At 41.2% G+C, this 85,294-nt stretch carries 85 protein-coding genes, 1 tRNA gene and 1 rRNA gene (1 of these 87 only partly in view); 29 read left to right on the plus strand and 58 right to left on the minus strand.

Annotation, left to right across the window (positions count from 1 at the left end; translation table 11 throughout):
- Positions 1 to 172: the start of a purine-cytosine permease family protein gene (locus NK987_RS16930; RefSeq protein ID WP_259264814.1), read on the minus strand. Its footprint begins 1,229 nt before the window's first position; 172 of the gene's 1,401 nt are visible here — the first part of the coding sequence; it begins with the start codon at positions 170 to 172; the stop codon falls past the left edge of the window.
- A gap of 83 nt (positions 173 to 255) precedes the next feature.
- Between NK987_RS16930 and NK987_RS16935 the strand changes: the two genes are divergently transcribed.
- From NK987_RS16935 to NK987_RS16950, 4 genes are all read left to right on the plus strand, one after another.
- Positions 256 to 918: a DUF1990 domain-containing protein gene (locus NK987_RS16935; protein WP_259264815.1), complete on the plus strand. Its 663-nt coding sequence runs from the start codon at positions 256 to 258 to the stop codon at positions 916 to 918.
- 170 nt (positions 919 to 1,088) lie between these two features.
- Positions 1,089 to 2,477, plus strand: a complete 1,389-nt coding sequence (locus NK987_RS16940) for an FGGY-family carbohydrate kinase (RefSeq protein WP_259264816.1) — start codon at positions 1,089 to 1,091, stop codon at positions 2,475 to 2,477.
- A gap of 97 nt (positions 2,478 to 2,574) precedes the next feature.
- The gene (locus NK987_RS16945) at positions 2,575 to 4,695 is read left to right on the plus strand and encodes a bifunctional rhamnulose-1-phosphate aldolase/short-chain dehydrogenase (RefSeq protein WP_259264817.1); all 2,121 of its coding nucleotides are present in this window, start codon (positions 2,575 to 2,577) and stop codon (positions 4,693 to 4,695) included.
- 250 nt (positions 4,696 to 4,945) lie between these two features.
- On the plus strand, positions 4,946 to 5,983 hold the full coding sequence (locus NK987_RS16950; RefSeq protein ID WP_259264818.1) for a GntR family transcriptional regulator: 1,038 nt from the start codon (positions 4,946 to 4,948) through the stop codon (positions 5,981 to 5,983).
- A gap of 36 nt (positions 5,984 to 6,019) precedes the next feature.
- Here NK987_RS16950 and NK987_RS16955 read toward each other — a convergent pair whose 3' ends face one another.
- Entirely contained in the window at positions 6,020 to 7,198 is a 1,179-nt protein-coding gene (locus NK987_RS16955; protein ID WP_259264819.1) for a hypothetical protein, read from the minus strand.
- 117 nt (positions 7,199 to 7,315) lie between these two features.
- A complete protein-coding gene (locus NK987_RS16960; RefSeq protein ID WP_259264820.1) occupies positions 7,316 to 8,479 on the minus strand; it encodes a hypothetical protein in 1,164 nt (387 codons plus the stop codon).
- 583 nt (positions 8,480 to 9,062) lie between these two features.
- Here NK987_RS16960 and NK987_RS16965 point away from each other — a divergent pair.
- The 4 genes from NK987_RS16965 (at position 9,063) to rhaM (ending at position 12,136) form a co-directional block, all read left to right on the plus strand.
- The gene (locus NK987_RS16965) at positions 9,063 to 9,818 is read left to right on the plus strand and encodes a (Fe-S)-binding protein (protein ID WP_259264821.1); all 756 of its coding nucleotides are present in this window, start codon (positions 9,063 to 9,065) and stop codon (positions 9,816 to 9,818) included.
- Complete coding sequence (locus NK987_RS16970; RefSeq protein ID WP_259264822.1) at positions 9,815 to 11,173, plus strand: lactate utilization protein B; 1,359 nt, start codon at positions 9,815 to 9,817, stop codon at positions 11,171 to 11,173. Before NK987_RS16965 ends, NK987_RS16970 begins: the two co-directional genes overlap by 4 nt.
- On the plus strand, positions 11,170 to 11,730 hold the full coding sequence (locus NK987_RS16975; protein ID WP_259264823.1) for a LutC/YkgG family protein: 561 nt from the start codon (positions 11,170 to 11,172) through the stop codon (positions 11,728 to 11,730). Before NK987_RS16970 ends, NK987_RS16975 begins: the two co-directional genes overlap by 4 nt.
- 82 nt (positions 11,731 to 11,812) lie before the next feature.
- Positions 11,813 to 12,136 (plus strand): L-rhamnose mutarotase, encoded by a 324-nt coding sequence (gene rhaM / locus NK987_RS16980; RefSeq protein WP_259264824.1) that lies wholly within the window; start codon positions 11,813 to 11,815, stop codon positions 12,134 to 12,136.
- A 7-nt stretch (positions 12,137 to 12,143) separates the two neighbouring features.
- On the opposite strand, the gene NK987_RS16985 is transcribed toward rhaM, so the two are convergent.
- From NK987_RS16985 to NK987_RS16995, 3 genes are read right to left on the minus strand one after another with little or no spacing between them, the layout of a single operon-like run.
- On the minus strand, positions 12,144 to 12,440 hold the full coding sequence (locus tag NK987_RS16985) for a winged helix-turn-helix domain-containing protein (RefSeq protein ID WP_259264825.1): 297 nt from the start codon (positions 12,438 to 12,440) through the stop codon (positions 12,144 to 12,146).
- A gap of 4 nt (positions 12,441 to 12,444) precedes the next feature.
- Complete coding sequence (locus NK987_RS16990; RefSeq protein ID WP_259264826.1) at positions 12,445 to 13,020, minus strand: hypothetical protein; 576 nt, start codon at positions 13,018 to 13,020, stop codon at positions 12,445 to 12,447.
- A gap of 10 nt (positions 13,021 to 13,030) precedes the next feature.
- Complete coding sequence (locus NK987_RS16995; RefSeq protein WP_259264827.1) at positions 13,031 to 13,537, minus strand: DUF1579 domain-containing protein; 507 nt, start codon at positions 13,535 to 13,537, stop codon at positions 13,031 to 13,033.
- Positions 13,538 to 13,670: 133 nt separating this feature from the next.
- Here NK987_RS16995 and NK987_RS17000 point away from each other — a divergent pair, with 133 nt between their 5' ends.
- Both NK987_RS17000 and NK987_RS17005 read left to right on the plus strand, forming a co-directional pair.
- Complete coding sequence (locus tag NK987_RS17000) at positions 13,671 to 14,042, plus strand: transmembrane 220 family protein (protein ID WP_259264828.1); 372 nt, start codon at positions 13,671 to 13,673, stop codon at positions 14,040 to 14,042.
- A gap of 30 nt (positions 14,043 to 14,072) precedes the next feature.
- Positions 14,073 to 14,825 carry an NIPSNAP family protein gene (locus tag NK987_RS17005; protein ID WP_259264829.1) on the plus strand — a complete coding sequence of 251 codons (753 nt, stop codon included), beginning with the start codon at positions 14,073 to 14,075 and terminating at the stop codon, positions 14,823 to 14,825.
- A gap of 125 nt (positions 14,826 to 14,950) precedes the next feature.
- On the opposite strand, the gene NK987_RS17010 is transcribed toward NK987_RS17005, so the two are convergent.
- The gene (locus NK987_RS17010; protein WP_338021205.1) at positions 14,951 to 18,379 is read right to left on the minus strand and encodes a ThuA domain-containing protein; all 3,429 of its coding nucleotides are present in this window, start codon (positions 18,377 to 18,379) and stop codon (positions 14,951 to 14,953) included.
- Between the two features lie 213 nt (positions 18,380 to 18,592).
- Between NK987_RS17010 and NK987_RS17015 the strand changes: the two genes are divergently transcribed.
- Entirely contained in the window at positions 18,593 to 20,932 is a 2,340-nt protein-coding gene (locus tag NK987_RS17015; RefSeq protein WP_259264831.1) for a glycoside hydrolase family 3 protein, read from the plus strand.
- Between the two features lie 19 nt (positions 20,933 to 20,951).
- On the opposite strand, the gene NK987_RS17020 is transcribed toward NK987_RS17015, so the two are convergent.
- The 13 genes from NK987_RS17020 to NK987_RS17080 all read right to left on the minus strand — a co-directional run bounded on the left by NK987_RS17020 (position 20,952) and on the right by NK987_RS17080 (position 32,873).
- A complete protein-coding gene (locus NK987_RS17020) occupies positions 20,952 to 21,185 on the minus strand; it encodes a YgdI/YgdR family lipoprotein (protein WP_258423898.1) in 234 nt (77 codons plus the stop codon).
- Between the two features lie 170 nt (positions 21,186 to 21,355).
- Positions 21,356 to 22,555, minus strand: a complete 1,200-nt coding sequence (locus NK987_RS17025) for a phosphoglycerate kinase (RefSeq protein ID WP_259264832.1) — start codon at positions 22,553 to 22,555, stop codon at positions 21,356 to 21,358.
- 209 nt (positions 22,556 to 22,764) lie between these two features.
- Positions 22,765 to 23,727, minus strand: coding sequence for an L-threonylcarbamoyladenylate synthase (locus NK987_RS17030; RefSeq protein WP_259264833.1), 963 nt, complete (start codon positions 23,725 to 23,727; stop codon positions 22,765 to 22,767).
- Complete coding sequence (locus NK987_RS17035) at positions 23,727 to 24,413, minus strand: tetratricopeptide repeat protein (RefSeq protein WP_275982566.1); 687 nt, start codon at positions 24,411 to 24,413, stop codon at positions 23,727 to 23,729. Before NK987_RS17035 ends, NK987_RS17030 begins: the two co-directional genes overlap by 1 nt.
- Before the next feature lie 54 nt (positions 24,414 to 24,467).
- A complete protein-coding gene (locus tag NK987_RS17040; protein WP_259264835.1) occupies positions 24,468 to 24,917 on the minus strand; it encodes an acyl-CoA thioesterase in 450 nt (149 codons plus the stop codon).
- 20 nt (positions 24,918 to 24,937) lie between these two features.
- Complete coding sequence (locus NK987_RS17045; protein ID WP_258423903.1) at positions 24,938 to 25,489, minus strand: NUDIX hydrolase; 552 nt, start codon at positions 25,487 to 25,489, stop codon at positions 24,938 to 24,940.
- Position 25,490: 1 nt separating this feature from the next.
- On the minus strand, positions 25,491 to 26,084 hold the full coding sequence (locus NK987_RS17050; RefSeq protein WP_259264836.1) for a hypothetical protein: 594 nt from the start codon (positions 26,082 to 26,084) through the stop codon (positions 25,491 to 25,493).
- Complete coding sequence (locus NK987_RS17055) at positions 26,084 to 27,994, minus strand: RecQ family ATP-dependent DNA helicase (protein WP_259264837.1); 1,911 nt, start codon at positions 27,992 to 27,994, stop codon at positions 26,084 to 26,086. Before NK987_RS17055 ends, NK987_RS17050 begins: the two co-directional genes overlap by 1 nt.
- Before the next feature lies 1 nt (position 27,995).
- A complete protein-coding gene (locus NK987_RS17060; RefSeq protein WP_259264838.1) occupies positions 27,996 to 28,772 on the minus strand; it encodes an enoyl-CoA hydratase/isomerase family protein in 777 nt (258 codons plus the stop codon).
- Positions 28,773 to 28,845: 73 nt separating this feature from the next.
- Positions 28,846 to 30,810 (minus strand): ComEC/Rec2 family competence protein, encoded by a 1,965-nt coding sequence (locus tag NK987_RS17065; protein ID WP_259264839.1) that lies wholly within the window; start codon positions 30,808 to 30,810, stop codon positions 28,846 to 28,848.
- A gap of 89 nt (positions 30,811 to 30,899) precedes the next feature.
- Entirely contained in the window at positions 30,900 to 31,436 is a 537-nt protein-coding gene (locus tag NK987_RS17070) for a DUF3575 domain-containing protein (protein ID WP_259264840.1), read from the minus strand.
- A 41-nt stretch (positions 31,437 to 31,477) separates the two neighbouring features.
- Positions 31,478 to 31,927, minus strand: coding sequence for a GNAT family N-acetyltransferase (locus NK987_RS17075; RefSeq protein WP_259264841.1), 450 nt, complete (start codon positions 31,925 to 31,927; stop codon positions 31,478 to 31,480).
- Positions 31,872 to 32,873, minus strand: a complete 1,002-nt coding sequence (locus NK987_RS17080) for a PhoH family protein (protein WP_259264842.1) — start codon at positions 32,871 to 32,873, stop codon at positions 31,872 to 31,874. The genes NK987_RS17075 and NK987_RS17080 overlap by 56 nt, the downstream gene beginning before the upstream one ends.
- Before the next feature lie 103 nt (positions 32,874 to 32,976).
- On the opposite strand from NK987_RS17080, the gene NK987_RS17085 reads away from it, so the two are divergent.
- The 5 genes from NK987_RS17085 to NK987_RS17105 all read left to right on the plus strand — a co-directional run bounded on the left by NK987_RS17085 (position 32,977) and on the right by NK987_RS17105 (position 34,896).
- Complete coding sequence (locus NK987_RS17085; protein WP_259264843.1) at positions 32,977 to 33,750, plus strand: SAM hydrolase/SAM-dependent halogenase family protein; 774 nt, start codon at positions 32,977 to 32,979, stop codon at positions 33,748 to 33,750.
- A gap of 1 nt (position 33,751) precedes the next feature.
- On the plus strand, positions 33,752 to 34,048 hold the full coding sequence (locus NK987_RS17090) for a putative quinol monooxygenase (RefSeq protein WP_259264844.1): 297 nt from the start codon (positions 33,752 to 33,754) through the stop codon (positions 34,046 to 34,048).
- 73 nt (positions 34,049 to 34,121) lie between these two features.
- Positions 34,122 to 34,205: transfer RNA gene (locus NK987_RS17095), tRNA-Leu, on the plus strand.
- A 173-nt stretch (positions 34,206 to 34,378) separates the two neighbouring features.
- Positions 34,379 to 34,630: a type II toxin-antitoxin system Phd/YefM family antitoxin gene (locus NK987_RS17100; RefSeq protein WP_259264845.1), complete on the plus strand. Its 252-nt coding sequence runs from the start codon at positions 34,379 to 34,381 to the stop codon at positions 34,628 to 34,630.
- An 11-nt stretch (positions 34,631 to 34,641) separates the two neighbouring features.
- Entirely contained in the window at positions 34,642 to 34,896 is a 255-nt protein-coding gene (locus tag NK987_RS17105; RefSeq protein ID WP_259264846.1) for a Txe/YoeB family addiction module toxin, read from the plus strand.
- A 62-nt stretch (positions 34,897 to 34,958) separates the two neighbouring features.
- Here the strand turns inward: NK987_RS17105 and NK987_RS17110 are convergent, their stop codons facing one another.
- From NK987_RS17110 to lpdA, 6 genes are all read right to left on the minus strand, one after another.
- The gene (locus NK987_RS17110; RefSeq protein ID WP_259264847.1) at positions 34,959 to 35,975 is read right to left on the minus strand and encodes a threonine aldolase family protein; all 1,017 of its coding nucleotides are present in this window, start codon (positions 35,973 to 35,975) and stop codon (positions 34,959 to 34,961) included.
- Positions 35,976 to 36,096: 121 nt separating this feature from the next.
- Positions 36,097 to 37,050, minus strand: coding sequence for a glycerophosphodiester phosphodiesterase family protein (locus NK987_RS17115; RefSeq protein WP_259264848.1), 954 nt, complete (start codon positions 37,048 to 37,050; stop codon positions 36,097 to 36,099).
- Positions 37,043 to 37,495, minus strand: a complete 453-nt coding sequence (locus NK987_RS17120; RefSeq protein WP_259264849.1) for a DUF2721 domain-containing protein — start codon at positions 37,493 to 37,495, stop codon at positions 37,043 to 37,045. Before NK987_RS17120 ends, NK987_RS17115 begins: the two co-directional genes overlap by 8 nt.
- 100 nt (positions 37,496 to 37,595) lie before the next feature.
- On the minus strand, positions 37,596 to 38,414 hold the full coding sequence (locus NK987_RS17125; protein ID WP_259264850.1) for an anti-sigma factor: 819 nt from the start codon (positions 38,412 to 38,414) through the stop codon (positions 37,596 to 37,598).
- Positions 38,415 to 38,948, minus strand: coding sequence for an RNA polymerase sigma factor (locus NK987_RS17130; protein ID WP_259264851.1), 534 nt, complete (start codon positions 38,946 to 38,948; stop codon positions 38,415 to 38,417). It abuts the gene before it with no gap.
- Between the two features lie 96 nt (positions 38,949 to 39,044).
- Positions 39,045 to 40,445, minus strand: coding sequence for a dihydrolipoyl dehydrogenase (gene lpdA, locus NK987_RS17135; RefSeq protein WP_259264852.1), 1,401 nt, complete (start codon positions 40,443 to 40,445; stop codon positions 39,045 to 39,047).
- Between the two features lie 310 nt (positions 40,446 to 40,755).
- On the opposite strand from lpdA, the gene fabG reads away from it, so the two are divergent.
- A complete protein-coding gene (fabG, locus tag NK987_RS17140; RefSeq protein ID WP_259264853.1) occupies positions 40,756 to 41,502 on the plus strand; it encodes a 3-oxoacyl-[acyl-carrier-protein] reductase in 747 nt (248 codons plus the stop codon).
- A gap of 70 nt (positions 41,503 to 41,572) precedes the next feature.
- Here the strand turns inward: fabG and NK987_RS17145 are convergent, their stop codons facing one another.
- The gene (locus NK987_RS17145) at positions 41,573 to 42,745 is read right to left on the minus strand and encodes a DUF4221 domain-containing protein (RefSeq protein WP_259264854.1); all 1,173 of its coding nucleotides are present in this window, start codon (positions 42,743 to 42,745) and stop codon (positions 41,573 to 41,575) included.
- 103 nt (positions 42,746 to 42,848) lie between these two features.
- Here NK987_RS17145 and NK987_RS17150 point away from each other — a divergent pair, with 103 nt between their 5' ends.
- The 4 genes from NK987_RS17150 to NK987_RS17165 are packed head-to-tail and all read left to right on the plus strand — an operon-like array spanning position 42,849 to position 44,848.
- On the plus strand, positions 42,849 to 43,697 hold the full coding sequence (locus tag NK987_RS17150; RefSeq protein WP_259264855.1) for an SPFH domain-containing protein: 849 nt from the start codon (positions 42,849 to 42,851) through the stop codon (positions 43,695 to 43,697).
- A gap of 3 nt (positions 43,698 to 43,700) precedes the next feature.
- Positions 43,701 to 44,195 (plus strand): hypothetical protein, encoded by a 495-nt coding sequence (locus tag NK987_RS17155; RefSeq protein WP_258423921.1) that lies wholly within the window; start codon positions 43,701 to 43,703, stop codon positions 44,193 to 44,195.
- Between the two features lies 1 nt (position 44,196).
- Entirely contained in the window at positions 44,197 to 44,682 is a 486-nt protein-coding gene (locus NK987_RS17160; protein WP_259264856.1) for a hypothetical protein, read from the plus strand.
- Positions 44,672 to 44,848, plus strand: a complete 177-nt coding sequence (locus NK987_RS17165; RefSeq protein ID WP_258423923.1) for a type II toxin-antitoxin system antitoxin — start codon at positions 44,672 to 44,674, stop codon at positions 44,846 to 44,848. The genes NK987_RS17160 and NK987_RS17165 overlap by 11 nt, the downstream gene beginning before the upstream one ends.
- A 19-nt stretch (positions 44,849 to 44,867) precedes the next feature.
- On the opposite strand, the gene NK987_RS17170 is transcribed toward NK987_RS17165, so the two are convergent.
- From NK987_RS17170 to NK987_RS17180, 3 genes are read right to left on the minus strand one after another with little or no spacing between them, the layout of a single operon-like run.
- On the minus strand, positions 44,868 to 46,349 hold the full coding sequence (locus tag NK987_RS17170; protein WP_259264857.1) for a TolC family protein: 1,482 nt from the start codon (positions 46,347 to 46,349) through the stop codon (positions 44,868 to 44,870).
- Positions 46,342 to 47,679, minus strand: a complete 1,338-nt coding sequence (locus NK987_RS17175; RefSeq protein ID WP_259264858.1) for an ABC transporter permease — start codon at positions 47,677 to 47,679, stop codon at positions 46,342 to 46,344. Before NK987_RS17175 ends, NK987_RS17170 begins: the two co-directional genes overlap by 8 nt.
- A 9-nt stretch (positions 47,680 to 47,688) precedes the next feature.
- Positions 47,689 to 49,023: an efflux RND transporter periplasmic adaptor subunit gene (locus NK987_RS17180; protein WP_259264859.1), complete on the minus strand. Its 1,335-nt coding sequence runs from the start codon at positions 49,021 to 49,023 to the stop codon at positions 47,689 to 47,691.
- A 200-nt stretch (positions 49,024 to 49,223) separates the two neighbouring features.
- Between NK987_RS17180 and NK987_RS17185 the strand changes: the two genes are divergently transcribed.
- Positions 49,224 to 49,988 carry a class I SAM-dependent methyltransferase gene (locus tag NK987_RS17185; RefSeq protein WP_259264860.1) on the plus strand — a complete coding sequence of 255 codons (765 nt, stop codon included), beginning with the start codon at positions 49,224 to 49,226 and terminating at the stop codon, positions 49,986 to 49,988.
- 338 nt (positions 49,989 to 50,326) lie between these two features.
- On the opposite strand, the gene NK987_RS17190 is transcribed toward NK987_RS17185, so the two are convergent.
- The 18 genes from NK987_RS17190 to NK987_RS17275 form a co-directional block, all read right to left on the minus strand.
- Entirely contained in the window at positions 50,327 to 52,123 is a 1,797-nt protein-coding gene (locus NK987_RS17190; protein WP_259264861.1) for a GNAT family N-acetyltransferase, read from the minus strand.
- Positions 52,124 to 52,261: 138 nt separating this feature from the next.
- Positions 52,262 to 53,242: a glycosyltransferase family 2 protein gene (locus NK987_RS17195; protein ID WP_259264862.1), complete on the minus strand. Its 981-nt coding sequence runs from the start codon at positions 53,240 to 53,242 to the stop codon at positions 52,262 to 52,264.
- Positions 53,242 to 54,204: a glycosyltransferase family 2 protein gene (locus NK987_RS17200; RefSeq protein WP_259264863.1), complete on the minus strand. Its 963-nt coding sequence runs from the start codon at positions 54,202 to 54,204 to the stop codon at positions 53,242 to 53,244. Before NK987_RS17200 ends, NK987_RS17195 begins: the two co-directional genes overlap by 1 nt.
- A gap of 6 nt (positions 54,205 to 54,210) precedes the next feature.
- Positions 54,211 to 54,756 (minus strand): DUF4199 domain-containing protein, encoded by a 546-nt coding sequence (locus NK987_RS17205; protein WP_259264864.1) that lies wholly within the window; start codon positions 54,754 to 54,756, stop codon positions 54,211 to 54,213.
- A gap of 5 nt (positions 54,757 to 54,761) precedes the next feature.
- Positions 54,762 to 55,274, minus strand: coding sequence for a DUF4199 domain-containing protein (locus NK987_RS17210; RefSeq protein WP_259264865.1), 513 nt, complete (start codon positions 55,272 to 55,274; stop codon positions 54,762 to 54,764).
- The gene (locus NK987_RS17215; RefSeq protein ID WP_259264866.1) at positions 55,275 to 56,516 is read right to left on the minus strand and encodes a dihydroorotase; all 1,242 of its coding nucleotides are present in this window, start codon (positions 56,514 to 56,516) and stop codon (positions 55,275 to 55,277) included.
- A 161-nt stretch (positions 56,517 to 56,677) separates the two neighbouring features.
- Positions 56,678 to 58,006: a VOC family protein gene (locus tag NK987_RS17220; RefSeq protein WP_259264867.1), complete on the minus strand. Its 1,329-nt coding sequence runs from the start codon at positions 58,004 to 58,006 to the stop codon at positions 56,678 to 56,680.
- 124 nt (positions 58,007 to 58,130) lie between these two features.
- Positions 58,131 to 58,682: a protein N-terminal glutamine amidohydrolase gene (locus tag NK987_RS17225; RefSeq protein WP_259264868.1), complete on the minus strand. Its 552-nt coding sequence runs from the start codon at positions 58,680 to 58,682 to the stop codon at positions 58,131 to 58,133.
- A gap of 115 nt (positions 58,683 to 58,797) precedes the next feature.
- Entirely contained in the window at positions 58,798 to 59,388 is a 591-nt protein-coding gene (locus NK987_RS17230) for a hypothetical protein (RefSeq protein WP_259264869.1), read from the minus strand.
- Between the two features lie 179 nt (positions 59,389 to 59,567).
- Complete coding sequence (gene guaA / locus NK987_RS17235; RefSeq protein WP_259264870.1) at positions 59,568 to 61,097, minus strand: glutamine-hydrolyzing GMP synthase; 1,530 nt, start codon at positions 61,095 to 61,097, stop codon at positions 59,568 to 59,570.
- A gap of 184 nt (positions 61,098 to 61,281) precedes the next feature.
- Entirely contained in the window at positions 61,282 to 62,286 is a 1,005-nt protein-coding gene (locus tag NK987_RS17240; RefSeq protein ID WP_259264871.1) for a phosphotriesterase family protein, read from the minus strand.
- Positions 62,287 to 62,323: 37 nt separating this feature from the next.
- Positions 62,324 to 63,331 carry a ligase-associated DNA damage response exonuclease gene (locus tag NK987_RS17245; protein ID WP_259264872.1) on the minus strand — a complete coding sequence of 336 codons (1,008 nt, stop codon included), beginning with the start codon at positions 63,329 to 63,331 and terminating at the stop codon, positions 62,324 to 62,326.
- A 59-nt stretch (positions 63,332 to 63,390) separates the two neighbouring features.
- Positions 63,391 to 64,020 (minus strand): flavin reductase family protein, encoded by a 630-nt coding sequence (locus NK987_RS17250; RefSeq protein WP_259264873.1) that lies wholly within the window; start codon positions 64,018 to 64,020, stop codon positions 63,391 to 63,393.
- The gene (locus NK987_RS17255; RefSeq protein WP_259264874.1) at positions 64,017 to 64,460 is read right to left on the minus strand and encodes a hypothetical protein; all 444 of its coding nucleotides are present in this window, start codon (positions 64,458 to 64,460) and stop codon (positions 64,017 to 64,019) included. The genes NK987_RS17250 and NK987_RS17255 overlap by 4 nt, the downstream gene beginning before the upstream one ends.
- A gap of 20 nt (positions 64,461 to 64,480) precedes the next feature.
- Positions 64,481 to 64,744 (minus strand): hypothetical protein, encoded by a 264-nt coding sequence (locus tag NK987_RS17260; protein ID WP_241127148.1) that lies wholly within the window; start codon positions 64,742 to 64,744, stop codon positions 64,481 to 64,483.
- A gap of 79 nt (positions 64,745 to 64,823) precedes the next feature.
- Positions 64,824 to 65,510, minus strand: a complete 687-nt coding sequence (locus NK987_RS17265; protein ID WP_258423943.1) for an SDR family NAD(P)-dependent oxidoreductase — start codon at positions 65,508 to 65,510, stop codon at positions 64,824 to 64,826.
- Between the two features lie 110 nt (positions 65,511 to 65,620).
- Positions 65,621 to 66,319 (minus strand): GTP cyclohydrolase I FolE, encoded by a 699-nt coding sequence (gene folE, locus NK987_RS17270; RefSeq protein WP_258423944.1) that lies wholly within the window; start codon positions 66,317 to 66,319, stop codon positions 65,621 to 65,623.
- Positions 66,279 to 66,689, minus strand: coding sequence for a 6-pyruvoyl trahydropterin synthase family protein (locus NK987_RS17275; protein WP_258423945.1), 411 nt, complete (start codon positions 66,687 to 66,689; stop codon positions 66,279 to 66,281). The genes folE and NK987_RS17275 overlap by 41 nt, the downstream gene beginning before the upstream one ends.
- A gap of 303 nt (positions 66,690 to 66,992) precedes the next feature.
- On the opposite strand from NK987_RS17275, the gene NK987_RS17280 reads away from it, so the two are divergent.
- Complete coding sequence (locus NK987_RS17280) at positions 66,993 to 67,703, plus strand: murein L,D-transpeptidase catalytic domain family protein (protein ID WP_259264875.1); 711 nt, start codon at positions 66,993 to 66,995, stop codon at positions 67,701 to 67,703.
- Here NK987_RS17280 and NK987_RS17285 read toward each other — a convergent pair.
- The 4 genes from NK987_RS17285 to NK987_RS17300 are packed head-to-tail and all read right to left on the minus strand — an operon-like array spanning position 67,692 to position 72,357.
- Positions 67,692 to 69,383, minus strand: coding sequence for a L,D-transpeptidase family protein (locus NK987_RS17285; protein ID WP_259264876.1), 1,692 nt, complete (start codon positions 69,381 to 69,383; stop codon positions 67,692 to 67,694). The two genes, NK987_RS17280 and NK987_RS17285, sit on opposite strands and share 12 nt — an antisense overlap.
- Positions 69,384 to 69,412: 29 nt before the next feature.
- On the minus strand, positions 69,413 to 70,240 hold the full coding sequence (gene kdsA, locus NK987_RS17290; RefSeq protein ID WP_259264877.1) for a 3-deoxy-8-phosphooctulonate synthase: 828 nt from the start codon (positions 70,238 to 70,240) through the stop codon (positions 69,413 to 69,415).
- Positions 70,241 to 70,262: 22 nt separating this feature from the next.
- The gene (locus tag NK987_RS17295; RefSeq protein WP_259264878.1) at positions 70,263 to 70,814 is read right to left on the minus strand and encodes a KdsC family phosphatase; all 552 of its coding nucleotides are present in this window, start codon (positions 70,812 to 70,814) and stop codon (positions 70,263 to 70,265) included.
- Between the two features lies 1 nt (position 70,815).
- Positions 70,816 to 72,357, minus strand: a complete 1,542-nt coding sequence (locus NK987_RS17300; protein ID WP_113925775.1) for a bifunctional GNAT family N-acetyltransferase/carbon-nitrogen hydrolase family protein — start codon at positions 72,355 to 72,357, stop codon at positions 70,816 to 70,818.
- Between the two features lie 318 nt (positions 72,358 to 72,675).
- Between NK987_RS17300 and NK987_RS17305 the strand changes: the two genes are divergently transcribed.
- The 4 genes from NK987_RS17305 (at position 72,676) to NK987_RS17320 (ending at position 77,622) form a co-directional block, all read left to right on the plus strand.
- On the plus strand, positions 72,676 to 73,611 hold the full coding sequence (locus tag NK987_RS17305) for a hypothetical protein (protein ID WP_259264879.1): 936 nt from the start codon (positions 72,676 to 72,678) through the stop codon (positions 73,609 to 73,611).
- 270 nt (positions 73,612 to 73,881) lie between these two features.
- The gene (gene leuS, locus NK987_RS17310) at positions 73,882 to 76,656 is read left to right on the plus strand and encodes a leucine--tRNA ligase (protein WP_259264880.1); all 2,775 of its coding nucleotides are present in this window, start codon (positions 73,882 to 73,884) and stop codon (positions 76,654 to 76,656) included.
- Between the two features lie 93 nt (positions 76,657 to 76,749).
- On the plus strand, positions 76,750 to 77,070 hold the full coding sequence (locus tag NK987_RS17315; RefSeq protein WP_259264881.1) for a hypothetical protein: 321 nt from the start codon (positions 76,750 to 76,752) through the stop codon (positions 77,068 to 77,070).
- A gap of 27 nt (positions 77,071 to 77,097) precedes the next feature.
- A complete protein-coding gene (locus tag NK987_RS17320; protein ID WP_259264882.1) occupies positions 77,098 to 77,622 on the plus strand; it encodes an FKBP-type peptidyl-prolyl cis-trans isomerase in 525 nt (174 codons plus the stop codon).
- A gap of 28 nt (positions 77,623 to 77,650) precedes the next feature.
- Here NK987_RS17320 and NK987_RS17325 read toward each other — a convergent pair whose 3' ends face one another.
- The 5 genes from NK987_RS17325 to NK987_RS17345 form a co-directional block, all read right to left on the minus strand.
- On the minus strand, positions 77,651 to 78,613 hold the full coding sequence (locus NK987_RS17325) for an ABC transporter ATP-binding protein (protein ID WP_259264883.1): 963 nt from the start codon (positions 78,611 to 78,613) through the stop codon (positions 77,651 to 77,653).
- Entirely contained in the window at positions 78,610 to 78,963 is a 354-nt protein-coding gene (locus NK987_RS17330; RefSeq protein WP_258423955.1) for an MmcQ/YjbR family DNA-binding protein, read from the minus strand. Before NK987_RS17330 ends, NK987_RS17325 begins: the two co-directional genes overlap by 4 nt.
- 98 nt (positions 78,964 to 79,061) lie before the next feature.
- Positions 79,062 to 79,253 (minus strand): DUF6728 family protein, encoded by a 192-nt coding sequence (locus NK987_RS17335; protein WP_259264884.1) that lies wholly within the window; start codon positions 79,251 to 79,253, stop codon positions 79,062 to 79,064.
- A 194-nt stretch (positions 79,254 to 79,447) separates the two neighbouring features.
- On the minus strand, positions 79,448 to 81,427 hold the full coding sequence (gene ispG / locus NK987_RS17340; RefSeq protein ID WP_259264885.1) for a (E)-4-hydroxy-3-methylbut-2-enyl-diphosphate synthase: 1,980 nt from the start codon (positions 81,425 to 81,427) through the stop codon (positions 79,448 to 79,450).
- A 4-nt stretch (positions 81,428 to 81,431) separates the two neighbouring features.
- Positions 81,432 to 82,136, minus strand: a complete 705-nt coding sequence (locus NK987_RS17345) for an SDR family oxidoreductase (protein WP_259264886.1) — start codon at positions 82,134 to 82,136, stop codon at positions 81,432 to 81,434.
- Positions 82,137 to 82,325: 189 nt separating this feature from the next.
- Here NK987_RS17345 and NK987_RS17350 point away from each other — a divergent pair, with 189 nt between their 5' ends.
- Positions 82,326 to 84,602, plus strand: coding sequence for a helix-turn-helix domain-containing protein (locus NK987_RS17350; RefSeq protein WP_259264887.1), 2,277 nt, complete (start codon positions 82,326 to 82,328; stop codon positions 84,600 to 84,602).
- A 66-nt stretch (positions 84,603 to 84,668) separates the two neighbouring features.
- Entirely contained in the window at positions 84,669 to 85,025 is a 357-nt protein-coding gene (locus NK987_RS17355) for a hypothetical protein (RefSeq protein ID WP_259264888.1), read from the plus strand.
- 178 nt (positions 85,026 to 85,203) lie between these two features.
- On the opposite strand, the gene rrf is transcribed toward NK987_RS17355, so the two are convergent.
- Positions 85,204 to 85,294 (minus strand): 5S ribosomal RNA (rrf, locus tag NK987_RS17360); the annotation flags it as partial.

Genomic DNA, 85,294 nt, shown 5'->3' on the forward strand with positions numbered 1-85,294 from the left:
CACCGACGCCGTGCGCAACAAAGAGCGGCCCGATGACAAATTCCGTTCCGGCCGTATGTTCTCCGGCATACATTCCTAAGAAACTCCGCCAACCTTTCTGCGCGGAAGCGGGAACAGATTCGCGCTCGTATTCATTCACTGACGGGCCAGTATTTTGGGTTTGTGGGCTCATAAGATCGGGTTAATCTAGTAAGTAAAAGAATAAAAATCCAGCTGCTATCCTGCACTGTCCGCACCAAACAAAAATGAAAAAATTTGAATAATTTGAATTTAAATTGCCTCCTTTTCTTGCCATATTGGGAGATATTAAATGGTTTTGCCTCACACTTACAGAAGTTATTTCAATTAATGAAGATTTATCTAACAGATCAGAAATATAAGTTCAAAAAACATCTTGACTTTTTGAGGACCAAGAAAGTTATGGACTATGATAAAACTATACTGAGGGAGAAAATCACGACAATTAAAATCAATACAGCCAAAAATATTGACCAACTTAACCTTGACATCCTGTTCGATTATAAAATATTTCCGGACAGAATTATGACTTTTAAGAACGAGTGGACAGACGAGAATAGAAAAATGAGAATTGGTGACACAATTGCACAACAAGTTTACATTCCACCGACAAAGATATTTTCACAAAAAATAATTTTTGGAGTAAGAATTAACGAAATCATTGACCAACCAAACAGAAAAGGATTCAGTTACGAAACACTTGAAGGACATGTTGAAAAAGGGATTTCGACTTTTACAGTTGAGCAACTTGACAATAAACTTATCTTTAAAATTCAGACCTATTCGACTCCAGGAAATATTTTGACCAAATTACTTGGGCCAATATTTTCTATACCTTATCAGACATTTTGCACCAAGACAGCTTTAAACAACATAAAAAAACAATTAGAAACTCAATGAACCGGACTAAAGAAAAAGAAGGATGCGGAAATAAAAGCACTTACAAGAAATGGGAGGTTCATTGGCTAAATGAAGCTATTTGCTTTGTCTTAAGTTTTAGGGCAGAAAACAGTTTAGTCTCTGAAATCGCGATACCTCAAATCCTAATTACTTGTTGAAACCCTTTTCACTTGGTTAATCTTATTGCTTACGGAAACTTTATGGAAGCCTATCTGATCTTTGATATCGGAAAAACCAACAAGAAAGCGATCCTCTACAACCCGGACTTTGAGATCCTCGAAGAGTCGAGCATGCACGTGGCAGAGATCCAAGACGATAACGGTTTCCCCTGCGATGACTTGATGAAGGTCAGCAATTGGGTTTTGGAGGTAACTGAAAATTTTCTGACGGATCCAAAATACCAGGTCATTGGAATCAACTTTTCAGCTTATGGCGCAAGTTTGGTTCATGTGGATGAAGCTGGAAAGGTCTGTACCCCATTTTACAATTACCTGAAACCTGTTCCTGAATCCCTTTGGGAAAAGTTCTTGGCGGAAGAAGAAAATCTCCTCCAAAAAACCGCAAGTCCGGCTTTAAAGATGCTCAACAGTGGATTCCAGCTTTATTGGCTGAAGCATGAAAAACCGGAACTCTTCAAAAATATCCGTTCCAGCTTCCACCTTCCCCAATACTTTTCTTTTCTATTGACCGGAGAAAAATGGAATGACTATACTGGAGTGGGTTGTCACACTTGTTTTTGGGATTTTGAGAAAAAGGATTTTGCCCAATGGGTAAAGAAAACCCGGATTGAAAAAATCCTGCCTCCATTTCCCACCGAAACAGGAGTTGACAAAAATCTCTTTGGCCAACATGTGAAAATAGGTTTTGGGATGCATGACAGTTCGGCGGCTTTGCTTCCCTATATCCGCTTGATGGACCGGCCTTTTATCCTGATTTCAACAGGAACATGGAGCATTTCCCTGAATCCATTTGATCAGCAAACTTTGACAGCCGAAGAATTGGAAAGTGACTGTCTAAGTTTTTTGCAGCCTGATGGAAGGAAAGTGAAAGGAGCACGGATTTTCCTTGGAAAGGAATATGAAGTGCAGGTCAACAGGATTGCATCCCATTTTGGAGAAAATATCGAAAGGCTACAAACACTGGAGTTTTCCCAAAAACGGATCATTTCCCTTTTCGCAGCAAACAAAAAAGACGTGTTCAGTCCTATCAGCTTCCAAGGTTCAGGACCAAAAGTCAAATGGGAAGGACGTGAAAATCCTTTGGATGAATTTACAAATGCCGAAGAAGCCTGCCTGCAACTGATGCTCGATCTGGCCAAATGGCAGCAATGCAGTACGGACCTGGTTTTGGGTAAAAGCAACGTCACGGATATCATCCTCACGGGAGGATTTACCAAGAACAAAACCTTTTTGGCTTTCCTACAACTCCTTTATCCAAACAAAAAAATCTACCTCAGCAGTCAGCCAAGGGCATCTGCATTGGGGGCTTTGCTCGCTCTGGACCAAAGCAAACTGAAACAGGACATTCTCCGGATCAAGGAATTTGAAACCGGCTTATAGCCCCATTCATCCTACCTTTGACATAATTTCCAAGATAGTACAGGACACATTAACAGCACCAAACCATCAATTTTAACCTATCAAAATTGAAACAAAAATGGGAAACAACAGCAAGAAATTTGAGCACGTCAGCTACCTCTGGGATGATGCCAAAGCAGACCAACTGAAGCACGATGAAGTGGCCATGCTTATCTACAGGTCCAATATTTTGGGCGCTGACCTGAGAATCACCAACTATGGCGGCGGAAATACAAGTTGCAAGACCATTGAAAAAGACCCGCTGACCGGCAATGACGTCCCTGTGATGTGGGTGAAAGGTTCCGGAGGAGATATCGGAACTTTGACCAAAAGCGGCTTGGCTGGCTTGTACCTCGACAGACTGCATTCCCTGAAAAAAATATACAGAGGCTTGGAATTCGAAGATGAAATGGTGGAGCTTTTCAACCACTGCATCTACGACCTGAATTCCAAAGCGCCTTCCATTGATACGCCTCTGCATTCCTTTTTGCCATTTACCCATATTGACCATTTGCATCCGGATGCGCTGATAGCTATCGCGGCCGCGAAGGATGGTGAGAAAATCATTCAGGACTTATTTGGCGGAAGCATCGCTTGGGTTCCCTGGCAAAGACCGGGTTTTGACCTTGGCCTGAAACTCGAAGAAGCCATCACAAAAAACCCAAACCTCCGGGGAATTGTCCTCGGTCAGCATGGACTTTTTACCTGGGGTGAAACAAGCTACGAATCCTATATCAACAGCCTTGAAGTCATCGAAACCTGTAGCAAATACCTCCACGCAAATTATGGAAAAGGCAGGCCGGTTTTTGGTGGAACCAAGACCACAACTTCCTTGGACGAAACCCAAAGAAGGGACCAGGCTGCCAAACTTGCTCCTACACTCCGTGGTCTCTGTTCTTCGGAAGGCTTGATGGTCGGACATTTTACCGATGCCCCTGCTGTGATGGAATTCATCAACAGCGAAGATGTCGAACCACTTGCGGCGATGGGTACAAGTTGCCCAGATCATTTTCTCCGTACCAAAATCTGCCCCTTGGTTTTGAATTTGGCACCGGAGGAAGACCTGACTGACAAAAGCCTGCTTGAAAAACTGAACAGCCAATTTGAAGGATATAGGGCCAATTATGCCAAATACTATCATGACCACAAGCATCCAAACAGTCCTGCCATTCGGGATGCCAATCCTGTAGTCATCATATGGCCGGGAATCGGGATGTTTACTTTTGCTAAAAACAAGCAGACCGCACGTGTCGCGGCGGAGTTTTATATCAATGCCATCAACGTCATGAAAGGGGCTGAGGCAATTTCGACTTATGTGTCGCTGCCTTTGCAGGAAGCTTTCAATATTGAATATTGGTTGCTCGAGGAAGCCAAACTCCAAAGGATGCCTGCCGAAAAACCTCTGTCAAGAAAAGTGGCTTTGGTCACCGGAAGTGCAGGAGGAATCGGAAAAGCCATTGCCGAAAAATATGCGAAAGAAGGTGCCTGTGTCGTTTTGACTGACATTGACAGCACCAAACTGGCTGCTTCTGTGGCTGAGTTTGAGAAGAAATTTACCAAAGACAATGTGATCGGGGTGTACCTTGATGTGACCAAACCTGAAACCTTGAAAGCATGCACCCGGGAAATCTGCCTCAACTATGGAGGTTTGGATATTGTGGTAAACAATGCAGGCATCAGCATCAGCCGTTCATTGGAAGAGCATTCTTTGGAGGAGTGGGACAGGTTATACGACATCTTGGTCAAAGGCCAATTCATCGTCTCCCAAATGGCCTTTGATGTGCTGAAAAAACAAAACAAAGGTGGCGATATCATCAACATTGTCAGCAAAAACGGTTTGGTGGCCGGTCCAAAAAACGCCGGTTATGGTTCTGCCAAAGCCGCCCAACTCCACCTCACCAGATTGATGGCAGCCGAATTGGGTGATTACAAAATCCGTGTCAACTCCATCAATCCCGATGCCGTGATCGAAAATTCATCGATTTGGCAAAGTGGATGGGCGGAAGACAGGTCAAAAGCCTATGGCGTACCTTTGGAAGATTTACCCAAATTCTATGCAAGCAGGACCTTGTTGAAAGAAGAAGTGAGGACAGAGGATATCGCCATGGCGGCTTTTGTCTTTGTGAGTGGCATGCTCAACAAAACCACCGGAAATATGCTAAATGTGGATGGTGGATTCGCAGCCTCTTTTCCCAGGTAATATGGTTTACTCTTTATTTTGTTCCTAGCCAATAATCCATTATTCTGCTTCAAACGGGACGGATGACCGATGTGCCGGTCATAGGATAGTTAGGACTAGATTTAAATTTATCATCCTATTAGGTATCAATGGAATTCAAATGGGATTGAGGGTTGTGTCCGAAACAATATCTATCAATATCCAATATCAATAAATATCTTAAGAGAGAATCCGCAGATCTCTTTCAAAGTCAAACCAAAATAACCCCAAAATGACGATGTTCGACAAAATGGACAAAATCAACAACGGGTCCAAAACCCCGAAGTACCAGCAGGTAGTCAACCTGATCTTGGAAGATATCGAAAGCGGCAGGTTGAAAATCGGAGAGCGGATCTCTTCGATCAACGAGATGAGCTTTGATTTCTTGCTTTCGAGGGATACAGTCGAAAAAGCCTACAACGAACTCAAAGACCGGGGCATCATTACTTCGGTCAAAGGGAAAGGCTTTTATGTGAGTTCGACCAATACTTCCAACAAACTCAAAGTCCTGTTGCTTTTCAACAAGCTCAGTTCCTACAAAAAAATCATCTACTATTCGGTCTTGGAAACCCTTGGCGATAAAGCCACGGTCGACATCCATGTCCATCATTACAACAAGTCGATGGTGCAGGAACTGCTCGAAAGGAATATGGGAAAGTACCATTACTATGTGCTAGCGCCGCATTTTTATGATGAAGATTCCCACCTGATGGATTCTTATGACATTGCCAGGCAGTTTCCCGAAAACAAACTGCTGATCATGGACCGTGCGGTCAAAGGCCACGAAAATGAATTTCCGGGTGTGTATCAGGATTTTGAAAAGGATATTTTCCATGCCTTGGAAGACGGGATCGAGCATTTGAAAAAATACCAAAAACTCAAACTCGTCTATCCGCGGGGACTGATGTATCCGCCGGAGATTGTGGATGGATTTAAGAAATTCTGCTTCTACTACAATTTTGATAATATAATCCTTGACGGTATCGACGCCGAACCCCTGTACGAAGGCGATGTTTATATCACTTTGGCGGAAACGGATCTGGTAAATGTCGTGAAGAAAAGCAGGGAACAAGGTTTGGAATTGGGAAAAGCAGTGGGATTGATTTCTTATAATGACACGCCGCTAAAAGAGATTTTGGCGGATGGCATCACAACGATCTCCACTGATTTTGAGCATATGGGAAAAAGGATTGCAGAACTGATTTTGGGGAAAACCACCGAAAAGGTTTCCAAAAATCCATTTAAAATGACAGTGAGGAAGACGTTGTGAGGTTGAAATCAGATTTTTTCTCCCAAGCATTCGAACTCAAAAAATCAAATGCTTTAACAAATAATTGTTTGATTCAACCACCTTATAAATCCCATACCTGATAAAGTCCTCCTCCACATCCGGATTGATCAATTGGATCAAAAGCCTGTTGCCAGGTAAAGCCATGGTTACTTTTCCATTTGTCGGCAGCGGAATGTCTCCGCTCACTTGTTTGGTCCCATCAAACAAAATGAGACTGTGGTACGCTGGATCTTGAAAATGATGGTATGTGCGGTCCTCTGCTATCTTCTTCTCATAGGTTCCATAAGGTATTTCGCGGATATAATCCAAAACAAACATTCCTTCATCAAGGAGAAATAATTTGTGGTTTTTTGCACCCAAAGAAGTCCTTCCATAACCTTGGAAATCACTCTCTGTAATCAGACTCTTGTTGAGCATATTGAACTCACCATGGTTAATCTTTATTCTTGACTCCAACTTCCGGGAAGTCAAATCATAAATAGTGATTTCATTGTCCAAATTCGTTGTCAAAAAAAGCTTCTTTTTCTTTGGGTCAATTTTGTAAATAATTGAATGAAGATTATTTATTGTCGATTTATCGAATTTCTTATTCATGGACCTATCTAGGGCGGGGGACATTTTGTACAACTCCTCTTTCTCTACCTCATAAATTTCAATCAAATCAGAACTGTTTTCCCTATCAGGCCTGGTAGAATTTGTACCTGAGGGAGTTGTGATAAATGACAAACTTGATTGGGATTGATTTTGATAGAAATAGGCAAAAAATTCCATTCTCCCATAAATATGCATTTTTGTACCCGACAGATAGCGGATCTTGTTTTTGACATTTAACTTTTGGTCATATAGAAAAAGCTGATAAGGAGTCTGAAGCCAAATGTCACCTTCTTCTGTAAATGCCATGGCATTAAATGCAGCCGAGGATTGATTAGGTCCTTCCCCTACCAAAACTTTATTGATGACAAAATCTCCTTGTTCGTCTATCAGGACTATCCTCGTCCCTTTAGAATCGGAAATATATCCCAAGTAAAGCTTGCTCTCAGGATGATAATCAACGATCACGACCGGCAGCAAGGAGTTGATTTTAAATTCCTCCACTTTCTCTAATTGGTATTGGGAAAATGAATCTTTTGGCAAAAAGAGCATTGATAAAGAAAAAACAAATGCCAGCGATAGTTTTTGAGTTATTGTGGCCATGGTCTTGAGTAAATAAATGGTTGAAAAGTGTTTGGATAAGGTGTATTACGATCTAAAATAAGTTTAGGTTGTTTTGCAAAATATTCGTTTTCTCATTTCTTAGATATTCCCAAAAAATCATTCCTCCCTTTTCAGCCCAACCCTGAACAGCCTGAAATAATCTTTTTCCTCTTCCTCATCCGGTTTTCCCATCATCCAGAGTTCTCCGTTGCGAATCAGCATACTTCTGGGTTCCAAGCCATCCGGAACAAAATCATTGATCACATTTCCAAGTGAGTCTAGGATAGCAATTCTTTTTGGATATTTTTCCATCATCTTTTCTCTAAAAATCGATGCTTCTACTGGAGATTTGTTTTCAAAATTGGTTTCAGTATCTGTTTCATTATACCCCTGAAAATAGGCGACTACAAATACTCCATCGATCTTTTTGATATTGTCAATCCTACCTGAGGAAAAAAGCATACTTATAAACCTGAAATCGTTTGGATCTTCTGTTCCTTTAGAATAATTGTAATCAGGAAGATTAATTGGAATGGAGGATTTTAAAGAATAAGGCTCTTTAGCTTCATAAACATGAATTACAGGCTCTAAACCAAATGCTACATAAATATGCTCTTTATCAACGGTAAAAACAGGAAACCATGTGGGAGAAAAGAAATAGTTGCCATTTAAAAAAACACTGTTCTCCGGAAACCCGATGATTGCATTTCTTTTTCCACCTAAGGGATCAATTACTGATAACAATTTGAGGTCTTTATATTGATGGACTTCCGAAGGCCTCGGTTCAAAATTAAGGTAAAGGAGCTTATCTGTTAAATTTTCAATACCAAATCCCATGGCAGTCATACGTTCGTTGGGAACCTGAAAATCATCGTATTTTACCAAAGACAATAACTTCCCATCAAAATCATAAGTAAAAAAACCTTTATAGCCATACACCAAAAAAGAACCAGATCCGGTAATTTTAATTGTGCTCATTAAAGCCCCATACGTATCAGGCATGTCACCGAACTTGGAAAAAGATGAAAGAATGTTTCCCTCAAAGTCAGCGATAAAGATATCTTCAGAAAATTCTTTATGATCCATAAACAGAACCGTTCCGGATTTTGGATCAATATCATGAACAGTGGGATTGCCTAGGTAATCAATCTGGATACTATCTAACTTTTCAAAAGAGATTGACTTTTGAACTGTAGCGGTTTCATCAACTTCAGAATCTTGATTTTTGGAATTGCAGGAAAAAAGTAAAATGAACAAAATAAAAGAGACCGGATACCGCATAGGATTAATTTTTTTAAACCTGAAACAAATCATCACACTTATTTTCTGGAAAAGGGTGACTATTAAACCTAAAAAATAAATTCTACACATCAAAATGAAATTATCCACCTAATCAAGATTCAGGAAAATAATCTTAAGATTTAGGAAACCCGGATTCAAAAAATATAGATGTCACGCCTAACAAATTGAGCGCAAATTAAAAAAACCACACAAAGCTATTGGCAGAAATTGTAGAATGTAATCGAAATTTTAGGCCTAATATTTAGATCGTAATCGAAAAATTAGGCGTATTTTTTCGATAAGGGGAAAAGGAAATCCCATTTTCACACCATTCTTATATCCCAAAACCCGACACTACAGGATATTTTATTAATCAGACTTTTTGTAATTGAGAAAATAAAATTCTAAACTCAGTTCCCAGGATTGTTTTAAAAGATATTGGTGGATACTTATGGATATTTTTGGATATTGTGGAGGTAGGAATTAATGACAGATTTCAATTAAAGCTGAGAGCAAGACGCTAGTATCCACAAATATCCAGTATCAAAAAATATCTTTCCAAAATACCCGAATTCGCCACACAATGAATTTTAATAAAAATATAGGCCTCTTCATCCCCTGCTACGTCGATCAGTTTTATCCCAAGGTTGCAATTGCGACTTTGGAATTGCTGGAGAAATTGGGTTGTCAAGTGACTTATCCAATGGGTCAGACCTGTTGCGGGCAACCCATGGCCAATGCGGGGTATGAGAGGGATACAATTGCCACGACCAAGCATTTTATAAGGATTTTCAAAGATTTTGATTATGTCGTGGCCCCATCAGGTAGCTGTGTCCTGCACGTCAAAGAACATGCGCCTGCCATCGCAGGAATGGAAAAAGAACAAGCTGAGCTTCATGACAAGATTTTTGAACTGACAGAGTTTTTGACTGATATCTTGAAAATCGAGAATATCAAAGGAAGCTTTCCCCACAGGGTTGGATACCATGCTTCCTGTCATGGGCAAAGAGGTTTGAGGCTTTCGGCTTCAAGTGAATTACACCAAACCCCTTTCAACAAAGCGAAGCAATTGATGGTTAATCTGGAAGGATTGGAATGGGTTGAATTGGAAAGGAAAGATGAATGCTGTGGTTTTGGAGGCACATTTGCGGTAAGCGAAGAAGCCCTTTCCATCCAAATGGGCAAGGATAGGTTGGCCGACCACCAAGCACAACATGTTGAAATCCTTACGGGAGGAGACATGTCCTGCATCATGCATTTGCAGGGAATCGCCAAGCGAAACGGCAATCCCATCCAGTTTAAGCATATCTCCGAAATCCTAAACGAAGCCATCTCATGAGCCATCCCATACAGGCAGCGGAATTTTTGCAGGATCAGGCCAAGTCCAAATGGCATGATGAGACCCTGTGGTTTGTCCGGGACAAGCGGGATAAAATCAGCAAATCCGTCCCTGAATGGGAAAACCTCAGGGACCTTGCCTCCCAGATCAAAGACAATGTATTGGCCAATCTGGGCAGTTATCTGGAGGAATTTGAAAAAAATGCAAAAGCCAACAACATCCATGTCCACTGGGCAAAAGATGCAGAAGAACATAACCGGATTATTCTTGGGATTCTGAAGGAAAAACGCTGCAAAGCCATCGTCAAAAGCAAATCCATCCTGACAGAAGAATGTCACTTGAATCCCTATCTGGAAAAAAATGGAATCGAAGTCGTGGATACGGACCTTGGCGAGCGCATCGTACAGTTCCTTAATCAGGCCCCAAGTCATATAGTCTTGCCGGCAATCCATCTGAAGAAAAGGGATATTTCTGAAATTTTTCACGAAAAACTCCATACCGAAAAAGGAAACGAAGATCCGGATTACCTCACCCACGCGGCAAGAATCCATTTGAGGGAAAAATTCCTTTCCGCAAAAGTAGCGATCACTGGGGTGAATTTCGGAGTTGCGGAAACGGGAGAGTTTGTGGTCTGCACCAATGAAGGCAATGCCGACATGGGTGTCCACCTCGCAGATGTGCACATCGCCTGTATGGGAATAGAAAAAATCATCCCGAAGCGGGCCCATTTGGGGGTTTTCCTCCGTCTGCTCGCAAGATCGGCGACAGGACAAAGCGTCACCAATTACACTTCCCATTTTAGAAGTCCATCTCCGGGAAAAGAAATCCATATCGTTTTGGTGGACAATGGCCGGACTGCACAATTGGCAAGACCAAAATTCAAAAATTCACTCAAATGTATCCGATGTGGGGCTTGTATGAATACCTGTCCGATTTATAGGAGAAGCGGTGGTTTCAGCTATGAAAGCACTGTTCCCGGTCCGATTGGATCGATATTGTCTCCGGGCATAGATTTACAAAAACACAGTTCATTGCCATTTGCCTCCACCCTTTGCGGCAGCTGCACCGATGTCTGTCCTGTGAAGATCAATATCCACGAGCAACTCTATGAGTGGCGGCAGGAAATCACCAAAGCACAGCCTGACAGGGCTAAAAGTCTGGCGATGAAGATTGCCAATGGGGTTTTTTCGGTTCCTTTCGCCTATAACCTCAGCGGAAATTTGATGCGTGGGGCTTTGAAAATCCTGCCTGACAGCATCACCTATTCAGGTCTGAATACCTGGGGAAAGCAACGGGACTTGCCTGAGTTGCCAAAAGAGTCATTCAAAGACTGGTACAAAAAGAACCGCAAATGAGCAGCAGGGATCTGATATTGTCCAAAATCAAGGCAGTTCCTTTGGAAGCAAAGGACCTTCCAACTATCCCTGAATTCGAATTTGAGGGTGATTTGAAAGCCAGGTTTATAGCTTCCATCCAAGCCAACAAAGGTGAAGTGATATCAAAAGAGGAGTTTTTAAGCTTGTTGGATTCTAAGGTTTTCGAAAAAGTCTATTCCCGTATTGAAGATTTTTCTTCCTTCACCAATATCAGAATCACTGAAGATGCACATCACCTCGATGACCTGAATCTAGCCATTATCAGGGGACAATTCGGAGTAGCAGAAAACGGTGCAATATGGTTGGAGGATCAGGATATGGGTTTGCGGGCACTGCCCTTCATCACAGAGCATTTGGTGATTGTGTTGGATTCTGCCCATTTGGTCGCCAACATGCATCATGCTTATGACAGGATCGGCTTACAGGAATCCGGTTTTGGGCTATTTATCGCTGGCCCTTCCAAGACTGCCGACATAGAGCAATCTTTGGTAATTGGAGCCCACGGGGCAAAGAGTCTGAGGGTGGTGTTGGTTTAACCTTTGAGGTTTCCAAAACCTCGAAGGTGTGACAAAATCCGGTCAAGATTTTAGCTGGACTTTTACTTTGAATTTAAACAGAATGAAAACAGAACAGCGCACATTTGCCTTCAAGATGTCTATCCGTCCCGGCATGGAAGAAGAATACAGGCGGAGACATGATGAAATATGGCCCGAACTGAAAAAACTACTCGAGGATTCGGGAATTTCTGAATATTTCATTTTTTTGGACAGAGAAACCTCCACCCTATTTGCCTTTCAAAGAATAACAGGAAAGGGCAATTCCCAAGAACTTGGTAACCATCCTGTCGTACAAAAATGGTGGAAATACATGGCCGATATCTCTATTTCAAATCCAGACAATTCCCCTGTAAGTATTCCTTTGGAGGAAATGTTCAGGTTGTGATTTCTTTTCATTGAGAATCCCTCAGTTTGATATATCCCTCCAATGCGCTCACATAATGGTCAAATGCTACCTTTCCGTTTTCGGTGATTTTGCATGTGGTCAGTGGAAAATTATCCCTGAAAGACTTACCCACCTCTATGTAACCCGCGTCCTTGAGTTTGGATAGCTGTACACTCAGGTTGCCGGCTGTAGATTTGGTTTTTTCTTTGATAAAATTAAACTCTGCTTCCTCCACAGACATCAGCAATGACACGATCGCCAACCTCAATTGACTATGGAGAAGGGGATCCAAATCTTTGAACATAAAATTATTTTTTTAAACTCCCCATCAAATGGGCAGGCAATATATAACTCACAACAATAGCGACCATTAAGAGCAACAACTGATATTGAAAAGGTTGAAAAAAAGCCATTACCCCACAGATCATGCTTGCCAAGGCTCCCCAAACGAGGTATTTATATTGCAAAGTAACTCCAGTGGTATAACCGGCCAATCCATACAACAACATAAAAAATGGATACGTGGAATCCCATCCGATTCTAAAAGAACCGATCAACAAGGCAATAATTGCGAAAAACATTCCTGTCCAAATCCCTGCCATTACCCTGCCTGTAAATGTTGGTCCGGTGGATGCTGTCTTTCTTTTGTTTATAAAAACAAAATGTGCAACGGAAACCAACGGCATTGCCATCCAAACCAAAGAAGGGTTTTGAAATCCAATTACAAATTCCAATAAATAATGAATCAGTGCGCATCCAAGTACCGAATACCCCCAAAGGAGATATATAAACCTGTCCGAATAGATTTTGTATTTGGTGGATTCGATCATCGTCCGGATCAACTGAATACTTTCAGCCTCATCCCACTTTTCGGTATTTTCCATTTTCGATATATTATTTTTTATCTAAAAGCATGTTGAAACTCGGATACCACGTTTTCCCATTGGGAGAAAATTCCCCTTTCTCTGACCACTGACCTTTTTCATTTAAAGTAATGAAATACCGAACTTTTCCCTGCGGAACATCAAAACCCCATTCCCAATTTTTGTCATCTTGCACGGTTACATAGGCTTTCGTCTTTTGTCCTGAAGCCAGCCAGCTCATCATTTCATATTCCTGTTTGGCTTCATCAAAAGTAATGATCGCAAAGGCATTGAATTCAAGTTTGCCTTCATTATATCCCTTTCCTTCGACAGAAAGTATTTTCCCTCCCAATTTCAACTCTACATTTTCATGTTGATCCAATTGCATGGTCTGACCCGGTCCGGTGGTTACACTAGCTTTTCCCTCCCATTTTCCCTCTATAAATGAAAGTTTCTTTATGGCTTCCTGAGAGGAAACCTGTCCATATACAGACAATGAAGCCAAAACCATTATGGTGATAAAAACCCCTATTTTCATGGTGTAAGTGTTTATTTGAATTTCAAATATAAAGTAGTTTATAATATAAACCAAATTTGATTCAAATTTCTACAAAAAACTTTTCCAAGCCCTCCATTTTAATTCCTAAATTGTAGACAAAACCCACCATACCATGAAAAATTTCCCAAAATACTTCTTCATTTTCTGGTCGATTGTATTCTTGCTTTTTGCCTATTGGCAAGTCAACGACCCCGATCCTCAAATATGGGTATCCGTCTATTTACTTGCAGCTATATTTTGCGGACTTGCCGTAATGGGAAAACATCCTTTGATTCCTTTGGGAATAATTATTGTAGCCAGTATCATCGGAGCGGTTTATTTCTATCCGACTTCGGTATCCGAGTGGGTCAATTATGAACTAGAAAACAAAGACCTGACCATGAAAACGCAGGAATCCGAAGAAGCTAGGGAAACATTTGGCTTGCTTATCATTGCCGCGATTCTTTCCGTATCAGCCTATTTTGGCTGGAAAAACAAAATCTAAAATTACAGTCCAATTAAATTATAATTCCTTATGAAAAAGTTTTCAATTATTATTTTGGTCCTTTGCGGCCTGATTCCCAATCTGATCCATGCTCAGGATACCCGGTATTTTGAAATGAGGACTTACACTGCACATGAAGGAAAAAGACCCGATCTGATCAAAAGATTTCAAGACCATACCCTAAAATTGTTTGAAAAAAACGGAATTGAAAACATTGCCTATTTCATTCCTACGGACGAAACCAATAACACCTTAACCTTCATTCTTGCCTATCCCAACAAAGAATCAAGGGATTTATTCTGGAATAAATTTGCCAACAGTCCCGAGTGGCAAGCCGCTGCGAAGGCCTCAGAAGCAAATGGTCCTTTGGTAGCGAAAGTTGAACAGGTATTTATGGAAAATGCACCTGACCTGACACCGGAAATCATCCGCGATGATTACCAAGGAGAAAGGGTTTTTGAATTGAGGACGTATACCATGATGCCAGGAAAAGTGGACGCAATCCATGCGAGATTCAGGGATTATACACGTGAATTGTTCCAAAAACACGGCATGATCAATGTGATGTATTGGTACACTGTCGAAAAAGATCCTGCTGTACAGACCAAATTGGTTTATCTTTTGGCACACAAGAATGAAAAAGCTGGCAAAGCATCCTTCGAAAAATTCGGAAAAGATCCTTCTTGGATTGTGGTCCGAGATGCTTCAGAGCAAAACGGAAAAATAGTCGAAAAGATAACCTCGGTATACCTTAAGCCTCTCCCTTTTTCGCCTTTGAAGTAAAGGAACATTTATTTGCTATTTTTCATTTTCAAATAAGAAAGCCCCAAGAAAATCTGTCGATTTTGTTGGGGCTTTACTTTTGACTTTAATCAATCGTGCTAATTAATGCAAACAAAGTCAGAGGCTTACTTGGCCTTGAATTCCGCAGATACCAAAATCGCTGTTGGTTCTCCTGCCGCCGCCGGTCTTGTTACAAAATAAATATCGTGCTTTTTGCCATCCGTGATTGGTTCAATGGTGATGTTTGCCATTCCCCCTGCGCGTCCTCCGGGACCACCTGGATAAGTCATCAACTTGGTTTCGCCGATTTTCTTACCTGAAGGTGAATCCAATCTGACTTCAATGACAAAACCTTCATTACTAGGTTCCTGACCACCTCCCAATACCTGTATAGAGCCTATATCAGTAAGGTCAATTCCTTCGAAAGCAAAAGATGCTTCTTTGTCAGGAATCATCATCAAGGTCATTCCGCCAAACGACATGGTTGAGAAATCGACGAGGTTTCTTGCCTGATCCATTCCCATCTTCGGATTTCGGAGGGTTACTGCACTGTTTCCTGTCAAAGGTTTGACTCCTTCTGCTCCTCTGTCCGTAAAACTTCCTGAAAGGACAAACACCCCATTGTCACTCAGGGCCTTACTAACCGTTGGGTCTACCGATCCAGATGCCGGTAGTGAAGGCTTTTCGACAGCATCTCTTCTTCCAAGTGAAAGGATATAGGCAACTACTTTTTTGGCATCATCATTCTTCAGGTTCGGGTTTGCAGGCATTACCGTTTCACCCCAAACACCGCCTCCTCCTTTTTGGATTTTATTCACAAGGTAAGTTGTTGCGGCTTCAGGGTTTCTTCTGTATTTCCGCGCCACATCCACATAAGCAGGGCCGATGGAAGCTTCGTCTTCTTTGTGACAAGTCATACAAGTCAATGAACTTATTAAGCTCTTTCCTGTCATGGCTTCAGTCATGATCAGATGACCTTTGCCTGCTTCTGCCTGATCCAATCCTGAAATATAGTCTGCGGAGACATACAGGGTAGAAAGGTCATTACCTGCCGCTACATCATCAGGATCTGATACTGAAACATTGTATACTACTTTCTTACCAGGAAAATAGAATGTCTGATTCCCTTTGAGTTCAATGTTTACGATCGGGGCAACATTTCCTGCATAAACAGAAGCTATCGTACTTTTTGCACTCAAATTGCTAGGATCGATGGCCGAAACCTGTACATCATAATCACCGACTGCAGTGAAAGTATGTGTCAATTTTGGTTCTGTGGTATTGACTGTTTCTCCGTTTCCAAGATCCCAAACAAAATTCAAGGGGTCGTTTTCGGGGTCATTGGCTTCTACAGTAAATGTTGCCGTGAAGGGAATTGAACCGGATTTTTTATCTACGGAAATTGATTGGACGACAGGGGTTCTGTTTCCTGCATTGAAATCAATTCTGGATAGTCCCGAATCCGCATTTTTGGTAAACCACCCATTTCCATATTCCAACACATAGAATTTACCATCCGGGCCGACTTCCATATCGATCAGGGCATTGAATTTGGTTTTGGACATAAAGGGCTCCATTTTGTCAAAGTCACCGTTTGGCAACATAGTCACCACTTTGATCCAACCCCTTACCCAATCATACATAAAGAACTTCCCATCATAGTAGGAAGGATATTTTGTATCTGCAGGATACATGTCCGAGTAATAGACAGGACCTGCCATGGCATTTCTGCCGCCTGTACCGAGCTGTGGAAACTCAGCAGAAACTCCATATGGATACCATATAAATGCAGGCGACATCGGCGCTACCACTTTCACCCCGGTATTGTTTTTGGAGTTGTTGGCTGGCTTCTCAGGATCGAAAGCCGCACCAGGAGTTCCTGTAGTGTAGTCAAATTCTCGGTAAGGGTAATTATTGCCAACAAAATACGGCCAACCAAAATTACCCGCTTTTCTTGCCTGATTGACTTCGTCATAGCCTCTTGGACCTCTTGTATCCAAGCTGTCATTGGCTGCATCAGGACCTACTTCTCCCCAATAGAGGAATCCTGTTTTTTGATCCACGGAAATTCTATAAGGGTTTCTGTTTCCCTGAACATATATTTCAGGTCTTGTACCTTCAGTTCCTTTTGGATATAAATTGCCTTCCGGAATCTCGTAGCTGCCATCTTCGTTTACTTTGATCCTCAAAATCTTTCCTCTCAAGTCATTGGCATTTCCTGAGCTTCTTCTAGCATCAAATTGCTCAAAACCATCTCTGTTGTCCAAAGGTGCAAAGCCTCTGTTGACAAATTTGCTGTCTCTTTGGTCAAACGGCGTGGAGTTGTCTCCTGTCGAAAGGTAAAGCAATCCATCTTTGTCGAAAGCGATAGAACCACCGGTATGACAGCAAATTTCCCTTTGGGAATACAATTCCAAAATGATTTTTTCAGAAGCCAAATCCAGCTTGTCATTTTCAAATTTGAACCTTGAAAGCCTGTTGACTTCCTTGCCCGTTGGGCTGTAATACATGAAAATAAAATTGTTTTCCGCGAAATTCGGATCTTTCTGAATACCCATCAAACCTTCCTCAGCATTGACACCAGGCGTACTTGTTTTCCAATACACATCCAGCTTGGCAATCTCTCGGACTGTGGAATCACCGTTTTTGTACAGCATGACCTCACCTCTTCTTTGTGCTATCAAGATGTCAAGATTGGGCAAAATGGTCATTTCGGTAGGTTCGGTAAATTCACCGACTACAAGGTTGATCTTTTCAAATCTGTTTTCCTCAGGAACTCTTTGGGTCTTTGCTTTGGAATAATCCAACTCTTTGTTTTCCCCGATAGCATATTTGATTCCTTCAAGAACATGTTTTAGGAAAAGTTCTTCAGTATAAGATTCTTTGGTGTGGCCCCCTGCTGTATAGAATGCCCTTCCACCATCAAATTCATGGTACCAAGCCATTGGATGGAATCCCATCGGTTTAGTCTGCAAGTAGCTTGATTCATCTATGTCCATCAAAACATTGACGTCGGGGTTCAGCTTTTTGAAATGGTACCATTCGTCCCTTCTGTTCCAAATCTCCGGTAAAAAACGGGTAGTTGGATGGTTTCTATCTGTAACATTCAATTTACCATCCTGAACATTTGGATGTGGGTCACCTATGCCGGGGTGATAAGAAAAATTAGCGCCTGCAAGTCTACTATACCATCCCCATTCGTATTCGGTATCCGCTGCTGCGTGGATACCTACATACCCACCACCTGCTTGGATATATCTCTCAAAATCTGCCTCTTGGTAATGATTGAGTACATCACCAGTAGTACTCAACCAAATGACTGCTGAATATTTTTTCAGATTTTCTTCCGTAAACATCTCCGCATTGGTCGTAGTGTCCACGTCAAAATCGTTTTCTGCTCCGAGTTTTTGGATGGCAGCTACCCCATCCACAATGGATTCATGATAGAATCCGGCCGTTTTACTAAATACTAAGACTTTTGGTTTTCCGCTCCTTTTATTACAGGACGCAAATACCACCAAGACCGTCATCAGAAGAAATAAACTTCTTTTCAAGGAATCAAAGGTTAACATAGGTTATTGTTTTTTGGGAAATATAAAGAGATTCTCAATGTGCTTGCGGTTGAATCATTTAAGTGGGCATTTAGCCGTAAGATTGGTCGATTTCTTTGAACCAAAAGCAAATATTAATTAATTAAATTGACCTGCAAAAATTTCATTATGTATTTTTTACATTTTGAAATACATTTGGATATAAATACGCTGACCATGAAACAAATAACCAAAAAAACCATCCCTATGTTTGCGATAGCAGCCATGTTGATGTCCTGCGAAAAAAATGTGGTGGAAGAAACCCCATTAGATGGAAATATCACCATCCTCACCCAATCAAAAGGTGCAAAACTCGGTTATTCAAAATCTTCGGGTGTCAATATTCTTGATGAAAAAGGGTTGAAATTCAAGGACCTGAACAAGAACGGAGAACTTGACAAATACGAAGACTGGAGGCTTTCCTTTAAGGATAGGGCAACTGACTTGGCCACCAAATTGTCAGTCGAACAGATTGCAGGACTGATGCTTTACAGTTCTCACCAAGCCATCCCTGCTGCACCCGTGGGATTTGGTGCAGGTACATACGAAGGAAAACCACTTTCTGAAAGCGGTATGCCATCTTCCTCGCTTTCAGACCAACAAAAGAAGTTTTTGACTGAAGACAATCTCAGGCATGTATTGATCACAGGGGTAGAAAGCCCTGAAGTAGCTGCCCAATGGAACAACAATGCCCAAGCTTATGTCGAAGGTTTGGGTTTCGGAATCCCGACCAATAACAGTTCAGACCCAAGACACAGCCCAATCGCGAGTACGGAATACAACGCTGGCGCAGGAGGCAATATCTCCATGTGGCCTGAAGCCCTAGGATTGGCAGCGACTTTTGATCCGGCTTTGGTGCAAAGGTTTGGAGAAGTTGCTTCCATAGAATACCGGGCTTTGGGATTGACGACAGCACTTTCTCCGCAGATAGACCTTGGTACCGAACCAAGGTGGAACAGATTGAAAGGGACTTTCGGAGAGGATTCAAGACTATCGGCGGACATGGCACGGGGATATGTAGACGGATTTCAGTCTTCTGCACCTGAATATGAAATCTCCGGAGGTTGGGGCTTTCAAAGTGTCAATGCCATGGTCAAACACTGGCCAAGTGGCGGACCTGAAGAAGGAGGAAGAGACGGACATTTTGCTTACGGAAAGTTTGCGGTGTATCCCGGGAACAACTTCGAAGAACATTTGGTACCCTTCACAGAAGGCGCATTTAAGCTGAGCGGAAAAACCAAATCTGCTTCAGCAGTCATGCCTTACTATACCATTTCTTATGGGCAGGACAGCAAAAACGGAGAAAATGTAGCCAATGCCTACAGCGAATATCTCATTACCGATTTGTTGAGAGGAAAATATGGATATGAAGGCGTCGTCTGCACCGATTGGGGAGTGACAGGCAATGAAAGAGACAATGTGGAAGTCTTCGCAGGAAAACCATGGGGCATGGAAACCGCCAGCATTGCCGAAAGACATTACCGGGTAATCATGGCAGGTGCCGATCAGTTTGGCGGCAACAATGACATCAAACCTGTCTTGGAAGCCTACCAGTTAGGCGTTAAAGAACATGGTGAAGAATGGATGAGAGCAAGATTTGAAAAGTCAGCGGTGAGGCTGTTGAGGAATATTTTCCAGACAGGCTTATTTGAAAATCCTTACCTCGAAATCGCCCATACCAGGGAAACTGTCGGTAATCCGGCATTTATGGAAGAAGGATTTCAGGCGCAAGTCAAGTCCGTGGTCATGTTGAAGAATAAAGAAAATGTCCTTCCCATCGCCAAAAACAGCAAGGTCTATATCCCTAAAAAATTTATTCCTTCAACTACCAATTGGTGGGGAATCAAATCGGAAGAACAATGGGTAGATGCAGTGAACCTTGAAATCGCCAAAAAATACTTTCAGGTTACCGAAAATCCCGAGGAAGCAGATTTTGCATTGGTCTTTGTCAGCAACCCTGAATCAGGAACGGGATATGACCCTGCAGACAGAATGAATGGAGGCAATGGCTATGTGCCCATCAGTCTCCAATATGGCACTTACACAGCTGCTACTGCCCGAGAACAAAGCCTTGCGGCAGGAGATCCGGTACTCGCTCCACAGGTTACCAACAGGTCTTATAAAAACAAAACCATCACAGCTTCCAATCTGAAGGACCTTCAAAACATCATGGATACCAAAAAAGTCATAAACGGAAAACCTGTTATAACCATTATTTCGGCCTCTAACCCAATGGTTTTTTCAGAATTTGAAAAAGAGGTTCAGGGAATCGTGTTGCACTTCAATGTTCAGGATCAGGCAATTTTAGATATTTTATCAGGAGCTGCAGAACCAAGCGGATTATTACCGGTACAGATGCCTGCCAATATGGAAACGGTAGAAAGCCAATTTGAAGATGTAGCCCATGATATGGATTGCCATGTAGATGAGGCAGGCAATACCTATGATTTCGCTTTTGGATTAAATTGGAAAGGAGTAATCAAAGACTCAAGAACAGAAAAGTATCAGAAAAAATAAATAGCCCTAAGCACGTAAATCAAGACCCACAGTCAAAAGACTCATAGTCTTCTTTGAATATGGACCACAATTTACCGTCCTCATCACGGTAGGTTATGGTCCCTGTTCTTGTATTCTGCCTGATGTCCTGACTCATTTCGATGGTGGTACCATCCTTAAGAAGGACAGTACATGTTCCTGAGATTTCTTCGATATCGGATATACAACCTGCCAATCCCAGGATAAGGATGGATGTAAAAAAGATTTTTTTCATGGGTGAAGATTTAACAATAAAGGCCAAAATTACAATTTTGTAGCAAAACGCAAGGAGGATTGAATTATTCTTTCTTATATCATTTTTGGAGGTAAAGGACTGAAAGAAAAAAGGCCGACAATTACCGGCCTTTTTTCGTAATCTATTCACTTACTTTTTATTAACTTTTATCAAGGCATTAAAGCTGCCACTCCTGGCAATACCTTGCCTTCCATGTGTTCTAACAAAGCACCTCCACCGGTAGACACATAAGATACTTTGTCACCAAAACCAAATTTGTTGACAGCCGCGGCCGAATCACCGCCACCGATCAAAGAAAATGCGCCGGCCTCTGTGGCGTCTGCGATAGCTTGGGCTACAGACACGGTTCCATTTAGGAAACTACTCATTTCAAAAACCCCCATTGGGCCGTTCCAGAGAATGGTTTTGGAGTTTTTGATGACATCTCCGAACAATTTCCTTGTTTCCGGTCCGATATCCAATCCCATCCAATTGTCAGGAATTTCTCCGGCTTTGGCCAGACCCTGTTCGACATCATTGGCAAAAGCCTTAGAAGTAACCGTATCCAATGGAAGGATGATTTTCACTCCTTTTTGCTCTGCCTTTTTCATCAACTCCAACACATAGTCCAACTTGTCAGGCTCACAGAGAGAGTCTCCGATATTTCCACCCTTTGCTTTGGAAAAAGTATAGGACATTCCGCCGCCGATGATTAAGTTGTCGACTTTGTCCAATAACCTTTCGATGATCAAAATTTTATCAGAAATCTTTGCGCCGCCCATGATGGCTGTATAAGGTCGCTCAGGATTTTCAAGAACTTTGTCAGAATTGTCAAGTTCTGAAATCATCAGGTAACCGGCGGCTTTGGTATTGAAAAATTTGGCAATCACAGCCGTGGAAGCATGTGCACGGTGAGCGGTGCCAAAGGCATCATTCACATACACATCACCCAATTTTGAAAGCTTTTCTGCAAAAGCTTCATCTCCTTTTTCTTCTTCTTTGTAAAACCTGAGATTTTCAAGCAAAAGCACTTCCCCTGGTTTCAAGCCTGCAGCAAGGTTTTTGGCTTCCTCTCCGATACAGTCAGGAGCAAATTTCACCGATTGTCCCAATAATTTTTGGAGATTGCTGATGACATGTTTTAGGGAATATTTATCCACAGGACCATCTTTTGGCCTGCCAAGATGCGACATCAGGATCACTGAACCGCCGTCTTTCAATATTTTTTCGATCGTGGGAATGGCCGCACTGATTCGCGTATCGTCTGTTACATTTTGATGCTCATCCAAAGGGACATTAAAATCTACCCTGACAAGGGCTCTCTTACCCTTAAAATCAAGATTGTCCACACTTTTGATTCTGTTGTTCATGTTTATTGTTGTTTAAAAGGTTTTGAAGATTAAAGAAAGTGGGAAGTAGGAAGTTAGAAGTAAGAAGTTGGAAGTAATTTTGGTTTTTTGACCTTTCATCGAATGAAGAAAATAATTCTGACACTGAAAACTGATCCACTGACACAGGTTTTTTACTGAACACTGCCAACCGTAAACTGAATACTGTAAAACTGCCCACTGAAACCTGCCTACTGAACAGCCGCTCTCCGCAGTCTGTCGTTGATCGCCCTACCCAATCCTTCTTCAGGCAAAAGCTCTGATAAAATTACGGAAACATCCATGGTATCCAAAGCCCGCATGGCAGCAAATAGATTTTTTGCTGCTTCATTCAAATCCTTTGTTTGGCTCAATTGGATTTGTTTGGATTGATCTAGGGATATAAATTTTTGATAGAAAGATAAAATCGCGAATGGAATTCCCCTTGTGGAATATTCCAAAACAAGATCTTCTAATTTACCAAGAATAAATGGTTTTGTTGGGGAATAATGGCTCTTGAGCATTCCCGGTGACTTTGGATTGGAGCTCGAATGTGTCATTACTCTCACTTCGCCCACCACTTCACGGATGGCATTCAGGTCCAACCCTCCCAAACGGTAGACAGTCACTTCACCTTCTTCCAATCCCACGATTGTACTTTCCAGTCCGACTTCACAGTCTCCTCCGTCAAGGATATAAGCTATTTTGTCACCCAATTGGTCATTGACATGGCTTGCTTTGGTAGGACTGATGTAGCCAAAGGGATTGGCACTCGGCGCTGCCAAAGGAAAATCCAATTCTGACAATAGCTCATTGGTCAGTGGATGACTCGGCACTCTTACTGCCACGGTATCCAACCCGCTTGTAACCAAGTCAGGTACAATTTCCTTTTTTGGCAGAAGCAAAGTCAGTGGCCCCGGCCAAAATTTTGATGCCAACAGATCCAAAGGAAAAGGGATTTCTTTGACAAAATCATGGACCCGTTCCATGCCGGAAGTATGCAAGATCAAAGGATCAAAATCCGGTCGGTTTTTGGTTGCAAAGATCTTGGCCACAGCATCAGGATTCAGGGCATTGCCGGCCAATCCATATACCGTTTCGGTTGGGATTCCGACCAATTGCCCTTGTTCGAGCAGGGTTTTTGCTTTTGATATGTCCTTACCGATTGAGGCCATTATTCTTTACAAAAATCGTCTATCCAAGTCTTTGCTTCTGCGTATCCGAGGCTCAGGGCAAGTTTGAGATTGGCACAGCCGTCTTCTTTTTGACCGAAAGCGCTCATCTGCGTCACACCCAAAAGGTAATAGGCCGCGCCGTTTTGCTTGTCAAGGTTGACGGTATTGATCAGTGAGTTGATGGCTGAGACAGGGTCATTGTTGCCAAGTTGGGCTTTTGCTTTGTTGAATTGTGCCAATGCATTTTTCGGATCCGCCTGAAGCGCCACATCAAAATCGAAGATGGCATCTTCATATTGTTCCAAAGCCAATAAAGCAAGCCCTCTGTTGTAGTAAATGTCGTTTTGTTTTGGATCGAGTCCATTGGCAGTATTGTAATCCAACAGGGCTTCTTTGTAGGATTTTTTCTCCAAATAGGCATTGCCCCTGTTGAAGTAGGGTTTGTAAGAAGTGGAATCTACGGCTATGGAAGCTGAAAAAGAGGCTATGGCTTCATCAAATTTACTTTGTTGGAAAAGGGCAACTCCTTTTGCATTCAGTGCGGTGGTATTTGCAGGATTTTTTTCGATGGTCCTGTCAAAGAACTCAATGGCTTTGTCATATTGCTCGGTTTCCATCATTTTGATTCCCTCATCAAAGAGCTCTTGCTCGGAAGGACTACAAGACCAAAACGAGATGATGGCCATCAGCCAAAGGAGATTTTTTTTCACGGTTTTTTAATTTTGGGCAAAGATAAAGAATTATGCCTCTTTGGAAGATTTCCCCATTAATTTTAAAGCATACTCCTCGGGAACAGGGACAGGGCGCATTGTCTGCATGTCCACAAAAACCATAGTGGTATAAGCTTGGGCAAAGATTTTATCCCCGCAGTCTTTTGATTTCCCCATCAATACCTGCTCCAATACAAATGAAGTATTCCCGATTCCGGTACATTTTACATAGACATCGGGCCTGTCTTCGGCATGGATGGGAGTCCGATAGTCAATATTAATATTGGCAACTACCGTACCTACTTTAAAAATATCCCATTCGCAGACCCTAAATAAAAATTCAGCCCGGGCATGCTCAAAATAATTGAAATAGATCCCGTTGTTGACATGCATATAGCCATCGATATCCGAAAAACGGACCTGGATCGGGACTGAAAAAGAAAAAGAGGACAGTACATCCTCCGGTTTATATTTATTCATTGTGTTGATTCTTTGATGGATCACATCAAGATTTCTGATTTGGAGGTTTTTTCCAACATCCTTAAAATAGATGGATTTAGCCCCACTATATCCTCCACGGCATCAAACTGTATCCAGGCAAGGTCTTTACTTTCCTCCGAAATCTGAAGTGGCTCGTTCATTTCGGCTTCAAACAAAAACCTGACGTCATAATGAAAATGCTCAGGAACATCGCCTCTCTGCGGAATCGTGTGCCTGTCAATGTCAAAAATCCTTGAATCCACAATCCTCAAAGAAGTCAACCCGCTTTCTTCCTGTGCTTCGGCCATGGCCACCTCAAGAAGGTTTTCATGCCCATCCGCATGGCCTCCGAGTTGGAGCCATTTGTTGAGCTTTCGGTGTAAAGTCAGAAGCGTATGTGTCCTTCTTTTATTGACAATCCAAGCCGATCCGGTAAAATGTCCCTCCAGTCTTTCCCTGACATAGGCATTGTCATCAAAGGTAAGCTCGATGAAATCATCCACAAAAGAGGATTCATCTTCAAAGGGTGTTCTGTAATTTTCAAGGTTTTCTCTAAGTGATTTTCGGTCCATACTAAGGGTAGGTTTGAAATAAATCGTCGATAAACTGGTCAAAGGGCTTTGCGTTTTGATACAAATGGTCTGAATAGACCGTGACCAAAACTTTGAGGAAGCTGGGTTTATCGTTGATATTGACCTTTTCGATGCTCACATTGCCAAACATCTGGTCAATCTTTTGGGAAAAATCAGTGCTACTCAGGGGTGGCTTGAAATACTGTTTTTCAGTAGTCCTGACATTTTCCTGAATTTCCTCCATTTTTCTGTCCAGACTTACACGATGATATCCCAAATCTAACATTCGTCTGCCAAAAGCAAAGAAAAGATGGGAAAAAGTTTTTTCGTCCAAAGGGCTTTCAAAAGAAACTGCAAATCCGTTGGCATATGGAGAATTGAGGATATGTACCTCCGGGGAAGCCGTGATTCCTGACTTTTTGAAATGGTAATTTTTGTTGATGAGCTTCAGTGTCGCCATTCCCTCCTCTGATTCCATCCAATTCGCAACCATATCCTTTTCCCCTTCGGATTGGGAAAAATTCTCTTTCATGTTCATGGGAGCTGATTTTTTAGGAAATAATTTTCCCAAAATATCATCAATAAATGAGGCCATCAGTGTTTGATTTTATAGGTGCCGTTTGGTTCTGTCATGATCAATCCTTCCTCCTCGAGTTCTCTCAAAATCCTGACTGTAAAAGGATCGTTTTTCAAACCCGGAATTTCTTGGATTTTATGAAGGGAAAACAAGGTTCCCCCACTTAAAGTTTGAATAATCTTTTTTCTGACCCTTTCTGCTTCAGTATCATGATGTTTTCGGTTTTCAAGACAGACATCGCATATCCCGCAAAAATCATCTCCCTCTTCCCCAAAATAAGAGGAGATCTGATTTGCCCGGCAAAGGGAAGCGTTCTTGATATAGCCTACCATCGATTTGGCTTTGGAAATGGCATTTTGTCTCCTTTCCTCAATTCTCTTTGCATTCAAAGGTAGCTTTCCGGCATCAAATCTTGCTGTCAGAAAAGTGATTTGGGGTTTGTCATTTCTGGGATGGTAAGCCAAAATCCCCACCTGATCCAGGTATTCGAGTTGTTTGATCAGGTCAGACTCTTCCATCTTGGCGTTTTTGGCCACTTTAGATTCTTGGATTTTGAGGTATTCGACAAAAAGCTCCCCGCCATAAGTCCGCATCAAGACTTTGATCAAGGGGTCCAATTTGGCATTGGCGATCTGAAATTCGTAGAGTTTGCTTTGGTCAACCAAAAAATGAATAGTCGAAGGTGAATAAAATCCTTCATTCAGCTCCAAAAACCCTTCTTCTTGAAGAACTTTCAAAGCATTATACGTTGTCAGCAAATCAAGCCCATAAGTCGACGTAAAGGAAGACATGTCAAAATCATAACTGGCCATAAATCCGCTTCCCACCGCAATCCGGTATTGGTTTGCCAGACTTTGGTATACTTTCTTCAAGAAATCAATCGGAGGATAAGCCATCGCCGCACGCTCTTCCAAGACCATCATGTCCTGCTCATTAGTCAGCAAAACCCCATAAGCTTTGTGTTCGTCCCGCCCTGCACGGCCAGCTTCCTGATAATAGTTTTCCAGGTTTTCGGGCAAATCCATGTGGATTACTACCCTGACATCAGGTTTATCAATACCCATCCCAAAGGCATTGGTGGCGACAATGACCCGGATTTGGTTTTTCTTCCATTCATTTTGCCGCTTGTCTCTCGTCTCATTGTCTAGGCCGGCATGGTAAAAACTTGCCGAAATCCCCATCTGATTGAGCACATTGGCGATATCCTTGGTGCCTTTCCGGTTTCTGACATAGATAATGGCCGAGCTGGGGATTTTATTCAGAATCTCAATGGCTTTTTCCAGCTTGTTTTCTACTAATCTGACCGAATAGCTGAGGTTTTTTCGGAAAAAAGAACGGACAAAGACCGATGGTTTTTTGAGCTCTAACTTCTCGATGATGTCTGCCTTTACTTTCAAAGTAGCGGAAGCAGTCAGGGCAAGACATGGAACATTCGGGTGAAATTCACGGATCAGCGCAATCTCCAAATAAGGCGGTCTGAAATCATATCCCCATTGTGAGATGCAATGCGCCTCATCAACAGCGATCAGATTGACTTTCATTTTTTTGAAGCGCTCTATAAAAATCTCGGTTTTGAGCCGCTCCGGGGAAACGTAAAGGAACTTGTAATTACCGTAAATGCAGTTGTCCAATACGGTATCGATCTCTCTTTTTCCCATCCCTGAATAAATCGCTGCAGCCAAAACCCCCTTTTTCCGAAGGTTGTCCACCTGATCTTTCATCAAAGCAATCAGCGGGCTTACCACCACACAGATTCCGTCCATCGTCAGAGCCGGAACCTGGAAACAAATGGATTTCCCCCCCCCGGTGGGCAAAAGGGCAAGCGTATCCTTTCCTTCCAAAACAGAAAGCACGATCTCCAACTGAACAGGACGGAAGTCACTGTATCCAAAAACCGTACTGAGAATATGGAAAGCCTTTTCTCTCAATTTACCATTTGATTTGCCCTTTGTTCAAAAATGCGGTGACGCCTTTTTTGCAATCATCTGTTCCTCTAGCCTTGGCATTCATCGAAGCTCCATATTCCAAAGCCTCTTCCAAAGTCCTTTCCTGCACCCTTCCTATCATTTCTTTGGTAAGCGACATGGCTTCACCCGAGTTTTGTTCAATCAGTTTTTGCGCAAAAGCATAAACCTTTTCCTCTAACTCGGCGGCTTCGACCACCCTGTTTATCAGTCCAATGGATTGGGCATAAGTAGCGGAAATCAGGTCTCCTTCCAGCAGCAGCTGCTTGGCTTTTCCTTCACCGAGTTTCCGAAGGAGAAAAACCATGACAATAGCAGGAATAAATCCGATTTTGACTTCAGTATAACCAAATTTGGCTTCTGTTGCCGCAAAAGAAAAGTCGCAGATACTCGCCAATCCACATCCTCCAGCCAAGGCATGTCCCTGAATCTGCGCAATGATGACCTTGGGAAAAGTATAAATTTTGTGAAAAAGGTCTTTAAGGCCACGGCTGTCAATCAGGTTTTCTTCGAAAGAATTAAACTGAAGAGCATGTAGTGCCGCTAGGTCTGCACCGGAACAAAAGACTTTTCCTTCGGCTTTGATAACAATTACCTTGACAGCATCATCCCTTTCAAAATCCGTCAGTGCAGCATCAAGATAAGCGATCATTTCGCCGTTTAAAGCATTTCTTTTTTCGGGTCTGTTGAGGATAATGTAACCTATCCTGTCTTTGATCTGCGTTATTATCGGTTGGTCCATGGCGAAGGGAAATTCTTTGAGCTTGTGAAAATCGATAATTGAAAGATAGCCGACTGCTTTTGCTCTTCCAAGATTAGGGTGAGTTTAATATTATTTTGTACGAATGTGAATCCATCAAAATAGAATCTGATTTGGTAACAGATGTCCATTTGTTTTCTTCCCATCTGCACACTGAATAATCCCTCGCTTGCGGTAAGAAAAAAACATTTTTCTGAATAATCAGATTTTGGCTAAGTCCCTCAAGTGGAATTTCCAGACCATTCTCAGTTTCAAAAGCAACCATTGGAAATCTGGATTTGGCCGAGGACGCATTTCTATTTGGCATTACTTTATAGCTGATATCCTGCTCTGAAGCTTGGTCATACCAAAAAAGAGTTTCACCGATATGGTAATCTAGGGCGATTCCTTTTCCGGCAGCATATAAAGTGATTTCATTTTTCTCCTTTGGAATAAAAGTAAAAACCAACCGTGAAATCCCAACCAATCCTAACAATACCAATAAAGTATAGGCCATTTTCCTTCCGGGATAAAGCCAAAGTAAAATGAATAATGAAAGCATCAGCCAATACACCCAAATGAAACTTGAAGAAAAATAAATATCTGAAATCCTCGAACCGGGCAATTCCTGAAACCAAAAAATCAGCGTATTGACCACAATAATCGTTTTTTCTGTCACCCAAGCCAAGACCAAAGAAATGTAAGGGACCTTGATCAAAACCATAAGGGGAACCCCCAAAGCCATCATCAAAAATGCCCCGGGAATGGCCACCAAGTTGGCGACTGCAAAATAGGTAGGGAAGACGTGAAAGTAGTAAGCCGATATCGGAAAAGTGGCCAGTTGGGCGGCAAAACTGACTGTTGTAATTTGCCAGATATAGTCTACAATCCTGTTTGTAGGACTCCAAAGACGCACCAATAAGGGCTGAATCACCAAAATCCCGATCAGTGCCAGGTAGGAAAGCTGAAATCCAACTGCATAGATCAGAAAGGGATCATACATAAGTAAAATCACGGCAGATAAAGCAATGGCATTGAAGATGGAAGGGTTACGGGATTTCATCTGGGCCAAAGCCATCAGCGAAAACATGGTCGCAGAACGCATGACTGAAGGTGACATTCCTGTCAGCAACGCATATCCCCAAATCAATAAAATGATCATGCTAAGGTAAATGACTCTTTTTTTGACTTTAAGCCTGTACGGTTTTATGAATAGAAAAAAGAATCCATACACAATCCCGACGTGCAATCCCGAAACTGCCAGAATGTGCATGGCCCCGGCAGTGACGTAGGCATCTGAAATATCCCGATCCATATCTTTCTTTTGTCCCAATAAAATTGCCTTCGCGACCTGATTAGCCTGCCTGTTATGTATGAGACTGTCCATTCCCGAGAGGATTTCAGACCTGACATGGATAAAAAATGTCTCAACCGGGTTCTCTGCAAGATTTCCAAATTTCTCAAATCTTTCTCCGATAAAATGCTGATGCGAAATCTGTTGGTTAAGCATAAATTTCCTGTAATCAAATTCGAAAGGGTTTGTTGGTCCCTTAATTTTTTGAGGGCTTCCGGATACCAAAATCAAATCTCCTGAGGATAGGCCTTCCTCTGATCGGTGATAAATCAAAAATTCTCCTTCCATTTCCTCCCAATCCGATCCATCAAACACTTTTTTGACATTTACCCTGTTGGCAATCGAATTGGGTTTCGGTTCATCGTGGCTGATAACAGTAGCAAGGTAGGCTTTGATCTCTTTTTTGGAATTGACAAGGTTATTGGGGTGATTTCGGATGTCCTTTTGGTATGTGAAAAAATAGCCTGCCATCAACAATTGGCAATAGGCCAAAGTAGGAAGGATGGTTTTAAATTTAAATATATTGAAACGGGAATTGAACCATACCAAAATCAGGTAGATCAGGATAAAAGCCATCCAAATAGTTAAAGAAAAATGGAAGCCGATTTTTTCAAATAATGGATAAAACACTATCCCGAGGATGAAGAAAACGGCATACCGCAAAAAGGGAAATTCCGAAAAACGCATGGATAAATTGTTTCAGGGAATTTAAATACAAAAAAATAAAAAGGGATCATTGCTGATCCCTTTTACCCTAAATTAAACGTTTAATATTTTTAGAAACGGTATCCGACATTGAAGCCGGCATTCAATTCTACAGCCGAAAACCTATTTTGTACTTCTTGGGAAAATTGCCTGTTGACAGATCCAAATGGTCCAAAAGCAAAATTATTGAAATTCCATCTATAGCCCGCGGTAAGTCCTATTGCTCCACTGTTCATGCTTGTGACTGTAGTTGTATTGCTTAAGGTTTCAACAAATTCCCCAAACCTGTATTTCAAAAAAGGAGAGATATAGATTTTACCATTGCCATCTCCTGCAAAGTAAAAATTGTAGGAAGCTAAAATTGAAGTAGTAGAAAAGTCCCTTGAATCATTTTGGCTTCTATAGCTGAAGCGGTCATTTAAATGCAACTCAAGACCAAGAGATTGATCAGGTTTGAAGAAACTTTCATACCCGATTTCAACAGATCCCAAGATAATGGTATTCAAAAAGTTGAGCCTGATTTCACCTTTAGGATCTTCAAGCGATTGGGCATATGAACCAAAGGTAATTAAGGTAATGCAGGCAAGGGTAAACAATGATTTTTTCATATCACTAAAGTTGGTTTATGGTAAATCAATCCTTCCGGATTTCACAAATATAATTCCATTTTAAAATGTTTGATATTGCACTCTTCGAACATGTCTCCAACTTGCCGGAAACCAAATTTGGCATAGAGTGGCATCGCATCCAATTGGGCATGTAGGTAAAGCTTCTTTCCCTTGGCATCGGGGTTAAGTTTGATGTCCTCTATCACTGCATTGACCAATGCATACCCGACGCCCTTTCCCCGCTTGGATTTCAATACAGCGAATCTTTCCAGTTTAACACCCTTGTCAGTAAATCTCCACCTCGCAGTGCCGGCAGGTTCTCCATCAGATTTTGCCAAAAAGTGAAGAGAAATATCCTCAAACTCATCATATTCCTCTGAAGGATCTACTTCCTGTTCGATGACAAATACTTCCTCTCTGATGCCAAAAACCGTATCAAGCTGTTCCTTGATCTGTACTTTTTCTACGGAGATAGGCTTCTCTTCTTTCATCTCTTTGGGATTCATCTTTTTCGTATGCTTCTATGATCGATTTGACTAATTTATGACGGATGACATCTTTGCCGCTTAAGCTCACCACCCCGATTCCTTTGACATCCTTCAGGATATGTAAGGCTTCAGTCAACCCTGATTTCTTTTTAGATGGAAGATCGACTTGGCTTTGATCACCGGTAATGATGACTTTGGAATTGGGCCCCATCCTAGTCAGGAACATTTTGATCTGTTCGCTGGTAGTATTCTGCGCTTCGTCCAACAATACAAAGGCATCATGCAACGTCCTTCCCCTCATGTAAGCCAAAGGGGCGATTTCGATTACTCTGGTTTCTTGGTAATATTTGAGTTTTTCTGCTGGTACCATGTCTGCCAATGCATCATAAATGGGCCTCAGGTATGGATCCAACTTTTCCTGCAAATCCCCCGGAAGAAAGCCGAGGTTTTCTCCTGCTTCCACAGCTGGACGGGTGATAATGATTCTTTTGACTTCTCTGTTTTTCAATGCCCTGACTGCAAGTGCTACTGCAATGTAAGTTTTGCCTGTACCGGCAGGTCCTAATGCAAAAACCAAATCATTTTTAAATGCAGACTCAACGAGTTTGCGTTGATTGGGGGATTTTGGTTTGACGACTAGGCCTTTGTTGCCATATAGGATGACATCGTTATTCTCATTTTCGGTAAAGGGCTGTCCTTCCAACGCAATATATTCTTTGACATTGTCGGGAGTCACATGACCGAATCTGTGAAAGTGCTGCAAGAGCATATTGATCACATCATTGATTCTGAGGATTTCGGGTGCACGTCCCTGAATCCGGATTTCATTGCCTCGGGATACTATCTTACTTTCGGGAAAAGCCTCTGCAACGCGACGGATATTCTCATTTTCTGAGCCCAAAAAGTCCAGAAGCGGGATATTTTCCAGAGTGATTATTTTTTCTACCAATCTAATTTCCTTGAATTGTGAAGTCTATAGAGGGTGTAAGCATAAAATTCCTAATTTTGTTCACACCGCTACAAAAGTACAAAATTTTAACAGACTTGCTTCCATGGCATTGATAACATTCACCTCAGATTTTGGAGACGCCGACTATTATGTACCGGCGGTGAAAGCCAAAATGTTATCTATCAACCCACAATTGAACATAGTCGATATCACCCACAAAATCGATATCTATGACATTGCTCATGCAGCATTTGTATTAAAAGCGATTTACAGGGATTTTCCAAAAGGAACTGTCCATTTGGTAGCCATGAACAGCACAAGCAACAGCACGGAAGGATATATCGGCATCAAACTGGAAGAACATATTTTCCTTGGACCAAACAACGGCGTCTTGAGCCTGCTTTCTGAGTATGACCCGGGAATTGTAGTCCTGTTTTCTGAAATGCATATTAAAGAAAGTACCTTTCCGGTAAAGGATATCCTTGCCCCTATTGCCGCCAAAGTGGCCTCAGGTGCTGCGATTCATGATTTTGGTGGACCTTTGATACAGATCAAAAAGATGATTCCAAGACAATTCAAAGCCACCAAAAAACAGATCATCGGCCATGTCATCCGTGTGGATAATTATGGAAACCTGATCACTAATATCCCCAAAGAGGTTTTTGACAAACTCAACCCGGGCAAATATTATGTGGAGTTTGGAAGGGAAAAAATCAGCAGGCTCACCAAAACTTATGACAATGTCGAAGCAGGAGACTGCTTTGCATTTTTCAACAGCATAGACATGTTGGAAATCGGAATCAACCATGGACATGGGGCTGACTTGTTGGGATTGAGGCATGACAGTCCGGTATTTATCAATTTTGAAACCGAATGATATGCTGACCCGGATAGTGAGGATGACTTTCAGAGAAGAAGCCATAGCTGCTTTTTTGGAAAATTTTGATGATACCAAGGAAAAAATCAGAAATTTTCCTGGCTGTAGCCATTTGGAATTGTGGCAGGATGAAAACAACAAAAATATTTTTATGACCTTCAGCCATTGGGAAAGCGAGAAAGCTTTGAATCAATACCGTGATTCCGAGCTGTTTAAAACTGTGTGGTCGTTTACCAAAACCCTTTTTGCAGAAAAACCTGTTGCTTTCAGTTCCAAAAAAATCCAAGAACTGCCCTGAAAGGTCTTGCAGGAAAAAAAATCTTTACTCATATTTGCATCCCGTTCAGCAAGGGACGGGCAATGATTGAAATGCCCAGATGGCGGAATTGGTAGACGCGTTGGTCTCAAACACCAATGAGGTTACACTCGTGCCGGTTCGACTCCGGCTCTGGGTACTGAGAAGCTCGCATTTCTGCGAGCTTTTTTTGTTTTATAAGCGATTAGAAAGAACTTTCTTCATCTCCAAAATCCAAGGCAAAATCTTTTGGGAGGTCTTAATGAATAAATACATCTGTACAGTTTTTTGTACATAATTGAATTTGTTCTATTTTTACAAAAAAACAAGAAAATGGAAATCACAACATACACCAACTTCAGACAAAATCTAAAAACATTTTTGGATAAGGTATTTACTGACCACAGCCCACTTTTTGTAACAAGGGCAAATGGAGAGGATGTGGTGGTACTTTCAAAATCAGATTACGAAAGCATGCAGGAAACTTTTTATTTGATGAAAAGTCCGAAGAATGCAGAACGACTGCTTCTTGGTCTGGAAGAATATCAAAAAGGATTGGGTCAGGAAAAAGAATTGGTTGAATAATCCTGAACTCTATGAAACTGATTTTTCTGAGTACAGGATGGGAGGATTATTTGTATTGGCAGGTCACCGATAAGAAAACCCTTAAAAAAATCAATACACTGATTAAAGAAATCCAAAGAAGTCCTTTTCAAGGGAATGGAAAACCTGAACCATTGAAACATGACCTTGCAGGATGGTGGTCAAGGAGAATAGACCTTGAGAATAGGTTGGTTTATCGAGTAGAAAACGAATCTCTTTTTATTTTACAGTGCAGGTACCATTACTGAACCTGTAAAATCTTCCAGTATTTCTGCTTAAATTATTTCAACCTATTTCGCAAAACGTATTTCTATCTTATTTCCTTGACCCTTTTCCCAAACTCCTCCAATCCCTCATCCCCAAAATCCAAGTGGGTCACAAACCTGATCTGATCCTTGCCAAAGCGTACTGCTTTAATACTAACAGCATCTAGCTTTTGGAGCATTTCGGCAGGGGTGATATCTTTTAATCTGGCGATTACAATATTGGTGACAACAGGAAAAACTTCAGATACTAAAGGATGTTGCTCCAGGATATGCCCTAATTTCTTTGCCCTGTCATGGTCCTTTGCCAGTCTTTTGACTTGGTGATCTAGCGCATAAATTCCCGCAGCGGCCAAAAAACCTGCCTGCCTCATCCCGCCACCAAAAGATTTTCTGACTTTTCTTGCACGCTTGATATCTGATTTGGTTCCCAAAAGGACAGAGCCTACCGGACAACCCAAACCTTTACTCAGACAAACCGAAATGGTATCGAACATCGCTCCCCAAGCTTTGGTACTTTCACCTGTGACTTCTAGTGCATTGAAAATCCTGGCTCCATCAAGGTGAAGTTTCAAACCATGCTGATCACATAGGGCTTTAATGGGTTTGATTTCCTCTAAAGTATAAATACTGCCGCCACCCTTATTCATGGTGTTTTCAAGAGAAACCAAGGTAGTTTCGGGCGCATGAACATCATCAGGATTGATGGCATCGGCGATGTCGGAGGGACTGATTTTTCCATATTCCCCGTCCAAAAGTTTTACCGAAGCATGCGAATTGGACATAATTCCTCCTCCTTCATAAAGGTAGATATGGGAATATTTATGACAGATCAGTTCGGTTTGTGGCCGGGTATGAAGACGGATGGCAATCTGATTGGTCATGGTACCCGAAGGACAAAAAATCCCTGCTTCCATACCAAACATGTCCGCCATCTTCTGCTCCAGGGCATTGACAGTCGGATCTTCTCCAAATACATCATCTCCAACTTGAGCTGACCACATGGCTTCCAACATGCCTTGGGTAGGCTTGGTGAGGGTATCTGAACGTAAGTCTATAATCATTTGGATGAATGGTTTAAAAGAAATATGCTTCGCGAAATAAATGGAAATATGCCTTCGGCGAAATAATTTTACAACATCTAGCCTTATTTCTTTTTATATCAACTTTATTTCAATTGTATTTCTATTTTATTTCAAAATATTTGTTTTTCGAACTTTCCTTAGTAATAACGGCTTTGATCGCCTCAGCAGCCTCAATCGGCCGGTCGGTAGCAAGGATATCTGCTCCCTTCCTTACAAAATCAACATATATCTGGTCACCATTTGCCATCGCACTTTTATCCAAATTTCCGAGTACTCCTAAAATGGTAAACACGCCCATTTCATGAAGCTTGGAATTGAACTCAGAAGGTCTTTCTGAAGTGCCTGTAAATGCAATCCACTGCTCTATTGGAATGCCGGAATCTTCAAATCTTTTCAGTTCCTCCTCATTCCTGATAGTTACTGAAAGCATCAGGTCAGGGTGAAGGCTATGAACTTTTTTGGCTGCGTCTACACTGTAGGTGATGACTGCAGCATAGGCCTCGGCTTTGTGTTTTTTGATTGCATCCACTACCATTTCAAATGGAACTTCACGCTTGATGTCCACTGTAAACAACACCTTTCCTTTTCCCCATATCAAAGCCTCTTCCAAAGTCGGCACTTGATAACCTGTCTCTTTTCCATCATTGTCCACCAATCTGAGTTTTCTGATTTCATCAAAAGTTTGGTCAATGACTTTTCCTGAACCATTGGTCGTTCTTTCCAAAGTATTGTCGTGCATGAGTACCAAGACGGAGTCTTTTGATAGCGCCACGTCAAATTCAATAATGGAAGGTGTATGTTGGATGACGTTTTGAAATGTCTCGATGGCATTTTCAGGAAAACCCGGGTATAGTCCCCCACGGTGCGCACTGACCAAAGGTATCCGATCCGAAGTCCAGGTATAAAAACTTTTGGCTTCCTCTACTGATTTTAATGAAATATGGAATTCCGCAGGTTTTGAAGAGTATACTACTTTTCCTGTTTTGGAAGAATTACAGGAAAAAAAGATTATTGCCAGAAGTGAAACCCTAAACACGCTTTTTAATTTACTCATCGTTTTTGTCTTTTTTGAACCAAAAATCCAAACCGCTTTTCCGTTTTTCAAATATATTTTCCATGTCCTGCAATTCGAGTTTTAGGGCTTGGTTAGAAATAAAAATTTCTACCAAAGATATGCCCAAAGAGACAAGAAGAGTCAACATACTTGCGATAAACACATAATCTGCAGCAGGCTGAATCTCCATAAATATGAGGTACATACATACCACACAAAGGAAAAAGCTCAAAACCCCACACAGCTGCATGTATTTGATCATGCTGAGACGGCGCTTGAGGTTGTGAATCTGGTCAATGATAATTTCATGATCCGGGTTTTCCAAAAATTTTTTATGAAGTCCCCGAATCAAACTCGCAACGGCCAAAAACCTGTTGGTAAAAGCAAGCATCATCAAGGTAATGGCTGAAAATAATAAAGCCGGTGTTGAAATCTGAAGTTCCATAGGTTGTGGTTTTGATTGGTAAGTTGGGGAATAAACAAGAAAAATAAAACCCGACATCGCTGCCGGGTTCTATTTACCAATAACTTAATACTCTTATTCTTTAACCCACATTTCCAATTACCACTAACTTCTCCAAGGTAGGACTTTGACTTCCTCCTTTTGGTTCGATGGTGATGGCAAATGTACCTGCTGAGGCTACAGCTTCCATTTGTTGGAGCGAAAACTTTTGGTCAGCATTGACCAAGCCGATCCCAACCGGACCTTGGTCACCAATAGCCCATAACTGGTAATCGTATTGGTCCTCCAAGCTCGATAGGTTATTGACAGATACAAAAACCGAATTGGCACCCTTATCCCACCACACATCTACAATCGCATCTTTTTCAATTTCAAACCCATCACCTTTCATCGAAATCTTTTCGAAATTACCTGCAAGAAGTGTCTCCAATTGGATATCTGTCTTTTCAAAGTTAACCTTGTATTGGTTCAATTCCTCTGCCAAAACAGACTGTTCCTGAACCAAAGCAGTGAATTTTTGATCGATGTCAAAATACTGGTTAGCATAATAAATGGCTGCAAAAGTTGCCAAAACTGCAGCTATACATGCAGCAGCAAAATAGGTTTTCCAAGGCTGCATTGGAATAACCTTTGCCGGCGAAACTTCACTGACGGGCGACTTCACTTCCTTGACAAAGTCAGCCTCCAAAGTCTTGAAGATTTTATTTTTCACCGAATCAGAAGGAGCAATTCCGGATTTTTGGTCAATTTCCAAAAAAGCATCTTGCAACTGATCCAATTCCTTTTGGATTTCAGGGTATTTTTTGGCCATTCGGACCACTTCCTCCCTTTCTCTTTCACCCAACTCCCCCAATAGGAAGAGTTCGAGTTTTCCTGACGATATGTAAGCTTGAATATCCACTTAAATCTTTCCTAAGTTCTTTTTTAATACATTAATTGCGGCACGGATTCGCGACTTGACAGTGCCAAGGGGAATATCAAATTCCTCGGATACTTCAGAATGGGTATATCCTTTGAAATAGATACACTCCACCATAAAGCGCTGTTCTTCATTGAGGTCGTCCAAGAGTTCTTTGACCCCTATAGCATCGACCAAATCTGAAGTCCCTGATGCACTCTCCAAACCATATACGTAATCATCAATCGTATTGGTCTTACTGCTATTGGAGAACTCTTTTGACCTCGTCCGGTCAATCGCTGCATTCCTGCATATATTGGCCATCCAGGTATACAGTCTCCCTTTAGACTCTTCGTAACTGTCGATTTTCCTAGTAATTTTGATAAAGGCATCGTGAAAAACTTCCTCAGCAATATCTTTGTCAATAATGATCCTCGAAATCACAGTAAACAGGGCTTTTGAATATTTATCATATAAGTATTCAATAGTCTTTCTATCCTTCGCCCTTAATCCTGCAATGAGTTGTGGCTCTTCCAAATTTTAATTTTTTTACGCTACTGGTTTTGTTTAAAAAGAAAAACACAAGACCTATTGGTATGGCCTTGTGTTTCGAAGATAATGATTTTTATAAAATTAAAGGTGGATTACTTCACCATAAGCTTGTGCTGCTGCTTCCATAATGGCCTCAGACATTGTGGGATGTGGATGTACAGTCTTGATCAGGTCCATACCTGTTGTCTCCAATTTTCGAATAGCTACGATTTCAGCGATCATTTCTGTCACATTGGCACCGATCATGTGGGCACCAAGAAGTTCTCCGTATTTGGCATCAAAAATCAACTTCACAAAACCGTCTTTGGCCCCGGCAGCAGATGCTTTCCCAGAGGCAGAAAAAGGGAACTTGCCCACTTTCACTTCATAGCCTGCTTCTTTTGCTTTGGCTTCGGTATATCCTACTGAAGAAATCTCAGGAATACAATAAGTACAGCCCGGGATATTGTTGTAATCTAGCGGTTCAGGATGGTGATTTGCAATTTTTTCCACACAGATGATACCTTCTGCTGAGGCTACGTGTGCCAAAGCAGGACCTGTGGTTACATCGCCTATGGCGTAATAGCCCGGCATATTGGTGCGGTAATATTCGTCTGTTTTGATTTTGCCACGCTCAACCAAAATCCCTACATCTTCAAGACCTATATTTTCGACATTGGACACTACTCCTACAGCGGACAGTACCACGTCGCATTCGATGACTGTTTCTGCTCCTTTTTTATCTTTTACGGTTACTTTACAGCCTTTGCCTTTGGTATCCACTGCAGTTACCTCTGTGGAGGTCATGATTTTGATGCCGTTCTTCTTATAGATTTTTTCCAAAGCTTTGGATACTTCCTCATCTTCATTGGGCACAATCCTGTCCAAAAATTCAACAATCGTAACCTCGGTCCCGATTGAACTGTAGACATATGCAAATTCAACGCCTATTGCACCGGAACCAACGACAACCATTTTTTCAGGCTTCTTTTCCAAAACCATGGCTTTGCGATAGCCAATTATTTTTTCGTTGTCGATTTTTACAGCAGGAAGCTCACGGGCACGGCCACCTGTAGCGATGATGATATGGTCAGCAGAAAAGACTGTCTTTTTACCATCACTGTCTTCTACTTCAATTTTCTTACCGGGCTGTACTTTTCCCCAGCCTAAAAGTTGGTCGATTTTATTTTTTTTAAGCAAAAACTGAATCCCTTTGGACATGCCTCCTGCTACATCACGGCTTCTTTTGACCATGGCCGTGAAATCCACTTCTGCACCTTTTACCTTGATTCCATAATCTTCTGCATGGTGGATATATTCAAAAACTTGAGCACTTTTGATCAATGCTTTTGTCGGGATGCAACCCCAATTGAGGCAGATTCCACCGAGTTCAGCAGCTTCTACCACTGCAGTTTTCAAACCCAATTGGGCAGCACGGATCGCAGCTACATAACCACCGGGACCGGAACCCAAAACAATCACATCATATTTTGTTGAAGACATATTTTTACTGTTTATTTTAATATAAGCTTCGCAAAAATAGGGCTTTTAGGCTGAGAAAAAAATCTAAAAAAGACATAAGATGAGAGATTTGAGACATGAAACTTACTCAATAAATTGTGAAAATTTGCCAAATATTCGATTTATGGATTTAAAATTCAATTTGTTTTAGGCAGCAAATAAATCCTTCGATGTATTCCTCATTCAACTTTGATCATTCTTTTGCGTCTTCGCGTCTCTGCGTGAGTAATAATCCTAAAATAAAAATTCCTTATTTTTGGGTTTTTAACAGAAACCTATCAAAGAAAATAACATGGGATTATTAAGCGGAAAAACAGCTCTGATCACCGGAGCATCCAAAGGAATCGGTAAAGCAATAGCTGTAAGATTTGCCCAAGAAGGTGCCAATGTAGTCTTCACTTACTTGTCAAGTGTAGAAAAAGGACAGGCTCTTGAGGCAGAATTGACGGCATTTGGGATCAAAGCAAAAGGATACCGTTCAGATGCATCAGACTTCAAAGCTGCAGAGGAACTCGTCAATGGGGTCGTGGCTGAATTTGGTAGCCTTGACATATTGGTCAACAATGCCGGAATCACACGAGACAATCTCCTGATGAGAATGACCGAGGAGGCTTGGGATGAAGTCATCGGAGTCAACCTCAAATCCTGCTTTAATACCGTCAAAGCCGCAACGCGTCCAATGATGAAAGCCAAGTCAGGTTCCATCATAAACATCACTTCTGTGGTAGGCATCAAAGGGAATGCCGGACAAGCCAATTATGCAGCTTCCAAATCCGGGATTATCGGCTTTACCAAGTCAGTAGCTTTGGAATTGGGTTCAAGAAATATCAGGGCAAATGCTGTGGCACCGGGATTTATCGAAACGGAAATGACTGCTGTATTGGATGAGAAAACTGTCCAAGGCTGGAGAGAGGGTATTCCGATGAAGCGGGGCGGCCAACCGGAAGAAGTTGCCAATGCCTGCGTCTTCCTGGCTTCGGATATGAGTTCGTATATCTCAGGACAAGTCATCCAAGTAGATGGAGCGATGCTTACCTGAGAAGCGAGAGGCGAGAAAGTAGAAAATTTAGAATTTAGAATGTTCAAAAACCCTGAGCGGAATATCCCGGTCAGGGTTTTTTGATTTTGCTGAGATCCAATCTGTAAAACTCGTATTGGTCTTCAGAAACCTGATCGGGTTTATTCAGATAAAAACCGTCTGAAGCTATAAAGTAATTTTCCAATTTGGATCCGGGACCAAAATCGAATGTGTATTCGGATATTGGATCTAGATCCGCATCATATATGCTGAGTAGGTGATGTTTTGTTCTTTCCCGGGTGGTTTCACCAGCGCCGGATTCATTTATTTTTGAAATCCTGATAAATATATTTCTGTACTTATCGTAGAGAAAATCTAAATGAGAACTTGCCTCTTTTTTTAATTCATTAAAAGCATATCCTCCTCTAACGATGTATTCACTGCCAATAAAATTGAAATCCTCTCCAGAATTTAATTTTTTACTGCTAACTATTTTGAAATCGGACATGACAAATACGGAATCAGAATATGGAAATAAAACATAATTCTTGTTGTCAATAAATTCCACAATTGGCGGATAAGACAAGTGGTCTTCAACAAAATCTGATCTATATCCAAAAGGAAAAATTAGATTCTGAACACCTGCCTTGTTTTCTTTCGAATCAAACGTGATAATCCATTCTTCGATTTTATCAAAGGCTTTTGTTTTTCCTGAAAAATTGCTACTTGGCGCAACCAGTGGAACCACTGAAATTTGATACTGACTTTCAGAGACTTTGGTAAAATTGTTCCTCCTTCCATGGTACATGCTACTGTAATACGTATTTGGAAATTCCAGTTTCGAATCAATACGTTCCTCTTTTAATCTATTGCCTTGGTAATAGTCATAAAACCAACCGTCCATATTTACTATGGTCAAGGAATCCATCCCTTCAGCTATTAACAAGCCAATGTAACCTTTGAAGCTGTCTGGCCCATCAAAAGGAAGTTTGATTTCCTTGACTTTTTCTCCAGTTTGGATTGAATAATACTGGATCGTCCTCTCCCTATCAGCCAAGGAAATGATAAAATCAATTCCTTGATGATGGATTACCTGTTTGACTTCTATATTTTTTGTCAAACTATCTTTCTTGACGAGTAGATCGCCTGCTACCAATTCTTCAAGTTTCCCAACATATATTTCATCAGAAGCCTTTTCTCCACAAGAAAACAGGGTAATCGAAACAACAAATAACAGAATGTAGGAAAAGGAATTTTTGAGCATAATTCAAAAGTAATAGATTAGTCAAGAAAATATTATTATTTATTAAAACTTTTTAAATCAAATAAAGTATATTGCATTGATATCATTTTAATATCATACCAATATGGAAAAATTAACCAAACCCCTTTCTGGCTATTTGATGATTTTGGTGTTCCTCGCACTGATTCCTGCCACTGTGTTTTCGTTTATCAATGAACTGCATCTTTTGGGGGCAATCCTCGGGTTTGCCTTTATCATGATCACGCCAGGGTTTTTTACACTCCAGCCTAACATGGCGATGGTACTTGTCTTATTCGGTGCTTATAAAGGCACGGTGAAGGACACCGGTTTCTTTTGGGTAAACCCATTTATGACCAAAAAGAGAATCTCTCTCCGTGTCAAAAACTTTGAGAACAAACCGCTGAAAGTGAATGACAAAATCGGTAACCCCGTCATGGTCGGCACGATCGTCGTCTGGCAGGTTGAGAATACCTTCAAGGCCTCCTTTGAAGTGGAAGATTATGAAAACTTTGTCCACCTACAGACTGATGCCGCAGTCCGAAAAATGGCAGGTTTGTATCCTTATGACGATTTTGAGCATCAACATGCCGAAGTGACTCTAAGGTCGGGTGTGGAAGAAGTCAATCATTCATTGGAAGCAGAAATCATCGACAGACTGAAGTCTGCCGGAATCAAAGTCATCGAAGCCCGTATCTCCCACTTGGCTTATGCTTCAGAAATCGCCTCCGCCATGCTACAGAGACAACAGGCCACAGCCATCGTCGCTGCACGAAGAATGATCGTGGACGGCGCAGTGGGCATGGTCGAAATGGCCCTTGAAGACCTCAAAATTAAAGGCATCATCGACTTTGAAGAATCCAAAAAAGCCGCAATGGTCAGTAACCTGATGGTAGTGCTCTGCTCTGACAGAAGTGCAAGTCCGGTTCTGAATGTGGGAACTTTGAACCAATAGAAAATGGTAGTCAATGAGACACAAAGTTTCAGGGGAAGTTTCATCATGTTTGGAATGATCATGCTGGAAGTCCCCACCTTAGTGCTTTTGATTGTACTTTGGCAAAAAGGAAAACTGGGAGAAGATGGTTTGCCGGCGATATTGTTTGTCGGAGCGATCATTTTGATCACTTTCCTTTTTCTGATGAGCATCAAACTGGAATTGAGAATGGACGATAAATCCATTGCTTTCAGAAATCCTCCACTGAAAAATAAATGGCAGAAAATCCCATTCTCGGAAATAAATTCGATTCAAGTCAAAAAAATGGATGGGCTGTTGGAATATGGAGGTATTGGAGTGAGATATTCAAAAAATGTAAAGGCATACATTTTCTTTTCAGATCATGTAGTGGAAGTTCAGCTTCAAACCAAAAAGCTGGTCTTCAGCACCAGAAAGCACAATGAAGTCAAAGAGATGATTGAAGTTTGGAATGAAAACGGATTTGAAAACAAGACCTAACATGAAGCATTTTATATTTAAAGAAACCCAAAAATTCACTCAACTGTGGATTTGGATGCTATTGGTGATTGTGGCAGTAATCGTTTTGCTCAGCATTATCAGTATTGAAGATTTAAATCTTTCAGACAAATTGATCCCGATCGGAATCGTTGGACTCGTATTTGTACTGTTTCTCTCACTGACGCTCAAAACCACGATTGACTCCAAATCATTGTCATTTAGCTATTTTCCTTTTGTAGGAAAAAAGACGTTTGGCTTTAATGATATTGAAACCATGGCCTTGATCGAGTACAACTCACTTTGGGAATATGGAGGATGGGGGTTGCGGTACAATTTTGATTCCTGGGCTTACAATACTGGAGGTAAATTCGGTATCATGGTCACCACCAAAGACAAAAAATTCCTACTTGGCACGCACATGCCCGAGGAAGCCAAAAAAGCCATTGAGATGTTTGAAGCATACAAATCCAAAAAACATGGCAGCTAAGAAACCGTTTGCCTTACGGATAGATGAAAACCTCATGAAGGCTGTAGAGAAATGGGCTGAGGATGAATTTCGCAGTGCCAACGGGCAACTGGAATGGATCATCCATGAAGCCTTAAAAAAATCCGGAAGGTTACCTTCCACACTAAAAAAAGACCCGGAATCTTAATAGGTTCCGGGTTTTGTTTTTAATCAGCATCAGGATTGTACAGCAGCTGCCTGAATTCAAAATCATATAAAGTCAACTGTCGCATCTCATAAAAGGCTGTCCAATAATCCCTCAAAGACTGGATGTAAGCCCTTCGGTTTTGGTCTTTTTCCTGCTGCGCAATATTCAGGTCAGTAATGGTCACATTTCCATTTTGGTACCTTCGCAAGGAAATCTCATAGCGTTTTTCCGCCACCTCATCAGAAAGTTCGGTGATTTTAAGCCTGTCACGCAGCATGGCAAAATTCTTAACTTTCGTAAAAATCTCCTGCTCAAAATTGATGATATCCTGTTCGACGGTATATTCCACTAATTGCTTGTTTGCCTGTGCCTGACCCATTCTTGCTTTATTTCTTCCCCAATCGAGAATAGGGATCGAAAAGCCGAGGTTTATTAGGGTCTGTCTGTTGGGATCCACATAAATATCTCCCCAAGTCAGGCCTGCATTATTGAGACCGTAACTCGCATTCAACAGGACATTGAAGCGCTGTCCCCTTGCCTGTGCCAGATCCGATTCAGCTTCCAGTTTTCTCCGGTCAAATCCCATGGCATCTGCCCTGTTGAGAAAAGCAAACTCGATTGCCTCCTCCACTTTGATATCGATTGGGACGATCACATTGGGCGGAATGAGGGTCAGTTCAGAAGTCTCGTTGAGCCCAATGTAGGATTTGAGTCTAAGGTTGTTGGCCTCTAGGTCCAACTGGGCCTGGGCGAGATCTTGTCTCGCCTGCAAAACCTGTAACTCTACCTGAAGGAGTTTGTCTTCATATGTGGTCCCGATATTGTACCTCCCCTGCTCGATTTTGAGGATTTCCTGTGTATTGCTCAGGTTTTTTGTCGCAATCTCCAGATTGACTTGAGATACCAAAAAGTCAAAAAACAAAGCAGTTACAGTCATTCCGATCTGTTCCATTTCCTCCACATATCCCCTCTTACTTTCCTCAAAAATCAGAGGTTCAATTTTTCTGTCCCATTTCAGGGGATTGAAAGCAAAAATAGGTTGCCTCAACCGGACATTGACAGGAACACCACTCCATTGGGTCTGAGGAGAAGTGACCGGAGCCAGAAAATTATCAAACCTGTTGGTGGAGGAATTGATGGAAATATTGCCACCGGTAGCGGCTATTTCTTGTTCAATACCCAATTCCAAATCCATGAAGTTTTGCCTCACTTCTCTAAATTCGATGGTTCCGTCTGGTTGGGTGACATTGTTGAATGCCTGTGAAAATCCCGGGATGGTACCGCTCAGCCTGAGTTGGGGATTATAATTGGATTGGTAAAAACGGTAATTCCAATACCTGTTTTCTTTTCTCGTCTGTGCCCGTAGTGCAGCCGGAGACCTTGCCTTGGCCCTTGATACCATCTCCTCGAGGGTAAATGTTACTCTTTCTTGGGAATAAGAATGGATGGGAAAACCAAACATCCAAACAAGTAAAATACTCAAATAATAATGTTTACTCATACCTTAAAGAAGTTATTGGATCTTGCATTGCTGCTTTTCTTGCCGGGGCGATTCCAAAAATCAATCCGACAGTAGCTGCGACGCCAAATGATAGGACGATGGAGGGAAGGGTGATGATGGTCGGAAAATCCCCAAAAGTAGATACCAAATGGGCCAATAAAATCCCCAATATTACGCCTATTATCCCTCCTGAAATACTGATCATGACGGCTTCAAACAGAAACTGATTGACAATATCGGATTTTTTTGCTCCCAACGAAAGCCTTAATCCTATTTCCTTTATTCTTTCCATCACAGAGGCAAGCATGATGTTCATAATCCCAATACCTCCCACCAAAAGTGAAATGCCTGCTATTGCCCCTAGGACAATATTGAAAATATTCTGCGTCCGCTGCTGTTGTTTGAGCAATAGCTCAGGGATGGTAATTTCAAAGTCCACCACATTCATATGCCTCCTTTCCAAAAGCTTTGAAATCACTTCTGCAGTGGGATTGAGGGATTCACTCTCTACCACTTGAACTACTATTTTATCTATCTGATGGTAATTGGGGTCAACAGAAAGGGAGGCAGACTCTTGATCCATCACCCCTGCACCTGTGACCAAATCCCTGTTTTTGAACCGGATCAACATCGTCTGAATAGGAACATAGACATCCATATTGAAATCCCGGATACCCAACTTGGAAATACTCTGCTCTGATACCAACCGCTCCTCCATCACGCCAATGACTTCAAGCCATTGGTTTCCACTTTTTATCATCTTTCCGATGGGGTTTTCCTTAGAGAAAAATTTGGTTTGAACGGATCTTCCGATGATACAGACAGGATCGCCGTTGAGGAGGTTCATTTCCGAAAACATTTTTCCTTCTCGAAGGTGAAAATCCAAAACTTCAAAATATGCCGGCGTGACACCGACAAGTTTGGCAGACCTCCTGACCCCACTCTTGACAAGATTCGTTTCCAAAACTATTTCAGGACTGATATTTTTGATTCCAGGGATGGTTTTCACAATGGATTCTACATCCGAAAGCTTCAATCCCGGGGAATACTTTCCTTTTTCTTCTTCAAGATCAGAATCCTCCGCAAGGTTTTCTTCCACCTGATTGACCACAGGTGTAATGACAATATTGTTGACACCAACCAATCTGATCTGTTCGAGGATTTCCTGCTGTGCGCCATTGCCGATAGCGAGCATTGCAATCACAGCCGCAACTCCAAAAATAATCCCCAAAGCCGTCAGCAAGGATCTTAATTTATTGGCAAGGACTGCTTCAAGTGCAATTTGGAAATTAGCTAGTAATCTTTCATTACGATCGAAAATTGGACTCATAAATATAGGTTAGTTATTGACAGGCCTGATTTGATAATCCTGCTTCATGGTGGAATCCGCCCTAGAAATCACATAATCTTCGCTCCGGTTTCTTTTTCCGTCCAATTCTGCCAATAAACTGATACTTGTATCCTGAGACCATTCAGGTGTGGAAAGAAAAATACCCTGTCCTTCTTCCAAGCCCATCTCAATAATGACGTCATTGGAATTTGCCAAACCTAATTTTACTTCCTGTTTTTTGCCGTTTTTAAGATAAACGTAATTGATACTGTCACTTTCGACATTGATGGCCTCCAAAGGAACATAGACCACATCGCCTTTTTCTTCTATCAAAATCGAGTTGCTTGTAGTCATGGCAGGTCTAAGGAGCACGTCACTTTCATTGACCCTGACCAACACCTCAAATACCTTCGCATCTGAGTTTGGTCTTTGCTGCCCAACATTGGCTACCTGGATCACCTGACCTGACAGTTTTTTGTCAGGAAAAGCATCCAACCCGATTTGCACAGTCTGACCGACTTTGACCTTTCTGATATCCACTTCATTGATGTAGGTGATGCTCTGCATGGTACTAAGGTCGGGGAGTGTAGCCACCACAGGATCCCATGAACTGATCTGTGAGCCTTCCTTGACTTTTCCGCCCCTTCCCTGACGGTAGATGACCATGCCGTTTTGTGGCGCGAGTACAGTGAACTTTTCCAAAGCCTCCTGCATTTGGGACACTTCCAGTTCTGCCTCTCTCAACCTTGCCGATACCTCGACCATTCTTGCCTTTTCTTGAAGCGTCTTGATCCTGTACCGCTCTTTGGCCTGCTGCAGGTCACGGATGGCCTTTTGGTAATTGTATTCGTTTTGTTTGATGATTGCAGGCGGTTCATATTGGGACTGATCCAAGACAAGCTTCTTGGCGCCAACTTCATAATCCAGGTTGATCAGGTTATCCCTTTCCAACCGCAGTACCAAAGAAGTATCCAATTGGGTTTGTTCAAAAGCCGCACGCGTCTGTTCCAAGTCAAGCCTTCGGTCCTCAAGGCGTCCAAAAAGTTCTGTTTTGTCCAGTGAAGCAATGAAGTCGCCCTTTTTGACCACTGTGCCCTCATCCACCATAGTCTCAATAGTGAAGTTTCCTATTCTATATCTTCGCGCTTCAATAGGCCCGAGTATCTCAATGGAATTGAGCGCCTGCAATTCTCCTGAGGAGGTGATTTCGACCTTGAATTGGCCTTTTTTGACTTCTGACAATATTTCAAAGCCTTCTTTCTTTCCGGAGGAAAAAAATAGCCAATACAGTGCAATGAGCCCAACAAAAATCCCTAATCCTATATAAATATTCTTCTTTTGCATGGTTGGTAAGCTATTTTGGTTATTTCAAAGTTAGCCAAAAATAGGCTCAAAATCAGGCCAATAAGCATGCTATAAAGCCATTAAAGTAATTTTTAATTAATCCTGCGGACAGAAAGAGAAAACCGAAAAATTGAAATGGTTTTGATAAATTGCGCGCTTATTGGGGAAATAAAATCCCAAAAAACCGAGCAAATCCAGATATGAAGTCATTGATTAGTTTTATTATCCGATATATTCCAAGAAAATATTTACAGCTAGTTTCCCACTTTTTTCTAAGAATTATGGCGGTATTTTATCAGGGAAATCAGGTGACTTGTAATGTCTGTGACCATTCTTTCCGGAAGTTTTTGCCTTATGGGCGAAAAGGACGGGACAATGCACTCTGCCCAAACTGCCTTGCTTTGGAAAGGCATAGGTTGATGTGGTTGTTTTTGCAGCAGAAGACCAACTTTTTTACGGATAAACTCAAAGTGCTCCATATCGCTCCCGAGCTTTGCTTTATTGACAGGATGGAAGCCATGAAAAACCTCGAATACATCACAGCTGACATTGAGTCTCCCTTGGCCAAAGTTAAAATGGATGTCCATCAGATCCCATTTGAGGCCAATACTTTTGATGTCGTATTCTGTAACCATGTCATGGAACATGTCGACGACGATATCCTCGCATGCAGCGAAATCAACCGCGTGCTCAAACCAAACGGTTGGGGAATCATCCAATCCCCGGTCTATGACATTCCCGAGACCATCGAAGACAAAACCATCACCGATGCCGCTGAGCGCGAAAGACTCTTCGGCCAAAGAGACCACGTCCGAAAATATGGGCATGACTACGCCAAGCGCCTCAGTCTATCAGGACTCGATGTCCAAGAAAACCTTTTTGTCAAAACCCTTGATCCTTCACTTGTAGTAAAAAATGCTTTACCGGAGAATGAGGTTATTTTTTATTGTAGAAAAGGGAAGTAAAGGATGAAGGATGGGAGAATGAGGGGGAATTTGGAGTCCAGAAATAAATCCGTGCTTTGTTTAATGAATTCCTAAACCTATTCAACCGAAATGCCACCTAAGCCAATAAGATATATCTCTCCCTTTTGAAGTTGTTCATAGATATTCAGCGTTCACAAAACGTGAACAAGATTTTTTATGAACAAAATGTTTATAGACATTTAACTGATTAGAAATTTAAACGACTTGAATGTTCCTTCCAATCCGAAACATGCCCTGCCGGAGAATGAGGTGATATTTTATTGTATAAAAAGGAAGGAAGAAAGAGATCAATTAATTTGGAAAAAGCTTAACCGTAGTTAATCGATGTTTAAAGATTTCGACATAAGTATAGATTTGTAATTCTTTTCTTTTAAAAAGTTTGGTAATTCTTTGACTTTGGAATATTTTGATTTAGTGTACAAATCAAACAACTGATCTTTTGCCACCAATGTAATTCTAGAAATATCATATTTTTTTGCAACGTTTTCAATTTCAATTAGCATTCTTTTGGCAATTCCCATTTTTCTAAAAGCATTGTCTACAGCAATAAATATAACATACATTGATGAGCCATTAATATTGAAATGTAATGGGAAATTTGAAATCTCTTCAAAATTTTCAAACTTCTTCTCATTCCAAATTACAGTTTCAATATACCCAACAATTCTATTAGTTTTTTTATGTTTTACAACTAAAAACCCATCATTAAACATTATTCTTCTTTGGTTTAAGGTCAATTCAGAAGCAGCATTTCCTAATTCTATATCAATTTCAATTTTATATACATTTTTAATGTCATTTTCAGTGGCTTTCGTTACCATGAAAACATCTTTTCTTCCTCTAATACTAAATTCAATCTTCTTTTCTCCCCTTTCCGCAAAAAGGGTTTGAGGAATGCTTCCTTCGAAATAAAAAATCACTCCATCATTATTTATAGAATTATCATATTTATGATAGTAGGTGATTGTATTATCTTTTTCTATTTTTTTGCTTGGAATCAACTGCTCAACTACTCTCTTCTCTTTAACAAAAAATAACTTTGTCATCAATAACTCTCTCGGAAAATTTAAAGAAATTTCAACATTTCTTATTCCTTTAATGCTCCAATGATCTGTATCCCCATTCAGATTCATTGTTTTATACCAACAGAAATAGTGTTTTAGAACAAAACTCTCTTTTGGTAGTACATGACTGTTTAAGAATATTTTAAAAACTTTTATATTATTCATATCCTTTTCTATCGCTGTCTGGAGTTTTTCATTTTGTTCATCATAAACTACAAAATTCATTACAGTAGCATCGTGAAACCCATCCGCTGTGGTGGTAAATTTTAAGGACTGAACAGGTTCATCCGATTCATTAACACCTTTCTTTTCATATTTTGCAAAATAATTACCCTCAATATCAATTCTAGCAAAATACTTAATTGAGTTTATTGAAACTTGTTTTTGCGATTGATCAATGTTTTCATAAATCCTTTCAATAATATTAGATTTTAATAAATCAGAATTATATGAGAATTTATTAATATCCTCTGTCAAAAATTTAATCCAATTTTCCTTCATATGCATTGGAAGGAAATATTCGCTATGCGATTTATAGCTTTCAGAATTTAAAACAAATTTTTTGTTGTCTAAAGGGATATCTGTAAAACCAACCTTTCCCGCTTCACCACAATCCTTATCAATAATTATTCTAGTAAAACTAAGGAACCATTCCAACGATCCATGATCATTTTTTAATTTACTAAATTGTTTTCTTTTAATGAAAGGTCTAAAGTCTGTGTTCTCGTTCAATATTGAACCACAGAAAATAATTTTATCAAATTTAATGACATCATATTTTTTCATTGCTTGATAGATTATGTAGGTACCAAAGCTATGAGCAATTACAGAAGGTGGATATTTAGAATCAATAAACTTGTCATTATAGAAGTTGCAAAAATTTGTAATTATTTTATCTCTATGTGATTTCCTTAAAAATTTCATAAAACTAAAATAACCGTAATCAAAATAAAAAACTTCAATTTTATTGTCCTTGAATTCTTGGAAAGTTGGTATTGATTCGTACCATCTGTGTTTTCTTCTAATTCCGTGAACCGTAATTAATTTCATTTATTAATTTCTCCTTTAAATATCCTAATTAATTGACTTGACAATAATATTTTATTCAAACCACCTAAACATAAAACTAATACCCTAAAAATCCAACCAGCTTTCCTGACTATATGCGTTTAAAAAGTTAATAGGATATTACCCTCTAAAAACCTTCTTCACCCATTCAGTAATCAATCCTGCGCCATAGCTGCTCAACTGCCCAAAAGCAGTAAAAACAGAAAGCAATCCTACCCAAGGTGATTTGTTTATGAAAGTAGAATGAAGGAAAACAGCTAATATCCAAAGCGCATAAATATACAAGCCTGCAGAAATGAAAATCGAAAGAGCGGGAAACCAATAACCAATAACCATCAACCCAATAACCATTATCCAACCAAGTAAAAATCCTGCCGGCATCAGATGCACCAACTTCACCGCATCCGGATGGTAACGGCTGACGTTGATTCGGTTTTGGCCAAAGGAATAACTCTGTCTGAAAAAGCTCTGCCAGGTGTTTTTTCTCTTGTGGTACACAAAAGCTTCCTCCACCAATTCCAACCTGAAACCTGACTTTTTGAGCCGCATACTCAGCTCGATGTCCTCTCCACGGTTTGGGTCTAGAAAACCTTTGGTCGCCTCAAATGCCTTTTTGGATAAGCCCATGTTGAATCCACGGGCTTGGTACTTGGATGGATCTTTTAATTTCCCCCTGATTCCCCCCGTAGTCAGGACCGAAGTCATGCTATAGTTGATGGCTTTTTGGAAGTCGGAAAAGTTCTCCTCCGCGGCATCCGGACCACCATGGGCATCGAGCTTTCGGGTTTTGATGGCTTTATTCAAAACCTCAAAGTATTGAGAAGGAATGATGCAATCAGAATCAAAAAGCACAAAATAATCGCCTTTGGCCAGATTCATCCCTAAGTTCCGGGCAAAGCCTTGGGCAATATTTTCAATCCAAAAATAACGAACTTGGAGTTCTTCTTTGAAGGATTCTGCGACAAGCTTGCAGGGATTATCAGATCCATCATCCACAATAATCACCTCAAAATCTGTAAAAGTCTGTAAAGTAAGACTTTGAAGTAATTCCCTGATTTCATCGGGGCGGTTATACACCGGTATGATTACCGAAAAAACCATCAATCTTTGAAATTCAGTTCGGAGTCAATATTGTAATCAGATTTTCGGCTGCTGTTGGAGGTCATCATCTCTGCGAGAAATCCTGTCAAAAACAACTGAACACCCACAATCAATGCCACCAATGCCAAAAAGAACAAAGGCTGTGCGGTGATTTCCCTTACTGCTCGACCTTGATAAAGTCCATAAATTTTTTGAAAAATAAGCCAAGAAGTAATGAAAAAACCTGCCAAAAAGGATACTGTACCCAAGGTCCCAAAGAAATGCATGGGACGCTTTTTGTACCTGTTGACAAATGAAACAGAAATCAGGTCGAGAAACCCGTTCAAGAATCTTTCCCAACCAAATTTGGTATAGCCATATTTTCGTGGTCTGTGTTCGACGACTTTTTCTCCGATTTTGGAGAAACCTGCCCACTTTGCAATCAGAGGAATATAGCGGTGCATCTCTCCGTAGAGGTGGATATTTTTGACGACTTTTCTGTCGTAAGCCTTAAGCCCACAGTTGAAATCATGAAGTTTTATACCTGAAATCACACGGGTCACCCAATTAAAAAATCTTGAAGGAACGGTCTTGCTGATCGGGTCATGTCTTTTCTTTTTCCAGCCGGACACAATTTCAAAACCGTCCCTGACGATCATGTCATACATTTCGGGGATTTCATCCGGACTGTCCTGCAAGTCCGCATCCAAGGTAAAAACCACATCTCCTGTAGCTTTGCTGAAACCAATATCTAAAGCAGCTGATTTGCCATAATTCCTGCCAAAACTGATCCCTTTTACAAAAGGATTGAGATTTGCGAGCTTTTGGATTTGGTCCCATGAACCGTCGTTGCTGCCGTCATTAATAAAAATGATTTCATAAGAAAAGCCGTGTCCTTCCATGACACGGCATATCCAATTGTGTAATTCTGCAAGTGATTCCTGTTCATTAAAAACAGGGATAACTACTGAGATTTGGGTCATTTCTGTTTAGTAGTCCAATGATTTGTCTCTTTTCTTCAATATCGCTCCAAGGATCAATGCTATGATAGCATATACGATCACGATAATCCCGAAGGCCTTCAACTGTCCGACCATGGTATAGCCACTTTCAAGATTGCTCCTGATTTCATCAATCTGTTCGGATGTCATGGAGTCAGCAGCACCAAAACGCTCCAGCATCGCCATTTGGGTTTCCATCTGACTTTCAATCAATACACCCGGAAGTGCGGGATCCACCACATGGTATAACAGTTGGCTACCCAACATACTTATAACTCCTGATACAACCATTGCAATGAAAGCGAAATTAAAAGCAGTGCCAAAAGGCATAAAACCTCCGATTGAATTCCTGTATTGGATACCAAAGTAAATGATCAAGCCGATATACAATACTAAAATCCCGATACCTACATACCATGCGACCAACAAAGTAGGGTCAATAAAATAAACGATGTAAGTAATTACGATTGAAATAATCCCCAAGATCAATCCTGAATTGAGTCCTGCTTTGAATGGCGATTCTTGATTTTCCATATAGTTTAAAGTTTTGTTCTCCTTAAAATTATTGAAATAATGATTGTAAAAAATAAACCAGGCAGGATTTTCCAAATAAAATCATTCATTGCAATATCCAAAGCCGTCATTGCCTGTATTTTTTCATAGGTAAAGTCAAAAGATTCCTGACCTAATTGTCCCACGATCAGCTCCTCGTTGGTTTCCATCACGGCAACTTTTGCGGCTTTGATTTCTTCAAAGAATCCAGGGCTCAAAGACAATACCAACCATATCCCCAAGCCCGCGACTATCCCTATCATGGTATATATCAAAAACCCTATGGTCATGCCGTGGGCAAAGGAAAGCTCTCCGCCATTGATGTCATTCCTGAAATACCGGATTCCCAAAAACAAAAATATCGGAATCAGCACATAGCCAAAGAGCATGCTGAGGTTGGTGGCATCAAATCCGATCCATTTGAACAGCAGAAAAGCGAGGACACAAAAAACACCCCCGATTAATCCAAACAAGTACGTAGATCCGAGATAGCGCTTCATCTAGATTTTGACAAAACGGCCTTTGTTGATGACAAATTTAACTTTCCCTTTCAATTCAGTATTGAACCAGGGCATATTGGCAGAAAGTGATTTATTTGATTTTTGGTCAAAAACCCAATTTTCTTCCGGGTCAAAGACCGTAATGTTATCCATTTTGGAAAGTTCATTTTGTAAAACCTTTGCCGGCCCTTCCGTAATTTTGGAAATTAGAAGGGGCCAAGTGAGCTCTTCGGCCAATTTTACCATCCCTGGCAAGAAAGTCTGCAAACCTGCCATGCCGAAAGCTGCCAAATCAAATTCCATAAATTTGGAATCAAAATCCTGCGGCTGATGATTGGAAACAATTGCATCAATGGTACCATCTTTCAGGCCTTTGATTAAAGCTTTCCTGTCTTCTTTTCCTCTGAAAGGAGGCATCACCTTTAGGTTGGTATCGAAAGAAGCCATGTCCTCGTCTGAGAACAACAATTGGTAAAGAGAAACATCAGCAGTGACATTCAGCCCTTCTTTTTTTGCTTCACGGATTTTATCCACCGCTCCTTTGGTACTGATGGTCTGCAGGTGTAATTTTCCTCCTGCATATTTGAGGATCTCAAGGTTGCGGTGGACGGCGATTTCTTCCGATAAATTTGGAATTCCTTTCATCCCAAGCCTTGTAGAGGCGACACCTTCGTGCATCTGCCCAAAAAGTGATAGGTACGGATCATAAGTCTGGTCAAATAACAGCCCTCCAAATTTCTGCAGGTATTGCAAGATCTTCAAAAGACGGTCAGGATTGGAAATAGGATGAGTCCCGTCTCCATAAACAAAAACCCATTCGTGATGCAAATCAAGGATATCAGTAAAATCTTCTCCCTTACAATCTTTGGTTGCCGCTGCCTGAATCACCAAATCCGTAATCCAGCCAGAGGCTTTGGACTGCACATATTGGACTTCATTCTTGGTTTGGATGGCAGGTTTGGTATTGGGCATCAACACGGCTTTGGTAAATCCGCTAACCGCAAGCAATTCTCCGAGACTGTCCAAGGATTCACGGTATTCTTCCCCAGGTTCGCCTGACATACACCTCAGGTCGATCCATCCCCTAGAAGCAAAAAAAGTCGAACAATCGATGGTTTCTTTGATTTTCAACCCAGAATCACCATTGTCTTCTACGATTTCAGAACCTGTAAAAATGTAATTTTTGGGAGGGTGGATCCTTTGCGGGTCTATTAACCTGAGCGATTGGAGCAGTACGGCCATAAAGGTTATTATTTGTGCAAAACTGCAATAATATTCCAAAAAATGAAAGGAAAATCAGCTTGAGGATATGTAACCGTTTCAAAAAGGCGAAATAGGAGTATGATTCAAGGACCTGTTGGATCGGCTATTTTTTTAAAGGAAAGATTGAATCAATGCGAATTTCATTTTTGGGTCAATCCCAATAACTCCAACAATCTTTCATTTTCAGGATGTGTGAAAAACTGATCAAATTCCAGGTAATATCCGCCAGGATCAAAACCGACAAATCCTTTGAATTTGCCATCAGGGCTGACCTCGAGGCTATCTTGTCTCAAAGGAAATACATTATTGTTTCTGACGTAGTCAAACCATCCCTCCACATCCTCGACCAAAAAAGAAACATTCACGGCCTTGGTTTCTGAAAAAGTATGCATGCCACGACGTTCGTCCACGAGGCCGATATAGCCTGTCTCCGACACCTGATATACTTTGGCCCAACCCTGATCCACGATCAACCTCAGGCCCATGATTTCCTCATAAAACTTTTCCGCTTCAAGCATGTCTTGGTAATAGGTCCAAGTCACCGCTCCGTAAAAACCCAATCCAGCTGCCACACCTTCCGAAAACGTAGGCAAAGCAGGATATTTCCTCATCTGAGGTACTAGCCATTCGTTTTCTTCGTGTTGCTTAAACATTTCAAATTCCAGCAGATAACCTTCCGGATCGATGGCGACAAAACCATCATGTGCATTGTTTTCTTTGGGTTTGTAAGTGTATTTGATCGGGACATTTTTGCTTTGGAGGTACTCGTACCAATCAGGAAGTTGGTCGGTCAGCAAGGCAATGGCTACAGTCTTTGGTTCGGTGGCTTTGTGCATACCTTTGGATTCATCCACCAAAGTCAGGAAAGCATCATGGGAAATCCTGAAGGTAGCCGCAAAACCATAATCCGAAACCATTTCCATTCCCAAAGTCTCATGATAAAATTTCTTGGCTGTAGCCAGATCCTTGTAATACAAAAAAACATTGGTACCCAAAACCCCAAAATCTGGCAAAGTCCTGAATTCTGTGTTTTTGGCCAAAAGCGAATTGATGTGGTGGTTTGGATAGCCTAATAATCTCCCAAAACGACGGGCTTCAGCGATACTGTTACTCCCCTCCATAATTGTTTTTTTCAAATCAAGGTATGCCTCCAAAGTATTCGGCTTGTGGAATATCATGACTTCTTTTCCCTCTGCAACAGACTCGGGAAATAGCATTGTTTTGATGAGATCCGACTCCCTGAATACCTCAACCCCATAACCTTTAGCAATTTCCTGCGCATCTGTCCACAAATTCTCAGCTTCATCGGTGGTAATGGGCTCACTCAATGCAATTGGCTTGACATCTGCTGCTACCATTTCCGCCATGGCAGCTATGTTTCCGAGGTGTTTCTGATGGCTTGTTCCCTTTTGATCTTGACAAGAAAAAGAAAACAAAACAATGGCTAATACTAAGATTTGGTTTTTCATATTGGAAATTGAAGATGTAGGGAATTGCCGAAGGTTAAACTTAGCCTGCCAAAACTTAAAGTCAAAAAGCTGATAAAAAATAATCAGGGGGCAAAACTTAATTTTGGCAATTTCCCTGTCATGGTCAATAAGAAACACCCTCTGTATGTGCGTAAATTTCCTCAAGACTGAAAATCCTTTCTTTGCTTGAATTTGTAAAATCAAGCAATTCCGGCAAAGGCAAGCCGCCACTTTTACCGATAGCAGGCCATTTTGGAGGAATTGAAATCCAATTGCCTTGATCATCCTTCATATGTCCCCGATCAGAAATGAAAGAGTGGATAAAATCCCCGGATGTGATGGCTTTGAATCCGGGAAGGTCTTTGCTTTCTTGAGAATGATCAGTCGGAAAAGTAGCTTCCAAATAACTTTTTAACGAGGAAGGAAATTCGAGGGTTGAATCAAAATCATAGATCAATTGAGATTCATGGTTGGATGCCAACAAAACCACATGGTAATCCCACCAAACCACCTCGTCGCCGTTGGGGGATTTTTGAAATCTGAAGGAACAATTTCTGCTGCTGTTGGAGATGATCAACACCTTTTTGGTAAATCCATCAAGTTCAGGATTCTGACATAGGTGCCAGATATTTTCTTCGCAAAAATTTTCGGAGTACTTGAAGGTTTTGATTTTCATTGGCTGCCGCAAAAGTAACACAGACTTTGGCAATTGGCAGCATCTCCAAATTTATAATTTGGAAGAAAGAAATTGAATTGGAAATAGGAACAAAGATAATTCTGTCCAAATCGGGTTACATCAGGTTCTCGGAGAGCACAAGGTCTTCTTTGGTGCGTTCCCTACAGATTTCTATTAATTGAAAAATATCAGAGTCGAGGTAATCCGATTTTTTGATCTGAATGTCATTTTCATTCCTGAAGGAAAAACGCAGACCTCCCGATGAATCTATATGGTCAATCTTGGTCAAACCTGAAATGTTGCGGTGAAACACGATGACACCCCGGAATTTCAATTGATAGCCGTCCAGGACCAAAGTGATTGGATTTAGATTTTTGACCAAAAGAAATAAAAAACACTCATACAAAACGATCAACCAAAAGAGCACCAATGTCCATTTTGGTATTGGAACTCCTACAAAAAACAATAATGTTCCAACCACGGCAAGGGCTATTGTCCACTTTTTGAAACTCTTCTTTTGCCTGCGCAAAAACAATTCCCCTCCTACTCCCCTTGTCACCAATTTGTAATGCTCCCTTCCGTAAAAGGCAAACATCAAAATCAGACAAAAAGAGATAAGCCAATGATGATGACGAAGGTCTAAAACCAGAATCAAAACAATGGAAAGTATCAAAAAAGCTGTAACAATGATTTGTCTTTTTCTCATAAATCTGAAGGCAAATAAACTGTGGATGAAAAAATCTTGGCGTCTAAGAAATTGTCATGTTTCAAATTAACTGATTCTGGACAATAATTAAAATCTTTAGCAGAATGAAAATGCTGAAAAAGCAAAAAGAAGGAACATATTTACCTGTTCCTTCTTGCATTTTATGGATTGTGTTTTTTCTATTCCCACTCAATTGTAGCCGGTGGCTTCGATGATATATCATAAACAACTCTGTTGACGCCTTTGACACGGTTGATGATTTCGTTGGACATTTTACCTAAAAACTCATAAGGCAAATGGATCCAATCCGCGGTCATACCATCGACAGAACCTACAGCTCTTAAGGCTACAACTTTTTCATAAGTCCGCTCATCTCCCATGACACCTACAGATTGGATGGGAAGGAGGATTGCACCTGCCTGCCATACCTGATTGTATAACCCTGAGTCTTTGAGGCCTTGGATAAAGATGTAATCGACTTCCTGAAGGGTTTTTACTTTCTCAGCAGTAATGTCTCCCAAAATCCTGATAGCAAGTCCCGGACCTGGAAAAGGATGTCTTCCGATGATTGCCTCCGGAATCTCCAAAGCCCTTCCAACTTCCCTCACCTCATCTTTGAATAAGGTATTCAAAGGCTCTACCACAGAAAGCTTCATAAAGTCCGGCAAGCCTCCCACATTGTGGTGGGATTTGATAGTGGCAGAAGGTCCTTTGACAGAAACCGATTCGATCACATCAGGATAGATGGTACCTTGTCCAAGCCATTTGACTCCTTCAATTTTGTGGGCTTCGTCATCAAAAACTTCGATAAATGCACGGCCTATTGCTTTTCGCTTTGCTTCAGGATCTGACAATCCCGCCAAGGCATCATAAAAACGTTGCTTGGCATCAACTCCGATCACATTCAAACCAAGAGTTTTGTAAGATTCTAAAACTTCTTCGTATTCATTTTTGCGGAGCAATCCATTGTCCACAAAAACACAATAGAGGTTTTTGCCGATAGCCCTATGGATCAATGTCGCAGCCACTGAAGAATCTACTCCCCCTGAAAGGCCCATGACTACATTGTCGTTTCCGATTTTTTCTTTGAGCTGAGCGACAGTGCTGTCTATAAATGTATCAGAAGTCCAATCTTGTGAACAACCACAGATATGGACCACAAAATTTCTAAGCAGGTTTTTACCTTCCAATGAGTGTGTTACCTCGGGATGGAATTGGATCCCGTAGGTGACTTCGCCCTGGATTTTGAAGGCGGCTACCTTGACGGAGGCAGTACTTGCAATGATATCAAATCCTTCCGGGAGTGTCTTGATGGTATCCCCATGAGACATCCAAACCTGAGAACCATGGGTCATTTCTTTCAACAAATCATGGTGCAGGTCAATGTGGTCGAGGTTTGCACGGCCATATTCCCGGATTTCTGAAGGAAGCACTTCTCCTCCGTATTTGTTTGCCAACAACTGCGCTCCATAGCAAACCCCCAAAAGCGGCAATTTACCCCGGAGGCTGTCAAGGTCCAAATCCGGTGAACCTGCATCTCTTACGGAACATGGGCTTCCCGAAAGGATTACTCCTTTGATATCAGGGGTGATTTCAGGAATCTTATTGAAAGGGTGGATTTCGCAATATACATTGAGTTCCCTCACGCGTCGGGCGATGAGTTGTGTGTATTGGGAACCAAAGTCTAGGATGAGGATTTGTTCTGCCATGCGCAAAGGTACATAGGGCAGCCATAACGGGAAAAGGATTTCAGAAGATTATTTTGGAAAATGGGATTGGAAAATTAGAAAATTGGAAGATTGGGGAGCTAATGGGTATTAAGTTAATTGGTTATTGGGTTATTTGTTAACCTGCTTCCCTGTTATCCTTTTTCTCCAGAAGCTAGATGGATTTTTACCTGTTTTTTAATTTAACCGAGAATGCCTTCGAAGGATTTTCGATCAGCAACAAATCCAAGTCAGATTGGGTAAACCCCTTTTCCTTCAGCATAGGGATCAATTCATCAAACAATGCAGTAAACCCTTTAAAATCCCCGCCATTTACTTCACCAGGGCTATACCATCCGGCATCATGTGACAGAAGGACATGGTCCAAAAGCCCATTTTCCTTACAGAAAGCTATCCTTTCCAAATGACCTGGTATATCCCAAGCTATGCCATCCAAGCTGATCCAAACTCCTTCATTTTTGGCCTCAATGTATTTTTGAAAATCCTTTTCTGCCTGTGCATGCACCCAGACAAAATGTGAAAGGTCGATTTTTTCTTCTTTCAACACCTGAATTTCAGCATTGGCTGTCTCCCATGTTCCAGTATGGGATACGATCAAAAGCCCTGTTTCTTTATGGGTGATGGCTGCCGACCTCACTAATTTCTCATCCATTTCTGAAAGTGAAGGACCACTGTTAACTGATATTTTGATAAAGCCCGGCTTGATTCCGGTATCTTCGATTCCATTTTGAAATTCTGCAATCCACCTTTTTGAAAGTTCTTCAGCGGATTCTGAATAGGCATGGGACGGGAGATATTTACCCTCCACTGCACCGTAGTAGCCAGTATTGGTAATAAACTGAATACCGGTAGCTTCTGTAAGCTTTTGGAGTAAAACAGGATCTTTACCCAAATAAGATGGCGTACATTCAACCAAGGTTTTGACACCTCTTGCTTTTATTTCAGCCAAAAAAGGCAAAACCTTTTGCACCACGGAATCCTTATCCCAACGGTGATATCCTGTAGAATCTGCTCCGATAAAGTCCACTAAAATATGTTCATGGATCAATGTCAGCCCCATCTCCTCAGGGGAAATTTCTCCTGATACGGTAAGAATTTTATCCTCATCAATCTTTTGAGGCGAACAGGCAAATAAAATTATCAAAAAGAAAACGGGGAAGAATGTTCTCATGGGCATGGATTTTTCCCTTAAGGTAAAAAAAGATAGGCTAAGAATCCTCCAAATTGCTGTTTTCTCCTTCAAACAAGGTTTTTAATTCAACTGCGTGGATTTTCTCTACCTCCTCCAGATACCTTCCAAAAACCGCAGTACTGCCATGGGTCAGGTATACCTTTTCAGCTTCGGTGGCTTTGATGGCTGATATCAATCCTTCCCAATCCGCATGGTCTGACAAGACAAATCCGGCATCTGCTGCCCGTCTCCTCCTTGCTCCCCGGATATTCATCCATCCCGAACATATGCCTGTTTGATAAGGCGAAAATTGCTTCATCCATGGAGAACCCATAGCCGATGGCGGGGCAATGATCATGGTTCCTCTAAACCGACTCTTTGGAATTTCTTGATTGACTTTTGGGATCTCAGTTACTTTTACCCCATTTGCGAGAAGGGCTTGATTGGTATTCCAGATTGCCCCATGTGCAAAAACTTCCCCGATAGAAAGGTCAAGATGATTGATAATCCTTTGGGCTTTGCCTAGGGAATAAGCAAAAAGAACCGAGTTTCTACCTAAAGATGCATTTTGCTTCCACCAAGCATTGATCGAGGTGAAAATTTCTTTTTGGCTTTGCCATTTGTATATAGGCATACCAAAAGTACATTCAGACACAAACTCATGGCATTTTATGGGTTCAAAAGGCTGGGAAAGTCCATCGTCTTCCGTCTTATAATCTCCTGAAATAACCACAGTCTTTCCTTTGTATTCCAATCTGACTTGTGCCGATCCGGGAATATGGCCCGCAGGATGCAGAGATAAAATCACCCCATTGATTTCCAAGCTTTCTTCATAGTCCATAGTTTCCAAAGAAATCTCCTGACCGAGACGGAGCTTCATGACTTCGGCAGAATGATGATGAGAAAGATAATGTTTCATTCCCCATCGGGCGTGATCAGAATGTGCGTGGGTGATGACAGCCTTGTCAACAGGTCTCCAAGGATCTATAAAAATATCTGCTTGAGGGCAATACAATCCGGAAGGTGTTAATTCAAGCAGGTTCATCTTTCTGTATTTTTTCTTTACCTTCTTAAAAAATCATTTCCCTTACCTTCGTCCCTTTTTTAAATTTCCTTCAATTCTTTTCCGGGCTTGGGATAGCTTAATCTGGCGATTTTCTTCCCAACATGGTATTCATCCAAACCGCTGACTGTTACTGTTCCCAAGAGATTCAGGTCAAGAGAACCATCTGATCGCAGTCCTATTTCATCGACCCAAATATGTTCGATGGCTCCGATGAGAAGCTCAGTACCGTTGACTTGGAGGGTTTGGGTTTCTTCTAACTTGCACCCTACTTTCACTGGACTTTTGGCAACAAAAGGTGCAAAAAAATCTCCGAGATATTCTTCCTCCAATCCAGTCGCTTCAAATTCAGACCCGGAATACCTTGCGGAAGATTGGTGCGCTTCTCGGTAAAATTCTTCAGTGACGTGGTTGAGGGTGAAATATCCTGTTTCAAGGATATTTTCTAAAGTATGTCTTTCGACAGTATGCGGTCTAAACAATATCCCGACCAAAGGTGGCGTGGCTCCGATATGAAAAACCTGAGAAAACGGAGAAAGGTTAGAAATGCCTTTCAGGTTCTTGGTGCCGATGAGATTTAGGCTTTTATATCCTGAAAGGCAGTTGATAAAATCCCTTCTAAAAGCCGATTCAGCCACAATGATGGAAGCTTTATCGAAATGCTTCATCATATCAAAATCGCTTCTTCGATGGAATTGCAATATTTTATATCCAACAAATGGATGATGTTGTCGGGATTATTTTTCATGATTTGCTCTTTGGCGATCATTACCATTTTTTCAAACCATTTTTCTTCCGGCAGTATTTTTCGATGCTGGTCTAATCCAAGCTCGAGCATTTTGTTTTTCCAGTTGAGAAAATACCATTCCATGCTAGGCTGGTGAAAGGCACGAAGGGATCTTTTGTCGAAAATGAATTTTTTGTATTTCCCTTTTTCAACGATCTCAGTGATATTGGTAAAGGTATTTTTGAAATCATCAATCGGGATATAATCTGTCAATAACTCACAGATAATCATTCCCTTTTCTCGATTGGCATATACCTTGGCATATCTTTCTTCAAACATCAGTTCAAAGTTGTTTAGCTCGATGGTATTGGCAGTAATATTCATGATTGTGTCTGGGGTAGAAATTAGTGAAACGACCTGTTTTTCATGTTTTTACCATTTGTAACTTCTTCTTTGAAGCTACCTAGATTCTCTTCAAGACGTATGGCATAATCCAAAGTTGTCTTAATTAGTTCTTGTTGGGAATGAATCTGCTCTTTCAGCCTTGAAAGCTCCCTATTCATGTCACCTAATTTGGCTTCATACTCTTTCTTAAGCCTTTCCTTTTCCAGTCTGGCCTTTTCCAGTTCTTCCTTGAAAATCAAAAATGATTCTGGTGGAGTCCTCATAACATTTAATACTTTATACTCTGGGAGAATACCCAACTCTAATACAATTATCCTTACCAATTGTTTGAAATCTTTGAAATCACATACTTTTGACTGAGGACATACCTCCATCTAGATGTAATACCTGTCCTGTCATCCAAGACGCATCTTTGGAAAGTAAAAAAACAGCAGCTCCGGCAATATCTTCCGCCTGACCATATCTTCCTAATGGGTGCCTTTTATTTGAAGCTTCTTTCTTGTCTTCATTGCCCAGGAGTGCCGAAGCCAAAGGTGTGTCAGTCAATGATGGCGCAACCACGTTAACCCTGATTTTATTTGGAGCCCATTCTGCTGCGAGTGACTTTGCAAGTCCTTCGACTGCACCTTTGGCACTAGAAATAGAAGAATGAAACCCAAGCCCCACCTGTACAGCGACGGTGCTGAAAAGTACCACAGAAGCTGATTCGGATTTTTTTAGCCCTTTGAGACAAGCTTGCAATACTTTTACTGCTCCCAAAACATTGACTTCATAATCCCTTTGAAAATCTTCAACAGAAAATCTGTGAAATGGCTTCAGATTGATAGTTCCCGGACAATAAACCAAGCCATCAATTACCTCAGGAAGTCCCTCAATGCTTTCAAATCGGGCTGTAACATCGAGTTGCTCTAGACCTTCTCCCGAACGGTGGTACACAAAGATGTTTGCGCCTTCACTTTCAAGTTTTTCTGTGATTGACTTTCCTATACCGGAGTTGCCGCCGATGACCACAATGTTTTTATTATTCATAATTCGCTTTATTATAAAATCGTTTTGTAAATAAAATGTTTGAAAATTTCAGGGTATAAAAAAACCGGAATCAAAGTCCCGGTTTGGTTTGGTCTAGTTTTCAAACTTTTTTACTTCATGCTGATATATTTCATGAACTCATTTCTTGAGTGTTCATCTTTTTCAAATTTTCCGCTGTAAAATGAGGTGACAGTAGCGCTGTTCACGTCCTGTATTCCCCTACTTGACACACACATGTGGTGTGCATCAATGATTACGGCTACGTCATCTGTACCCAGCATTTCTTTAAGTTCATTGCCGATCTGCATGGTCAGTCTTTCCTGTACCTGCGGACGTTTTGCAAAATACTGTACGATCCTGTTGATTTTGGAAAGGCCAATTACAGTTCCGTTGGAAATATAGGCGACGTGTGCTTTGCCGACTATCGGTACAAAATGGTGCTCGCAGTTGGAGTGGAAGGTGATATCTTTCTCCACCAGCATTTCATTGTATTTGTATTTGTTTTCAAAAAGTTTGACTTCAGGTTTGTTTTTTGGATCAAGCCCGCTGAAAATTTCTTTGATATACATTTTGGCCACCCTTTTTGGGGTGCCTTTAAGGCTGTCATCTGTAAGGTCAAGACCCAAAACATGCATTATTTCTCTAAAATGCTTTTCGATCAGCTCCATTTTGAGCTCATCATCCATTTCAAAAGCATCCTCTCTCAGCGGAGTATCGTGGGAAGTCCCGATATGTTCGTCCCCCATTTCATCATAGGATTGAGAAAAATTAATTCCCATCGTATTCAACAAAGTTTCTTTCTGTTTCATATAGTCGAATCGTTAAGTCGTATTTCGTGTCAATTTTTTTTCTTAAAATATTCCAAATAGCCACAGCAATGTTTTCCGCTGTTGGGTTAAGATTTCTGAATTCATCTGTATCTAAGTTTAAATTTTTATGATCAAATTTATTTAGCACATGTGTTTTGATTAAATCACTCAAGATCTTCATGTCATAAACATAACCCGTACCCGGATCGATTGGTCCAAGTAACTTCACAATCAATTCGTAGTTATGACCGTGAAAATTCGGATTATTACACTTCCCAAAAACACGCTCATTTTCTTCCGCTGACCATTCCGGATTATGTAACCTGTGAGCTGCGTTAAAATGCTCTTTTCTATATACTGCTACTTTCATTGTTTACCAAACAGGAGTTAATCAATTTTTGTTTAATATTTTTAATTTTTCTTTAAACAAAATTTTCAATCGATTGATAATCAGTCAGGAATATCTGTAATTTTTATGAATATTTTCCCAAGAGAAATCAGCAATGCTTTCTAACATGTATCTATGGGAAAACAGTTCCAAATTATTAAGTGCATATTTAGTTTAAATAAGAGCCTAAAAATAAAGGAGAAAAATGGAATTATATGGCATTTGATTTGTGTTTATGGCCATAGATAATTTCATTTGCAACTACCAGACTATCAAATAAATATAATGCGGAAACTCACTTTAGTTCTCATTTTATTGCTAGGCAGCTCGATTTCCACTCATTTCTTTGTCAATAGCTCACCCTCTTCCATTCTGAGAGACCTTTCTTTTGAAAATAATATCATAGAGCTTGTCAGTTCCAATTCTGCCAATTTAGAGTTTAAAATACCCGAAATGGAAATTTTGTCATACGGCATCAAAGGTTATTTGAAAATGCAGGAAGATGGAAAAATATCACCGGGTAAGCCACTTACTGTGATTGATTTTTCACTGCCTTCCTCAGAAAAAAGGATGTGGATCATAGATATGAAAGACGGAATGATTCTTCATTATGGCCTTGTTTCCCATGGAAGAAATTCCGGAGACCTGATGGCGCAGAAGTTTTCAAATATAAGTTCTTCTTATATGAGCAGTCTGGGATTTTACCTGACAGGAGAAACTTACCAAGGCAAACACGGATATTCCTTGAGGCTTGACGGCTTGGAAAAGGGCTTCAATGACAAAGCAAGAGAACGTGCGATAGTAATACACGGCGCAGACTATGCCCATGAAAACTTCATCCACCAGACCGGAAGATTAGGAAGAAGTCTTGGATGTCCTGCCCTCCCAAATGAAATTGCCAACGAGGTGATTGATTTGATCAAAGAGCAATCTCTTCTGTTTATTTATGGCAAAGACAAAGAGTATCTCAATAAATCAGCTTTCTTAAATACCTGATTTTTTGATTCTGGTTTCTTTAAGAGCCTGATAAATCTCCCCATCTCTATCATAAATATCGTTTCTAAAATAGAGATTCCCCCTTGAATCTGCCCAATGGGTAAGGTATATTAATGCCACTGGTATCTTTCTATCGAGATTGACTGTTACTTCTTTTGATTGGTGCATTGCGGAAGTAATTTTTTCATCAGTCCATGAGGGTTGGTTGGAAAGCAAAATTTTGGCAAACTCAAAAGGCTTTTGGATCCTGATACAACCATGACTCAGGGCCCGGTCCTCCCTGGCAAACAGCGTTCTTGAAGGAGTATCATGAATGTAGACGCTGTTTTTATTGGGGAACATAAATTTAACCAGTCCTAAAGAATTGTGGTCACCAGGCTCTTGTCTCACAGTATAAGGAAATGACCGGGCACTAACCTTGCCCCAATCAATGGAGGACGGATCCACTCTGCTTCCTGATGAATTCAACAAAACCATGTTGTTTTTGGCAAGATAATTTGGGTCCTTTTTGATCTTAGGGACAATCTCGTTTCGGGTGATTGAAGTAGGTACCGTCCATGTAGGACTGAATACAATGTATGACATCAGGGCACTGAACTGTGGGGTGGAGTGATAGCTCTTTCCTACAATCACTCTAGAAGTGAGGACAGTATCTAATTTTTGGATAAAGTCAAGCTGAAAATTTGCAGTGTTGACCAGTATCAATTCTATATCTTTTATTGTATCAGGAAACCATCTTAATCTCTCCAGGTTAACAGATGCTGTGGCAATCATATCTAAGGGTTTTTGGTTAAATGCATGGATTGTCCCTTGACCGATCACGCCATCAGGTTCCATCCCGAATCTTCTTTGGATTGTTTTGATCCCTTCTATCATCAGGCTGTCATACATCTTATCATCAACAGGTTGATAAGGTTTTAAAAATCCCCAAAAATAAAGTCTCTCCCTGATTTCAGGCATTTGGTTATGAGTATCACCCGGTTTGATAGATTTATCAATTTTGAGGTTCTTCCAGATTGCGACAGGCTCTTTTTCAAAGCGTTTTTGCTCCTCAAAAAGCTGCCTTAAACCGTCGCGCATTTTTTTGTAAATAGAAAATGCAGGATAATATCCTTCAATGCTTGCTCTGAGGCTGCCTGACTGGATAGCCGCCGAGAGCTTTCGGTCAATCATCAATTCCGGTACATTCCGCTGAATGCTCCAAGTTGTCTTTAGGCTTTCAGGATCAACTTTTCCCAAAAAAAGATGCGAGGAAAGCATGATGTAGGCATCAGTGAGAAGCACATCTACCGCAGCGAGGTCAATGGTATTCATTTTTTCTCCCGCCTTTTTTGCGGACTCAAAACGGTCGAAATAAGCATTGATGGCCTGAAAATGATAATCGTCCGGATTCAGTCCGTCAAATTTGGCCTGACCGATTTCATAGCGCATTTCATAGGCGATTTCGGGTAACTTATGGTCTTTGACCCATGCAGGTTCAAAATTCCTTTCCCCATAAAACCTGTGGATCACCACCGTACTGAAAAGTTCATTTTCCCCGATTTTTGGCTTTTCCTCGGGGCTGTTGCTTTCCAAAAATCTTCTTATAAATGAATCAATCCCATTTTCTGATGGGGCTTGCTGGGCAAATAGGGCTCTCTGAATCATAAACAGGAGCAAAATCAAACAAATCCTTTTCATGAATTATTGTTGTTAAGAAAAATTGAAGTCTATTGTACTGAAAAATCCCGATACTTTTGACCGAGTTCCCAAGTCTCTTTGAGCATAATAAGAAATTCCTTCATTTTATTCAAAGGGATGAGGTTTGGACCATCGCTGAGTGCTTTTGCGGGATCAGGATGGGTTTCTATAAAAAACCCATCAACACCCGCAGCAGCAGCTGCCCTTGCCAAAAAAGGAGCGAACTCTCTCTGCCCACCACTTGAACCTCCCATTCCTCCCGGCTGCTGTACGCTATGGGTAATGTCAAAAACCACAGGAGCGAATTGTCTCATGATTGGCAATGCCCGCATGTCGACCACGAGGTCATGGTAGCCTAGGGTAAATCCACGTTCTGTAAGGCAGACATTCTGATTACCTGTAGACCTTACCTTGTTGACTGCAAATTCCATGTCCTCCGGAGCCATAAACTGGCCTCTTTTGATTTTTATGGCTTTTCCTGTCTGCCCTGCTGCCAGCAATAAATCTGTCTGCCTACAAAGAAAAGCCGGAATCTGAAGCACATCTACCACCTTGGCTACCTCTGCAGCTTGATGGCTTTCGTGAATATCCGTCACCAAAGGAACATCCAAAGCTTTTCCTATCCTTTGCAGGACTTCAAGGGATTTATCCATCCCAATACTTCTGAATGATGTAGTTGATGTCCTGTTTGCCTTATCAAACGAAGCTTTGAACACATAAGAAAACCCAAGCTGGTCGGCATATTCCTTAACAAAACTCCCAATCTCCATGCAGATATCAAAACTTTCGACGGCACATGGCCCGGCAAATAACACCGGTTTTCCTGAACCTAATACAATTTCTTTGGAGATCCTCATGGTTTGGGTTGATTCCTCTTTGCTACAGGTGGAGGTATTTCTCTATGATTCCAGACAAAAGTCCTTTTGATTGTAAAATTAAATCTGCCACCTCCCTGAATGCACCATGACCACCATTGAGTGAGGATATAAAATCCACATGCGCACTGATATATGGAAGAGCATCTGCGGGACATGCTGAAAACCCGACTTTTTGAATTAGTGGCAAATCAATGAGGTCGTCTCCGATAAAGGCGACTTCGTTGATCTCGATTTCCAATACTTCAAGGATCTCGACTAATTTTTGGGCTTTGTCACGCACCCCATGGTAGTGAAAATCAAAGTTAAGCTCATCACACCTGTTTTCAACTACTTTGGAATTCCTACCGGTGATCGCCCCTACCAAAATCCCATTTCTACGGAGTTGTGATACGATAAAGCCATCTTTGACATTGAATCGCTTGTATTCTAAGCCATTGTCATCAAAGATGATCCCACCATCTGTCAATACTCCATCAACATCGGTGATAAGCAGTTTGATTTTGGTTGCCTTGAGATTGACTTCCTCCGTTGCGCCTGAAAGGTATTTTTGCATTTTACTTCTTTTTCTTCCATTGAATGGAATATAGGTCAAGTCTTCTTTGATCAAGGTTTCGCACACTGCCTGCTTTCCTTTGCTTTGTCAACAGGTCCAAATCAACGTCTGCGACAATGGTCGTCTCTGCATTCTCAGAAGCCTGGGCCACAGTGGCATCATGCGGGAAAGAGAAGTCAGAAGGAGAATAGATGGCAGCCTGTGAATATTGAATGTCCATGTTTTCAACCCTTGGAAGGTTACCGACAGAACCTGTTATAGCCACATAGCATTCGTTTTCGACAGCCCTGGCTTTGGCACATGTATTGACACGCAGGTAGGCATTTTTAGTGTCTGTCCAGAATGGAACAAAGAGAATATCCATTTCCTGTTCGGCCAATATTCTGCCTAATTCAGGAAATTCCACATCATAACATATCAAAATCCCTATTTTACCTGCATCAGTGTCAAAAACCTTGATTCCGTTTCCTCCCTGAAGCCCCCAATAGGCCTGCTCATCGGGAGTGATGTGGAGCTTGTATTGCTTGTCGGTAGTCCCATCTCTCCTACAGAGGTAACTTACATTTCTTAGTTTTTTCCCGTCATATTCCGGCATGCTGCCTGCAATGATATTTACATTGTAAGAAAGCGCAAGGTCACGCATTCTGCTGATGATTTCGTCAGTATAATCTGCCACATTCCTGATGGCTTCAGAGGCATCCATGTCATTGAACTCTGCCAGGAGAGGTGCATTAAAAAACTCTGGGAAAAGACAGAAATCTGATTTGTATCCCGAAATGGTATCCACAAAAAACTCCACCTGCTGCATCAGGTCGTCGACATTGTTGAAGCGTCGCATTTTCCATTGGACCAACCCCAATCGGACAATTGATTTTTTGTTTCCGATTAGCTTTTCATCCTTTTCATAATAGATGTTGATCCATTCCAAAAGTGTGGCGTAAGCCCTCGAATCGGTATCTTCAGGAAGGTATTTGGTGATCACTTTTCTTACGTGAAATTCATTAGCCAACTGGAAGGAAAGAACCGGATCAAAGATTTCCTTACTTTTTACCAAATCTATATATTTCCTCGGAGTCATCTGATCGGCATATTTAGAATAACCCGGGATCCTTCCTCCTGCAATGATTGACCTTAAATTCAGGTTTTCACAAAGCTCTTTTCTCGCATCATACAACCTTCTTCCCAATCGCATTCCCCTATATTCCTGATGGACAAAAACATCGGTTCCATAAAGGGTATCACCATCATTGTCATGGGTGTCAAATTTTCCAAACCCAGTGATCTGATCGTATGTATGGTTATCTCCAAACTTGGTGTAATCGACTACAAGACTCAAGGCTGCAGCTACAACTTTGCCATTATCCTCTATACAAATCTGCCCTTCGGGAAATGCCCTGATCTGGTTTTTCAATTCCTGCCTTGACCAAGCGCCACCTTGGTCTTTGTAGATGGTAACCATTATTTCACGGATATCATCATAATCGGACAACTTGATGTTTCTGAGTTTTAGTCGGTGCTCTAATTCTTCTTTTTGCTTACTCATGCCACAAAATTAACCAAAAATCCCTCATTTATTTTAAAATCCTTACCATCGGTTTCGAATCCTAGCGAACCAATTTTCAAAAATCAAACTGGTTTCAAAATCATTTTCTAAGTGTTGAAAATAAAATTAGTGTCCTTAACCATCAATTGCCAAGAATTCCCTGCATGATAATTACCTAACAGACAGCAGTAATCGCCTGATTTTCTATAGAAAGGATGAAATTAAAAATTGAATTATTAATTCTTTTTATATTTCTTTACAGGTAGAAATCTAAAATCTCGCACTCTAAAATTTCCATAATCACTCCATTTTTATCAAATGAGAAAATTAGCTTTGATTTTTTTGCTTTCAATGATGGCCTTTGAAGCTTATTCACAAAGCTTTTACAGGTATAGATTTGATGCGCCATGGTCGGTTTCCGTGGCTGCCGGTCCGACCCAATATTTTGGCGAACTTTATTCTCTTTGGAAATACAATGAAGGAATCCAACCTGATTGGAATGCAAACATTGCGGTAAGAAGAACTTTAGGAACCTATATCAGGGCAAGGGCAGAATTTACCTATTACCAGATTTCGGGCCAAGACCCTCCTGCTGATCCAAGAAGTAACAGAGAACCGAGAAACCTCCATTTCAGGGCAAGAAACTGGGAAGCCAGTGTGATCGGAGAGCTTCATCTCAAGCCTGTCAAAGTATACAACATTACAAGAAACTTCATCAACTTCTACGGATTTGCCGGCGTAGGTGTATCAAGCAATACTCCAAAAGCCGAACTTAACGGTTCATGGGTTGATCTGAGACCACTACAATTGGAAAACAACCCGTATGATAAATACATTTTTGTATTTCCTACAGGTATAGGGATGAAATACAAGCTGAATGTGTATACGGATTTGACGCTGGAAATGAATTACAGGTGGACAATCACGGATTACATGGATGACATCAGTGCTTATAATGTAAAGGAGTTTTACCAAGATCTGGTAAATGACTATGGCGTAAACGGCGATGGTCCAAGACCTGACAGACTGAGATTGGCTATCAGAAACCCTAATTTTGTAAAGGACAATGGGGAACCGGATGTCCAAAAAATTCTTGACAATGGCGGAAGGATCAGACGAGGTTCAGGTCTTGATGAGCGTTTTGACGGTTTTATGTCCCTGAATATCGGCCTTGAACTTTATCTTTCCCCTGATATCTGGGACAACTGGATTTTTAGGAACAGGGTGAATGAAAAGAGCTTCAGGTTCTGGTAAAATAAAACCATTTGAGATTTTTTAAAAAGTGAAAGAAATTCTTCACTTCCAATGGCCTGAAAGTAGGCTGAAGGCCTAAAAAGATAAATACTCATAAGGTGGTCAAAAATATCCAAAGTTTAGAGACTTCCAAAATGAAAACCGGTCATTCGGGTAAGGTTTCTTTTATTTAGACTTATCCATTAAACCAAATAAGGGAATGACAGCCTATTCCCGTGTTTTTTCCTATTTTTGCAAGCAATTCTCAAAAAGCAACGCAATTATTCCATAATGGCTGATTACAATTTTCAGGAAATAGAAAAAAAGTGGCAAAACTACTGGGAACAAAACCAGATTTTCAATGCCCAAGTTGACCCATCCAAGCCAAAGTTTTACTCCCTAGACATGTTCCCCTATCCTTCCGGAGCGGGCTTGCATGTCGGTCATCCACTTGGATACATCGCCTCTGATATCATCACGAGATTCAAGAGATTGCAGGGATACAATGTCCTTCATCCGATGGGATATGATTCATTTGGTCTTCCTGCGGAGCAATATGCCATTCAAACCGGACAACATCCTGCCATTACCACCGAGCAAAATATACAGCGCTATACCGAACAACTGAAGAATATCGGTTTTGCATTTGATTGGGATAAAGAAGTCAGGACTTCCGACCCGAGCTATTACCGCTGGACACAGTGGATTTTTATGCAGCTTTTCAACAGCTATTATGATAAGGTTGATAACAAAGCCCTGAGCATTGCTTCATTGGTAGAAAAGTTTTCTGTGGAAGGAAACGCCAATGTCCATGCGGTTTGCGATGAAGATACACCCGAGTTTTCTGCCGCTGATTGGAACAATTTTACCGAAAAAGAACAACAGGAAGTATTATTAAAATACCGCTTGACTTTCCTCGCGGAGACCACCGTCAACTGGTGCGCAGCCTTGGGTACGGTACTTTCCAATGACGAAGTCAAAGACGGTTTCTCCGAACGAGGAGGCCATCCTGTCGAGCGCAAAAAAATGATGCAATGGAGCATGCGGATTACAGCCTATGCAGACAAATTGCTTCAAGGATTGGAAACAGTAGAATGGTCCGAACCCATCAAGGAAATGCAGCGAAACTGGATTGGAAAATCCATCGGTGCAGAGATGGTTTTTCAGGTCAAAGGACAGGATAAACTGATCAAAGTATTTACTACGAGGATAGACACTATCTATGGTGTGACATATTTGGCATTGGCGCCTGAGCATGATTATGTCGGCGAACTGATCACCGAGGACCAAAGGAATACCGCCGAAGCCTACATCGAGACTGCAAAAAACCGCTCCGAAAGAGACCGGATGTCAGATGTCAAAACCATCTCCGGGGCATTTACCGGATCTTATGCCATCAATCCTTTCAACGGAGAAGAAATCCAAATCTGGGTTGCTGATTATGTTTTGGCAGGATATGGCACCGGGGCAGTCATGGCTGTACCTGCGCATGATGAGCGGGATTATAACTTTGCAAAACACTTTGGATTAGAGATCAGGCAAGTAATTGCCGGAAGTATGGAAAACGGTTCATTTCCCGGAAAAGGTGGAACCATCATCAACTCGGGGTTCATCTCCAATATGGAAATGAAGGAGGCGATGAACAAGGCCATCGAATTCCTAGAAGAAAAGAAAATCGGAAACGGCAAAATCCAATACAGAATGCGTGATGCCATCTTTACTCGTCAGCGTTATTGGGGTGAGCCGCTACCTGTTTATTTCAAAGATGGCTTGCCTTACCTGATCGAAGAAAAAGACCTGCCATTAGTTTTGCCTGAGGTGGATAAATATTTGCCTACCGAAGATGGAGAACCGCCTCTTGGCAGGGCAAAGGACTGGACATACAAAACTGCTGAGGGAGAATTTCCATTGGAAATGAGCACCATGCCAGGGTGGGCAGGTTCAAGCTGGTATTTCTTCCGTTACATGGATCCAAGGAATACTGAAAAGTTTGTCTCCAAAGAAAAGGAAAACTATTGGGGTTCGGTAGACCTATATATCGGAGGTGCTGAACACGCCACCGGGCACTTACTCTATTCCAGGTTCTGGACCAAATTCCTGTATGATATCGGTGCGGTAAGCATCGAGGAGCCTTTCCAAAAGATGATCAATCAGGGAATGATTCAGGGTAGGTCCAATTTCGTGTATCGGATCAAAGGTACAAATACCTTTATCAGCTACGGATTGAAACAACAATATGAAACTTCAGCCATGCATGTCGATGTGAATATTGTCAACAATGACCAGCTCAACATCGAGAAATTCAAAGCTTGGAGACCTGATTTGGCGGATGCAGAATTTGTGTTGGAAGATGGAAAATACATCTGTGGGGCAGAAGTGGAGAAAATGTCCAAGTCAAAATACAATGTGGTCAACCCGGATGACATCATTGAAAGATATGGCGCCGATACGCTGAGATTGTATGAAATGTTCCTTGGACCTTTGGAGCAATTCAAACCCTGGAATACCAATGGCATCGACGGCGTATCCAAATTCCTGAAAAAGCTTTGGAGACTGTACCACGATAACAACGGGGAATTCAGCGTTTCCGAAGAAAAGGCCGGCAAAGAAGAACTGAAAACCCTTCACAAAACCATCAAAAAGACTCAGGAGGATCTGGAGACTTATTCCTTCAATACTTCTGTGGCGTCTTTTATGATCTGTGTGAATGAATTGTCAGCATTGAAATGTAACAAAAGAGAAATCCTTGAGCCTTTGGTAGTAATCGTTTCTCCTTATGCGCCACATATCGCAGAGGAACTTTGGACGCTGATGGGCCACAAAGGATCGATCATTTATGCCTCATTTCCTGAATTCAAAGAGGAATTTTTGGTAGAAAACAGCCATGAATATCCCGTTTCCATCAACGGAAAAATGAGAGCAAAGCTCCTGCTTCCACTTTCACTTACCAAAGAAGAAATCGAAGAAGCAGCGCTAAAAGACGACACTGTACTCAAATGGACTGAAGGTAAAGCACCTAAAAAGGTGATTGTGGTACCTGGAAAGATTGTGAATATTGTGATTTGATGGGATTAGAAAATTGGAAGATTGAAAAATTGAAAGATTTCAAGGTTATCACATTCCAAAAACTCATTAACAATTAATCATTAACCAACGCTAATGAACCGCTTCTTCATAGCTTTTGCAGCCATCGTCTCCTCTGGAATATTTACTTATTCCTATTGGAGGGAATGGATTGGCTACAAATTCCTCAATGAAGATTTGATCCTGCAACCTGTAGAAAAAACAGAGGTCCCCTACTTTCATGCTTCCGAAGAAATGTATCTAAAGGTCTTGTTGGTATTCGGATTGGTTTTTGGTCTGATATTCATCGCATCCATCATATTGACTTATAAACAAAAATGGGGTTGGGTTTTTGGATGTTTCGTTCTTAGTATGTTGAGCATATTGGCCGTCATGATCAATGGCGCCATCAAATAAAAAAATATTGACATCAATTCATTCATCATGGAAATAGTAAAAAATGCAGTAGTCGGACTGACCTACGAGCTTAAAGTCAGCAAAGAAGAAAACGAAATCGAATCTGTTCCATTCAGTGTGGAGATCAGGGACAATGAAGATCCCTTTTACTTTATATTCGGATTCAGTGGATTGCCGGAGAAGTTTGAAGAACTGTTAGCCGGAAAAAGCCAAGGCGAAAGTTTCAACTTTACCATCTCTGCCCAAGATGCCTATGGGGAACCTGATGATGAAATGATTATGGCTTTACCTAAAGCACAGTTTTCTGCTGAGGCAGGATTTGAACCAGAGATGCTGGAAGAAGGCAATTTCCTTCCTTTGGTGGATGAAAATGGCTATCCAATGCAAGCCAAAGTGCTGAAAGATTTGGGTGAGGAGATTTTGTTGGATTTCAACCATCCTTTGGTGGGTTTTGACCTGCACTTTGATGGGGAGGTATTTGAAGTTCGGGAAGCAACACCTGAGGAACTTGACCACGGTCATGTTCACGGAGACCACGGACATCAGCATTGAGTTTTAAGATTAAGCCTTTTCCAAAGTCCTAAACTTTGGAAAAGGTGATTTCCTTCTCCTCTTCCCATTTCAAAAACACTTTTTCACCTTTTTCAAACACCCTTTTTTTATCTTCCACCTTCCATAAAGCACCATCCGGCAATTTGACTATCAGTTGGTTGTAATGTACCAAATAGAGCTTTTCGATGATTTTTGCGGGAATGCCACTGGTTTTGAAAAGATAGATATCTGAAGGCCGGATATAGGTTTTTTCTTTATTTGGGATAGGGTTCAAATGGCTGAAGAGCTTGGCTGCATACAGGTTTTTTGGTTTGGAGAAAATCTCTTCAGGATGTCCTTTTTGGATCAGTTTCCCTTTTTGCATAATCACCAAGTCATTGGTCATCTGTAACGCATCATCGAGGTCATGTGTCACAAAAAGTACAGTGACTCCAAGATTTTGAAACATGGTTTTGAGTTCCATAATCAACTCCCTGCGCTGAATCGTATCCAAACTTGAAAACGGTTCATCCAACAACAACACCTGAGGTTCCACACTCAAAGCCCTGCCTATCGCAACTTTTTGTTGCTGTCCACCTGAAAGATGTCTCGGGAATTTATCCCTGAAGGCTTTCAGACCCAACAACTCCAACAGCATTTCCAATCTACTTTCTTTGTATTTCTTGTCAAAAAGCAGCAATGGCCTCAAGATATTCTCCTCGACGGTTGATTTGGGATAAAGGTGGTAATCCTGAAAGACGAGTTGGATTTCGTCAATTCCTGGAACTAGTTGTTCTTTGGGGTTTTGGATTCTGTTTCCATCCAGATAAATCTCGCCTTCATTCCGGCTTTCCAATCCGGCAATAATCCTAAGCAAGGTACTTTTGCCGGAACCGCTTTCGCCCACCAAGGAAATGATCTGACCTTTGGGGATGTCCAAAGAAAAATTCTTGATTACCGGAAGCCCCTCCTGAAAGCTTTTATGGATGGCGTCGATCTTGAGATAGCTCATAGTCTTAATATACTTTCTTTGGTTTTCTTTGGCAAGCTCTCCAAAACCAACTCATACGAATGGTCAACCAATTCCAAAATCAACTTATCAGAAACAGATCCATCAAACATTACCGTATTCCAATGTTTTTTATTCATATGATATCCTGGTACAATTCCGGAGTAATGCTCTCTGAGCTCTGCAGCCCTTTCTGGTTCGCACTTTAGGTTGACACTTTCAAAAAGCTCAATATCAATGATGGCAAAAATCTTACCTCCCACTTTGAAACAAAGGGTATTTTCGTCAAATGGTGTTTCCTCAGAAGTGCCAAGTTTGGAAAGACAAAATTCCCTGAAAAACGAGATGGTCATCGAAAGGAGGATGTTTAGAGCTAAGGAGGTTATTGGTTATTTGCTTAAAGGTAAAAAGTAATAAGTTAGAAGTAAAAGGAAAAAACCAGTAGCTTGAATTAAGAGCAGCGCTTCACTGTATAAATGATGATTGCTGCCAAAAACATCAGAATGGAAATTTTGTTGATGCCATGCATCATCCTGAGGTTAAAATTGGAAGGTTTGTTGGGATCCGGTTTTTGAAAAACCCGAACAAAATAATGACTTACTTCCCCAAGCTTAAAAAATTCTTTTAATCTGCTGTTTGACATATTTATGGTTTTTAGAAATTGGTTATTGAATTATTGGTGCGAATCCAATCGTATTGATTTAACTTTTTTTAAATAAGTTAACAGACCACAGTCGACTGTCCACCACGTGAAATTGATTTTTCAAAACATATCTCAAAATCTCAATGGATTAGGGACTGAAAACTGAGACTGACCACTGTTTTCTGACCATTGAATCAAGCTTCCGGTTCGATCCACATTCCGTCTTTTCTGATAATTTCGATCAGTTCGTCCACAGCCCTTTCGGAAGGAACTGATTTTTTGACTACTTCTTTCCCTTTATATAAGGTGATTTTCCCTTTTCCCGAACCGACATATCCGAAATCTGCGTCTGCCATTTCGCCAGGGCCATTTACTATACAACCCATGATGCCGATTTTGACGCCTTTGAGGTGGTCAGTTCTTTTGCGGATCATTGCGGTTGTTTCTTGCAGGTCAAATAAAGTCCTGCCACAGGAAGGGCAGGAAATGTATTCGGTTTTCGACATCCTGGTACGAGCTGCCTGAAGCACTCCGAATCCAACTGAATTATGCAATTTGATCTGATCCAGAACCGTTCCCCGATCTTTATTTTCATAGGCTCCGATCCCCAACATGATACCTTCTCCCAAACCATCGACCAATAAACCCCCGACATCAGTAGCAGCATAAAGCATGGTCTTGTCAGAGTCCTGAACAGGATAATTTACAAGGACAACAACGGGAGCAAGGCAATGGTTTTCCATCAATGTGATAAAAGTTCGTCGGAGTGCCGCCATTTTATGTGCATTGTTACTTTGCAAAATCACCACAACATCTTTCCTCCCTTCCAGATACGGGATAGATTCCATTACCTCCAAATCAGAAATCATTAAGAAATTCAATCCATAATGGAAACTTGACGAAGTCTTGAATTCTGATAAAGTGAAAGCCGGAAATTTGTTGACCTGATCTTCAGACAATTTCCATTTACTAAAATATTGGATTTCCTTCATTCCGTTTGGTAACATAAACGGAATCGGATTAGCCCCCGAAAACACGTAATCTGCTCCCTGATCGTTCATTTTCCATTTGTCCAATTCAGGCAAATAAAAATGGCCGATATGCTTCATTTCCTTTTCTGTCATGTTTTGGACAGCAGAGATATCCGCAATTACCCTTGGGACATTGCTTCCCCCAAAATTAAATACTTCGATTGTATCTCTTTTATTATGTTCAAAAGGAGTGATCGGAAAATGATGAAGTTCCGGAATAGAATCATGTTTTGCTCTTTTGACATATCGGTCGACCAAAGATTGGGCTACAGGAGCTTCAAATTCCGGATCTTCAGTCAGGGAAACCCGGACCGTATCTCCCAAACCATCTTCCAACAATGTTCCTATACCGACCGCTGACTTGATCCTTCCATCTTCACCATCTCCGGCTTCAGTCACTCCCAAATGCAAAGGATAAGGTTTAAAACCACCTTCATCCAGCTTTTGGACCAACAACCTGTATGCCTGTACCATGACCTGTGTATTGGAAGATTTCATCGAAATCACAATGTCATAATAACTTTCATCCTCACAGATTCTCAAAAATTCCAAAGCTGACTCCACCATTCCAAGTGGTGTGTCACCGTACCTGCTCATGATCCTATCGGAAAGCGAACCGTGATTGGTACCTATCCGCATGGCGGTTCCGTGTTCTTTACAGATTTTGACTAGTGGAAGAAACCTTTCCCTGATGCGATCCAATTCTTCCTGATAGCTTTCGTCAGTATATTCTATAACCTCAAATTTCTTTTTGTCGGCGTAGTTTCCCGGATTGATACGGACTTTCTCTACGATTTTGGCTGCGATTTCTGCAGCATTGGGAGTGAAGTGGATATCCGCCACCAATGGCGTTTCGTAACCTCTTTTCTTAAGTTCTTCTTTGATGTTTCGAAGATTTTCTGCCTCCTTGATACTAGGCGCAGTAATTCGGATCAGCTGACAGCCGCTTTCGATCATGCGGATACATTGCTCGACAGAACCAAGGGTGTCCATGGTGTCCACAGTTGTCATCGATTGGACGACGATAGGATTGTCACCTCCAATGAATACATCGCCAACTTTGACAGGAATGGTTTTTCGCCGGGAATACTCCGTCAGGCTATTGCAATACTTTATTTTATCCAACAATGATTTGGTTTCCATACTGTTATAAGTCTCCTAATTGAGGTCTGATCACTATTTCTTCAACAACAGAATAAGGCGAAAGGTTATAAGCCGCCCAAACTGACTCGGCTACATCAGTGGATTTCATAAACCGCTCTTCGGGAATATCCACACCTTCCCAACTTGCGGTGTAAGTTGCTCCGGGTAATACCGAAGTCACTTTGATGTTGTAATTCTTTAATTCTTCTCTCAGGCATTTGGTAAATCCCAACATGGCCCATTTTGATATGGCATAGCTTCCACCGTTGGCATAGGCAGTCAATCCGGCAATGGAACCGATGGAAAAAATATGTCCTGATTTTCTTGCGATCATTTCCCCGGTAAATGCCCTTGTGAGGTAATAGGCAGAGAAAAGGTTCGTATGCATCATCAATTCAAAATTCCCATCGGGTTCTGAATGGATTGATCCAGGAAAAAAAACACCAGTGTTGTTGATTATCACATCAGGAATTCCGAGCAATTTGACTTCCTCCGAAAATGATTTCACTTGGTCTTTTTTTGACAAATCTGCACTGAAAACATTTATATTCTGAGTAGGAAACCTTGATTGAAAATCAGATTTCAATTCCTCCAAATCTACTTGGTGTCTCGAACAGGTAAACACGTCAAACCCTTCCTCTGCAAATCTTTGGATGATGGCCCGGCCAATCCCCTTTGTCCCTCCTGTTACCAATATACTTTTTGTCATTTTCCGATAAATGCTTTATGAAAATTGAATCATTCCAAAATATCATTCTGGTCAACAAATTTGATTGCTGTTCCAATAGTTAGTATGACAACTATCTATCGGAAACAAAGTTACATTTTTTTAAAAACTTTGCGAACTTAAACGTTTATTCCCGGGAGCTATAGGTTTTTTGTTCTTAATTTTAGCGATATGGAAACTCAGCAAACAGACAGGTTGGAGTTGGCTGCGCACTTTGTAAACAGCACCAACAGCCCTATTTTTTTGACAGGCAAGGCAGGTACAGGCAAAACAACATTCCTCCGAAAGCTTTCAGAACTTACCCATAAGCGATTTGTGGTCCTTGCACCAACCGGAATTGCCGCTTTACATGCCAAAGGGGTCACACTTCATTCCCAGTTTCTGCTACCTTTTGGCACTTTTCTTCCTACCCGAGAACCTGAAGGTAATTTCAGTAACAGTGGAAACTTCTTTACCCAGTACACATTGGGAAGGAGACATCCTTTGAATATGGCAAGGAAAAAGGTCCTCAAAGCTGTAGACTTGCTCATCATCGACGAGGTGAGTATGCTGCGGGCAGATATTCTCGATGCTATCGACTACCGAATGCGAAGTGTCAAAAGAAATTTCGACGAACCATTTGGTGGGGTTCAGGTGCTGATGATTGGGGATTTGTTTCAGTTGCCGCCGATCGTCAAGGACTATGAATGGCAGTTGCTGAACAAATTTTATAAAAGCATGCACTTTTTTGAAGCTCAAGCTATCCGCCAATCCGGAATGGTCTATTTGGAATTGGATAAAATATTCCGCCAAAAAGACGAAAAATTCATTACCATTCTCAACCATCTCCGTGACAATGAGGCCAATGAAGAGGACATTTCCTTTTTGAATTCTTTTTATAAAACCGAGGAGGAAATCAAAAACCTTCAAGATACCATCATCATTACCACGCACAATTACAAAGCAGAAGAGCACAACCAAAAAGAACTTGCTGCACTGAAAACAAAAGCGCACACCTTTGAAGCGGTGATTGAAAAAGATTTTCCGGAAAGCTTATATCCTCTGCCCAAAGTCCTTGAATTAAAAGAGGGCGCGCAGATCATGTTTATCAAAAACGATACAAGCGGCTACTCAGAATATTTCAATGGAAAAATGGCGACAGTCAAAAGTATCGAGGAGGGCGTGATCAAGGTAATTTTGGCAGACAGCAGGTTAGAATATACTTTGAGGAAGGAGGTTTGGGAAAACAAAAAATATGTCGTCAATGAAGACAGCAAAGAACTTGAAGAGGAAGTAATTGGGACTTTTGAGCAATATCCCATCAAGTTAGCCTGGGCAGTTACAGTACACAAAAGCCAGGGATTGACATTTGACAAAGCCATCATTGATGTAGGTCAGGCATTTGCCCCGGGTCAGGTATATGTTGCCTTGAGCAGGTTAAGGGGATTAGAAGGACTGACGCTCCGGACCAGGATTCAACCCCATGTCATTAACAGCGACAGGGATGTGGTCAATTTTACTCACAGTACCCAAGACCAGGAACCTTTGGAAAAATTGCTTTCTATCCATCAAAAAAGGTATATGTCCAAACTGTTGGAAAGCACTTTTGATTTTGGAGAAATCCTTCAAGCCATCACTACCTTCAATAAAGACGTTAGTGGAACCTTGGAATTTGAAGACGCAGAAATGCAAAAAGCCATCCCAGACATTTATGAAGGAATTCTTCAGGAAGGTGAAAATACGTACAAATTTCAAAGGCAGCTTTTGCATATACTTCATTTGAATGAGGAAGATAAACTTCTAGATCGCTTGGAGAAAGGAAGTTCTTACTATGCCAAATTGTTACAGGAAAGCCTCAGAAAGCTTTTGGTCCATGCTGGCGAGGTGGAAAGGTTTACTAGGAGCAAAAGCTATCTTGAAGGAATCTCTGAAATTGAGTTGATGGTATATAAAAAACTATCAGAAGTCAAAAAGGTGACATTCCTGATTCCTGCCATCCTCAATGGGGAAGAAATTGGAAAAATGGAAAAGGTAAGCCAGGAACTGATCCACCTTCGCCTTTCCTTAGCACAGGATGCCAAGCAAGCCGCCAAAGACAATCCAAAGTTTGCCTCCAACAAAACCGGCAGAAAGAAGAAAGGAAAAGGCGAAGCAAAACTCAAAAGAGAAAAAGGAGAAACCTATGAAATTACCTACGAACTGAGTCAAAGCGGAAAATCAATTTCAGAAATTGCTTCAGAAAGGGAACTTGCCGAATCCACAATTCGAGGTCATTTGGCTAAAGGGATAACAGAGGGAAAAGTCTCTATCCATTCGCATTTATCTCAAAAGGAGATCGAGGAAATCGGGAACCTTATCCAATCCAAAAATGGGGATATTGTCTTGGTCGGGCAAGAATTCCCTGCAAAGTATGATTATGGGACTTTAAAAATGGTTGCCAATCACTTAGCAAATCTAGAGAAGGAATAAAGTCCAATTTTTCCGATACCAAAATTACCTATCTTATTAAATTGAAAAATATAATGATTAAAGAATATGAAATCTGAAGAGTTTATAAGGGCAATAAAAATAGTGGTGTCGGATTCAACAAAAAATGCTGTGTTGAATAATCTTTCTACTCCACCGGGGAAAAAGCCAGAAAAGGATTTGGTTGAAATTTCTAGCTGGTACAACAATTTGAATCAACGAGAAAAATCAGTCATTTATAAAATAGTTGAATTAAGTGTAGAAACAAGTGTATTCGGATTTTTATGCGTTCTTGACGGAGTAAGACAAATTGAAAATGTTGGAGATAAGGGGGCATTAAAACTCTATTTTTCCAAAAATGATTCGATGAATTTGTTAAATGACCACAATGAAGAATATCTTCATGATATCTATAATTCTTTATGAAAATTTTAAATGGTGAAGTGAAAAGGGGTTTCACTTTATACCAATTATTAGCTTTAACTTATTCCTGAATTCCAACTTTGTCCCTTTGTTTCTTTGTTGTTGAATAAAATAGTGTGGTAGCAGATAGGCTATCCCTAAACGAAAAAAGACCCTCAGGTATGAACTGAGGGTCTGAATAATGTGGCGGCGGCCTACTCTCCCGGGTGTAACCCCAGTACCATCGGCGCTGCAGGGCTTAACTTCTCTGTTCGGGATGGGAAGAGGTGGGA

The organism is Aquiflexum gelatinilyticum, from assembly GCF_024813435.1.
Classification (GTDB): domain Bacteria; phylum Bacteroidota; class Bacteroidia; order Cytophagales; family Cyclobacteriaceae; genus Cognataquiflexum; species Cognataquiflexum gelatinilyticum.

Coding starts and splice junctions, on each gene's coding strand:
- NK987_RS16945 (WP_259264817.1), top strand. CDS start 2,575: ATGGGAAACAACAGCAAGAAATTTGAGCACGTCAGCTACCTCTGGGAT.
- NK987_RS16950 (WP_259264818.1), top strand. CDS start 4,946: ATGACGATGTTCGACAAAATGGACAAAATCAACAACGGGTCCAAAACC.
- NK987_RS16955 (WP_259264819.1), bottom strand. CDS start 7,198: ATGGCCACAATAACTCAAAAACTATCGCTGGCATTTGTTTTTTCTTTA.
- NK987_RS16960 (WP_259264820.1), bottom strand. CDS start 8,479: ATGCGGTATCCGGTCTCTTTTATTTTGTTCATTTTACTTTTTTCCTGC.
- NK987_RS16965 (WP_259264821.1), top strand. CDS start 9,063: ATGAATTTTAATAAAAATATAGGCCTCTTCATCCCCTGCTACGTCGAT.
- NK987_RS16970 (WP_259264822.1), top strand. CDS start 9,815: ATGAGCCATCCCATACAGGCAGCGGAATTTTTGCAGGATCAGGCCAAG.
- NK987_RS16975 (WP_259264823.1), top strand. CDS start 11,170: ATGAGCAGCAGGGATCTGATATTGTCCAAAATCAAGGCAGTTCCTTTG.
- rhaM (WP_259264824.1), top strand. CDS start 11,813: ATGAAAACAGAACAGCGCACATTTGCCTTCAAGATGTCTATCCGTCCC.
- NK987_RS16985 (WP_259264825.1), bottom strand. CDS start 12,440: ATGTTCAAAGATTTGGATCCCCTTCTCCATAGTCAATTGAGGTTGGCG.
- NK987_RS16990 (WP_259264826.1), bottom strand. CDS start 13,020: ATGGAAAATACCGAAAAGTGGGATGAGGCTGAAAGTATTCAGTTGATC.
- NK987_RS16995 (WP_259264827.1), bottom strand. CDS start 13,537: ATGAAAATAGGGGTTTTTATCACCATAATGGTTTTGGCTTCATTGTCT.
- NK987_RS17000 (WP_259264828.1), top strand. CDS start 13,671: ATGAAAAATTTCCCAAAATACTTCTTCATTTTCTGGTCGATTGTATTC.
- NK987_RS17005 (WP_259264829.1), top strand. CDS start 14,073: ATGAAAAAGTTTTCAATTATTATTTTGGTCCTTTGCGGCCTGATTCCC.
- NK987_RS17015 (WP_259264831.1), top strand. CDS start 18,593: ATGAAACAAATAACCAAAAAAACCATCCCTATGTTTGCGATAGCAGCC.
- NK987_RS17020 (WP_258423898.1), bottom strand. CDS start 21,185: ATGAAAAAAATCTTTTTTACATCCATCCTTATCCTGGGATTGGCAGGT.
- NK987_RS17025 (WP_259264832.1), bottom strand. CDS start 22,555: ATGAACAACAGAATCAAAAGTGTGGACAATCTTGATTTTAAGGGTAAG.
- NK987_RS17030 (WP_259264833.1), bottom strand. CDS start 23,727: ATGGCCTCAATCGGTAAGGACATATCAAAAGCAAAAACCCTGCTCGAA.
- NK987_RS17035 (WP_275982566.1), bottom strand. CDS start 24,413: ATGGCCATCATCTCGTTTTGGTCTTGTAGTCCTTCCGAGCAAGAGCTC.
- NK987_RS17040 (WP_259264835.1), bottom strand. CDS start 24,917: ATGAATAAATATAAACCGGAGGATGTACTGTCCTCTTTTTCTTTTTCA.
- NK987_RS17045 (WP_258423903.1), bottom strand. CDS start 25,489: ATGGACCGAAAATCACTTAGAGAAAACCTTGAAAATTACAGAACACCC.
- NK987_RS17050 (WP_259264836.1), bottom strand. CDS start 26,084: ATGGCCTCATTTATTGATGATATTTTGGGAAAATTATTTCCTAAAAAA.
- NK987_RS17060 (WP_259264838.1), bottom strand. CDS start 28,772: ATGGACCAACCGATAATAACGCAGATCAAAGACAGGATAGGTTACATT.
- NK987_RS17065 (WP_259264839.1), bottom strand. CDS start 30,810: ATGCGTTTTTCGGAATTTCCCTTTTTGCGGTATGCCGTTTTCTTCATC.
- NK987_RS17070 (WP_259264840.1), bottom strand. CDS start 31,436: ATGAAAAAATCATTGTTTACCCTTGCCTGCATTACCTTAATTACCTTT.
- NK987_RS17075 (WP_259264841.1), bottom strand. CDS start 31,927: ATGAAAGAAGAGAAGCCTATCTCCGTAGAAAAAGTACAGATCAAGGAA.
- NK987_RS17085 (WP_259264843.1), top strand. CDS start 32,977: ATGGCATTGATAACATTCACCTCAGATTTTGGAGACGCCGACTATTAT.
- NK987_RS17090 (WP_259264844.1), top strand. CDS start 33,752: ATGCTGACCCGGATAGTGAGGATGACTTTCAGAGAAGAAGCCATAGCT.
- NK987_RS17100 (WP_259264845.1), top strand. CDS start 34,379: ATGGAAATCACAACATACACCAACTTCAGACAAAATCTAAAAACATTT.
- NK987_RS17105 (WP_259264846.1), top strand. CDS start 34,642: ATGAAACTGATTTTTCTGAGTACAGGATGGGAGGATTATTTGTATTGG.
- NK987_RS17110 (WP_259264847.1), bottom strand. CDS start 35,975: ATGATTATAGACTTACGTTCAGATACCCTCACCAAGCCTACCCAAGGC.
- NK987_RS17115 (WP_259264848.1), bottom strand. CDS start 37,050: ATGAGTAAATTAAAAAGCGTGTTTAGGGTTTCACTTCTGGCAATAATC.
- NK987_RS17120 (WP_259264849.1), bottom strand. CDS start 37,495: ATGGAACTTCAGATTTCAACACCGGCTTTATTATTTTCAGCCATTACC.
- lpdA (WP_259264852.1), bottom strand. CDS start 40,445: ATGTCTTCAACAAAATATGATGTGATTGTTTTGGGTTCCGGTCCCGGT.
- fabG (WP_259264853.1), top strand. CDS start 40,756: ATGGGATTATTAAGCGGAAAAACAGCTCTGATCACCGGAGCATCCAAA.
- NK987_RS17145 (WP_259264854.1), bottom strand. CDS start 42,745: ATGCTCAAAAATTCCTTTTCCTACATTCTGTTATTTGTTGTTTCGATT.
- NK987_RS17150 (WP_259264855.1), top strand. CDS start 42,849: ATGGAAAAATTAACCAAACCCCTTTCTGGCTATTTGATGATTTTGGTG.
- NK987_RS17155 (WP_258423921.1), top strand. CDS start 43,701: ATGGTAGTCAATGAGACACAAAGTTTCAGGGGAAGTTTCATCATGTTT.
- NK987_RS17160 (WP_259264856.1), top strand. CDS start 44,197: ATGAAGCATTTTATATTTAAAGAAACCCAAAAATTCACTCAACTGTGG.
- NK987_RS17165 (WP_258423923.1), top strand. CDS start 44,672: ATGGCAGCTAAGAAACCGTTTGCCTTACGGATAGATGAAAACCTCATG.
- NK987_RS17170 (WP_259264857.1), bottom strand. CDS start 46,349: ATGAGTAAACATTATTATTTGAGTATTTTACTTGTTTGGATGTTTGGT.
- NK987_RS17175 (WP_259264858.1), bottom strand. CDS start 47,679: ATGAGTCCAATTTTCGATCGTAATGAAAGATTACTAGCTAATTTCCAA.
- NK987_RS17180 (WP_259264859.1), bottom strand. CDS start 49,023: ATGCAAAAGAAGAATATTTATATAGGATTAGGGATTTTTGTTGGGCTC.
- NK987_RS17185 (WP_259264860.1), top strand. CDS start 49,224: ATGAAGTCATTGATTAGTTTTATTATCCGATATATTCCAAGAAAATAT.
- NK987_RS17190 (WP_259264861.1), bottom strand. CDS start 52,123: ATGAAATTAATTACGGTTCACGGAATTAGAAGAAAACACAGATGGTAC.
- NK987_RS17195 (WP_259264862.1), bottom strand. CDS start 53,242: ATGGTTTTTTCGGTAATCATACCGGTGTATAACCGCCCCGATGAAATC.
- NK987_RS17200 (WP_259264863.1), bottom strand. CDS start 54,204: ATGACCCAAATCTCAGTAGTTATCCCTGTTTTTAATGAACAGGAATCA.
- NK987_RS17205 (WP_259264864.1), bottom strand. CDS start 54,756: ATGGAAAATCAAGAATCGCCATTCAAAGCAGGACTCAATTCAGGATTG.
- NK987_RS17210 (WP_259264865.1), bottom strand. CDS start 55,274: ATGAAGCGCTATCTCGGATCTACGTACTTGTTTGGATTAATCGGGGGT.
- NK987_RS17215 (WP_259264866.1), bottom strand. CDS start 56,516: ATGGCCGTACTGCTCCAATCGCTCAGGTTAATAGACCCGCAAAGGATC.
- NK987_RS17220 (WP_259264867.1), bottom strand. CDS start 58,006: ATGAAAAACCAAATCTTAGTATTAGCCATTGTTTTGTTTTCTTTTTCT.
- NK987_RS17225 (WP_259264868.1), bottom strand. CDS start 58,682: ATGAAAATCAAAACCTTCAAGTACTCCGAAAATTTTTGCGAAGAAAAT.
- NK987_RS17230 (WP_259264869.1), bottom strand. CDS start 59,388: ATGAGAAAAAGACAAATCATTGTTACAGCTTTTTTGATACTTTCCATT.
- guaA (WP_259264870.1), bottom strand. CDS start 61,097: ATGGCAGAACAAATCCTCATCCTAGACTTTGGTTCCCAATACACACAA.
- NK987_RS17240 (WP_259264871.1), bottom strand. CDS start 62,286: ATGAGAACATTCTTCCCCGTTTTCTTTTTGATAATTTTATTTGCCTGT.
- NK987_RS17245 (WP_259264872.1), bottom strand. CDS start 63,331: ATGAACCTGCTTGAATTAACACCTTCCGGATTGTATTGCCCTCAAGCA.
- NK987_RS17250 (WP_259264873.1), bottom strand. CDS start 64,020: ATGATGAAGCATTTCGATAAAGCTTCCATCATTGTGGCTGAATCGGCT.
- NK987_RS17255 (WP_259264874.1), bottom strand. CDS start 64,460: ATGAATATTACTGCCAATACCATCGAGCTAAACAACTTTGAACTGATG.
- NK987_RS17260 (WP_241127148.1), bottom strand. CDS start 64,744: ATGAGGACTCCACCAGAATCATTTTTGATTTTCAAGGAAGAACTGGAA.
- NK987_RS17265 (WP_258423943.1), bottom strand. CDS start 65,510: ATGAATAATAAAAACATTGTGGTCATCGGCGGCAACTCCGGTATAGGA.
- folE (WP_258423944.1), bottom strand. CDS start 66,319: ATGAAACAGAAAGAAACTTTGTTGAATACGATGGGAATTAATTTTTCT.
- NK987_RS17275 (WP_258423945.1), bottom strand. CDS start 66,689: ATGAAAGTAGCAGTATATAGAAAAGAGCATTTTAACGCAGCTCACAGG.
- NK987_RS17280 (WP_259264875.1), top strand. CDS start 66,993: ATGCGGAAACTCACTTTAGTTCTCATTTTATTGCTAGGCAGCTCGATT.
- NK987_RS17285 (WP_259264876.1), bottom strand. CDS start 69,383: ATGAAAAGGATTTGTTTGATTTTGCTCCTGTTTATGATTCAGAGAGCC.
- kdsA (WP_259264877.1), bottom strand. CDS start 70,240: ATGAGGATCTCCAAAGAAATTGTATTAGGTTCAGGAAAACCGGTGTTA.
- NK987_RS17295 (WP_259264878.1), bottom strand. CDS start 70,814: ATGCAAAAATACCTTTCAGGCGCAACGGAGGAAGTCAATCTCAAGGCA.
- NK987_RS17300 (WP_113925775.1), bottom strand. CDS start 72,357: ATGAGTAAGCAAAAAGAAGAATTAGAGCACCGACTAAAACTCAGAAAC.
- NK987_RS17305 (WP_259264879.1), top strand. CDS start 72,676: ATGAGAAAATTAGCTTTGATTTTTTTGCTTTCAATGATGGCCTTTGAA.
- leuS (WP_259264880.1), top strand. CDS start 73,882: ATGGCTGATTACAATTTTCAGGAAATAGAAAAAAAGTGGCAAAACTAC.
- NK987_RS17315 (WP_259264881.1), top strand. CDS start 76,750: ATGAACCGCTTCTTCATAGCTTTTGCAGCCATCGTCTCCTCTGGAATA.
- NK987_RS17320 (WP_259264882.1), top strand. CDS start 77,098: ATGGAAATAGTAAAAAATGCAGTAGTCGGACTGACCTACGAGCTTAAA.
- NK987_RS17325 (WP_259264883.1), bottom strand. CDS start 78,613: ATGAGCTATCTCAAGATCGACGCCATCCATAAAAGCTTTCAGGAGGGG.
- NK987_RS17330 (WP_258423955.1), bottom strand. CDS start 78,963: ATGACCATCTCGTTTTTCAGGGAATTTTGTCTTTCCAAACTTGGCACT.
- NK987_RS17335 (WP_259264884.1), bottom strand. CDS start 79,253: ATGTCAAACAGCAGATTAAAAGAATTTTTTAAGCTTGGGGAAGTAAGT.
- ispG (WP_259264885.1), bottom strand. CDS start 81,427: ATGGAAACCAAATCATTGTTGGATAAAATAAAGTATTGCAATAGCCTG.
- NK987_RS17345 (WP_259264886.1), bottom strand. CDS start 82,136: ATGACAAAAAGTATATTGGTAACAGGAGGGACAAAGGGGATTGGCCGG.
- NK987_RS17350 (WP_259264887.1), top strand. CDS start 82,326: ATGGAAACTCAGCAAACAGACAGGTTGGAGTTGGCTGCGCACTTTGTA.
- NK987_RS17355 (WP_259264888.1), top strand. CDS start 84,669: ATGAAATCTGAAGAGTTTATAAGGGCAATAAAAATAGTGGTGTCGGAT.